We start from the raw sequence: 108,749 nt of genomic DNA, 5'->3' as shown, positions 1-108,749 counted from the left end.
GCGCTTGACAGGCATCCATGCCTGTCACCTCCCTCCGCAAGACCTGCGTTCGGCCTTCTGAAGTCGCGAAGATCAAAAGCAAGATCAAGATCAAGGTCAAGGTCAAGATCAAGATCAAGATCAAAGGCCAGAGTCGAGTAAGAGCGAGAGCTGGCAGCTGCCTGGCAGCCCCGGCTCAGACCCTACTTGCGCCGCGCGCGTTGCGCCAGATACTCCCGCACCTGCACAGCATCCCCAACAAACTCGATCCGCTCGGCCTTCGCCTCACGCTGATAGGCATACATCGGGTCGTAGTACTCGTTGAGCAGCCCCTCGATCCAACCTCGGTGCAGGTCCACACAGCCACTGCGCAATTGCTCTTCCAAAGCCTGCTCCAGCAGCGCCGTGAGCCGCTGATGGCGCTCTCCGCCCAGGCGCTTGCGGATGTTGGCCATGCTCTGCAGCATGCGCTGCGCGAACAAGTGCAGCCCGGCTTGCTCGCCATGCAGGGCGATGAACTCGGCACTGAGGTCGATGACATAGTCGCGCAGGATGCGCTCGACCCGGCCATCGAAACTGTCCTCCAGCCACACCAGCGGATACTGCTGCATGCCCTGGTACAAAGACAAAGGCACCGTGCAACTGCCAACGATGCGCCCTTCATCCTCCAACACGAATTGGCCGATACCCTGCGCGCGCTTTTTCAGCACATCGATGGCCAGCTGGTTCTCGAAGTCGATCTGGGCCGGTTGCCCGGTGGCGCGTTTGCCAAAGCTCGAACCGCGATGATTGGCATGGCCTTCAAGGTCCAGCACGTTGCCCAGCTGCTGCAACACGTCGGTCTTGCCAGTCCCGGTCAAGCCGCCAACCAGTACGAAATCACACTCGCTGACGGCCTGCTCCGTGGTTTCCAGCAAGTAGTTGCGCATCGCCTTGTAGCCCCCGCTGATACGCGGGTAGCGAATACCGGCTTCATCGCGCAACCATCCCTGGACGATCTGTGAACGCAGGCCACCACGAAAGCAATACAGATAGCCTTCCGGGTGAGCCTGGGTGAAGGCCACCCACGCCTCCAGACGGGCCTGCTTGGTGGCGCCGCCCACCAGTTGATGACCCAAGGCGATGGCGGCAGCCTGGCCCTGCTGCTTGTAGCAGGTGCCCACCTTCTGCCGTTCCAGATCGTTCATCAGGGGCAGGTTGATCACGCCGGGGAAGGCGCCCTTGGCAAACTCGACGGGCGCGCGCATGTCCATCATCGGCACATCGTCGAGGAACAACTGACGGAAATCGGTGCAGTCTGGCCGCATCAGGCGACCTCGACTGCGTGGCTCTGTCGCTCTGCCAGATAGCCGATAGGCGACAGCTGCAAGCCCAGGTCGGCGGCTGCCGCGAGAAATGCGTCTTCACCCTCCGGGGTCACGGCCACAAGCAGCCCGCCGCTGGTCTGCGGATCACACAGCAAGTGCTTCTGATCGTCACTGAGCGCGCCGATCTTGTGCCCGTAGCTCTCGAAGTTGCGCAGCGTACCCCCCGGAATGCAGCCGGCCGCGAGGTAGTGCTCGACACTCGGCAGGCGGGGCACCTTGGCGTAGTCCAGGTGTGCGGTCAGGCCGCTGCCCTCTGCAAGCTCAACCAGATGGCCGAGCAGGCCGAACCCGGTGACGTCCGTCATGGCCTTGACCCCGTCGAGCTTGCCAAATCGGCTGCCCGGCGTGTTCAGGGTACACATCCAGTCGCGCGCCACGCCTCGATCCTGCTCGCGCAGCACGGCTTTCTTCTCGGCAGTGGTGAGGATGCCGATGCCGAGCGGCTTGGTCAGATACAGGCGGCAGCCCGCCGTGGCGGTGTCGTTGCGCTTGAGATGGCGCTTGCTGACCACGCCGGTTACCGCCAGGCCGAAAATCGGCTCGGGGGCGTCGATGGAATGACCACCAGCAAGCGGGATGCCGGCTTCGGCGCAGACAGCCCGGCCACCGCGGATTACCTCACGAGCAACCTCGGGTGCCAGGACGTTGACCGGCCAGCCCAGGATGGCGATGGCCATCAGTGGATCGCCGCCCATGGCGTAGATATCGCTGATGGCATTGGTTGCCGCGATGCGGCCGAAATCGTAGGGGTCATCGACGATGGGCATGAAGAAGTCGGTGGTCGACACCACCCCGCGCTCCTCGTCCAGGGCATACACGGCGGCATCGTCGCGCGACGCATTGCCGACCCAGAGTTTCGGGTCCAGGGCCTGGGCACCGCTTTCGGCCAGGATGACGTCCAGCACCTTGGGGGATATCTTGCAGCCACAGCCGGCACCGTGGCTGTACTGGGTCAGGCGAATCGGCTCGCTCATGTGTACCTCGGCAGGTCAATTTATCGCCCGATTGTAGCAAAGCTGGTCATTGGGCCTGCGGCTCTTATAATCGTTGGGTCAATGACTTGCATCGAGCTGCAACCTGCACGTCGGCAAGGCAGCGCACATGCGCCGCCTGTTACTGCGCGCAGCCTCGAATTCGCCCCCATTCCCCGCTATTGAACCGGAGAAACCCATGCTCAAACGTCCTATGGCGCTCGCCGCCAGCCTGGTGCTGTCCTGCTGTGCCCTGGCCGTCCAGGCGGCAGAGACACTGCGTGTCAGCGCCATTCCTGACGAGGCGCCCACCGAACTGCAACGCAAGTTCAAACCCCTGGGCGAATACTTGTCCAAACAGTTGGGCATGCAGGTGAAGTTCGTGCCGGTGGCTGACTATCCGGCCGTGGTCGAATCGCTGGCCTCCGATCGGCTGGACCTGGCGTGGCTGGGCGGATTCACGTTCGTGCAGGTGCACCTGAAGGATCCGACGGCCACGCCGCTTGTGCAACGCGAGCAGGACGCCCAGTTCACCTCCAAGTTCATCACTGCCGACCCTGCGGTGAAAAGCCTTGCGGACCTCAAGGGCAAGTCCTTCGCCTTCGGGTCCGTTTCTTCCACGTCCGGTAGCCTGATGCCACGCTACTTCATGCTCAAGCAGGACAACATCAAGCCTGAAGGGTACTTCAGCCGCGTCGCCTATTCCGGTGCCCATGACGCCACCGTGGCCTGGGTGCAGGCTGGCAAGGTCGATGCCGGTGTGCTCAACGCCAGCGTCTGGCAGAAGCTGGTGGACGCCGGCAAGGTCGATACCGCCAAGGTGCGCGTGTTTGCCACGACCCCGACCTATTTCGACTACAACTGGACGGTGCGTGGCAACATGGACCCGGCACTCAAGGAGAAGATCAAACAGGCCTTCCTGAACCTCGACCCTGCCGACCCAGAGCAAAAAGCCATTCTCGACCTGCAGGCGGCCAGCCGCTTCATCGAAACCAAACCGGAAAACTACGCGGGCACCGAGCAGGCCGCCCGCGAGGCCGGCTTGCTCAAGTGACGTCTGCCGTGCCTTCTGAGGCAGTCATCGCGCTGCAAGGTGCAAGCTTGCGGCATGGCGCGGTGCGCGCCGTGGAGGGCGTGACCTTGCGCATCGCGCAGGCTGAGCGCGTCGCGATCATCGGCCCATCGGGGGCCGGCAAGTCCAGCTTGCTGCACCTGATGGCCACGGCGACCAGGCCTAGCAGCGGTCGTCTGGAGGTGCTCGGGCAGCAGCCATGGGCGTTGTCGACAGGGGCCCGGCAGCGCCTGCGGGCCCAGGTAGGCCTGGTTCACCAGGCGCCGCCGCTGCCGCCGCGCCAGCGGGTGGTCACTGCGGTGCTCGCGGGCCGCCTGGGCCAGTGGGGGCTTGGTCGCAGTCTGCTCAACCTGCTGTATCCCTGCGATGTGCCTGGTGCGCGCCAGGCCCTGGCCGAACTGGGTCTTGCAGACAAGCTGTTCGTGCAGTGCGGTCAACTGTCGGGTGGCCAGCTTCAGCGAGTAGGTATTGCGCGGGTGCTTTATCAGCAACCTCGTATCGTGCTTGCCGACGAGCCAGTGTCGGCGATGGACCCAGTATTGGCTGATCACAGCCTGGCGTTGCTCAACCGGCATGCCCAGGCCACTGGTGTGGCGTTGGTGGCCAGCCTGCACGCGGTCGATTTGGCATTGGCCCACTTTCCCCGGGTGATCGGCATTCGCGAAGGGCGCGTGCTGTTCGACTGCCCGGCCCAGGCGGTGACCGACGAGCTGCTGCAGGCGCTGTATGCCAACGAGCAGTTGGAGGCTGGACGTGGTGTTGATGCTACAAGCCCCCACGTGCAGTTGCCCAGATGCTGAGCGCCAGTCGCCGTGATCCGGCAATGGTGCCGAGGGTACTGATCGGGTTGCTGGCCATCGCGGTCCTGTGGCCGGGTATCCAATTGAGCGAGCTCAATCCGGCCGTGCTGTTGCAGGCCGAAAACCGCGAGCAGATGGCACGTTTCACGGGGGCATTCTGGCCACCGACACATGAACGCGACTTTCTCGAGCTATTGCTGGAGGCCACGCTACAGACCTTGGCTGTGGCCACCGCTGGCATGGTACTCGCCTGGCTGCTGGCCGTGCCGGCAGGGTTGCTGGCCAGCCGCGCCTTGTCCCTGAGCGCTGCCTCACGTGGCGGGCGCCCGGGTGTCTGGTCGCGCCTGGTGCGGCTGCCCGTACGGGGGGTGCTGATCTTCCTGCGCAGCGTGCCTGAAATCGTCTGGGCACTGTTGTTCGTGCGCGCCGTAGGCCTGGGGCCCACGGCCGGCGTGCTGGCAATTGCCATTACCTACAGCGGCATGCTGGGCAAGGTGTATGCGGAAATCTTCGAATCGGTGGACCAACGGCCTGCCCACGCCTTGTTGCAGGCGGGCAGTGGACGGCTGGCTGCCTTTTTCTACGGCATCCTGCCCAATGCCGCCAGCGAAGCGGTGTCCTACACGGTCTATCGGTGGGAATGTGCAGTACGGGCATCGGTGGTGATGGGGTTCGTGGGGGCCGGCGGTCTGGGTCAGCAGATCGACCTGTCCATGCGCATGTTCGCTGGCGCCGAGGTCGCCAGCATGTTGCTGACGTTCCTGGTCTTGGTGATGCTTGCCGATGGGCTCAGCCGGTTATTGCGCTGGAGGCTTGCATGAATCGGCTCATCAACCTGGCCCTGTTGGCCGCGCTGCTGGCAGCCATCGTCGGCTCGTTCGCTTACCTGGGGTTGGATTTCGGTGCCTTGATCGGCAACGGTGGGCTGGCCCAGATGGGCCAGTATGCCGGGCGGTTCCTGGCCCCGGACCTGTCCAGCGAGCATCTGCGAGCCGTGGCGCAGGGCGCGTTGGAGACCCTGGCCATGTCTGGCATCAGCACGTTGCTGGCCGCCATCATGGGCCTGTTGCTGGCGCTGCCGGCGGCAGGCCGCTTTGGCTGGCCGCTGCGGGCGCTGGCCCGGTTGCTGCTCAATGCCCTGCGCGCTATTCCGGAGCTGGTATGGGCCGCGCTGACGGTGCTGGCAGCTGGACTGGGACCAAACGCCGGCACCCTGGCGTTGGCGCTGCACACCGCTGGCGTACTGGGACGGCTGTTTGCCGAAGCGCTGGAAAACGCCTCGCCCGAACCTGCAGCAGCCTTACGCCTGCAAGGCGCGGGGCAGGTAGCAGCCTTCTGCTACGGCACCTTGCCCAACCTGTGGCCGCAATTGCTTGCCTACAGTTTGTACCGTTGGGAAAACAACATACGCATGGCCAGTGTACTGGGCTTCGTCGGTGCCGGAGGCTTGGGACAGCTGCTCTACACCACCTTGAGCCTGTTCCAGGAGGCCCAGGCCAGTACGGTGATCATTGGAATGCTGGCGCTGGTGTTTCTGGTCGATGCGCTCAGTGATGTACTGCGCCAGCGTTTTGTAAGGGCCTGATCAGGCCAGCGGCCCTGTGACCGCTGCCCGTTCTCAGGCGCTCACCGCCTCGCCCGATTGCGCGCCACGCTGCATCGATTCCAGGTTGCGCTCGATCGTCTCGCAGATGGTATCCATCTGGATCTGGTGTTCGCTGAAGCGGAACGGGCTCTGCAAGTCGGTCCCGATGCGCTCGATCGCCAGCAGCATGAAGCCAACAACTGTGGAGGCCAGGGGCGTGAACCATTCCAGCGACTCTACCAGGCCGACCGGTACGATCAGGCAGAACAGCGTGATGAATAACCGAGGGAAATACACATAAGGGTAGGGCAGTGGCGTATTGGCGATGCGCTCCATGCCACCTTGTGCATTGGACAAGTCCACCAGGGTGGACTCAAGGCGAGCCAGACGGATGCTGTCCAGCCGGCCCTCCTGATATTCCCTGGCCAGTAACGCGGCGGAACCACTCAAGATGTCATTGGCAAAATTGTTGGAACCGTGGTGCCGCTCGAATTCTGCCTCAGGGATAAACGCCACCAGCTCTTGTGGGCATTTTTCCCCCTTCAGGTGTGCGGCCAGGCAATTGATATAGGCGATGTGCCGACGCAGCAGGGTCGCCTTGACCGGATTTAATCCATCGTCAGGGTCATCGATCAGCGTCAGCGTCTGACGGGCGAAACTGCGGGAACTGTTGACCAGCGCGCCCCACAGGGTACGGGCCTCCCACCAGCGGTTGTAGGCGCTGCTGTTGCGAAAGCTCACCAGCACGACCAGCGCCGAACCCATCAATGAAAGAGGGATCAGGGGCAGGGTGAACTTGCTGTTGAGAAACAGCATGAAATCAATGGTGACCAGCACGTCCCAGATCAGCAGCCAGAACAGTGACCAACCGATGTAGCCGAAGGTTTTCACGACCAGGCGGTATTTGCGGATGATGACGTCTTTCAAATGGCGCACCTTTACGGGTTCAGGACCTTGGATGGGACGCTGAGTCCCGCCGAAGGTTCTGCATGAGGTTGTTGCAACGCGTGTGGGGCTGACAAGTGCTGGCGTGATATCCGAATGGGTGTGTGCATTTCATCCAGACGCGTTTGCCGGCCCGATTTGGATGGTGGCACAATGCCTTGCCTCAGCATGCACATGCTCCGCAGCTGTACCCTGCACCTTCCGCCTTATTTTCTCGGTATCCCGCCATGATCGAGCGCACCGGCACGGGCCTTTCCTTCGCCAAACGCATGTATGCACCACGCGCCATCGGAACCGGCCTCGGCTTTTTTTGTGTATTGATCGGCATTGCGCCATTGCAGCCAGAGTGGTGGGTGTGGGCGCTGTTACTGGCACACGGTTTTGTCTGGCCGCACCTTGCGTTTCAGATAGCCCGGGTTTCTGCCCAGCCCTACAAGACCGAGCAGCGTAACTTGGTGGTCGATGGATTCGCCGGGGGTTGCTGGGCGGGTGCCATGGGGCTCAATCCTTTGCCCAGCGTGATCATCCTGTCGATGATTGCCATGGACAAGATCGCGGCAGGTGGCTGGCCCCTGTTGATCAGAACGGTGATTGCCCAGGGCATCGGCATCGCCTTGGGCCTGTGGCTGTTCGCGCCGCCGCTTTTTCCGGCCACCACGCAGGTGCAGATGCTGGCGTGTCTGCCGATCCTGCTGATCTACCCCATGGCCATTGGCATGATCTGCTATCAGGTGACTGTCCAATTGGGCCAGCATAAACGTGCACTGGCCCGCATGAGCCAGACCGACAGCCTTACGGGCCTGAGCAACCATGGGGCGTGGCAGGAACTGCTGCTGCGCGAATTCGCGCGTTGCCGAGCTAACGCCGGGAGCAGTTGCCTTGCCCTGATCGACGTGGACCACTTCAAACAGGTCAATGATCGTCATGGCCACCAGGTGGGTGACAACATCCTGCGGGTGATCAGTGCCACGCTCTCCTTCCATCTGCGCAAGCACGACCCTGCGGCCCGCTACGGAGGAGACGAATTCTGCGTGATGCTGCCCGATACGACGCCAGGGCAAGCAAGGGATGTGCTGGAGCGGCTGCGCCTGGCCGTGGAGGCGTTCCGCGACCCGGCGCTGCCGCACCTTACCCTGAGCCTGAGTATCGGCATCGCCCCTTATCATGCAGGCATTACCGATGCCCAGGCCTGGCTGCACGCCGCCGATATGGCGTTGTATGCCGCCAAGCGCGCCGGCCGAAATTGCATCGTCCTGGCGCCCCAGGCTTCTGAGCCCGCCTGATCAGGGTTTTGCTGCAACGGCCACGAAGCCCTTGATCGATGTTGGGGCCGCGGGTTTGGACTTGCGCGCCAGCATGTACTGGTAGCGCCGCCATTCCTTGTCGATCTCGCTGAAGGACATGAACACACTGACCCGGTCCTTGCCCACCAGGTCCGGTCGTCTGATGGCATCGATGCCGCTGGTAGGGATGATGGCGATGTTGATCCCTACCACGCTACCGTCATCGGCGAATACCGGGCCGCCAGACATCCCTTTGGTGATCGGCCCGTCGTGCACCGAATAGAACACGCTGCCAGGGGTGCCATCGAGCCGGACCAGTGACGAGAGCGCGTGGCCCTTGCCTTGTACGGGCATCATCAAGCTGTTGTAGCCCACTGCCGTGACCGTTTCTCCAGGCATATATTGTCGCCAGTGCGGTATTTCGCTGGCTTTGTGCTTGAAGAACACCACATCGCCTAGTCCTTCGTGGACCACGTTGCGCAGGAAAGGCGTGTGTTTGGCGGTGACGGCATAATCTGCGTTCCACTGGATGGCGCTTGCCATCAGCAGCATGGGCAGCGGTGCCCCGGACGTCACCACGAAAGCTTGACTGTAGACCGGGTCTGAAACGTAGGACGTTGGCACTCCATTGCACCCACTTAGCAGCATCATTGCCGCCATACAGGGCGCGGTTGTTTTCATTGGTCACACGAGGGGGGAGGGGATTGAGAGGAGCCGCACTATGGCTAAATGCCATCAGCTAGGCAATACGTTCGGCTTTTATCCGACGAAGTGAGGGTAGGCGGCGGGTATGGCCACTGGCCAATAGCATTGCTGCATGGTCAGTCACCAGCAAATCAATGGGCTGGCGCCAAGCAAATGTGCTGCACTGAATGGTTTTTTCGGCGCAAAAAAAAAGCCGACCATTTAAGGTCGGCTTTTTCGGATTTGGTGCCCGAGGGAGACTCGAATACTTGGCTATAGGCCTTGGTAATTATGAGTTTTAGGTTCGTGTTGTTATATCATACTCACAATCCTACTCACAAAATGGATGCTCTTTACTCCCCATGCGGTCAGCTAGCCACTCACAGCGCTCATGATCCACCTCCGCTGATAGGCCTCCAATGAGGATTTCCCTTGCTCATCAAAAATCAGAGCTTCGGAGTTGAGCGCTGCCTTCATCCACGCTTTCCATTGTATGGAAAGCTTTTCTACCTCTTTATTAAAGTGAGGTAACTTTATTGCACGAAGGGCGTATGTGAAAAAGGTTACGTATGGATGTTCCCACTCTAACCCGCTTTGGGTTGAAAGGTCCCTTGAGGCCTTGAGCTCATCGACGCCCTCCCAGAAGCGTTGAACCCCTACAGAATCCTTCCTATTGACGCCTATCTTCACGCAAACCTTTCCCAGCGTGGTGTGAGGGAATGGGTCGTGCTCCAGAATCGATACGGCTTTTTTAGCGTAAGAATAAGCTAACCCTTCTTGGTCATTATTGCTAGCCAGTAATGCTCTCTGCTCCCAGTATCTGGCGTTCCAACCGCAGGAATTTTCTAAGTTAGCGTACCAAGAGTCTGCATCAGCGCCCAAGTCTTTTTGGATGGTCTCATGGTCCATTAATGCGCGAATAATAAGATATGGCTGAGTACGGCGCGCTATGCTTTGCGGGACGACCAACGGAGCAAGCGCGCGTGCGATTTTAAGCGAGAGGCTGAACCGCTCTTCACGACCAATTTGGCTCCACACAAACTGAGAGAAGGCACTACTTCTAAGCCTAAGACCCTTGTCGTCAAGATAGCCAATTTCACCGAGAATTGAGTCTTGATCAAACACTGACTCAATTTCGTTCTTGCCCAGGAAACCGTTTGCAAAGTCGAAGGGAAGTGAGTAGCCGAATCGATGTACGGCAGCGGCGGACACTATTAGAGGGATGGTGCCGTGAGGTACTGATTCTGGATTGGCAAGCAACTGAACAATCGCTGCTCTATATGAATGAGCGTTTTCTAAGCTTTCAAGCCACTCAAGTAATTGGCAGTCGTATGTTTTTTTAAATTCTTTCCAAGCTTGGTTGGGAGTTAGTGAGCTGCGTGTACCCAGACGACCCTTCTTGCTCCGCTTTGTGAAAATGCTATTGAAGTCTTTCTTGTCTAGCGGGGAAAGATGAAATTCTTGATATTCGGCACCTGCTAAGTCTGCGCGCACAGCGCGTACTCTATGAGCGTCACATGTCACAACTAAACGGAGGTCACAACCGTTGGCTATTGCCAAGTTTATTGATGTTTTTAATGAGCTTGAGAAGTCGGCGCAGTCATCGAAAATAAAAGCAACTCTGTTGATTTGTGCATATTCGACTATATCCGATTCGTTAAAACGCTCCTCGCCCCTAAATGACCAGACCTCGTAGCCTTGCTCTATCAGTTCTCGACCTACGCGTAGCGCAGCAGCAGACTTTCCGCTGACAGAGCCTCCATAAATAAGGGCGGCGCGAACGATTGCTCTAGCGGAAATCTCGGATAGCAACTGTGCGCTTTGCATCGCCGCAACTGAGGGCGCGTCTAAGTCCTGGAGGATATGGATCCACTGAGTTTCAGCTGATGCATAAAAGTCTAAGGGCTTGCGTGGCGGAATTACATTCAGAGTGAGTTGTTTAAATTTCGCTCTCACTTCTTCTCGCGCCGCAGCTAATTCCTTGCTGACTTCAGGATGCTGTTTTTTCCATTCGACCAGATCCTTCAGCAATGCCTCAAAAAAATCTTTGCCTTTTGCTACGACCGGTATCAAGCCCTGGCGCTCAAATCTCGTAATCTGCCCAGTATTCATACTGCTTAATACAATAATTGAAGGGCATCCTCCTCTCTCTCGTGACCGGTTTCCAAACTCTAGTACGGTTATCAGGTCTACTTCTTCTTGGAGCCTTGCTCCACAAACTATAAATGGTTTTTTTACCCACTCAGAGCGGAATTCTGCATGCCAGCCAGGTGTGTTTTCGTTTCGGGAGACGTACTCTTTTAATGAGAATATTAGATGGTCAGGTTTTTCTGACAATCTGCTCGCTTTTCCGTGTAGATATACAGCCTGCAGATCGCCCTTCGCCAGTGGGCGAGGCTTATAAGGTTCACACCACAAATGGGATTCAAGCTTTGGTAGAGTGCCTCGGCTCTTGGACTTGTCTAAGATATCATCAATGTTTAGTGTCCAAATTCTTTTCCAGGGTAAATCGTGTAGTACGCTTTGCCAAGTGGGGCGGCAACCTACAAAGCGTTTACTGAGGAAGTGGTTCAATGTCGCTTTGGATTTGCTGGAGCTTTCGATGTCCCCGTACACCAGCGGCAAGTTCCATCGCTCTGTATCATCCAGTCCGAGATTAAAATTATCATTCAGCTCATTGGCTAAGTCCGCGCCACCTTTTAGTTCCATTCCGTCACCGCCGGTAGCGCCATAGCTTCCACCAGCGCCAAGCAACAAGTTGACCGCGCCATTTGCGACAGCAGCAATAATCAACGAAGCATCCTCTTCGCTAATTTTGAACTGGTTAACCAACTCCATCTATAACTCCTTTTATCTTTGGGCAACATTGATGTCACCTTTTTAGACGTCTCGCCGAAAAGCTGTCCAACTGTCAGCGGTGGCGAACGGATTCGCGGCGAGCATATCCATAGGCTAAGGATCTGTGCAAGCTATGCGCCAGCATGCTCTGGCGTATCTTGGTCAACGAGATTTACTTGGGATCTAGGCCTGGGCGGACACAGTCGGTACGGCAGTGCAGGCGAGGGGCGTGGGTATACGAAGCAGGGGGTTATTCCGTCCCGATACTTTTTCGTTAGGGCGAGAGGGGTTGAGCGGTAGAAACGAGTTTTTTTGGAGTGATTGGCGCCGCAATATGTCCACAAGCTTAGGTCAATCGGGCAGGCGGCTCCAGAGACGCCAATGTAGCTACGTAAAATTGTGCGCCGCGAGTAACCGTACGGTCTCTGGTGTCCTCAGAACTGAGGACACCCCCACACCCCGGATTTGGGGTATTGAAAGTGATGCTGGCTCACTTTAAGCCTTGTCCTCTGCGTAGATCGATGCCGAGATGATCGCCCCGCCCCAGCGGCGTTCACCGATGCAGATCGGGACAGGGTTGCCGCTGGCGATGGTGTTCTTGGCGCTACCGAAGGCGTAGGACGGCAAGTTTTCCGGCGCGCCACTCTGTGACAATCCGCGTGCCTGCGGGCTTAGCATCTGCATCACGCCACCAGCGACGTTTGCAGCACCTGCCGCATACATCGCGCTAACAGCTGGCCCTGAGAAGTACCCAAACGGGTTGAAGTAGGCCAGGGCGATGAGTACCACCCCGAGGACCGTCTGTAAGCCGCCACCCCGCTTACTGCCTTCAACCACCGGAACGATACGCACCTCAGTTGCGCCACCACGCTCGAAATCGTCTTCTCCCACATTCTTTCGATTGCGGAATATCGCAAACCTCATGCCCATGGCCTCGAGGCGCTTAATCTCTTGCTCGAATCCTGCCAGCGTTGCCTTCAAGGCTCGAAACACCTCCCAGGTATTCTGGCTGTCCAGCAGGTAATCCTTCTTGCGGAAAAACTTCCGGATCAGGGGGCCGGACAGGTAGACGGTGGTCATGGTCGGATTGCTTCGTACGACTGCAGCCATCAGGAATTCTCCAATTCGCGGGTTGTATGTTTTACGCCCAGGCGCCGTGCAAGCATCTCGCGGCACTGCAACGCCTCCAGGCGGATTGCGGCCTCCCGGGCCGGGTCGGGCCTCCAGGTAGGGGCATAAATGACCTTGTATGCTCGCGCTCCACACATAGTGCCTCGGAGAAGGTCGGCGGAGATATGCGCCTCCTCCTCTGTGAAGAAAACGCCGTCAAGGCGTGCGTGGCTACCGTCCTTGACGTGCTGCACATTCCATAGCGAATAGCAGGGGCCGCATTCATGCAGAGTAAAATGCTCCGATTTGCATGCTTGAGCGAATCGCTGCTGAAAGGATGACTTCGAAATTTCGGTGGTCATGTGTGCCTCGTCTACAGCTGGTCTTGTGTGTAGATGCCGCCAGACTCCACGGCCCCGCCAATCTCCCGCTCGCCGTACAGCACCGGGTAGGGATTGCCCTGGGCAATCGTTGTAACCGCCCCGCCGAATCCATAGCTGGGATTGTTGCCGTCTTCGTTGCGGTCCAGGCCGCCCGTGTTGGGCGTAGGTGAGAGCATCTGCACTACGCCCGATGCGGCCATAGCAGCACCGCCAGCGATCATTGCCATGCCCACGGTTGAAGTGCTTCCGCTCCAGTCGTACATCACACCGACAACGATAAGAACTGCGCCCAGGATCGTCTGAAACACGCCTGCCTGCTTACTGCCTTGGATGATCGGCGCGATTCGGATATCACCCACATCGTCGCCCTTGAGATCCAGATCGTCGGCGCAGAGATTCCGGTTACCGGAAAAAACGGTGAACACCAAGCCGCGCTCCTCCCCAGTGAGCAGGAACTTTTCGAAGCCTGGAACCATTTCGCAGAGCGCCTGGATGGCGTCCCGCGGGGTGTGCACATCGAGGATGTATTGGCGGCCGAAACGCTGGCGCAGCACGCCGTAGAGCTTGATCTTTCGCTTCATCGGCAACTCCGATTATTGAAGGGTTCACAACAGAAGCCGGCCTTGCAGATCTTGGCGATGAGGGTGCAATTGTTCTCACTCCACATTGGATAACCTCATAAATTTGCGCAGTTAGTCATTACAGAGCGAGGGCAGGCGAGCCAGACACGCCCGGCTGCTGGCGATCCTTGCACTTACCAGAGGGTGTTAAAGCGTTAATTTTTGGTGTTAAAGGGTTTAACACTTTTAACATTCGCCAGGCCGTCTCAATTTGGCTCAAGGCCGCTGAATTACTAGCTTCCAGGGTCATGCACGTTCGGCATGGTTGTTAAAGCCGCTTTAACATTTTTTTGTTAAAGGAAAAAAATCTGTACGTGGGGTCGGGAGCGGTCTAGGGCAGCGGACCTCCTAGACTTTCGACCCGCCCCCCTCAGTAGTCCGGGGCTTCGTACGGCGGCGCCGATCGGATCTGCTCGAGCGCTTCTGCTGCGCTCAGGCCGCTGGCCAGCAGCCGATCAATCTCTTTGCTCAATCGCTCACGCTCCTCCATCTGGCGCAACAGGGCGCGACTGTGGGCGATTTGGTTGAGGGCTCGTTGAACAGGCTTGGGTAAGTGGGTATGGCGCATGATCTTCTCCAGAGTGAATAGAAAGGCCCGCATGGCGGGCCAGTGTCGGATCACCTTGAAAGGATGAAATGGGGCTCCGACTGCTGCGGTTATTGGGTCCGTGGCACTCGCAGCTGACCCACGCCAAGCATTACTTGGACGACTTGGCCTGGACGGTACCGAGCGTTACCAGGCGGGTAGCGCTTGGCGCGAAGACGGCCAGGCCGGCACGCAGCTCCGCCAGAATGGTGACCAGGTTGCGTTTGAAGTTGTCGCCATCGTGACGGCTTGCTTCCACGGTCACCTCCTGCCGATCCAGCAGGGCTGCCACAGAGGTGTCCAGGATCAACGCTTCGCCTTGTGGCATACCGTTGGTGACCACCACGGGTGTGCCCCACAGGCTTGGTGGCGCTGGATCGCGTGGTGTGCCGATAACGTACTGACCGTCGCCGCCCTCGGCGCGCTCGCTCTCGATGGCGAACCAGTCACGCGGGTTCATCACGATAACGTTCGGGTTCCAACCTTCGGCCTTGAGGTCAGTGAGGGCAGCGCCGATGCGATCAGCTGGCTTGCCGGTGGTGATGCCGGCGGCGGTGGCCTGCTTCTTGAACCCGAGGATCTCACCTGGTCCACCTTCGCCGTTGATGAGCTCGGCCTCCAGCTTCTGGCGAACCCCCACGCTCATCAGCGTGTTGATCTGCCCCTCAAGCTGGTCACTGTCCTGCAACACCTGGAGGCTCGCCGGAATCCAGGTGGCGATGGTGGCAATCTCCGCTCGCTCCATCTTGGTTGGCATCGACCCTTCGGCCTTCTGCTCACCTTCTTCTTTCTGGTAAGCCGCGCCGTTGATGTAGCCGTCGAGGCGAACGAACTCGTAAGTGGCGCTGGTGACCGGCACGATCGGCAGCACATCCAGCAAGCTGAGCCGCGGCTGCGGAATGCCGCGGATGCCGGCGCCATCACGTTGCGGGGCAGTTGGGTAGCTGGTCGAGCCAGTGACGCCTTTGTTGGGATTGGTGATCGCAGCACGCACGCCGACCTTGCAACTGATCTGGCCGGTGGACTTCATACCGTTGCGGAAACCGGCGATACCATCAGCGGCCACTACCTGGGCGGTCACGACATTGGAGTCGGCGGTGTCATCGTTCGCGCCTCGGCGGGCGCTGACATTCACCATCTTCTGCTCGATTTCTTGAAGGCGGGCGCCGAACTCGGTTTGTTTCTCTGCAGAGGAGGATTTGAAGTCAGCGATCTGCGTACCGATGTTCTGCAGCGTTTGATTCAGCTGGGTCATGTCCTGCTGATAGGGATCTGGCATGGGGTTCTCCGGGGTGTGTAAACGATGCCGTCTACCCTATGCGCGCACGCACACCCCGGTCAGCGGTTAACTTCGACGTCCTCAGTCGGTATCCGTCGCAAAGCGCACTATGTCGGCTATTTTGTAGAACCTGCGGTTGCCCCGGCGCACGAACGGCAGGGGTGAACGCCCCTCAGCAGCCAGGCGGCGCAAGTAGCTGGGTGCATACCCCAGCAGGTCCGCCGTTGCTGGCTCTGGCACCAGGCCACCGATTAGCGGTGTGACGCCGGCCTGGGCCAAGCGCTGGGTAACGTCCTGCTCAACGTCGACCATGATTTACATGCTCCTCTGTGATGCATCCGGATTATTGCCAGAGGCCGCGTGGTCTGTGGCTTGTGGCTGTTTTTGCGAAACTTCGTGTCTCGGGTATGTCTCGCCTGTAAGTGCGTTCAACCCGAGTCGGTCTAACTGGTCGTGCCAGCGTTCCAGTGCTTGGCGCTTGAGGGCTTCGGCGGTGGTGTGGATGTAGGTGGCATCCATGTTGCGCAGGGCGTGGTTCACCAGCATCTCGCCCACCAGGTAATCAACACCTAGGTCCATCCAACAAGTGCGGGCGACCTTGCGCACGTCATGGCTGGTCCACTGCCGGTCGCTCAGTTCGGCAAACACTTGGCTGGCTGCCGTGGCGCCCAGGGGCCCACGCCGGCTGGCTGGGAACAGGTAGGCACCTTGGTAGCCTCGGGCGACCTGCTGGGCCTGATAGCGGCTCAGAAGTGCGCAGGCCTGGCGGGTCAGCGGCAGGGTGTGGTTCTGCTTGGTCTTGGTGTCGTCGGCGGGTATGAACCACTGGCCGGCCTGCAGATCGACATTGCGCCACAGCGCGCTACGCGTTTCGCCCAGGCGGGTACCGTGACACAGCATCATCAGCGCCAGCAGGGCATCAGCGGGCCGCGCCTCACTCCAGTTCGCCAGCTTGGCCAGCAGATCGGGTAAGTCTCGCTCCCGCAGCCGTGACGACTTCGGCTTGATCCGCACCCCGACGAAATCCCCGAAGCGCAGCGAGTCCATGGGGTTGTGCTCGATCATCCCAAGCCGGTGTGCCTTGCGCATGGCCACCGCCAGCACGTTGAACACCAGGCGCACGAACGATAAGGCGTAGCGCTCCTGCAGTGGCCACATCAGACGTTGATCGAGCGTGGCTTTGCTCACCTCTGCCAGCGGCAGGTCATGCAGCCGGGGCATCAGGTGGCAGGTGATGGCCGACTTCGCGCCGGCCTTGCGCTTCTCCGACAAGTTGCGGTCGCGCAGCATGCGGTCCAGGTACCAGTCCAGCAGCTCACCGATATGGCTCCATGTGCTGGTCAGCGAGGTGGCCTCGGTGTCTATGGCACGGCGTGCCAGGATGGCCGGCAGGGCGGTCAGCATGGCCTTGGTGGTCAGGCTGGGGAAATCGCCGGCCTTGCCCCACTTGCCCCTGACAACAACGTGCCAGGCGCCCCGGGTGCGATCGACGCTCGAATAGCGAAAGCGCAGTTCGGGGTAACGCGGGTCACGCAACTGGCGCACTGGCTGTCCGGCCTGCTTACGGATCTCGGCGTCAGTGATGATGATGTGCTTGGTGGTCATGCTTGCTCCTCAATGTGAGGGTGTCGTTTCACCGAACGAGACCCGATGAGCCGACTCGGACCAAATGAGCCGATTCGGATCAGGGCGCCTCTGTGGTGTGAAACCAACAGACTCCGGCCAACCAGGTAGATGTGCGCAAAACTGCGCGCATCTACCGTGGCGTTTTTCCGGCTTCGCTGGGGTGACCAAACTGTCCAAACCATGGTCAGTGGGGAAGCCCACCTACCTCGTTGAGCGCTCGACGATTGTTCGCCTAGGCGTCTGCTATGGCCCGTCATGGCCCCACCTCCGCACCGGGCCACCGCACACGAACGTCCGCCAGTGCTTCGTCGCGGGTGATCGGCTCGCTGATCATGGTGAATGGCCGGCACCCCGGCACTAGCACCGACCAATTGCAGCGGCGCTCCAAGCCGTCGTTCGCTGCCAGCTCTGCGAGCAGCGCCAGCCGGTTAGCTTTGACGTATTTGCGCACATCGTCGGTCAGCTTTGAGGCGGGGGAGATCCGCACCCGCATACCTTGCTTCTTTGCGGAAAATCCACGCTCCAGCAGGTAGTCGAGCGCGGTCATCACAGGTCCTCCGCGTCATCATCTAGCGATGGAAACGACGCGCCACCCGGCAGCGGATCTTCATGCTGATCGTCCCACTCGTGCCCATTTTCGTTACTCGTGCCCACGCCAGAGGATGGGCACGAGTGGGATTCTGAGGGCACGAGTGGTTGGAAAGGCGCGAATGAGCCACCCGCTTGGGGTAATGACCAGAATGACTTCACATCCTTTTTGTTGCCCGTTCTGGCGGTGACAACAGACAGCTTTTCCCTGGCCCGGCGAATCTGCTTTTCGGTGTAGCCATTGCGCCTCATCAGGGCTTTTGCTTCATTACTTTCGAGGGGGTTGTCCTTTAAGATCCGATAGAGGCAATCGCTGGGATCATCTAGGTCTTGTGCATCCTCATCACCGGATGCCTCCGCTTCTCCCAAGATCTCCCGGGCGCTACCTTCGATGGCTGCGCCCCACACCACGCGAGTGGTTTCGATCCCATCTCCGATGTCGCATGGCTCGATGGTGTAGGAGATACCTCCCTCGTCAGCGCCGATATTCGACTTCGCTCGCGCCAGCACGCGTTGGTCGGAGTCTTCCTGTTTGGCAGCTACCAACACCGTGCGCGCCAGCGCCGAGAACGCTTGCGAACCAATAACTCGATCAGAAGGCGACGAGCCAGCGCCACCCTTGGCGAAGTGAGAAATCCCCACTACGGCACAAAGATTCTGCTCGGCGAAGTCCACTACGCCTTGCAGCGCCCGACGCACGTCATTGGCCTTGTGCATGTCGCCCTTCACTGCGCTGACGATGGGGTCGAGCATCAGAAGCGACACACCGCCAATCTCGCTGGCCGTCTCACGCAAACGGACAATGTCGTTGGCTGGGTCGAATGGATCGGCGTCGCCTCTGGCGTTGGTGAGCCCCTGGATAATGTAGACGCGGCTCATGTCAGCACCAGCAGCGGTCAAGCGGGGGATCAGCGTGTCGGCTGGGTCATCCTCACTCGACCAGATGAGTGCATTACCCGGCTCGCTACAGCGGTTGCCATCGGGCCAGCGTCCACCAGTGGTGATGGTGGCGATCAGACCAATCAGCAGCGTGGTCTTTCCGGTACCGCCAGCGCCGGCGAGGATGTGCAGCTTTCCTTTCGCCAGCCAGCCAGGCCACAGCCAGCGGATGGGAACGGCTTTGATTGTCGACGCCTTAACCGCATTGACGCGCCATAGGGGGGTTACGTTTTCTCGATTGATGGGGCTAAGAGGCTCGGTCCATTCTTGTGCAAAGCGATCTGTAGTCATTTGACCCCCAGGCGCTGCTTGGCGAGGTTGAAACGCGCCAGATCATCACCCGCCAACTTCCCTTGTTGCTGGAGAGGGTGGCCGATCCGATAAACCATGCGCTCATGTTCAATTGCCGCCTTACTTGGGCCGCGCCGCGGTTGTTTGTCGCCGGGAAACAAGTCTCGCAAATCCAGACCAATTGCCGAGACAATCTCTTTTGTTGTGCAGCCAGCCCAGCATTTGAGCAAGACGACACCGTCCGAAGTTTCGCTAATTGCCAAGCTGGGATGCTTGTCATTGTGTGCGGGGCAGCAGGCTTTCCACTTGTCGGCGCCAGCAGACCTAACTTTGTCTAATCGGTTAAGCACTTTATCCAGGCAAGCCGATCCCATCGGCGCATGTGCACCGTTTTGGATGTTCATGGTTATGCTCCGGGTTTAGCTTCGGATAAATGGTAAGTTGCTGCAGCGCCAGTGTCGGACAAGTTGCCGACGAGACTGCCCAGGCTTTCGAGGAGCCAGCCTATATCAGTGACCGCCACAGAGCTCAGACCGGTTTCACCGTTCGATGCTGTGCAAGCCAACAAGTGGCCTATGCCTGATATCCCATGCGCGAGTACCGACACACAGCTTTCAGCTGCCTGCTCTGTCGCTTTCAGCTGACCGGGAGTCATATTCTTCAGCGCTTCGTGGCGGGGCAGGAGATCGTGCCAGTAGCTCATTGGACACCCCCGACTTCGTTTGCGCTGTAGCTATAGCCGATATACCGATGCCGCCAGCAAAAGTTTTGCGAGCCGAGTTTGACGTTATCGAGCTGCGCGTAAAGATCTTTCGAGATCGGATGCTGCTGCCCAAGAGCCGGGATGATCATCGCAGTAAGGATACGTTCGAGCTTGTTGAACGCCTCCCGTGCCTGGTTTTGATGATGGCATTCGAAATCGGCGAGAACGGCTGACTCCAACAGGATTTGCTCAGGACTGCGAATCATTGCTCACCCCCTTTGGCTTCCAGGGCACGAGCTTGGTCCATGTGGTGGTTATAGCGCTTCAAGCGGACAGAGAGAGACGAGTTTGCGCGGAGGGCGCAGATGGCCATCTTGCGATGAGCAAGGGCGCGGATTTTCGACGGAATGAGGGCGGTCATTGATGTAGCTCCTTGATTTGAGGAGCTGCCACGGATCGTCGCCAAACGATTTAGGGTGGCAGCTGTACGCAGGTTGGCGAACCGGGAATCAAGGAACCCGGCAGACCCGAAGGTCTCCCGCGCACAGCCACCATAAAGCCGAATGCTGGGCACAAAAAAAGCGCCAGATTCAGTTAGGGCGCTTACGCGCCTTGATTTGTCCGGGTCGCCAAACCCGGTCGCTGAATTTGCAGCGACGAGTGGACGATACAGCGAGCGTTGAGTGGGTGCAAGTCTTACTCGTGCCCTTTTTTTCCACTTGTGCCCATCCCTGTGCGTGGGCACGAGTAACAAAAATGGGCACGAGTAAGGGGAAAGGGCATCAGTGGAGCCGGGGTAGATCATCACGCCACCTCCCCACGGCTGGCTGCGATCTGCTCATCGCACCAGGCATGAATCTCGGCCTCGATCCACACGACACACTTCGGGCCGAGGGTGACTTGCTTGGGGAAAGCGCCAGCGGCGATACGGCGATAGATCTCGGTGCAGGACAGGCCGGTGATCGACTCAACGTCCTGGCGCTTGATGAAGCGGCGAGCGGGGGAGGTGGTGTTGGTAGGGGTAGCCATCGTCTGCGCCTCCGTGGGCATTTTGGGTAGTGATGGCTACGGATTTAATGGCAAAGGATGGTGTGACATACAACGCTGACATGGTGACGTGTCAGTACGTCACCTGCAGCTGTCATCGCTCGGTAGGAGCATCGTCAGGCCTTATCGCTGCAGCAAGCGTGTTAGTAGTTCGATTCGGCCCATCCAGCCCTAATAACTCAGCGATATAAATCGAAATGGTTTTTTGCAGCGGCGGTCGCTGACGGTCGAAGTCAACCCAGAAGTGTTGAGCGGCTTTCTGCATCGCGCTCAGCTGCGCATTGGTATAGGGGAATCCATGCGCGATTTTTTCTGGCTCGGGCCCGCCCTTAAGAAGAGTCAATGGAATGTCAGTCACTAACATCGCACCTTTTCCAGGTACCCAAGCAACGCCGTGCTCTTGAATAAATTCCATCCAAGGGCCAGGCTGAAAAACAATAAATTCGTCACCGACATTTTCTGTTGAACCATCTTTTCGATGGCATTCAACAGTGCCGGGGAATGCGCACCTGTCGAAGTAATTAATGATTGATCGAATGCTGATCGAATATTGCTTATGAACGTTTTCTAGATTTTTCGGGGTGCTTACCCAGCAGCATGCTATAGGAAGGAACTCTTCCCTTGAGTGTTCTGCGATCGTTTGAAAAAGCTTATGTAGCTTCATTACTGCTTCAAGCTTGCTGCAATTTAGCTCGCCTGGACCAGCTTCGATTACCATTTCTCGGAGGGAGATAACATCGCCCCGAACCCCAATTGTGTTTTTGAATTCAAGGCTCATTACGCTCTCCTGAACGGTACAACATTATCACCGGCGCAAAGGGCGTCGATTTCGTCTGCCCAGTTCTGCATCATTTCCCGCCGTTGTTCCAGGTAGTGCGCGTGGTTGTATGTGTCGCGAATGGAGTCTTGATCGCCGTGGGCCAATTGCCGCTCTATCCAGTCGCGGTTATAGCCTCGGCTGTTGAGGCTGGTGCTCAGTAGATGGCGGAAACCGTGGCCGGTCTGGCGTCCCTCATATCCCACCGTGGCGAGGGCTTTGTTCACAGTGTTCTCGCTCATTGGCCTGGCCCGGTTGTTGCGCCCAGGAAAGGCGAGGGGATAGGAGCCGGTCAGCTCATGCAGGGCACGCAGCAGAACTACGGCCTGACGTGGGAGCGGGACGATGTGAGGGCGCCGTGCCTTCATCCGTGCTGCAGGGATCGTCCAGGTAGCTGACTCCAGGTCAAACTCGTCCCAAGGCGCCAGCCGCAGCTCACCGGGTCGCACTGCTGTCAGCAGTAGCAGGCGAATGGCGATCTTGCTGGTGATATCGCACTGGGCCGCGTCCAATTTCTCCAGCAGCTCGGGCAATTCGCCTTCTGATACGTGCGGATGGTGGCGAGTGCGCGGGGCGTGCGCGGCTACCACGTCCAGATCGGTGGCGGGGTTGCCGGGAACCACGCCCTTGGCCAAGCCGAAACGGAATATCTGGCTTAGCCACTGGCGAACCTTGCGGGCGACATTGAATGCCTCGCGCCGCTCGATCTTGCGCACCAGGTCGACCAGTTCAGGGCGTTGCACCTCGGCAGCGGGCCGCTTGCCAATCACCGGGAATATGTCCGACTCCAGATACTGCAGCGCTTTCGATGCGGTGGCTGGCGCCCATCGTGGCTGGTTGTAGTCGTACCATTCCCGCGCTAGCACTTCGAGCGTCAGCACCTGGGCGGCGGCAGCGGCCTTTTCCTGCTGTTTATGTGCGCTTGGGTCTATGTCCTGTGCCAGCAACTTTCGCGCGGCATCCCGGCGCTCGCGTGCCTGGGCAAGTGTGATGGCGGGGTAGGCCCCCAGGCCCAGCATCTTGGCCTTGCCCTCGAATCGGTAGCGAAGGCGCCAGAGCTTCCCGCCAGCGGTCGTCACTTCAAGGCAAAGGCCCTGGGCGTCCGCGAGGCGATAGAGCTTGTCGCGGGGTTTGGCGGTGCGGATGGCGGTATCTGTGAGCGCCACGGCTATTCCCTTGCAGTGCCGAACCGCGCCGGATTGCGGTCGGTGTGTGAGTAGGATTCTGGACCGAACTCGTCCTACTCACAAATCTACTCACATACTTTGGGGCTTACAAGGGAATCACTGGGAACGATGGGCACAAAAAAACCGGCTCAATGGCCGGTTTCTCTGGTGTTCCGGGTCTGGTAGGGACCGCTTGGAACTATATGATGGTGCCCCGAGGGAGACTCGAACTCCCACTCCTTTCGAAAACGGATTTTGAATCCGCCGCGTCTACCAATTCCGCCATCAGGGCGTGGCGCGCAGTATAGAGAGGTGCCGTCGGTCGGTCAATCGTCTTTCATGGTCAATTTTCATTCGTTGGGCTAAACTTCCCGGCCCTGCCGAACCGAACATCATCATGCGCGTTGCCGATTTCTCCTTCGAACTTCCCGATTCCCTGATCGCCCGCCATCCGTTGGCCGAGCGCCATGGCAGCCGCCTGCTGGTGCTCGACGGGCCAAGCGGTGCACGCGAGCACCGGCAATTCCCCGACCTGCTGGGCTATCTGCGCCCGGGTGACCTGATGGTGTTCAACAACACCCGGGTCATTCCGGCGCGGCTGTTCGGTCAGAAAGCCTCCGGCGGCAAGCTCGAAGTGTTGGTCGAGCGTGTGCTCGACAGCCACCGTGTGCTGGCCCATGTGCGGGCGAGCAAGGCGCCCAAGGTAGGGGCGGTCATTTTGGTGGACGGTGGCGGTGAAGCTGAAATGGTTGCGCGCCACGACACCTTGTTCGAGCTGCGTTTCACCGAAGAGGTATTGCCGCTGCTCGACCGCGTCGGCCACATGCCGCTGCCGCCCTACATCGATCGCCCTGACGAAGGTGCGGACCGGGAGCGCTACCAGACGGTCTACGCCGAGAAGGCAGGCGCTGTCGCCGCGCCTACCGCAGGCCTGCATTTCGACGAGGCGCTGCTCGAGCAGATCGCCGCCAAAGGGGTGGAGCGCGCGTTCGTCACCCTGCACGTGGGCGCCGGTACCTTCCAGCCGGTGCGGGTCGACAAGATTGAAGATCACCACATGCATAAAGAGTGGCTCGAAGTGAGCCAGGATGTGGTCGACGCCATCGAGGCCTGCCGTGCCCGCGGCGGGCGCGTGATCGCCGTGGGCACCACCAGTGTGCGCTCGCTCGAAAGCGCCGCCCGCGATGGCCAGCTCAAGCCCTTCAGCGGTGACACCGATATCTTCATCTACCCCGGCCGCCCATTCCACGTGGTCGATGCGCTGGTTACCAACTTCCATCTGCCTGAGTCCACGCTGCTGATGCTGGTCTCGGCCTTCGCCGGTTACCCCGAGACCATGGCTGCCTACGCGGCGGCGGTCGAGCAGGGGTACCGCTTCTTCAGTTACGGTGATGCCATGTTCATCACCCGCAATCCGGCGCCTCGCGGGCCCGAGGAGCAAGCATGAGTCGCACCTGCCGAATGTCCTTCGAACTGCTGGCCACCGACGGCAAGGCCCGTCGTGGCCGCATCACCTTCCCCCGTGGCACGGTCGAAACCCCGGCGTTCATGCCGGTGGGCACCTATGGCACGGTCAAGGGCATGTTGCCCCGTGACATCGAGGCCATTGGTGCCGAGATGATCCTGGGCAACACCTTCCACCTGTGGCTGCGCCCAGGTACCGAGGTGATCAAGAAGCACAACGGGCTGCACGACTTCATGCAGTGGAAAGGCCCGATTCTCACCGATTCCGGTGGCTTCCAGGTCTTCAGCCTGGGCGCCATGCGCAAAATCAAGGAAGAAGGCGTGACCTTCGCCTCTCCCGTGGACGGCTCCAAGGTGTTCATGGGCCCGGAAGAATCCATGCAGGTGCAACGTGATCTGGGTTCGGACGTGGTGATGATCTTCGATGAGTGCACCCCGTACCCTGCCGAGCACGACATCGCCCGTACGTCCATGGAGCTGTCGCTGCGCTGGGCCCAGCGCTCGAAGAACGCCCATGCCGACAACACCGCCGCGCTGTTCGGCATCGTTCAGGGCGGCATGTACCAGGACCTGCGCATGCGCTCCCTGGAAGGGCTTGAGAACATCGGCTTCGACGGCCTGGCCATCGGCGGCCTGTCGGTGGGTGAGCCCAAGCACGAGATGATCAAGGTGCTGGACTACTTGCCCGAGCAGATGCCGGCTGACAAACCTCGTTACCTTATGGGGGTAGGCAAACCGGAGGATCTCGTTGAGGGTGTGCGCCGCGGCGTCGATATGTTCGACTGCGTGATGCCTACGCGCAACGCGCGCAACGGCCACCTGTTCGTCGACACCGGGGTGATCAAGATCCGCAACGCGTTCCATCGCCATGATGAATCGCCACTGGATCCGACCTGTGACTGCTACACCTGCAGCAACTTCTCCCGCGCCTATCTGCATCACCTGGACAAGTGTGGCGAAATGCTCAGCAGCATGTTGAATACCATCCATAACTTGCGCCATTACCAGCGTTTGATGGCCGGTTTACGCGAGGCTATTCAACAAGGTAAATTGGCCGCCTTCGTCGACGCCTTCTACGCCAAGCGCGGGCTTGTTGTACCGCCCTTGGACTGACTGTCTGCATCCATTATTAAAATATTCGCATTAGGAGTGCACCCATGAGCTTCTTGATCCCCGCCGCATACGCGGACGCTGCAGCCCCCGCCGCCGGCCCTGCCGGTACTGGCTTCGAGTGGATTTTCCTAGTCGGTTTCCTGGTCATCTTCTACCTGATGATCTGGCGTCCACAGGCCAAACGTGCCAAAGAGCAGAAGAACCTGCTGGGCAACTTGCAGAAAGGTGACGAAGTTGTCACCAACGGTGGCATTGCCGGCAAGATCGTCAAAGTGGCCGATGATTTCGTGGTGCTGGAAGTGTCCGACACTGTCGAGCTAAAGTTCCAGAAGGGCGCCATTGCCGCGACCCTGCCAAAAGGTACGCTCAAGGCTATCTGAGTTACCGGTTTCATTTTTCCAGTCGGGGCGCGCAACGCGCCCCGCGTCTTGAACGGGCGGCGTGATGCTGAACAAATACCCTCTGTGGAAATACGCACTGATCCTGCTGGTACTGGCGATCGGTTTCATTTATTCCGCTCCCAACCTCTACCCGGATGACCCGGCCGTGCAGATCAGCGGTGCCAGCTCGGCGCTGCAGGTCAACCAGGCCGATCTCGATCGCGTCAGCAAGGCGCTGGTCGATGCAAACATCGCAGTCAAAGGCGTGAGCCTGGGTGAGAAGGGCAGTGGCCTGATTCGTCTGACCAATCAGGAAGACCAGCTGCCCGCCAAGGATGTGGTGCGCAAGGCGCTGGGCGATGACTATGTCGTGGCGCTTAACCTGGCACAAACCACCCCGCAGTGGTTGCGCAACCTGGGTGCCAGCCCCATGAAGCTGGGCCTGGACCTGTCCGGTGGCGTGCACTTCCTGCTGGAAGTGGACATGGACAAGGCCATGAGCGCCCGCATGAAAGTCTACGAAGGCGAGGTCAAGACCTTGCTGCGCAAGGAGCGGGTCCGCTACCGCAGCCTGCCGCAGCAGGACGGTGGCATCATGCTCGGCTTTGCTGACAACGCTACGCGCGAACAGGCACGTGCCCTGATCCGCAAGAATTTCAACGATTTCGACCTGACCACCACCGAGCGCAATGACCTCGCCGTGCTGCGTCTGGCGCTGTCTCAGGCGAAAGTGGCCGAGATTCGCGAATACTCGATCAAGCAGAACCTCACCACCGTGCGTAACCGTGTCAACGAGCTGGGTGTCGCCGAGCCGCTGGTGCAGCGCCAGGGCGCCAACCGCATCGTGGTCGAGCTGCCGGGTGTGCAGGACACTGCCGAAGCCAAGCGTATTCTGGGCAAGACGGCCAACCTGGAGTTCCGTTTCGGTGCCGAGCCGGGCGCGTCCAAAGCCACCACCGAAGTGTTCGAGTTCCGTGAAGGGGGGCGTTCGGCGCCCGTCGAGCGTGGCCTGATCATCACCGGTGACCAGGTGACCGACGCCCAGGCCAGCTTCGACGAGCATGGCCGCCCGCAGGTGAACATTCGTCTGGACGGGCATGGCGGCGAACTGATGAGCCGCGCGACGCGCAGCAACGTTGGTCGCAGCATGGCGGTGATCTTCATCGAGCAGAAGCCTGTCACCCGCTACGTGAAGCAGACGGTCGATGGCGTCGAGAAGGACGTTGCGGTCCAGAGCTTCCAGGAAGAGAAGAAGATCATCAGCCTGGCGACCATCCAGTCGCCGCTGGGTAGCCAGTTCCGTATCACCGGGCTGAACGGCCAGGGCGAATCGTCTGAACTGGCCCTGCTGCTGCGTGCCGGCGGCCTGGCTGCACCGATGTACTTCGCTGAAGAACGTACCATCGGCCCAAGCCTGGGTGCCGACAACATCACCAAGGGCATCGACGCCTCGCTGTGGGGTATGCTGTTCGTCTCGCTGTTCATCATCGCCATCTACCGCGGCTTCGGTGTCATTGCCACCATCGCCCTGGCGGGTAACATGGTGCTGCTGCTGGCCCTGATGTCGTTGCTTGGCGCAACCCTTACCCTGCCGGGTATTGCCGGTATCGTACTGACCATGGGTATGGCGGTGGACGCCAACGTACTGATCTTCTCGCGTATCCGCGAAGAGCTCAAAGCCGGCATGTCGGTGCAGCGCGCCATCCATGAAGGTTTCAACCGCGCCTATACCGCGATCATCGACGCCAACCTGACCAGCCTGCTGGTCGGCGGTATCCTGTTCGCCATGGGTACCGGCCCGGTCAAGGGCTTTGCGGTCACCATGTCCCTCGGGATTTTCACCTCGATGTTCACCGCCGTCATGGTGACCCGCGCAATGGTCAACCTGACCTGTGGCGGGCGTGACATCAAGAAGCTGTGGGTTTGAGGGAGCTGCGATGAAAACCATCAATTTCATGGGTGTACGCAATGTCGCCTTCGGCGTCACCGTACTGCTCACCGTGCTGGCCTTGTTCAGCTGGTGGCAAAAGGGCCTGAACTTCGGCCTGGACTTCACTGGCGGCACGCTGATCGAGCTGACCTACGAGCGCCCGGCCGATCTCAAGGCGGTACGGGCCGAGTTGGTCGACTCGGGTTTCCACGAGGCAGTGGTGCAGAGCTTCGGTGCCACCACCGACCTGCTGGTGCGCATGCCGGGTGATGACCCACAGCTGGGCAACAAGGTCGCCGCAGCCTTGCAGAAGGCCGGCGGTGACAACCCAGCCACCGTCAAGCGTGTCGAGTTCGTCGGCCCGCAGGTGGGTGAAGAGCTGCGTGACCAGGGCGGCATGGGCATGCTCCTGGCGCTGGGTGGCATCCTTATCTACCTGGCGTTCCGCTTCCAGTGGAAATTCGCGGTAGGCGCCATCATCTCGCTGATCCACGACGTGATCGTGACACTGGGCATCTTGTCGTTCTTCCAGATCACCTTCGACCTGACGGTGCTGGCGGCGGTGCTGGCCATCATCGGCTACTCGCTCAATGACACCATCGTCGTGTTCGACCGGGTGCGTGAGAACTTCCGGGTCATGCGCAAGGCGTCCTTGATCGAAAACATCAACGTCTCCACCACCCAGACGTTGCTGCGTACCGTGGCGACTTCGGTGTCTACCTTGCTGGCTATTGCCGCCTTGCTGTTCTTCGGCGGTGACAACCTGTTCGGCTTCTCGCTGGCCCTGTTCATCGGCGTGATGGCCGGTACCTACTCGTCGATCTACATCGCCAACGTGGTGCTGATCTGGCTGAACCTGAACAGCGAAGACCTGATTCCGCCGGCAAAGACCGAGGGCGTGGACGACCGTCCGTGACCGACTGACGCTCCGCTTGGCGGACGAGAGGGCGCGAGTGTTGAACTCGCGCCCTTTTTTTTGCTCCAAGGCAAGGAGAAAGCGGGCCAAGTCCCGTATGTACGATCAGGAGGTTCACGTGAATAAATCAATGCTGGTGGGTGCGGTGCTAGGTGCTGTCGGTGTCACTGCCGGAGGTGCTGTGGCGACCTACAGCTTGGTGAACAAAGGGCCTGAGTATGCTCAGGTCACCGACGTGCAGCCGATCAAGCAGCAGGTCAAGACCCCGCGCGAAGTGTGCAAGGACGTGACCGTCACTCGCCAGGCGCCAGTCAAGGACCAGCATCAGATCGCCGGCACTGTGGTCGGCGCGTTGGCCGGTGGCCTGTTGGGCAACCAGATCGGCGGCGGCACCGGCAAGAAGATCGCGACCGTGGCCGGTGCGGTGGGTGGTGGGTATGCTGGCAACAAGGTGCAGGAGGGCATGCAGCAGCGTGACACCTACACCACGACCCAGACCCGCTGCAACACGGTCAACGACATCAGTGAAAAAGTGGTGGGCTATAACGTCAAGTACACCATTGGCGATCAGGTCGGCCAGGTGAAGATGAACCGTGAGCCAGGCTCTACCATCCCAGTGGACAAGAACGGCAAGCTGATTCTCAGCGACGCCGGTCAGTGATGCTGCTGCCGGCGTTGGCCGTGTGCCGACGCCGGTGATGCAGGGCTGGCAGGCATGAAAAAAGCACCCCGAGGGGTGCTTTTGTTTTCCTGCAATCAAATGCTCAACGCTTCATGCTTTCAGGCAGGTGCGGTTGGATGGCAGTCAGTACCGCCTTGAAGCACTTGATGTTGCCGGCGACGATGTGACCTTTGTCGAGGAAGTCATGGCCGCCATTGAAGTCGCTCACCAAGCCGCCTGCTTCCTGAATCAGCAGCACGCCTGCGGCCATGTCCCATTCGGACAGGCCCGACTCCCAGAATGCATCGAAACGGCCTGCGGCCACATAGGCCAGGTCCAGGCTCGCCGCGCCAGCGCGGCGGATGCCGGCGGTCTGGCCTACCAGGCTGCGGAACATGCCCAGGTAATTGTCCAGGTCGGCCATCTGGTTATCACGGAAGGGGAAGCCAGTGCCCAGCAGGGCGCCGTCCAGGCTGGTGCGCGAGCTGACGCGCAGGCGGCGGCCGTTCAATTGAGCGCCACGGCCACGGCTGGCAGTAAACTCTTCCTGGCGAACCGGGTCGACGATCACAGCGTGCTCCAGGCGACCACGGTACTTGCAGGCAATGCTGACGGCAAAGTGAGGAATGCCACGCAGGAAGTTGGTGGTGCCGTCCAGCGGGTCGATGACCCACAGGTAGTCCTTGCCTTCTTCGCCGGAGCCGGCGTGCAGGCCAGTTTCTTCGCCCAGGATGGAGTGGTTCGGGTAGGCCTTGCGCAGGGCATTGACGATGCTCTGCTCGGCAGCGCGATCGACTTCGGAAACGTAGTCCTTGGCCTCTTTCTCATCGACCTTGATGCTATCCAGGCGTTCGATGGAGCGGAAGATCAGTTCACTGGCGCTGCGAGCGGCGCGCAGGGCGATATTCAGCATAGGCTGCATGGGCGGGTCACCTGGAGATGTTAAAGAAGAAAGCCGAACATTCTAACAGAAAATTGTGGCGGCAGAAGGGCGCATTCGCGTGCGTGGCGTTACGCCTGTCGGTTCTGTAAGATTCCAGGCCCTGATTTCCGCCACTGTGAGCACGAGACCTTGCTGCAGAATATTCGTGTCGTTCTGGTCAACACCAGCCACCCCGGCAACATCGGCGGCGCTGCGCGCGCCATGAAGAACATGGGCCTGTCGCGTCTGGTGCTGGTGCAGCCAAAGCAGTTTCCTGCCGACGAGGCCAGCGCGCGCGCCTCGGGCGCGGACGATGTGCTGGGTAACGCCATCGTCGTCGACAGCTTGGAGCAGGCATTGGTCGGCTGCAATCTGGTGATGGGCACCAGTGCCCGTGAGCGCAGCATTCCATGGCCTCTTATCGGCCCACGTGAATGCGGCGACAAGGCCGTGCAGCATGCCGACGGGGGCGAGCAGATCGCCTTGGTGTTCGGGCGCGAGCATGCCGGGCTGACCAATGAAGAGTTGCAGCGATGTCACTTCCACGTGCACATCCCCTCCAATCCCGACTTCAGTTCGCTGAACCTGGCCGCGGCTGTTCAGGTACTGGCCTATGAAGTGCGCATGGCCAGCCTGGCGAACGACCGCTCGCCTGCCCAGGTTGAGAAGGCTGACGCCGACGCCTTGGCCACGATGGACGAGATGGAGCTGTTCTACGACCATCTGGAAAAAACCCTGGTCGACATTGGTTTCCTTGATCCCGAAAAGCCCAAGCACCTGATGCCGCGTCTTCGCAGGCTTTACGGTCGGGTGGCAGTGGAGCGTACGGAAATGAGCATTTTGCGCGGCATTCTTACCGAGACCCAGAAGGTGGTCCGGGGTGAGCCGCATAAACGGAAGGACTGACAGATGCTGGAACGTCTGCGTGAAGATATTCAAAGTGTGTTCCACCGTGATCCAGCGGCGCGCAACGCGTTCGAAGTGCTGACCTGCTACCCCGGGATGCATGCCATATGGCTGCACCGGTTGGGTAATGCCCTGTGGCGGCGGGACTTCAAGTGGCTGGCGCGGCTGGTGTCCAACTTCGGTCGCTGGCTGACCGGTATCGAGATTCACCCGGGCGCCACGATAGGGCGGCGGTTCTTCATCGACCATGGCATGGGCATCGTCATTGGCGAAACCGCCGAGATTGGTGACGACGTGACGCTCTACCAAGGCGTAACCCTGGGCGGTACCAGCTGGAATAAAGGCAAGCGTCACCCAACGCTGGAGGACGGCGTAGTGGTCGGTGCGGGTGCGAAGGTGCTGGGGCCGTTTACCGTAGGGGCCGGGGCCAAGATCGGTTCCAATGCGGTGGTGACCAAGGCGGTGCCAGCCGGCGCCACGGCTGTTGGCATCCCCGGGCGCATCATCGTCAAGGACGAGCAGGGCGATGTCGAGGCGCGGCGCAAGGCCATGGCCGAGAAGATCGGTTTCGATGCCTATGGGGTCAGTGGCGACATGCCCGACCCGGTCGCCCGTGCCATTGGCCAGATGCTTGACCATCTGCAGGCCGTTGATGAGCGCCTGGAAGGCATGTGCGGTGCGCTGACGCGGATGGGCAGTGACTATTGCGCCAAGGAGCTGCCAGCGCTGCCTGAAGATGACTTCACCGAACAGGCGCAGTTGGCCAAGCGCGACATCCAGCCGCGTTGATCCCGCCGTATCAGGCGCGGGTTCTGGCATGGGGGCATGTGCTATCGCCCCCGTGTCTGCTACAATCGCGGCCGCCTCCCCTCATGCAAACCCGACTAAGGCACTAGGTCTAATAGTTGACTTAAATGCTCGGGAATCGCATACTTGCACACATCCCGTAACTCCCGTGGTACCCAATAGCCATGCGACTGACTACCAAAGGCCGATACGCCGTGACTGCCATGCTCGACCTGGCGTTGCACGCGCAGCATGGGCCGGTGTCTTTGGCCGACATCTCCGAGCGCCAGGGCATATCCCTTTCTTATCTGGAACAGCTGTTCGCCAAGCTGCGCCGCAGCAGCCTGGTTTCCAGCGTTCGCGGCCCCGGTGGCGGTTATCAGCTGTCGCGCGGCATGGAGACCATCCAGGTCGCCCAGGTCATCGATGCGGTCAACGAATCGGTCGATGCCACCCGTTGCCAGGGGCTTGGGGACTGCCATGCCGGTGATACCTGCCTGACCCACCACTTGTGGTGCGACCTCAGTCAGCAGATTCACGAGTTCCTCAGTGGCATCAGTCTGGCCGACCTCGTCATGCGCCGTGAGGTGCAGGAAGTCGCTCAGCGTCAGGACCTGCGCCGCGTCGCTGGTCTGTCTGCCCCGCTGGACAAGATTGAGACGTCCGCCGTCGATTGATCCTTCGGGACGACGAGCGACGCCACCGCCTGATAGGAGAGAAAAATGAAGTTGCCGATCTACCTCGATTACTCCGCGACCACCCCGGTCGACCCACGCGTAGCCCAGAAGATGGCCGAATGCCTGACGGCTGACGGTAACTTCGGTAACCCGGCTTCGCGCTCCCACGTCTTTGGCTGGAAAGCCGAAGAAGCGGTCGAGAACGGTCGCCGTCAGGTCGCCGAGCTGATCAATGCCGACCCGCGCGAAATCGTCTGGACCAGCGGTGCCACCGAGTCCGACAACCTGGCCCTGAAGGGTGTTGCGCACTTCTATCAGACCAAGGGCAAGCACATCATCACCTCCAAGATCGAGCACAAGGCGGTCCTCGATACCGCTCGCCAGCTGGAGCGTGAGGGGTTCGAAGTCACCTACCTGGAACCGGGCGAAGACGGCATCGTCACCCCGGCCATGGTCGAGGCGGTCCTGCGTGACGACACCATCCTGGTCTCGCTGATGCACGTGAACAACGAAGTCGGCTCGATCAACGACATTGCCGCCATCGGTGAACTGACCCGTTCGCGCGGCGTGCTGTTCCACGTCGATGCCGCCCAGTCTGCCGGCAAGGTCGAAATCGACCTGCAGCAGCTCAAGGTCGATCTGATGTCGTTCTCCGCGCACAAGGTCTATGGCCCCAAAGGGATCGGCGCGCTGTATGTCAGCCGCAAGCCGCGGGTACGCCTCGAGGCAGCCATGCACGGCGGTGGTCACGAACGCGGCATGCGTTCGGGTACGCTGCCGACGCACCAGATTGTCGGCATGGGCGAAGCATTCGCCATTGCCAAGCAGGACATGGCGGCTGAAAACGCACGCATCAAAGCCTTGAGCGACCGCTTCTTCAAGCAGGTATCCAGCCTCGAAGAACTGTACGTCAACGGTAGCCTGACTGCTCGCGTGCCGCACAACCTGAACCTGAGCTTCAACTACGTCGAGGGCGAATCGCTGCTGATGTCGCTCAAGGACATCGCCGTCTCGTCCGGTTCGGCTTGCACCTCCGCCTCGCTCGAGCCGTCCTACGTGCTGCGTGCACTGGGCCGTAACGACGAGCTGGCGCACAGCTCCATCCGCTTCTCCTTCGGCCGCTTCACCACCGAGGAAGAGGTTGATTACGCCGCGCAGAAAGTCTGCGAGGCCGTGAACAAGCTGCGTGAACTGTCCCCACTTTGGGACATGTACAAAGACGGCGTCGACATCTCCAAGATCGAGTGGGCCGCCCACTAAGCAGTCGCCGGCAAGAGCGGCTCCCTGATGAGGAAGGAATTGCACCATGGCATACAGTGAAAAGGTCATCGACCACTACGAAAACCCGCGCAACGTCGGCAAGATGAATGCCGAGGACCCGGATGTCGGTACCGGCATGGTCGGCGCACCGGCCTGTGGCGACGTGATGCGCCTGCAGATCAAGGTCAACGAGCAGGGCGTGATCGAAGACGCCAAGTTCAAGACCTACGGCTGCGGTTCGGCCATCGCGTCCAGCTCCCTGGCCACCGAGTGGATGAAGGGCAAGACCCTGGACGAAGCCGAGACCATCAAGAACACCCAGCTGGCCGAAGAACTGGCATTGCCGCCGGTCAAGATCCACTGCTCGGTACTCGCCGAAGATGCCATCAAGGCCGCTGTTCGCGATTACAAGCAGAAGAAAGGCTTGATCTAACGTCGCCTGTTGCAAGGTAAGGAGTTCTCATGGCTATCAGCATGACAGAAGCCGCCGCCAATCATGTGCGGCGTTCCCTGGAAGGGCGGGGCAAGGGTGAAGGCATTCGCCTTGGCGTACGCACCACCGGTTGCTCGGGCCTGGCCTACGTGCTGGAGTTCGTCGACGAGCTGGCGGGCGAGGACCAGGTGTTCGAGAACCATGGCGTCAAGGTGATCATCGATCCCAAGAGCCTGGTTTATCTTGACGGCACCGAGCTGGACTTCGTCAAGGAAGGGTTGAACGAAGGGTTCAAGTTCAACAACCCCAACGTGCGCGGTGAGTGTGGCTGCGGCGAAAGCTTCAACGTCTGAGGCCGACCGTGGGTACTCCTTGTCATTTTGCACTGTTCGACCTGCAGCCGAGTTTTCGACTGGACCTTGAGATGCTGGCCACTCGCTATCGCGAGCTGGCCCGCGAAGTCCATCCTGATCGTTTTGCCGATGCCTCCGAGCGCGAGCAACGCTCTGCGCTGGAGAAATCCGCTGCCCTCAACGACGCCTACCAGACGCTGCGCAGTGCACCACGCCGTGCGCGCTACCTGTTGGCGATCGGTGGCCACGAAGTGCCGCAGGAGGTCACGGTCCATGACCCGGATTTCCTCCTGCAGCAGATGCAGTGGCGTGAGGAGCTCGAAGACCTCCAGGACGAAGCCGACCTCGATGGCGTGGCCGTGTTCAAGAAGCGCCTGAAGGCTGCTCAAGACACGCTCAACGAGGATTTCGCCGCCTGCTGGGATGTTGCCGATGCGCGTGAGCAGGCCGAACGCCTGATGCGCCGAATGCAATTCCTCGACAAGCTCGCCCAAGAAGTGCGCCAACTGGAAGAGCGCCTCGACGATTAACCCGGTGCTACCCGTGATGGCACCTAAGGTATTCAGATAAGCATGGCCCTATTGCAGATTGCCGAACCCGGTCAAACGCCCCAGCCCCATGAGCGCCGCCTGGCGGTAGGGATCGACCTGGGCACCACCAATTCCCTGGTCGCTGCATTGCGCAGCGGCGTGAGCGAGCCCCTGCCCGATGCGCAAGGTAATGTGATTCTGCCTTCGGCGGTGCGTTACCTCGAAGCTGGCGGCAGCGAAGTCGGGCAGGCAGCGCGTGACGCTGCCTCCAGCGATCCGCTGAACACCGTGCTGTCGGTCAAGCGCCTGATGGGTCGCGGCCTGGCCGACGTCAAGCAGTTGGGCCAGCAATTGCCCTACCGCTTCGTCGGTGGCGAATCGCACATGCCTTTCATCGATACGGTGCAAGGGCCCAAGAGCCCGGTGCAGGTCTCGGCGGACATCCTCAAGGTGCTGCGTGAGCGCGCCGAGGCGACATTGGGCGGTGAACTGGTCGGTGCGGTGATCACCGTTCCGGCCTATTTCGATGACGCCCAGCGCCAGGCCACAAAAGATGCTGCACGCCTGGCTGGCCTGAACGTCCTGCGTCTGCTCAACGAGCCTACGGCCGCCGCCGTGGCCTATGGCCTTGACCAGAACGCCGAGGGCGTAGTCGCCATCTACGACCTGGGTGGCGGTACCTTCGACATTTCCATCCTGCGCCTGACAGCGGGCGTGTTCGAAGTGCTGGCCACCGGCGGCGATACCGCCCTGGGTGGCGATGACTTCGATCACGCCATTGCAGGCTGGATCATCGAGCAGGCTGGCTTGTCCTCCGACCTCGACCCGGCTACCCAGCGCGCGCTGTTACAGACGGCTTGCGCCGCCAAGGAAGCGTTGACCGATGCCGAGGTGGTGGGCGTCACGCATGGTGCCTGGCAGGGTGAGCTCACCCGTGCCGGTTTCGATGCGATGATCGAGCCGCTGGTGGCCCGCAGCCTCAAGGCCTGCCGCCGTGCCGTACGTGACAGTGGCGTCGAGCTCGATGAAGTCAGCGCCGTGGTCATGGTCGGCGGTTCCACGCGCGTGCCCCGTGTTCGCGATGCCGTCGGTACCCTGTTCGGTCGTAGCCCGCTGACTTCCATCGACCCCGATCAGGTCGTGGCCATCGGCGCCGCCATTCAGGCCGATACCCTGGCCGGCAACCGTCGCGAAGGCGGCGAGCTGTTGCTGCTTGATGTGATCCCGCTGTCACTGGGCCTGGAGACCATGGGCGGGCTCATGGAGAAAGTGATCCCGCGCAATACCACCATCCCGGTGGCGCGCGCCCAGGAGTTCACGACTTATAAAGACGGCCAGTCGGCCATGATGATCCATGTGCTGCAGGGCGAGCGCGAACTGATCAGCGACTGCCGGTCACTGGCGCGCTTCGAACTGCGCGGCATTCCGGCCATGGTGGCAGGGGCAGCGAAAATTCGCGTCACCTTCCAGGTCGATGCCGACGGGCTGCTCAGCGTCGCCGCCCGGGAACTCGCATCAGGCGTGGAAGCCAGCATTCAGGTCAAGCCGTCCTACGGCCTGACCGATGGCGAAATCGCGCGCATGCTCAAGGACTCCTTCGAGCATGCTGGTACCGACAAGCAGGCCCGTCAGTTGCGTGAGCACCAAGTGGACGCCGAACGGCTGCTCGAAGCGGTACAGGGCGCCCTGGACGCCGACGGTCAGCGCTTGCTCAGTGAAGAAGAGCGCCAGGCCATTGAATTCCAGATGCAAGAACTACGTGATTTGCTGGCGGGCACCGATGGCGCTGCCATCGAGCAACAGACCAAGCGTCTGTCGCACGTGACCGACGCATTTGCCGCCCGACGCCTTGATTCGACGGTCAAAGCCGCACTGGCCGGGCGCAACCTGAATGAGATCGAGGAGTAATCGATGCCGCTGGTGACATTCCTGCCGCATGAGAAGTTCTGCCCGGAGGGGCTGACCGTGGAGGTGCCTGCCGGCACCAATATCCTGGAGCTGGCCCACGATCATCACATCGAGATGGAGAGCGCCTGCGGCGGTGTGAAGGCCTGCACCACATGCCACTGCATCGTGCGCAAGGGCTTCGATTCCCTTGAGGAAGCCGACGAGCTCGAAGAAGACATGCTGGACAAGGCGTGGGGCCTGGAAGCGCAGTCGCGTCTGGGTTGCCAGGTGGTGGTGGCCGATCAGGACCTCACCATCGAGATCCCCAAGTATTCGCTCAACCACGCTGCCGAAGCGCCGCACTGAGGTCCTGGACATGAGTCTGAAATGGATTGATGTACTTGATATCGCCATCGAGCTTGCAGAAAGCAAGCCGGACGTCGATCCTCGGTATGTGAATTTCGTCGATCTGCACCGCTGGGTGGTGGCATTGCCTGGCTTCAGTGACGATCCTTCGCGCGCCGGCGAGAAGGTGCTCGAGGCCATCCAGGCGGCCTGGATCGACGAAGCCGACTGAACACGCACCGCAGGTTAGGCAATCCCCTGGAACCCGCGTATAATTCGCGGGTTTAATTTTTCGTAACACTCATATTCTGGAGTTTTCCATGGCTGTTCAACGTACTTTCTCCATCATCAAGCCTGACGCTGTTGCCAAGAACGTCATCGGCAAGATCACCACTCGCTTCGAAGAAGCCGGCCTGAAAATCGTTGCCTCGAAAATCAAGCAACTGTCCAAGGCCGAGGCCGAAGGCTTCTACGCCGAGCACAGCGAGCGCGGCTTCTTCGGTGACCTGGTTGCCTTCATGACTTCCGGTCCGGTTGTCGTTCAGGTCCTGGAAGGCGAGAACGCCATTGCCAAGAACCGTGAGCTGATGGGCGCTACCAACCCTAAAGAAGCCGCTGCCGGCACCATCCGCGCCGACTTCGCCGAGTCCATCGACGCCAACGCCGTTCACGGTTCGGACTCCGAAGCTGCTGCTGCTCGCGAAATCGCTTACTTCTTCGCTGCTACCGAGGTAACCACTCGCTAAGCGAAAGCTTACGGGTGAGGGTGAATCCATGACGACATCGACTGACAAAATCAACCTGCTGGGTCTGACCCTGCAGGAAATGGAACAATTCTTCGATTCCATCGGAGAGAAGCGCTTCCGCGCCGGTCAGGTGATGAAATGGATTCACCACTTTGGCGTCGATGATTTCGCCGCCATGACGAACGTCGGCAAGGTCTTGCGTGAAAAGCTCGAGGCCGTTGCCGAAATTCGTCCACCGGAAGTGGTCAGCGAAGACATTTCCGCAGACGGCACCCGCAAGTGGGTGATCCGCGTTGCCTCCGGCAGCTGCGTCGAAACCGTCTATATTCCCACCGACGATCGCGGCACCCTGTGCGTGTCGTCGCAAGCCGGTTGTGCCCTGGACTGCAGCTTCTGCTCCACCGGCAAACAAGGCTTCAACAGCAACCTCACCGCCGCCGAAGTGATCGGCCAGGTGTGGCTTGCGAACAAATCCTTCGGGACCGTGCCTGCCAAAATCGACCGCGCCATCACCAACGTGGTCATGATGGGCATGGGCGAACCCCTGCTCAATTTCGACAATGTCATCGCCGCCATGAAGATCATGATGGAAGATCTGGGCTATGGCATCTCCAAGCGTCGCGTCACCCTGTCCACCTCGGGCGTCGTGCCGATGATCGACGAGTTGGCCAAGCACATCGATGTGTCGCTGGCTTTGTCATTGCATGCACCCAATGACGAGTTGCGCAACAAACTGGTACCGATCAACAAGAAGTACCCGCTCAAGATGCTGCTCGACGCATGCATGGGCTACATGGCGACCCTGGGCGGCAAGCGGGTGCTCACCATCGAGTACACCCTGCTCAAGGACGTCAACGACCAGCCCGAGCATGCGGCGCAGATGATCGAGCTGCTGCGCGACGTGCCGTGCAAGATCAACCTGATTCCATTCAATCCGTTCCCGCACTCCGGCTACGAGCGCCCCAGCAACAACGCCATTCGTCGTTTCCAAGACCTGCTGCACCACGGTGGCTACAACGTGACGACGCGCACCACCCGTGGTGATGACATCGATGCGGCTTGCGGCCAGCTGGTGGGGCAGGTCAATGACCGCACCCGGCGCAGCGAACGTTACATCGCCGTCCGGCAGCTGTCGGCAGACGCCGAGCGCCCGGACAGCCCGGCCGCCCACTGACCGGAACTGGCCTATGAACGTGCGCGCTGCGCTGCCGATCATTGCGCTTTCGCTGCTCGCCGGCTGCATGTCAGGCGCAGGCAGCGATGCGCAGGTGGCTGAGCAGCGCAGGGTCGAGGCCGGGCGGGCGTATGTGCAGCTGGGGCTCGGCTACCTGCAACAGGGGATGCTGGGCCAGGCCAAGACGCCCTTGTCAAAGGCGCTGGCGCTGGATGGCGACGATGCCGACGCCCATGCCGCCTTGGCATTGGTCTACCAGGCCGAAGGCGAGCCTGTATTGGCCGAGCGCCATTTCAAGCAAGCGCTTGGGGCGGGTGCCAGCACCACGCGAATTCGCAACAATTACGGCAGTTTCCTTTATGCTCAAGGGCGGTTTGCCGAAGCGCAGCAGATGTTTCGCCTTGCCAGCGCCGATACCCTGTATCCTGAGCGATCACGGGTTTATGAAAACCTTGGCCTGACAGCCTTGAGGCTCGGCCAGCGCGATCAGGCGCACGCCCATTTGCAAAAAGCATTGCAGCTTAACCAGCGACAGCCACAAGCGTTGCTGGAAATGGCTGAGTTGTCCTACGAAAACAGGCATTATGTGCCGGCCCGGGATTACTACGATCGTTTCAGCCGGTTGAGTGGCCACGATGCCCGGAGCCTGCTGCTGGGTAGCCGCCTTGCCAAGGTGTTCGACGAGCAAGGGACGGTGGCCGAGTTGGGGCAGCAATTACAACGACTTTATCCCGGTACGCCGGAATATCAGCAATACCTGTCGGAGCAACGATGAACGCCGCGCATCCCGAAGTAGCTGTAGCGCCTGGCCAGAACCCTGGTGAGCTGTTGCGCCTGGCCCGTGAGAAACGGGACTGGTCCCAAGCCGAGGTGGCCCGCAAGCTCAATCTTACTGTCAGCTCGCTCAACCATGTGGAAACCGGCGCCTTCGACAAGCTGCCCGGGCATACCTTCGCCCGTGGCTACATCCGCGCCTACGCCAAGTTGATGGAGCTGGACCAGGCTGCCCTGGTCGAAGCCTTCGATCGCTACACCGGCACCCACGCCAAGGGCAGCGACGTACATTCGCTGGGGCGTATCGAAGAGCCTTCCCGGTTGTCCCACAATATTCTGCGCGGGGTCAGCCTGTTGCTGCTGCTGGCGGTCGTGGGTGGCGGTTTCGTCTGGTGGCAGGACCAGGGCAGTCTGCGCGGCAAAGACCTCTCCAGCATCGCCCTTGAGCACGTCGAGGTCGAAAGCGCCGACGGCACCACCCAGATTCACCCGCTTGACGAACCCGAAGACCAGGCCGTCTCTGCCGCCCAGCAACCTGAGAGCGCCCCCCTGCCGTTGGCCCAGGGTACCGACGAGCAGCAGGCTGCAAGTACCGGGCAGGCAGCGGCGACCGACACGCCTGCAGCCGGCTCTGCTCCGGTAACGGGCACTGCGACGCCGCAGCCGGCGCCGGCCAACGCTACCCCTCTTGCCAGCGCGCCGGCGGCAGCCGCCCCTGCAACCAGTGCAGCCGCCGCCGAGCCCGCCGCCGTGCCAGCAGGCAGCGGCAAGGTCGCGATTGAGTTCGTCGCCGATTGCTGGACCCAGGTTTCCGATGGCAACGGCAAGGTGCTGTTCAGCGGCATCAAGCGCAAGGGGGACAACCTCGAGCTGACTGGCAAGCCTCCGTTTGCGGTACGTCTGGGCTTTGCCCGTGGCGCCAAGGTCAGCTACAACGGCCAGGCCGTCGACGTTGCCCCGTTCACCAGTGGCGAAACCGCTCGCCTGAAGTTGGGACAGTAATTCATGCACGGCCAATCCCCGATCAAACGTCGCGAATCCCGCAAGATATGGGTCGGCAATGTGCCGGTGGGCGGTGATGCGCCCATTGCAGTGCAGAGCATGACCAACACCGATACCAATGATGTCGCCGCCACGGTGGGGCAGATCCAGCGTCTGGTCGATGCCGGTGTGGACATCGTTCGCGTGTCGGTACCTGACATGGACGCCGCCGAAGCCTTCGGCCGCATCAAGCAGCAGGTCAGCGTGCCGCTGGTCGCCGACATTCACTTCGACTACAAGATTGCCCTGCGCGTGGCCGAGTTGGGTGTGGACTGCCTGCGCATCAACCCTGGCAATATCGGCCGTGAAGACCGGGTCAGGGCTGTCGTTGACGCCGCTCGCGACCGTGGTATTCCAATCCGTATCGGCGTCAACGCAGGCTCACTGGAAAAGGACCTGCAGAAAAAGTACGGCGAGCCTACGCCCGCAGCGCTGGTCGAATCGGCGCTGCGCCATGTGGAACACCTCGATCGTCTCGACTTCCAGGATTTCAAGGTCAGCGTCAAGGCGTCGGACGTGTTCATGGCCGTCGAGGCCTATCGCCTGCTGGCACGGCAGATCGTGCAACCCCTGCACCTGGGAATCACCGAAGCCGGTGGCCTGCGCTCGGGCACGGTGAAATCTGCCGTTGGCCTAGGTATGCTGCTGGCCGAAGGCATTGGCGATACCATCCGCATTTCGCTGGCGGCAGACCCGGTGGAGGAGGTCAAGGTAGGCTATGACATCCTCAAGTCCCTGCACTTGCGTTCCCGAGGTATCAACTTCATCGCCTGCCCGAGCTGCTCGCGGCAGAATTTCGATGTGGTAAAAACCATGAACGAGCTCGAAGGGCGCCTCGAGGACCTGCTGGTGCCGCTGGACGTGGCCGTCATCGGCTGTGTGGTCAATGGCCCGGGGGAGGCCAAGGAAGCGCATGTCGGCCTGACCGGTGGTACGCCCAACCTGGTCTACATCGACGGTAAACCGGCGCAGAAACTGACCAACGACAACCTGGTCGATGATCTCGAAAGGCTCATCCGTCAGAAAGCGGCCGAGAAGGTCGAAGCCGACGCGGCGCTGATCGCCCGTGGCTGATACACAGAATTCGTAAGGATCATTCGTGAGCAAATCGCTGCAAGCCATCCGTGGCATGAACGACATCCTGCCCGAGCAGTCGCCATTGTGGCGCTATTTCGAGGGTACCGCTGCCGGCCTGCTGGACACCTACGGGTACAGCCAGATCCGCACGCCCATCGTGGAGTTCACCGAGCTGTTCAAGCGCTCGATCGGTGAAGTGACCGATATCGTCGAAAAGGAAATGTACACCTTCGAAGACCGCAACGGTGACTCGCTCACACTGCGTCCGGAAGGGACTGCGGCCTGTGTTCGCGCGGTGCTGGAGCATGGCATCACCGGCAATGGCCAGGTGCAGAAGCTGTGGTACATCGGGCAGATGTTCCGCCACGAGCGTCCCCAGAAGGGCCGCTACCGGCAGTTCCACCAGATCGGTGTGGAGGTGTTCAACCTCGATGGCCCGGACATCGATGCCGAGTTGATCATGCTGACCTGGCGCCTGTGGGGCTTGCTGGGCATTCAGGATGCGGTCAAGCTCGAACTCAACAGCCTTGGCACCAGCCAAGCGCGCGCCCGCTACCGCGACGCGTTGGTGGAGTTCCTGTCCGCGCGCCTGGAGCAACTGGACGAGGACAGCCAGCGCCGCCTCAAGAGCAATCCGCTGCGCATCCTCGACAGCAAGGACACCAACACCCAGGCGGTGCTGGTCGATGCGCCGAAGCTCGAAGATTACCTGGACGAAGAATCCCGTGCGCACTTCGCAGGCCTGAAGGCCCGCCTGGACGCTGCCGGCATTCCATTCGTGCTCAACACCAAGCTGGTGCGGGGGCTGGACTACTACAGCAAGACCGTCTTCGAGTGGGTCACCGACAAGCTTGGTGCCCAGGGTACGGTGTGTGCCGGCGGCCGCTACGATGGGCTGGTGGAGCAAATGGGCGGCAAGCCTACACCTGGCGTTGGCTTTGCCATGGGTATCGAGCGCCTGATTCTGCTGCTTGAAACCCTTGGCAAGGTACCGGACTCCATCAGCCGTCAGGTCGATGTCTACCTCTGCGCTTTTGGTGAGCAGGCCGAGTTGGCGGGCCTGCGGCTGTCCGAAGCGGTGCGTGACCGCCTGCCGGGCCTGCGTCTGGCCGTGAATGCGGGCGGGGGCAGTTTCAAAAGCCAGTTCAAGAAAGCCGACAAGAGCGGCGCGCTGTTCGCCTTGATTCTTGGCGATGATGAGTTGGCCAAACAGGAAGTCGGCTTCAAACCCCTGCGTGGTCAGGGCGAACAACAGAACATTGCCTGGGATGCCCTTGCAGGGCACCTGGAAACCGCGATCGCGCAGGCGTAACGCGGTTCAACGAGCGAATAGGCGAAAAGGAGTATTGGGGTGTCGAGTACCGATGATGATGACCTGGCAGGGGTCAAGGACTGGTGGAACCGTAACGGCAAGCCGCTGCTGACCGGTGCGTTGCTCGCCGGCGTGGTAGTGCTGGGCTGGAACACCTGGCACAAGTACCAGAACAACCAGTCGCAAGGTGCCTCGCAGTTGTATCAGGCGCTACTGGAAACCAGCCTCACGCCTACGGGTCAGCCGGACGCCACCCGGGTTGCGGAACTGGCCGGCAAGCTCAAGAGCGAGTTCGGCGGCACTGCCTATGCCCAGTACGGCAGCCTGTTCGTGGCCAAGGTAGCGGTCGAGAGCGGCAAGCTCGACGATGCCGCTGGCGAACTCAAGGCTGTGCTGGACAAGCCGGCAGACGCCACCCTTGGCGAGATCGCACGCCAGCGTCTGGCCCGTGTGCTGGCCGCCCAGAACAAGGCCGAGGATGCCCTCAAGTTGCTTGACGGGGATGCCGAGAAAGCCTTCCTCGCCAGTCGCGAGGAGTTGAAAGGGGACCTGCTGGTACAGCTGGGCCGCGCTGATGACGCGCACGGTGCTTACGAAAAGGCCAAGGCTGCGTTGTCCGACGAGGCGGCAGTGGGTGGCTTGCAGTTGAAGCTCGATGATCTGGCCAGAGGGGACGCGTAAGTGATCGGTTGGAAACAAGCAGCAGTGCTGACCTTGGCGGTATTGGCCGCAGGGTGCAGCAGCAACAGCAAGAAGGAATTGCCTCCTGCCGAACTGACCAAGTTCACCGAGGAAGTGGTGCTCAAGAAGCAGTGGAGCCGCTCCATCGGTGACGGTCAGGGTGAAACCTACAACACCCTCGTGCCGGCCATCGAGAACGACCGGATCTATGCCTCCGACGTCACCGGCGATGTCTATGCCCTGGACCGCATCACGGGCAACGTGGTGTGGAACAAGGACCTTGACCTGCCGGTTTCTGGCGCGGTCGGCGTAGGCTACGGTCTGGTGATGCTCGGCACCCTCAAGGGTGAAGTGATTGCCCTGGATTCGAGCACCGGCGAGGAGCGCTGGCGCGCCCGGGTGACCAGCGAAGTGCTGGCGCCCCCGGCCAACAACGGTGATGTGGTAGTGGTGCAGACCCAGGATGATCGCCTGATCGGCCTGGATGCTGCTACCGGTGATCGTCGCTGGATTTATGAAAGCACCCCGGCGGTACTGACCCTGCGCGGCACCGGCGCGCCGATCGTGACCAACCGCCTGGCGGTTGCTGGCCTGTCCACCGGTAAGGTCGTGGCAGTCGACATCAGCAATGGCGTACCTGTATGGGAAAGCCGTGTGGCGATCCCCCAGGGCCGTTCCGAGCTTGAGCGTGTCGTCGACATCGACGGCGGCTTGCTGCTCTCGGGTGGTACCCTGTACGTCAGCACCTACCAGGGGCGCGTTGCGGGCCTGGATCTGGAAAGTGGCCGCGTGCTCTGGCAGCGTGATGCTTCCAGCTACGTCGGGGTCGCCCAGGGCTTTGGCAACGTTTACGTGAGCGAAGCCTCGGGTACCGTGGAAAGCGTCGATGAGCGTTCCTCCAGCGCCCTGTGGTCCAACGATGCCATGGCCCGCCGCCAGCTGACCGCCCCCGAGGTGTACAGCAGCTACGTGGCAGTAGGCGACTTCGAAGGCTACCTGCACCTGCTCAGCCAAGTCGACGGTCGCTTCGTTGGCCGTGAGCGTGTCGACAGCAGTGGCCTGCGTGCACGGCCATTGGTGGTGGGTGACACCATCTATGTCTTCGGCAACAGCGGCAAGCTCGAGGCACTGACCATCCGCTGAAGCTATGCTTGAAGCCGTGCGGCTTCAGGCTGCGGCGTAGGATACGCCGCCCGAACTCCGGCCGCTGCCTTGCAGCGGCCTTTGTATTTTCAAGAATTCAAGAGTGGAGAGCCGAATGGTTCCCGTAATCGCCCTGGTGGGCCGTCCGAACGTCGGCAAATCCACCATGTTCAACCGCCTGACCAAGACTCGCGATGCCATCGTGGGTGACCTGTCGGGCCTGACCCGTGATCGCCAGTATGGTGATGCCAGCTGGCAGGGTCGCTCCTTCATCCTCATCGACACCGGTGGCATCACCGGTGATGAAGTGGGCATGGACGAAAAAATGGCCGAGCAGTCGCTCATGGCCATCGAAGAAGCCGACTATGTGCTGTTCCTGGTCGATGCCCGAGCGGGCATGACAGCGGCAGACCAGATGATTGCCGAGCACCTGCGCAAGCGCAACAAGGCGGCGATTCTGGTCGCCAACAAGATCGACAACATCGACGCTGACGTCGCTCGCGCTGAGTTCTCGCCAATGGGCATGGGCAATGCCATTCCGGTGGCAGGCTCCCAGGGTCGAGGCATCAACGCGTTGATGGAGGCCGTACTCGGTCACTTGCCGCGCGATGCCGAAGAAGAAGCCCTGGACCAGGATGTCGCCGAAGGCGAAGAGGCCGTTCGCATCCCTGGCCCAAGCGAAAAGGATGGCATCAAGATTGCCATCATTGGTCGCCCCAACGTCGGCAAGTCGACCCTGGTCAACCGCATGCTCGGTGAAGAGCGTGTGGTGGTCTACGACGAGCCGGGTACGACGCGCGACAGTATCTACATTCCCTTTGAGCGTGATGGTGACAAGTACACCTTCATCGACACCGCCGGTGTGCGCAAGCGCGGCAAGATCCACGAGGAAGTCGAAAAGTTCTCGGTCGTGAAGACGCTGCAGGCGATCAAGGACGCCAACGTGGTGATCTTCGTCATGGATGCTCGCGAAGGGGTGGTCGATCACGACCTGAACTTGCTGGGCTTTGCTCTGGAAGCTGGCCGCGCCATCGTCATCGCCCTGAACAAGTGGGATGGCATGGAGCCGGGTGAGCGTGCCTATGTGAAGACCGAGCTGGAGCGCCGGCTGTTCTTCGTCGATTTCGCCGATATCCACTTCATTTCCGCCCTGCACGGCACGGGCGTGGGCAACCTGTACAAATCGGTGCAGGCCGCGTTCACCTCAGCTGTGACCCGCTGGCCAACCAGCCGCCTGACGCAGATCCTCGAAGACGCCGTCAGCGAGCACCAGCCGCCGCTGGTCAATGGCCGTCGCATCAAGCTGCGTTATGCGCACCTGGGCGGGGCCAACCCGCCGCTGATCGTGATCCACGGCAACCAAACCGACAGCATTCCCAAGTCGTACTCGCGTTACCTGGAAAACACTTACCGTCGCGTGCTCAAGCTGGTCGGCACGCCGATTCGCATCGAGTACAAAGGCGGTGAAAACCCCTACGAGGGCAAGAAGAACACCCTCACAGACCGCCAGGTCAACAAGAAACGTCGCTTGATGTCGCACCACAAGAAAGCCGAGAAGAAACGCCGCGATAAGCGATAGGCGCCTGCCGAACCCGTTACAGTGTCTGTACAGGTCCTCGCCCGCCGTGCTGCGCATTTCTAGCGCCGCACCTGTGTTCCTGTTTCCTCGCGAGTGCGGCCATGCAGCCAAGCTCGGGAGGAAACATTGATCTATGCCGCTCTCCACATTGCACCGGTAGTTTGTGTGCGTGTGGTGCACAAGACTCTCAGTCCGTGCTCCCCGCGCGGGGGCGTTGGCTATTCACGTACGTGTGAATGATGTGTTAGATCAATGGAGGGAACGTCATGAACGATATTTACTTAAAAAAAACCAAAGGCAAGCTCTATCTGCTTGAGGACGGCGAGCGTTATGCAATCATCGTCAATCATTTGAATGAACTGCAGGTAGCAGGATCGCTGGATACGCCCGAGTGCTTCGACATCGGAATGCTCGCCCACCCATCGCTCGAGGGGGGTGTGGCTTTTGAGTTTCGAACGTCAGCAGGCAAGCAGGTCACTGGACGTGGTGGGCGCGTGCTTCATGCGTCGGGCGAAGAGCTGGGCACACCCGGTCCTGCTCTGCAAATCAGTCACCTGGCTGGAAACGTTGACGGCGAGCCCAATGTTAACCAGGTTCAATTGCAAACCCTCGATGCCCGCTACGTCTCAGCCCACGATCGTGTGCTCGTGGGCTACAAAGAAGTCCCCGTAGGCTGGACTTGGTTCGGCCTCACGCCCAATGCTACGAAGAAGGTACCCGTTTGGGAGAGCCAGCCAAGCGACAGGTTGCGCTACCATACCAAAGACGTGGCGCCCGCAGCGACCTTCATACTGGAGTTCGTCGCTCCAGCAGAAGGTTGACCTAGCCCCGACAGTAATCGTCGAGAAAGCCTGTGACGTGCGACTCACGCCTTGACTGGCTTCTTCCCGACGAAACGATCCGCTATGCTCGTGCTTTCTTTCCGTGCCGGCTGCACCAGGAGCAAGGGCGCCATGATCCCCAGCAAATTGCCGAACGTCGGCACGACCATCTTCACCACCATGTCAGAGCTCGCCGCCCAGACCGGTGCGCTGAACCTTTCGCAGGGCTTCCCGGATTTCAACGGGCCCCAAGCCCTGCTCGAGTCGGTGGGCCGGCATGTCATGGCAGGCCACAATCAATACGCGCCCATGTCGGGCCTTGCAGCCTTACGCCAGCAGGTGACCATCAAGGTCAAGCGGCTCTACGGTGTCACGGTGGACCCCGACCATGAAGTGACGATTACGCCCGGCGCGACGGAGGCGATCTTCTGCGCTATCCAGGCTGTCGTGCAGCCAGGGGACGAGGTCATCATCTTCGACCCCTGCTACGACAGCTACGCGCCCTCGGTGGCGCTGGCCGGTGGCCGGTGCGTGCATCTGCAACTGGACCCTGGCGATTTTTCCATCGATTGGCAGCAGCTCGCGGACGCCCTTACGCCACGCACACGTCTGGTCGTGCTCAACTCGCCCCATAACCCCAGCGGTGCCTTGCTTTCCAGCAAGGATCTGGATCAGCTGGCCCAGCTGATCGCCGATCGAGACATCTACGTACTCAGCGATGAAGTCTACGAACACCTGGTCTACGACGACGTGAAGCATGCGTGCGTACTGGCTCACGAGCAGCTCTACAGACGTGCGTTCGTGGTCAGCTCCTTTGGCAAGACGTACCACGTCACCGGTTGGAAGACGGGCTATGTCATCGCACCGCCGGCCCTCACCGGCGAGCTGCGCAAGGTGCATCAATACGTCAACTTTTGTGGCGTGACCCCGTTGCAGTACGCCCTGGCTGACTTCATGGCCGAGCATCCGGAACATGTCGATGCGTTACCGGCTTTCTATCAAGCCAAGCGCGACCTGTGTTGCGGCTTGTTGCAGGATTCGCGATTCAGCTTCACCCCCACAGCCGGCACTTACTTTCAGTTGGTTGACTATTCGAACATCCGACCGGACCTCGATGACGTGCAGATGGCGACGTGGTTGACCCGCGAGCATGGCGTGGCCACCATCCCGATCTCGGTGTTCTACCAGCAACCTGTTCCCGGTCAGCGACTGCTGCGCCTGTGCTTTGCCAAACGAGAGGAGACGCTGCGTCAGGCGGCGGAGAAACTATGCGCGATCTGAGTACGCTGCCTGACCTCAGGCTGGCCCTGGTGCAGACCACACTTGCCTGGCATGACCGGGAAGCCAACTTCGCCCATTTCGATGTGCTGCTCGAGCAGGTGGGCGAGGTGGACCTGGTGATCTTGCCGGAAATGTTTACCACCGGGTTTTCCATGCAGTCCAAGAGCCTCGCCGAGCCGGAGAATGGCCCGACGTACAAATGGCTCAAGGCTCAGGCGAAAAAGTGCAATGCCGTGGTCACGGGCAGCGTGATCATTCAGGCGGCCGATGGCAGTCACCGTAACCGCCTGCTCTGGGCAAGGCCAGATGGCGAGATCCTGCACTACGACAAGCGTCATCTGTTCCGCATGGCTGGTGAGCACGAGCACTACACGCCGGGCGAGCGTCAGGTGCAGTTCGAGCTCAAGGGATGGCGTATTCGCCCGCTCATCTGCTACGACCTGCGCTTCCCAGTCTGGAGCCGGGATGCCACGGACACCGACCTGCTGTTGTACACGGCCAACTGGCCGGCAGCACGTCGCCTGCACTGGAACCGTCTGCTTCCGGCGCGAGGGATCGAAAACCTGTGCTATGTCGCGGCTGTGAACCGGGTGGGCACTGACGGCAAGAGTTTCGCGTACAGCGGTGATAGCCAGGTACTGGATTTTCAGGGCGAGAGCTTGCTCAGCGCTGGAGAGGCAGATGGCGTGTTCACTGTGGTATTGAGTGCCTCGGATCTCGCTGCCTATAGAGCCAAGTTCCCGGCCAACTTGGACGCCGATACCTTCGAGCTGCACTGATTGCGGCGAGGTTCCGGAAGATCAATGCCAGAAAGCCGCCTGGCTGCCGGTCAGTACACATCCCGCCGGTAGCGCCCCTCTTCGATCAGCCGTTGCACCGCAGCGTCCCCAAGCAGGCCTGCGAGTGCCGCATCGACACCCGCGGCCATGCCCTGCAGGCTGCCGCAGACGTATACGCAGGCACCTTCATCCATCCAGCGTTTGAACAATACCGCCTGCTGCAACAACACATCCTGCACGTAGATTTTTTCAGCCTGGTCGCGAGAGAACGCCAGGTCCAGCCGTGCCAGATCGCCAGCGGCGAGCAACCCTTGCAGCTCTTGGCCACACAGAAAATCATGAGCACGGTTGCGTTCGCCGTACAGCAACCAGTTACGCCGCTCGCCCGCGGCGACGCGAGCCCGTAGCAGACTGCGCAGGCCGGCCAGGCCCGTGCCGTTGCCGATCAGAATGATCGGCACGTTACCCTGGGGCGCATGGAAGCCGCTGTTGCGCCTTAGCCTCAGGCTCAGCGTGCCGTCGAGCGGCAGGTACTTCGTCAGCCAACCAGAGCCTACGCCCAGCTCGCCGCTTTGATGGCGCTCCTGGCGCACGATCAGCTCCAGCACGCCATCACTGGCAATTGACGCGATGGAATAGTCGCGGCTGCCGAGGGGCACCAGTGCGTCCATCACCGCCTGGGCATGCAGCCCGACCAGATGCTCACCGACGGCAGGTAACTGACGGCCGGCAAGTGCTTGGGCAAGCGTTTCTACCACCCCTTCGACCTGCACCTGCGTGTCCGCCTCCAGCCCCAGGCTTTTGATGAAGGCATCGACCCTCGGCCGACCGTTGAGCGGCAGAATCTCCACCAGGTCGCCAGCTTCCCACACGGCAGGCGCCTGTGCTTGCAGACCGAGCAGGTAGACCGGATGGCCCTGGCTGCCAGGGTTGAGCAGTTCACGGCGTATCAGCGACCAGTTGGCAAAACGGGGAGCTTGCCAAGCGGATACCGGCGCGGTGCCGGTCAGAAGCGCCAGCGCCTGATGCCACTGCTGAAGGGCTGCCTGATCGACGTTGTCCACCTCTATGGGGCTGAACGCACAGCGAGCACCCCGGTCGGTCAACCACGCCTGAAGCCTGCGGGCGAATCCGCAGAACTGTGGGTATTGACGATCACCCAGCGCCAGCAGGGCATAGCTGAGCGTCTGCAAGGACAAAGGCTGACCCAGCACGTTGCGCTCAAAGCCTCGCGCGCTGTCAGGGGCGTCTGCATCCCCGAAGGTGCTGACGACGAACAGCGCACGGCGCGCCTGACGCAGATCGTCTTCACACAACGTACCCAATGCCCTGACCTGCACCGGCAAACCCGCCGCTTGCAGTTGCCCGGCGCTGTGCCAGGCCAGTTGCTCGGCCGTACCACTCTGGCTGGCGTAGCCGATCAACCAGCTCTCGCTGTTGACCTCATCGCAGGTCACGTGGCGGCGGGCAGCCCGAACCTGACGTTTCTTGCGTCGTCGATCCAGGTAGAGCAGCCAGCCCGTGACGAAGAAGATTGGCATGGCCAGGCTGGCCAAGGTCAGAACGATGCGTCCAACCAGGCCAAAGTATTCGCCGACATGCAGCGCGTACACGCTCTGGAGCAATTGGGCCTTGAGTGACTTGTCACTGTAGCGTTCGTGACGGCTAACCTTGCCATTGGCAGGGTCCAGGACCAAGGTGTCGAATGCCCTGGGGTGGTCGGCGTCATCGAGCAGGTAGAACACGTTGGCAGGTTGACCGCCAACTGGGGGCAGGCGCAGGTTGTAGCTGGCAAGGCCTGGACCCGCGGCGTTGCGCAGGCTGGCCCAGAGGGCGTCGTAGTCGACGTTCAGCGCCGGTGCGTTTGGGTCGATGGGCGCAGCCCCGTGGCGCCGGGCTTTTTGCGCCTGTGGCTGCCCAGCGACCGGCGGATCGGCCAGTAGCCGGTTCAGGCCTTCGCGGTACCATTCGTAGGACCAGAACAGGCCCGTCAGGGCAAATAGCAGGTAGAAGAGCAGGCACCAAGTGCCTGCCACGGCGTGCAGGTCCCAGTTGAACGCGCGGCCTTTCTTGGCCCAATCCAGCGTCAGCCAGGTTCGCCAGTTCGTGGCATTGCGCGGCCAACGCAGGTACAGGCCCGACAGGCAGAAGAACACCAACAGCAGCGTCGAGGCACCGGTGATCTGCCTGCCCGTGTCGCCCATGGCCAGAAAGCGGTGAAGCGTGAGCATGAGGGTGAAGAAGCCTTGCCCCGACACCTCGCCCAGCAACTGGCCCGTATACGGATCTGCGTAGCGCACCGGGCCGCGCCGCTCGCCCGGTGCTGGTGTGAAGAAGATCCTGGCAGCTTCGCCTTCACGGACGTCGACCCACAGCATGGCGACCTTGTCGTGTTGCTGGGCCTCGACCCGCCGCACCAGTTCAGCAGGCGGCAGCACGCCCTCAGGGCGTACCTCCACGCGCAGCACATCGGCATTGAACGCGCCCAGCAGTTCGTCCTGAAACGAATAGAGCGCCCCGGTGATACCCATCACTGCAAGAACCAGCCCGGCCGTGATGCCGAATAACCAATGCAGCTGGAACAGCGTCTTCTTCAACACCTTCGATCACCTTGTATCGCCGCCGCACCCTGCGTCGCGCTGGCGGATGTTAATGGAAGCTCCAGCACGCGGCAATTGAGATTCGTTCACATTCATAAGGTGAGTGGCGGGAGGTGCAGCGCCGGTGACCAACGTGCGGTCGGCTTTATTGCGCAGACATGAAAACGGGGCCTTTGGGCCCCGTCATGGATTACAGGTAGAAGGCTTTGAGCGGCGGGAACCCATTGAACTCCACCGCGCTGTAGCTGGTGGTGTAGGCACCGGTCGACAGCCAGTACAGGCGATCGCCAATGGCCAGGTTCAGCGGCAGACCATACTTGTAGTGCTCGTACATGATGTCGGCGCTGTCACAGGTAGGCCCGGCGATGACCACTTCCTCGGTTTCGCCCTTTTTCTCGGTCCAGATCGGGAACTTGATGGACTCGTCCATGGTTTCGATCAGGCCCGAGAACTTGCCGACGTCGGTGTAGATCCAGCGCTCGACGGCCGTGCGCGACTTGCGTGCCACCAACACCACTTCGCTAACCAGGATGCCGGCGTTGGCAATCAGCGAACGGCCCGGCTCCAGGATGATTTCCGGCAAGTCGTCACCGAAGTCTTCCTTGAGGAAGCGAATGATCTCTTCGGCATAGGTTTCCAAGCTGTTGGTGCGGGTAATGTAGTTGGCCGGGAAGCCGCCGCCCATGTTGATCAGCTTCAGTTCGATGCCGTCTTCTTCCTTGAGCCGTTCGAAGATCACCTTCACCTTGGCGATGGCGGCGTCCCACACGCTGATGTCGCGCTGTTGCGAGCCCACGTGGAAGGAGATGCCATAGGGCACCAGGCCCAGGTCGCGGGCGAGGATCAACAGGTCCATGGCCATGTCGGTCTGGCAACCGAACTTGCGCGACAGCGGCCAGTCAGCGGTGGTGGAGCCTTCGGTCAGGATACGCACGTACACTTTCGAGCCTGGAGCGGCCTTGGCGATGTTGCGCAGGTCTGCCTCGGAGTCGGTGGCGTACAGGCGCACGCCCTTCTCGTAGAAGTAGCGAATGTCCTTGGATTTCTTGATGGTGTTGCCGTAGCTGATGCGGTCGGCGCTGACACCCTGGTTCATCACTTTGTCCAGCTCGTAGATGGAGGCGATGTCGAAGTTCGAGCCCTTGTCCTTGAGCAGGTCGATGATCTCGACGGCTGGGTTGGCCTTGACGGCGTAGTACACCTTGGCGAATTCGAACCCGGCGCGCAGGTCGTCATAAGCCTTGCTGATCATCTGGGTATCGATGAGTACGAACGGCGTTTCCTGTTTGTCGGCAAACGCCTTCATTTTCTGGAAGGTGTCGCGTGCGAAATAGTCTTCGACCTGGATCGACATGCTCAGGGACTCCATGGGCAAACTGAAAATTTAAGTGGCTGCAAACTGAACGTCCTCCGTATCCCCACTTTGGTTCGCCTACTCAGTACTTGAGCCGGATGGATCGTTTCCAGCATGGATGTTCGGCGCGCACTTTAGGGCGTGAACTCGGCAGAATCAACAGGCAATCCCTGATGAATCGGCGATGATCGAGCTGCCACGCCTGGGATAAACGACCCATGTGAGCGGCTGATGTTCCCCGGTGCGCTTCAGACGTAAAGAATTGTGGAATAGCCCTGAGCAGGGGGCTTAAACCCAAGCCCCTCTGCATGGGCACGACGTGCTTTTGGAGCTCATCGAGAGGTGCGAAAGGTAGGCTCGGGTGTTCATATTTATGGCCACCCGAGCCTGGTACGGGCGTTCAGAAAACGGTCCGTGAATTTTTTGTTCCGTCCGCCCTCGTCACGTCTTTTTTTGCGATGAGAGGCTTTTAGGACGTCACCATCTCGGCGGGCGAGACGATGGTGGATTTCGCTCCGCGCGAGCGGCCCGAACTCAGGTAGGCTGCAATCGACTCCTGGGTGACCTCGCCCAGGAACACCTGCTCGGCGTCCAGTACTGGGAGCCAGGCGCGGTTGAACTCGTACATGCGCGACAACAAGATACGCAGGTTCTCATCGTGCGCCGCCGTGGCGTTGAACGGCCGTAGGAAGTCGGCGCACGTGCCTTGCTGGCGGTGCATGTCGCGTCGGCGCACATAGCCAAGCGCCTTGTTCGCGGCATCGGTCACCACCACGTAGCGGCGATCATGTTCATCCAGCAGCTCCAGCGCATCATGCACTGGGGTCTGCGGGCTCACCGCCGGGGCATTGTCAGCTGCATCTTCGGCACGTACCAGCAGCAGCCGCTTCAGGGTGCTGTCCTGGCCGACGAAGTTGCTTACGAAGTCATCGGCCGGGTGCGCCAGCAAGGTGTCCGGGTGATCCAGCTGCAACAGCTTGCCCGCACGGAAGATGGCAATCTTGTCGCCCAGCTTGATGGCCTCGTCGATGTCATGGCTGACCATGATCACGGTCTTGTTCAAGGCCCGCTGCATCTCGAAGAATTCGTTCTGGATCATCTCCCGGTTGATGGGGTCCACGGCGCCGAACGGTTCGTCCATCAACAGCACCGGGGCGTCGGCTGCCAAGGCGCGGATCACCCCGATCCGCTGCTGCTGACCCCCGGAGAGTTCCCGGGGGTAGCGCTGCAGGTACTGCTTGGGTTCGAGCTTGATCATGTGCATCAGCTCCCGGGCGCGCTCGGCGCAGCGCTGCTTGTCCCACCCGAGCAGGCGAGGGACGACGGTGATGTTCTCCTCGATGGTCATGTTCGGGAACAGGCCGATCTGCTGGATCACATAGCCGATGTGACGACGCAGGCTGACCTCGTCCAGCCCGCTGGTGTCTTCGCCATTGATGAACACCTGCCCCGAGGTGGGTGTGATCAGGCGGTTGATCATCTTCAGGGTGGTGCTCTTGCCGCACCCTGACGGGCCCAGGAACACGCAGATCTCGCCTTCATTGACCGTGAGGCTGACCGCGTCCACGGCCTTGACGTCCTTGCCGTTGACGTTGAAGGTCTTGCTGAGGTTTTTCAGTTCGATCATGAGCGCATTCCTTCTGGAGTCAGGGCACGTTGCAGGGTTTGCAGAAGCAGGTCGGCGATGATCGCCAGCAGGCTGACCAGCACGGCGCCGACCAGCAGCATCGACATGTCGCTGCGGCTGATGGAGGTGAGGATGAGGACGCCCAGGCCACCGGCTCCGATGGTGGCGGCGATGGTCATTACGCCGATGTTCATCACCACGGCCGTACGCACGCCGGCGAGAATCACCGGTACCGCGATGGGCAACTCGACCATGCGCAGGCGTTGGCCGAAGGTCATGCCAATGCCCCGGGCAGCCTCGCGAATACCGGGCTCGACGTTGGTCAGCGCCAAGTAGGTGTTGCGCAGGATCGGCAGCAGGGAATAGAGAAACACCGCCGTGATGGCAGGCAGCGGGCCCAGGCCCTGGCCGAACGTGGAGTAAAACGGCAACAGCAGCCCGAACAGGGCGATCGACGGGATGGTCAGCAGTACCGTGGCGCTGGCCTGCACGGGCCCGGCCAGGAACGGGAAGCGGGTCATGACGATGCCCAGCGGCACCCCGATCAGGATGGCCAGGCCCACGGCCACGCCCACCAACATGATGTGCTGCCAGGTCAGCTGCAGCACCAGGGCCCAGTCCAGGTGCGCGAAAGTGTCGAGCAATGTCATGGCGTCACCTCCTTCAAGGGATGTTCTCGCAGGAAGTCGGCCGCGACCGAGGAGGGGCTTTGATGCTGCACATCGACCTTGGCGTTGAGCTGGCGCATGGTCTCGTCGTCCAATTGCTCGGCCAGAGGCGCGAGCAGGCTGGCCAACTGCGGGTGAGCGTCGAGTACGGCCTTGCGCACCACTGGGCCTGCCGTGTAATCCGGGAAGTAGTGCTTGTCGTCTTCGAGCAGCTTGAGCTTGAACGCGTTGAGCCGGCCATCGGTGGTGTACACCAGGCCTGCGAACACCTGGGCATTGCGCAGCGCGGTGTAGACCAGGCCTGCATCCATCTGGCGGATGTTGGCGCGCCCCAGCTGCATGCCATACCGCGCCTGCAGGCCATCCAGGCCGTCGGGCCGGTTGGCGAACTCGGTGTCCAGCGCAACCACGTGCTTGCGCGCCTGCTCGTCCATCAACACCTGGTTCAACTGGCTGATGGTGTTGACCTGTGGGTAGGCTTTGGCCACTTCGCTAGGCAAAGCCAATGCATAGGTGTTGCTGAACTTGGAAGGCTTGAGCCAGACCAGTCCCTTTTCGGCGTCCAGAGCCTTGACCCTGGCATAGGTGGCCGCCGCGCTGGGCATGCGTTCTTCGACATGGTTGTAGGACACCAGCGAGACCCCGGTGTATTCCCACATCAGGTCAAGCTGCCCGGTTTCCTGCGCCTGACGTGCCAGGCTGCTGCCAAGGCCGCCAGTGACGCGCACATCGAAGCCATGGGCGCGCAGGTATTGGGCAGTGATTTCGGCGAGCACGGTCTGTTCGGTGAATACCCGGGCGCCGATACGGATCAACGGTTTGTCTGCCGCCTGGGCAAAACCTGCCGACAGCAGGACCGCGCCCAGGAGCAAGGCGATTGCGTTCTTCATGGTTTTCCTCGGGTTATTGGGCCAGGCCACGTTCCAGCCAGCGCTTGCTGGCGAACGTCACCAGTGCGTCCAGCAGCAATGCCAGCAGTGCCGTGCAAGCGGCGCCCAGCAAAAGCTGGGGCTGGTTGTTCAGGGCGATGCCGGGGAAGATCAGGCTGCCCAGGCTGTTGGCACCGATCAGGAAGGCGAGCGGGGCGGTGCCCACGTTCAGTGCCAGCGCCACACGCACGCCGCCGACGATGATGGGCACGGCGTTGGGCAGCTCGACCTGCCATAACTGCTGGCGCGGCGTCATGCCGATGCCGGTAGCGGCTTCCTTGAGCGAGGCGGGAACGTTTTTCAGCCCTTCGTAGGTGTTGCGCACGATGGGCAGGAGGGAGGCGAGGAACAGGGCGAAAATGGCAGGCCCTGCGCCGATGCCTAGCACGCTCAGGGCGATGGCCAGTACGGCCAAGGGAGGGATGGTGTTGCCAATGTTGAAGAACTGCATGAACCGCTCGGCTTTGTCGACCCTGTGCGGTCGACTCAAGGCAATGCCGGCGGGGATGCCCACGGCCAATGCCGCCGCCATCGAAGCCAGCACCAGAACCAGGTGCGCTTGCAGGTAGAACGTCAGATCGTCGCGGTAGCGCGCGATCGTGTCGAGGCCGATCCAATGGACCAGCAGGGCCAGGATGACGAGCACGGCGGCCCATCCCAACAGCCCTTTTCCGTAGCGTGTCGCCACAGGTGGACTCCTTCTTGTCGTCGGCGAGCACACTTCTTCATGGCCAGCCCTCGAGGGCAGCGGTGGTGTGTTCGCGAGTAGCAGCATGATGCCGTTGAAGCTGAGCGTTCATGCAATGAGTCGAGCCCCGTCGGGCATCGAAGATGCTGATGAATCCAGCCCTGAGTCGAGGTGCAACTCAGGGCAATGGACGTCTCCCAAGGCACCAAGGTTCCCATCTGGGGAAGCATTTGGCCAGCCCTGCGCAGCTCGCAAGTCATTGTTTCCAGGTGCTCATTACGCTCATAGGCCTCTTCAATACTGGGCTGTAGCGAACTGGAAAAAAGTCGTTTTTGTTCAATCTTGCACAGGTCCCATGCCATGCTGAATTACAGTTATGACCGATCGTTCATCGCCCAGGTACGTTGTCTGTCCCTGGACGCGCCGGGGTATCTGGACTGCGCTAAATTGGTCGAGCGCGGCCAACAGGCCGCACGCGCCGCCGATGACTGGATGATCGTCACCTCTCTGGTGACAAAGTCGCCACACATGTTCATGTTCCGTTGCCTGTTCGACGCCGCGATTGGCCGTCCTTACTACGACATCCAGTCTTGGAGCCGAAAGACGGGGCGGGACTTTCAGTCTGCCAATTGCCACCTCGACTGCAGCAACAATGGCTACGCCGGCCTCTATGCTGCACCTCCCGGCGAGCAAACATTGTGGAAGTTCATGCAGATGGACGAGGGTGGCGAGTGGCGGAGCATGACATCCATCGTCGAACCAGGGCAGACGATTCGTGGCCGTATCCATACCCGCTCGAACATACCGCTTCAGGCCTATCGCAAGGAAACGGTGGCAGGTCACTGGTTTGCCTATGTGGTCAATGAGGGTGGACAGCCCATGGACCTGGAACTGGACATTCTGCATGTCGGCCAGGAGCTCATGGACGATCATTGAGGCGGGCCAGCGCGTGGCGGCAGGTTTTGGCCTGACGCCAGAGTTCAGGTATGATATCGCCCCTTTCAAATCCCCCAGTCAGGCGATTTCCCATGACCAACCAGGCCGCCGAAGTCGCGAAGCGCCGCACTTTCGCAATCATTTCCCACCCCGACGCCGGTAAGACCACCATCACCGAGAAGCTGTTGCTGATGGGCAAGGCCATCTCCGTCGCCGGCACCGTGAAGTCGCGCAAGTCCGACCGCCACGCCACCTCCGACTGGATGGAAATGGAGAAGCAGCGCGGCATCTCCATCACCACTTCGGTGATGCAGTTCCCGTACCGAGAGCACATGATCAACCTGCTCGACACCCCCGGCCACGAAGACTTCTCCGAAGACACCTATCGCACCCTCACCGCGGTGGACTCGGCGCTGATGGTGCTCGACGGCGGTAAAGGTGTAGAGCCGCGTACCATTGCCCTGATGGACGTATGCCGCCTGCGCGACACGCCCATCGTCAGCTTCATCAACAAGCTCGACCGCGACATTCGCGACCCGATCGAACTGCTCGACGAAATCGAAGCCGTTCTGAAGATCAAGGCCGCACCGATTACCTGGCCTATCGGGTGTTACCGTGACTTCAAGGGCGTGTACCACCTGACCGGTGACTACATCATCGTCTACACGCCCGGCCACGGCCACGAGCGCACCGAAGCCAAGATCATTCGCAATCTGGACTCGGACGAAGCCCGCGCCCACCTGGGCGACCAGTACGACGCGTTCGTCGAGCAGCTGGAGCTGGTGCAGGGCGCTTGCCACGAGTTCGACCAGGACGAATTCATCAACGCTCAACTGACCCCTGTGTTCTTCGGTACCGCACTGGGCAACTTCGGTGTCGACCACGTGCTCGATGCCGTCGTCGACTGGGCGCCGCGCCCGCTGGGCCGTGTTGCCCACGAGCGTACCGTCGAGCCCGTGGAAGAGAAATTCACCGGCTTCGTGTTCAAGATCCAGGCGAACATGGACCCGAAACACCGGGACCGTATCGCCTTCATGCGCATCTGCTCGGGCAAGTACGAAAAGGGCATGAAAATGCGCCACGTGCGGCTGAACAAGGACCTTCGCATCGGCGATGCGCTGACCTTCTTCTCGTCCGAGCGTGAGCAGCTCGAAGAAGCCTACGCCGGCGACATCATCGGTTTGCACAACCACGGCACCATCCAGATCGGTGACACCTTCACCGAAGGCGAGGCGCTGGGCTTTACCGGCATCCCGCACTTCGCCCCGGAACTGTTCCGCCGCGTGCGCCTGAAAGACCCGCTGAAATCCAAGCAGTTGCGTCAGGGCCTGCAGCAGCTGGCCGAAGAAGGTGCTACCCAGGTGTTCTTCCCCGAGCGCAGCAACGACATCATCCTCGGTGCGGTCGGTGTGCTGCAGTTCGACGTGGTTGCCAGCCGCCTGAAGGAAGAATACAAGGTCGAGTGTGCCTACGAGCCCATCACCGTGTGGTCGGCGCGCTGGATCGCCTGCGACGACAAGAAGAAGCTTGAGGAATTCCAGAACAAGGCCATGGAGAACCTGGCCATCGATGGTGGCGGGCACCTGACCTACTTGGCGCCCACCCGGGTCAACCTGTCGCTGATGGAAGAGCGCTGGCCTGACGTCAAGTTCCGCGCCACGCGCGAGCACCACTGAGCGTAAAAGGCCCGGCCACTTCGCTGGCCGGGCCCTTGCGCGAGCAGGGCGGCCCGACGTTCGCCTCGCTCACCTCAACCATTTCCTGCCACTTTCGCAGGCGCAGGCATCAGTTGCCCGCCTTCACACTGGTCCAGATACGCGTCCTGATGCGGTCTATCTTGGCCGGCATCGCTTCTAGCGCGTACAACTTGCCCATCACCGCTTCGCTCGGATAGATCATGGTGTTGGCCTTGAGCGCCGGGTCAACCAGCGCATCGGCTTGCAGGTTGGCGTTGGCGTATTGCACATGATTGCTGATGGCGGCCATTACCTGCGGCTCCAGCAGGTAGTTCATGTAGGCATACCCGGCCTTTTCATCCGGCGCATCGGCGGGCATGGCCACCATGTCGAACCACATCGGCGCCCCCTCCTTGGGTATCGAGTAGCCGACCTTGACCCCGTTGTGGGCCTCCTCGGCGCGGTTCTTTGCCTGGAGCACGTCCCCCGAGAACCCGACCACCACGCAGACGTCGCCATTGGCCAGGTCCGCCGTGTACTTGGATGAATGGAAATAGCTGATGTACGGCCGCACCTGCATCAGCAGCGCCTTGGCCTTGTCGTAGTCGGCCGGGTTCTGGCTATGGTGGGGCAGCCCCAGGTAATGCAAGGCGATGGGTAGCAACTCGGGGCCATTGTCCAGCACCGCCACGCCACAACCTTTGAGCTTGCTCATGTACTGCGGCTTGAAGATCAGGTCCCAGGAGTCGACCGGCGCGTCGTCGCCCAATACGGCTTTGACCTTGTCGATGTTGTAGCCGATGCCCGTGCTGCCCCAGAGGTACGGGAACCCGTACTGGTTGCCTGGGTCATTGCCCTCCAGGGCCTTGAGCAGCACTGGGTTGAGGTTCTTCCAGTTGGGCAACTGCGACTTGTCCAGGCGCTTGAGGGCTTTGCCCTGGATTTGCCGGGCCATGAAATGGTTGGATGGAAACACCACGTCGTAGCCGGAATTGCCGGTCATCAACTTGCCATCGAGGGTCTCGTTGCTGTCATAGACGTCGTAGGTGGGCACGATGCCGGTGGCTTGCTGGAACTGCTTCAAGGTGTCGGGCGCGATGTAACTGGACCAGTTGTAGATCTTGACGGTTTCTGCCGCGCTGGCCACGCTGGCGGCCAGCATCAAGGGGGCGATGATAAGCGTGCGCATATCGGGTTACCTTGCTTTGTGTGTTGTTATCGAAGGCAGGCGATCAGCGGATCAGAAGATAAGTACGTAGGTCTTGCGCACGGTTTCCTGGATATCCCAGGTGCCAGTGCTGTTGGCCGGTAGCATCAATGCGTCTCCGGCTTCTATGACCAGGGGCTCGCCATCGTCGGGGGTGAAGGTGCAGCGCCCCTTGATGAAGTGGCAGAACTCCTGTTGCGTGATTTGCCGTCGCCAGCGCCCTGGGGTGCATTCCCAGATTCCCGTCTCCACGCCATCGCTGCGTTGCACGCTCGTGGTCGATGTCACCGGCACGGGTTGGCCGAGCGGTACGGCGACAGGGCTGCTGGACTGCAAAACGGCGCTGTCTGCCCGTTTGAACTGAGTGATGCTCATGAAAGGTCGGTCCTGTTTGGGTGAAGAATCAGTGCATGAAACCTTCCATGAAATCTGCCAGCTTGCTGGCCAGTTGCCGTCTCCATGGCGGTGTCGCGGGGTTGGCCAGGGTACGGTCCTCGTGGACGAAACTCTGGATGATGGCGTTGTACCCCAGCCAGCGGCTGGGCTCCGGAGGCCAGCTGGCCAGGCTCGATAGCGGCCTGTTGTCATGTACCCAAGGCTGCCCGGTGAGTGCGTTCTGCTGATTCAGGATAAGTGCAGCCAGGGTGCGACCACCCAGGTTGGTCGCGCCTACGCCTTCACCGCCGTAGCCTCCGGCCAACGCGATACCCCGCTGGCGGTCGCACAGCATGTGCGGCTGGAAGCGCCGCGCCATACCCAGGTTGCCACCCCACGAATGGGTGATGCGCACATGGCGCAGTTGGGGAAACAGCTCGCTGAACAGGTAGCGACGCAGCTCGATTTCATGGGCCTGGAGGTTGAAGTCCTCACGCAACCTGCCACCGAAGCGGTAGCCACCTCGGGCACCGAACACCAGCCGATCATCGGCAGTGCGCTGACCATAGGTCACCTGTCGGCTGCCCTCGCTGAAGGCTTGTCCCTGGTCGAGGCCGATCTGCGCCCAAATGGCCTCAGGCAAAGGCTCGGTAGCGACCATCAGGCTCTGAACCGGCAACTGGTGTTTGCCCAACGGCGGCAAGCTGGCGGCATAGCCTTCCACCGCCGGGACGATCCAGTTGCACCGCAGGCGTGCCAACGGGGTGGTCACTTCGCCAGGTTGCCAGTCCAGCGCCGGTGTGTTTTCGTAGATCGGCACCCCCAGGGCCTCGACTGCGCTGGCCAGGCCACGGACGAGCTTGGCCGGCTGAATCGTGGCCGTGTGCGGGCTGTAGATAGCCCCATAGGCATTGCTTACGCGCAACTGGCCCTGCAGTTGCGCTGGACGCAGCCAGTGGTAATCGTCCTCGGTCATGCCCAGGTTGTACAAGTGATCCAGGTAGGCACGCAGGCTTCGCTCCTGCTCGGGATAACGGGCTGCGCAGTACAACACGCCGCCCTTGCGGTAGTCGCAATCGAGCTGTTCGCGGTGCAACACGCGCTGTACTTCGTCTGGAATGTCATGCAGCAGCTCGATGCTGGCGCGGCGCTGAACCGGCGACAGGCTGGCCAACAGGCGATCTTCACCCAGCAAATTGCCCATCAACCACCCGCCGTTGCGCCCCGAGGCGCCAAACCCTGCGATGTTGGCCTCGATTACCACGACATTGAGGTGCGGTGCCTGGCGCTTGAGGTAGTAAGCGGTCCACAGGCCTGTGTAGCCAGCGCCGATGATGCAGACGTCGGCCTCGACATTTTCACGCAGGGCAGGGCGCGCACACAGCGGCTCTTGCAGCTGGTCCATCCACAAGCTGAGTGTACGCAGAGGCTGCATGGGCCGGGCTCCACAAGCGATCAGGTGATGGAGCGATGCTAGTGGCCAACGCCAGCGGTTGTCTTACGTGCGTGCACGCGAGGAAATCTGTTTGAGATAGGCTTTTGGCGTCAGCCCGGTATGCTCGCGGAAGCACTTGTAGAACGCGGACAGCGAGTTGAAACCGGCGTTGAACGCCAGGTCATCGATGGACGTCTGGCCGCTGTCATTCGCCAGGATCGTCATCAGGTGCTGAAGGCGGGCTTGGTTGACGTAGCGGTAAAAACGCTGGCCCAGCACCTGGTTCAGCAAGTAGGAAATCTGATTGCGGCTGTAACCGCTGGCCTGGGCGACCTGTTGCAAACTCAAGTCAGGATCCAGGTACGGACGATGTCGCTGGAAGTAGTGCTCAAGGTCTTGCGCCATGGTAGACAACTGGCGCGGGGACAGCCCCAGCCGGCTGGTGGCGGGCCGTGAGGTGCGACTGGTGCTGCTTGCGCTGTGCTGACGCACGAGTGTGGCGTATTCATTGACCTGCCAGATCAGACCGTCCTTGACCGTGATCGCCTCGCTGGACTGGAACGCCACCAGGCCGTCCCCGCCCTGCACGGTGACTTGGTACTGTATATACGCCGTGCAGCCATCGACGCGGATACGGTCGCTGTGCACGATGTCCTCGCCGGCGGCATGGGGCAGGCAGGCGCCCACGTACGTACGCAGCTCGGCATGGCCCAGCACACGGTTCTGAAAGAAGTCGTGGTATTGAATGTCGGGGTGGTACAGCGCCATCACGCCATCGAGATCACGATGCTTCCAGCACAGGTGGTAGCGCATCACGGTGTCGGCGGTAATCGGTGTCTGGGACGGGCCATCGGGCAGGGTCATGGACGGATCATGCCCTTTCCCTGGCGTGGCGACAAGAATGCAGAACACCTGACGCTACAGGCCGATTCGCGCATTTTGCACGGTCAATAATTAACCTGTTTTTGTAAGTTGTTGATTTCAAAGGGCGTGATTTTTTACGGCAACTGGCACAGCCGCTGCAACGTTTAATGCGCGAATGGACTTCTCGCTAACAACACAGGCGACCACATCATGATCTCATCTGCCGACTATCCCGTTGTCGATACACAAAGCCGCTCAGGTGTTTCCTGGGCAGCAATCTTTGCTGGCGCAGCCGGTGCTGCTGCCATCTCCCTCCTTCTGGTGGTACTCGGTGCAGGGCTCGGCTTTGCCGCGACCTCGCCGTGGGCAGATGAAGGGGCCAGTGCGAAAGCCCTGGGCATCTCTACCATTGTCTGGTTGCTGCTGACCCAGATCATCGCTTCGGGCATGGGCGGCTACATTGCCGGCCGTCTGCGCGTGAAATGGGCCAATCTGCACGGCGACGAAGTGTATTTCCGCGACACTGCACACGGCTTCCTGTCGTGGGCCGTGGCTACCCTGGTAACGGCCATGCTGGTACTGGGCACAGCCGGCAACATCGTGGGCGCTGGTGCCAGTGCAGCCACTCAAGCGGCCGGCATGACCGCCGCTGCCGGTGGCGCTGCCGCTTCCAATGCCTCGGATGAGTCCCTGGACTACTTCGTCGACGGCCTGTTCCGTGGCGAGGGCCCGGCGCCTGTCAGCGATGATGCGGCCAACGGTGTTGCCGCTCGCATCCTGGCCAAAGGCTTTGCCGGTGACGGCGCCCTGGCACCTGAAGACCGTGCCTACCTGGCGCAGCTGGTTGCCCAGCGCACCCGCCTTTCCCAACCGGAAGCCGAAGCTCGCGTCGATCAGGTCATGGCTCAGGTTCAGCAACTGAAAACCGATGCCAAGCAGGCTGCAGACACCGCTGCCAAAGTGGCTGCCTGGACTGCCCTGTGGACCTTCGTGGCCCTGCTGTGCGGCGCCTTCTTCGCCAGCCTGGCCGCGCTGTACGGTGGTCGTCGTCGCGACCAGGTTCAGTGGCTCGAAGGCGACTACGTCGCTCACCGCACCATTCAACGCTAAGTAAGGAGAACGAACATGCGCTCGATATTGCTATGGATGCTGGGTGTACCGATTCCAGTCATCATTCTGATTGCACTGTTCATGCACTGACGAAAAGGGCCGCTTAGCGGCCCTTTTCGTTTATGTCTCATTTGTCGGTCTGCTGCCTTGCGTCGCTTCTGATGGTGAGTGAATTCGGAGCGGTCGTGCCGGTCCGCCCGACCGACCGCGCCGTACCTTCGTTAAAGAAACTGCTCCGCATAATGACAAGCCACCTGCCGGGTCTCCACTTGCCTGAACGCCGGCACCTCATTGGCGCAGCGATCGGTCGCGTAGGGGCAGCGTTTGTGAAAAGCGCAGCCATCCGGCGGGTTGAGCGGGTTGGGCAGCTCACCGGCAATGCGGATGCGCGGCTTGGACGGGTCTGGATGAATAGCGGGTGTGGCAGACAATAGAGCCTGGGTGTACGGATGCAGCGGCTTTTCGTAGATATCGGCTTTGGGCCCCATCTCCGCCGGCCTGCCCAAGTACATGACCAGCACATCATCGGCCACGTGACGTACTACCGCCAGGTTGTGGGAGATGAATACATAACCGGTACCGTACTGCTGCTGCATGTCCATGAACAAGTTCAGCACCTGGGCCTGGATGGACACATCCAGTGCAGATGTCGGCTCGTCGGCCACCAACACCTTGGGCTGCAACATCATGGCCCGTGCCAGCGCGATACGCTGACGCTGCCCACCGGAGAACATGTGCGGATAGCGCTGGTAATGCTCCGGGCGCAGCCCCACCTGCTCCATCATCTTCTGCACCCTATCACGGCGCTGCGCCTTGCTCAGCGCGGTGTTGATCAGCAAAGGCTCGGCCAGCTGGTCACCGATCTTCTGCCGCGGGTTGAGCGAGGCGTAAGGGCTCTGGAAGACCATCTGCACGTCCCGGCGCAGTTGCTTGCGCTCGGCCTTGCTGGCTCCGGTGACCTCGGTACCTGCAATCTGCAGCGAGCCTGAGGTGGGCTGCTCGATCAGGGTCAGGGCGCGGGCCAGGGTCGACTTGCCGCAACCGGACTCACCGACTACCGCCAACGTCTTGCCCGCCTCCAGTTCGAACGAAACGCCATTGAGCGCGCGCACCAGCGCATGGCCCTTGAACAACCCGCGGGAGACTTCGTAATGCCGGGTCAGGTCCCGGGCCGATAGAACGACGGCCATCACGCCACCTCCTGGTTCAGTGGGTAGAAACAACGGGCCAGGCTCTGGGCCTTGGGGTCCAGGGCCGGGCGCTGGTGTCGGCAGTTGTCCTGCACATAAGGGCAACGCGGTGACAGCAGGCAACCCGTTGGCCGGTCATAGCGGCCCGGGACGATGCCAGGCAGGGTAGCCAAGCGCTCGGCACCCAGGCTGTGTTCGGGAATCGCCGCCAGCAGGGCTTCGGTATAGGGGTGGGCAGGGACGTCGAACAGCTCTGGCACCTGGCCCACCTCCACGGCCTGGCCTGCATACATCACGCACACCCGGCGCGCGGTCTCGGCCACTACCGCCAGGTCATGGGTGATCAGGATCAGGGCCATGTTGCGCTCCTGTTGCAGGTTGACCAGCAGCTCCATGATCTGCGCCTGGATGGTCACGTCCAGCGCCGTGGTCGGCTCATCGGCGATCAGCAGCTTCGGCTCACCGGCGATGGCCATGGCGATGGCCACCCGTTGGCTCATGCCGCCGGACAGTTGATGCGGATAAGCGTCCAGGCGGCTTTCGGCGGCCGGGATCTCGACCTTCTGCAGCAGTTCCAGGGCCCGTTGCCGCGCCGCCTTGCCCTTGAGGCCCAGGTGTTGACGCAGGACTTCTTCGATCTGATAACCCACGGTGTAGCTGGGGTTCAGGGCCGTCATGGGGTCTTGGAAGACCATGGCGATGTCCTTGCCGACCACCTTGCGCCGTTGCCGGCCGCTGAGGGTGAGCATGTCGGTACCGTCGAATGTCATGGCATCGGCCGTGATCCGGCCAGGGGCCTCGACCAGGCCCATCAGGGCCATCATGGTCACCGATTTGCCCGAGCCGGACTCGCCGACGATGGCCAGGATTTCGCCGGCTTGAACCTGTAAGTCCAGCCCGTCCACCACTGGCACGGCGTCCGCGTCGCCAAAACGCACGTTGAGGTTGTTGATCTGCAACAAAGACATGGGTGTGCTCCTCAGGCGGCGTTCTTGAGTTTGGGGTCGAGCGCATCGCGCAGGCCATCACCCATCAGGTTGATCGCCAGTACGCTGAGCAGGATGGTCAGGCCCGGCAGGCTCACCACCCACCAGGCGCGCTCGATGTAATCCCTGGCCGAGGCCAGCATGGTGCCCCACTCCGGCGTCGGGGGTTGCACACCAAGGCCCAGGAAGCCCAGGGCGGCGGCGTCGAGAATGGCCGAGGAAAAGCTCAAGGTGGCCTGCACGATCAGCGGCGCCATGCAGTTGGGCAGCACGGTCACGAACATCAGGCGCCCCAGCCCAGCGCCTGCCAGCCGGGCAGCGGTGACGTAGTCGCGGTTCAGCTCGCCCATCACGGCGGCGCGGGTCAGGCGCACGTAGGAGGGCAGCGAGACGATGGCAATGGCGATCACGGTGTTGATCAGGCCAGGGCCGAGGATGGCGACGATGGCGACGGCCAGCAGCAGCGAGGGCAGGGCCAGCATCACGTCCATAAGGCGCATGATCGAAGGGCCGACGAAGTGCGGGAAGAAGCCCGCCAGCAACCCGAGCAGAATGCCGGGGATCAACGATATCACCACCGAGGACAAGCCAATCAGCAAGGACAGGCGCGCCCCTTGGATCAAGCGCGAGAGCAGGTCGCGGCCAAGCTCATCGGTGCCCAGGATGAACTGCCAAGTGCCACCCTCCAGCCACACCGGGGGGGTGAGCAGAAAGTCGCGGTACTGCTCGCTGGGGTCGTGGGGCGCGACCCAGGGCGCGAACAGCGCGCAGAACACCACCACGCACATGAACGCCAGGCCCATCACCGCGCCCTTGTTGCGCGCGAAGGCCTGCCAGAATTCCTTGTAGGGCGAGGGGTAGAGAAGGCTCTGGTCCACCGGGCTGACCGGGGACAGGGTTTTTGCAGTCGGGTTGGTCATGACGGGGCCTCAGCGCTGATGACGGATGCGTGGATTGGCCAGGCCGTAGAGAATGTCCACGACGAAGTTGACCAGGATCACCAGGCAGGCAATCAACAGAATGCCGTTCTGGACCACGGGGTAGTCACGGGCGCCGATGGCTTCGATCAGCCATTTGCCGATGCCCGGCCAGGAGAAAATGGTTTCGGTCAACACCGCACCGGCCAGCAAGGTGCCGACCTGCAGGCCGAACACGGTCAGGACGGGAATCAGGGCGTTGCGCAAGCCGTGCATGAACACGACCCGGGCCGGGGACAGCCCCTTGGCACGCGCCGTGCGGATGTAGTCCTCGCGCAACACTTCGAGCATGGAGGAACGCGTCATGCGTGCGATCACCGCCAGCGGGATGGTACCCAGTACGATGGCCGGCAGAATCAGGTGCATCACGGCATCCTTGAACGAACCCTCTTCGTCGCTGAGCAGGGTGTCGATGAGCATGAAACCGGTCTTGGGCTCGATGTCATAGAGCAGGTCGATGCGCCCGGATACCGGGGTCCAGCCCAGGCTCACCGAGAAGAACATGATCAGGATCAGGCCCCACCAGAAGATCGGCATCGAGTAGCCCGCCAGCGAAATCCCCATCACCCCATGGTCGAACAGCGACCCGCGCTTGAGCGCGGCGATCACCCCGGCCAGCAAGCCGACCACGCCGGCGAACAGCAAGGCGGCCATGGCCAGTTCCAGGGTGGCCGGGAACAAGGTGGTGAACTCGCTCCATACGCTCTCGCGCGTGCGCAGCGACTCGCCCAGGTCGCCCTGGGCCAGCTTGCCGATGTAGTCCAGGTACTGGGCCGGCAACGGTTTGTTCAGGCCCAGGCGCTCCATGGCCTGGGCGTGCATTTCCGGGTCGACCCTGCGTTCGCCCATCATCACTTCCACCGGGTCACCGGGGATCAGGCGTATCAGCGCGAAGGTCAGCAAGGTGATGCCGAAAAAGGTCGGGATCAACAGGCCCAAGCGCCGGGCAATAAAACTCAACATGGTCGCAGTTACCTCATCAGGCCGCATGGCAGGTACCTGCCACGGCAGTGCCGCCGCTGCCCACAGGGCAACGGCGGTCGTTGTTGTTCTACTTCACTCGGGTGGTAGCGAAGTTGTTGCTGGTCAAGGGGCTGATCACGTAGCCCTCCACGTTCTCACGCATGGCCGTGAACACCTTGGGGTGGGCCATGCTGATCCAGGGCTGGTCCTCATCGTACACCGTCAATGCCTCGCTATAGAGCCTGGCACGCTCCTCGTTGTCGCTCACCTCGCGGGCGCGTGTGATCAATGCCTGGAATTTCGAGTTGCACCAGCGTGCATAGTTCTCGCCATTGCTGGCCGCCTCGCAACTGAGCAGGGGGGTGAGAAAGTTGTCCGGGTCGCCGTTGTCGCCGGCCCAGCCACTGGACACCAGGTCCGCCTCGCCTTTCTTGGCACGGCGCAGCATTTCGGCCCACTCCATGACACGGATATCCAGGTTCAGGCCGATCTGCGCCAGGTCGGCCTGAAGCATCTCGGCGGACAGTCGCGGGTTCGGGTTGGTCGGGCCGCCGCCATTGCGGGTGAACAGGGTGATGACCGTGCCCTGGGGGACACCGGCTTGTTTTAGCAGCGCACGCGCCTGGTCGAGATCGCGTGGCGGGTTCTGGTTGGCGGTGTTGTAGCCGATCATCGAAGGGGGATACGGGTTGACGCCTACCAGCGCATTGCCTTTGCCGAACAGCTGGTCGACGTGGGTCTGGCGGTCGAAGGCCATGTTGATCGCCTTGCGCACACGTACATCACTCAGGTACGGATGTTGGGTGTTCATGGCGATGTAACCGGTTACCAGCGCTTCGGTCTGGGCGACCTTCAGGCGCGGGTCCGCCACGATCGACGGTACATCGTCCGGTTTGGGGTATAGCGCAACCTGGCACTCGTTGGCGCGCAACTTCTGCAGGCGGACATTACTGTCGGTGGCGATGGCGAAGACCAGCGCATCGGCGGGCGGCTTGCCCCGGAAATAGTCAGGGTTGGGCTTGAAGCGGACCTGGGCATCCTTGTTGTAGCGCTGGAAAATGAACGGCCCTGTGCCGATTGGCTTGCTGTTGAGCTCTGCCGTCTTGCCGGCTGCCAGCAGCTGGTCGCCGTACTCGGCGGAGTAGATGGAGGTGAAGCCCATGGCCATGTCGCGCAGCAAAGGCGCTTCTGGCCGGGTCAAGGTGATCACCACGGTGTAGTCGTCGGTCTTGTCCACCGACTTGAGCAACGAATTGAAGGCCATGCTCTCGAAGTAGGGGTAGCCGATGCTGGTCTTGTCGTGCCAGGGGTGGCTCGGGTCAAGCTGGCGGCGCAAGCTCCACAGCACATCGTCGGCGTTCAGGTCGCGGCTGGGCTTGAAATAGTCGGTGGTGTGGAACTTGACCCCTCGGCGAAGGTGGAAGGTATAGGTCAGGCCGTCGGCGGAGATGTCCCAACGCTCGGCCAGGGCCGGTTGGACATCCGTGGTGCCGGGCTTGAAGTCCACCAGGCGGTTGAAGAGGGTTTCGGCCGCCGCGTCGAACGTCACCGCCGTGGTGTATTGCACCACATCGAACCCTTCGGGGCTGGCCTCGGTGCACACCACCAGCGGCTTGGCGGCCAGCTGGGATGTACTGCCCAAAAGCAGCGTTGCCAGCAACAGCCGCAGCGCCGATGTCTTCTTGGTCACAGCGTGCATGGATCAATTCTCCCTGCGTTGTGCTCCAGCCTGACGCCCGACCCGCTGGCAAGCGGGCCGGGCGGCCGGTCAGAGGATGTTGAACGGGATGGTGGTCACGAGCCTGAATTCGTTCAGGCTGCCATCGCCCTGTGCCTTGCTTGCGCGGTGTGTGGTGTAGGTGGCGCGGATGCTGGTGTCCTTGAGCGGTCCGCTCTGTACGGCGTAGCTGGTGCCGATACCCCACTCGTAATGGGTCTCGCCATCGAGGCCCTGGACGTCATAGGCGCTACCGCGGTAATGGGTGCCGTCGATGCCCCAGCCCCGGGCGTTGTACAGGTTGAATTTCAGCCCTGGCACGCCGTAGTAAGCCATGTTGAGCACATAGGATAACTGCAGCGATTTCTCGTTCGGGCCGTTGAAGTCCGACAGCAGCGAGTTGGCCAGGTAGATGCCGTTGGTTTCGTGGAGGTAGTCGAAATACTCGTTGCCATTGACCTGCTGCCAGGCGGCGGTGAGGGTGTGCGCCTGATGGGTCAGGCCCAGCGACAGGCTGTAGGTGTCGTTGTCGATTTCGCCCATCTTGCGGCTGCCGGCGTCCACGGTCTTGTAGTAGTTGAGGCCCGTGGACAGGCTGAGCACGGCGCTGTCGCCGAACATGTGATTGGCGCCGAAGTAGTACTGGTTCCAGAAATCGTCGACCTTGGTGGCATACAGGCTGGTGGTCAGGCTCTTGAGGGGCTGGTAGTTGATACCGACCGTGCTGGCGCGGTCCGTTTCCACCCCGGCCGCACCGTATTCGCTGCGGAACTTGCTCAGGCTCTGCTCGGTACGGGGCGAGACCCGGTCGAAGGTACCCAGGTCGAACGTCAAGTTGTCGAATTCAGCGCTGTGCAGGAATGCGCCCTGAAAACTGGAGGGCAGGGCGCGGTTACCGATAAAGGCGATCATCGGGGTATCGACGGCCTGGCGACCGAGGGTCAGGGTGGTATTGGAAAGACGCGCCTTGACGTTGCCCAGCCCCAGTTTGCTCCACTGGCCGATGGCGTCGCCGTCGCTGTGGGTCAGGGTACGGTTGTTGGGACCTGCGATCGCTTCGCGGTCCTGCTGCAGGGCGATGGCGTTATAGCCGGCTGCCTCCACGGCAAAGCCCACCGTGCCCTGGGTAAAGCCCGAGGTGTAGTTGAGGATGGTGCCTTGCACCCAGTTTTCACGGGTGTGGGTCGGGTGACGGGTGCCGTCGCTCTTGTAGTAGCGCCACAGCGGTGCGCGGGTGGCGCGTTCGCGGGCGTACCAGTTGCGCGTCGTCCCGCCCAGGCTCTGGCCATCGACGAAACCCTTGGCCTGCGCCTGGGCGCTTTCGGCTGCGAGGGTGAGCGGCAAGTAGGCCTGGCTCTGTGGATCGGCGTGGACGGTGGTGGTTGCTGCACCTATGGCTAACGCCAGTGCGCTCGAATTGAACAGTCTCACGATAGAAGCTCCTTTTCATTTCTAGTTATTGCCGGCCTTGTGGGCCGGGTGGGTGTTGCCGTGTTGCCGTGTTGCCTGGGGCGCCCCGGGATCACCGAGGCTTAAGCGGGCGATGGGTAGGCATGGTGCGCGGGTCTCCCCCCCTGCGCGCCCTGCCTGCCAGTCGGTGCTAATCGACGCTGACGCCGGAAAACTCGTTGCGCCCGAACGGGCTGACCTTGAACCCGGACACTCGAGTGCTCAGGGGCTGATTGACAGTGGAGTGGGCCACTGGCGTGATCGGCACCTGCTGCTTGAGCCGCTGCTGGGCTTGCTGATAGAGCGTGGTGCGCTGAGCTTGGTCGGTAACCTGCTTGGCTTGCTTGACCAGGCTGTCGTACTGCGGGTCGCACCATTGCGAATAGTTGTTGCTGCCAATGGCGTCGCAGCTGTACAGCGTACCCAGCCAGTTGTCGGGGTCGCCGTTGTCACCGGTCCAGCCGATCAGCGCCACATCGTGCTCGCCGCTCTTGAGGCGCTTGATGTATTCGCCCCATTCGTAGCTGACGATGCGCACCTTCAAGCCCAGCTTGCTCCAATCGGCCTGGAGCATTTCGGCCATCAGCTTGGCGTTGGGGTTGTAGGGGCGTTGCACCGGCATGGCCCACAGAGTGATTTCGGTGCCAGGCTTGACCCCGGCCTGTTCGAGCAGCTGGCGGGCTTTTTCCGGGTCGTGCGGTGCATCGGTGATGCTAGTGTCGTAGGACCACTGGGTGGGCGGCATGGCGTTGACCGCCCGTTGTCCTGCTTCCTGGTAGACCGCCTGCAGGATGGCCTGCTTGTTGACTGCCATGTCCATGGCCTGGCGCACCTCAAGCCGATCGAATGGCGGGTGCTGGGTGTTGTAGGCGATATAGCCCAGGTTGAACCCTGCTTGCTGCAAGACCTGCACGTTCGTGTCCTGCTTGAGCCCTGGCAGGTCGGCCGGCCGCGGATGCAGGGTGACCTGGCACTCGTTGCGGCGCAGTTTCTGGATGCGCACCGACGGATCGACATTGATCGAGAACACCAGGTTGTCGAGCTTCACCTGCTCGGGCGCCCAGTAGGCACGGTTGGCCTTGTAGCGGATCTGCGAGTCTTTCTGGTAGCGCTGGAACACGAACGGGCCGGTGCCTATCGGTTGCTGGTTGATGTCGCTAGGGCGGCCGGTTTTAAGCAACTGCTCGGCGTATTCGGCGGACAGGATCGAGGCAAAGCTCATGGCCAGGTTCTGGATGAACGCGGCGTCTACGGTGTGCAGCGTGAACACCACGGTGAACGGGTCGGTCTTTTCGACGCCTGCGATGTTCTTGTCCAGGCCCATGCTGACGAAGTAGGGAAACTCGGTGGGGTAGGCCTTGCGAAACGGGTGCTGCCTGTCGAGCATGCGGTTGAAGGTGAACAGCACGTCGTCTGCGTTGAAGGGCCGGCTGGGGGTGAAGGCCTTGTTGCTGTGAAAGCTCACGCCTTCGCGCAGGTGAAAGGTGTAGCGCAGGCCGTCCTCGGTGACTTCCCAGCGGGTGGCCAGGGCAGGGTGTACCGCCGTGCCGCCGCGCTCGAACTCCACCAGGCGGTTATAGATCGGCTGGGCCGCGTCATTGTCGGTGGCGGTGGTGTATTGGGCCGTATCGAAACCGGCCGGGCTGCCTTCGGAGCAGAACACCAAGTTGTTGGCCATCACGGCTGGCGTCTGGCCGACCAGGGCCAGGGCGAGCAGTGTAGAAAGTCGGGTCACGTGGCGCATGCTAAGTCCTTTTGGGTGCTGGGCCGGCTCCGGGCACGAATCGCGGCAACAGTTCGCCTGTCCCGCACGCTTGGCAGCGGGACGACTGGGTATGAATGGGGTGGGTCAGGCGCCCGTCAGGCGGGCGCAGCCCTCAGGCTATTTGTCGACGCTGACGCCGTAGAACGCGTTGAGGGCAAATGGACTGATCTTGAAGTCCTTCACCTTGGCACTCATGGGCTGGTAGACGGTGGAGTGGGCGATCGGGGTGATCGGCACCTGCTCCTTGAGGATGTGCTGGGCTTTCTGATAAAGCTCGGTGCGCTTGGCCTGGTCGGAGGTGGCCTTGGCCTGCTTGATCAGGTCATCGTAGGGCTTGTAGCACCACTTGGAGAAGTTGTTGCCGTCGATGGCGTCGCAGCCATACAAGGTGCCCAGCCAGTTGTCAGGGTCGCCATTGTCCCCGCTCCAGCCAATGAGCATGGCGCCTTGTTCGCCCGCCTTGGAGCGCTTGATGTACTCGCCCCACTCATAGCTGACGATCTTGGCCTTGATGCCGATCTTGGCCCAGTCTGCCTGGAGCATCTCGGCCATCAGTTTGGCGTTGGGGTTGTACGGCCGCTGGACCGGCATGGCCCACAGGGTGATTTCAGTGCCGTCCTTGATGCCGGCTTCCTTGAGCAACTGGCGGGCCTTGTCGGGGTCGTGGGGAGCGTCCTTGATGCTGCTGTCATACGACCACTGGGTCGGCGGCATGGCATTGACCGCCAGCTGGCCCGCCCCCTGGTACACCGACTCGATGATTTTCTGCTTGTCCACGGCCATGTCCAGCGCCTGGCGCACCTTGAGCTGGGCCATGGGGTTGGGCTGGTTGCTGCCCTTGACCTGGTCCATCACGTTGTAGGCGATGTAGCCCAGGTTGAAGCCCGCTTGCTGGGGCATCTGCAGCTTGGAGTCCTGCTTGAGCGGCGCGATATCGGCCGGACGCGGGAACAGCGTGACCTGGCACTCGTTCTTCTTGAGTTTCTGCATGCGCACCGAAGCATCGGTGGTGATGGCGAAGATCAGGTTGTCGATCTTCACGTCCTCGGGTTTCCAGTAGTCCTTGTTGCCCTTGAAGCGGATCTGCGCGTCCTTCTGGTACTTGCTGAACACGAACGGGCCAGTGCCGATCGGCTTCTGGTTGATGTCGGCGGCCTTGCCGTTCTTGAGCAACTGGTCGGCGTACTCGGCGGACTGGATGGACGCGAAGCTCATGGCCAGGTTCTGGATGAAGGCGGCGTCGACGTCGTTGAGGGTGAACTTGACCGTGTGCTCGTCCAGTTTCTCGATCCCGGCGATGTTCTTGTCCATGCCCATGTCGGTGAAGTACGGGAACTCGGTGGGGTAGGCCTTGCGGAATGGATGGTCCTTGTCGAGCATGCGGTTGAACGTGAACAGCACGTCGTCTGCATTGAACGGGCGGGTGGGCTTGAAGTAGTCGGTGGTGTGGAACTTCACGCCTTCGCGCAGGTGGAAGGTGTAGGTCTTGCCATCTTCTGCAACCTCCCAGCGCGTTGCCAGCCCCGGGATGACCGCAGTGCCGCCACGCTCGAACTGAGTCAACCGGTTGAAGACCGTTTCGGCCGAGGCGTCGAAATCGGTACCGGTGGTGTATTGCCCCGGGTCGAAACCGGCCGGGCTGCCTTCTGAACAGAACACCAGGTTCGAAGCGGCGAAGGCCGACGGCGCGCCAGTGAGCAAACCTGCGCCTAGCAGGAACGGAATGACTGCATGTTTGAGCATGTTGGCCTCATTGTTGTCATTGTTCAGAGAGGGCGGCCTCGTGAGCCGACCTGCGGATACTTATGCAGGGGTGGGCCCAATGCAATATGCACAAGGTTAGTCGGGACTTGAAAAGTGGCACGGCAGTACATGAATGTCGCATCGATGTAACTTTTGGCGGAGTTAAACGTTTGCGAGGGCAGAATGGTGGCTTTTTGCTGAATATTACTGATTGGATGAGGATGTCGGGAAAGGCTTAAGAGGGTGTAGGAAATCTCTTAAAATGCAGGCCTTCCTTCAGGGCAGGGTGAAAAGCCCTGACGGGGCAGTCAAGGCGCCAGGGCATCAGTTGCTGGTCAGGGGGCTGGCCTGGGGCCTGCCCCTGCCGACTCGCCGTCAAGGCATCTGCACTTCGATCAAGCCATCGGCGTTCATGCTCACTTCGCTGGTGCCCGCCTCGATGTCCGGCGCTGGCGCAGCTTCGTCTGCTGCCATGGCCTTCATCGCCATCGGTGCACTGCGCAGGTAAGGCCGTGGATAGCCGCTGCTGTTCAGGTTGAGGCTGACCACCTTGTAACCACTGCCGCCCAGGGCTTCGGTGGCCAATTGGGCGCGCGCCTTGAATGCGTCGACGGCTTCCTTGAGCAGCGCGTCTTCGCTGGACTTGCGGGTAGCCGGTGCGATGGAGAAGTCCATGCCGCCCATTTTCAGGTCTTGCAGCAGCTCGGCGGTGAGCTGTGAAAGCGCTGGGAAGTCCGCGCTTTCGAGCCGCAGCTCGGCACGCTCGCGCCAGCCGGTGATTTTCTGGCCTTTGGTGTCGTACACCGGGTAGCTGTTGCGGCTGCCCTGGCTGATCTTGACGTCCTTGACCTGGCGCGACTGCTGCACAGCCTTGTTCATGGTCTCGGTGATCTGCTTGGCAAGCTTGCCCGGGTCGGTGTTCTGCGCTTCGCTGTAGAGGGTCACGACCATCAGGTCGCGTGCCACTTCCTTGCTCACTTCGGCGCGCAGTGACACCTGATTGAAGCGCGGCTCATCGGCGGCCAGCGCTGGCAAGCTGGCCAGCAAACCGCAGGACAAGAGAAGGGCAGCGCCGCGACGTTGGATTAGCATAAGGTGCTCCTTGGCAGATGAAAGCGTGGGGTGTGGCCATCCATTCCACGCATGGCTCATCAGACCGGGAACAGTGTAGTGGGTTCAGCGCTGGCCCCATGAAGCTGTGACAAAGTGTGGCGCTTTGCCGCATCACTGCAGCAGCATGCCCCGCTTCGGTATACTCCAGCCGATTTTCTGGAGCACTCATCAGGAGAGCTCATGCTCGCCGCCGCACAACCGCTGTCCGCTACGCGCCAGAACCTCTGGCGACTGACCGTTATTCGCGTCCTGGTTTTGGCCGCCCAGGCCGGCTCGGTCGGCGTGGCCTACTGGACCGAGCTGCTGCCACTGCCCTGGCTGTCGCTGGCCGGCACCCTGGCCTTGTCCTCGCTGCTGTGCGCCTTCACGGCGCTGCGCCTGCGCCTGTCGCTGCCGGTCACCGAACTCGAGTATGCCCTGCAACTGGCGTGCGACCTGTTGATACACAGCGCTCTGCTGTACTACTCCGGCGGCTCGACCAACCCTTTTGTGTCCTACTACCTGGTGCCGCTGGCGATCGCGGCGGTGACGCTGCCCTGGCTGTATTCGCTGATTCTGTCGGGCATCGCGCTGACGGCCTACAGCCTGCTGCTGGTGCAGTTCTACCCGCTTGAGGGCCTGCCGCTGGCACGGGACAAGATGCAGGTCTACGGCATGTGGCTGAGCATTGCGCTGGCCGCGGCGGTGATCACCTTCTTTGCCGCGCGCATGGCCGAGGAGCTTCGGCGCCAGGAACACCTGCGCTCGGAGCGGCGCGAAGAAAGCCTGCGCGATGAGCAATTGCTGGCCGTGGCCACCCAGGCGGCGGGCGCGGCCCACGAGCTGGGTACGCCGCTGGCGACGATGAGCGTGTTGCTCAACGAGATGCGCCAGGACCATACTGATCCGCTGCTGCAGGAAGACCTGCAGATTCTTCAGGACCAGGTCAAACTGTGCAAAGAAACACTGCAACAGCTGGTTCGCGCCGCCGAGGCCAATCGCCGCCTGGCCATTGTCGAGCAGGAGGTCACCGTCTGGCTCGACGAGGCCCTCAACCGCTGGCACCTGATGCGCCCGGAAGCCAGTTACCGCTTCCAGCGCCTGCGTGATGGGCTCGTCCCTCGGTTGACGCCGCCGCCTGACCTGACCCAGGCACTGCTCAACTTGTTGAACAACGCCGCCGACGCCTGTCCTGATGACCTGGAGGTGCGCCTGGACTGGGATCACCAGGACATCGTCATCAGCATTCGCGACCATGGCCCTGGCGTACCGCCGGCCATCGCCGAGGCCATTGGCAAACCTTTCATTACCACCAAGGGCAAGGGCTTCGGCCTGGGCCTGTTCCTGAGCAAGGCCAGCGTCACCCGTGCGGGTGGCTCAGTGAAACTCTATAGTCATGAACAAGGTGGCACCCTGACCGAATTGCGCCTGCCCTATGGCACGCGAGGAGAAGCATGATGAGTGAAGAAACCCAGGTTGAAACCGAAGAGCTGCCGCACCTGCTGTTGGTGGACGACGATGCTACCTTCACCCGGGTGATGGCCCGGGCCATGAGCCGCAGGGGCTTTCGGGTAAGCACCGCCAGCTCGGCCGAAGAAGGTTTGATCCTGGCCCAGCAAGACCTGCCGGACTACGCCACGCTCGACCTGAAAATGGAAGGGGATTCGGGCCTGGTGCTGCTGCCCAAGCTGCTGGAGCTGGACCCGGAAATGCGGGTCGTCATCCTGACCGGGTACTCGAGCATCGCCACGGCCGTGGAAGCGGTCAAGCGCGGCGCCTGCAACTACCTGTGCAAACCGGCTGACGCTGACGACGTGCTGGCGGCCCTGTTGTCCGAGCATACCGACCTGGACACCCTGGTGCCGGAAAACCCCATGTCCGTGGACCGTCTGCAATGGGAACACATCCAGCGCGTGCTGAACGAGCACGAGGGCAACATTTCGGCGACCGCACGCGCGCTAGGCATGCACCGTCGGACACTGCAGCGCAAATTGCAGAAGCGGCCAGTTCGGCGCTGAATCGTGCTGTAGGCGCGGCCTGTTGCCGCGAGGTAGCGGCCCCGACAACATGCGCTGCGCAGCTGACACCTGGGGCTGCTGCGCAGCCCATCGCGGCCGGTCCAGTGCCCCGGCAGGGCACGGTTGCGCTCCCATCACCGCACAATGCCCGCAAATCCTGGCCGTTGGCGTATCATTAGCCCCCTAACGGCAACCCCCTTTCAGGATCGTGCGCCCATGCTTGCCCTTCTCATCCAGACGCTGAACATCACGGCGCCCGTTTTCGCCATGCTGTTTCTGGGCGTGTTGCTTCGCCGTATCCACCTGATCGACGACAACTTCAACAAGGTCGCTTCGCAACTGGTGTTCAACGTCTGCATGCCGGCCTTGCTGTTTCTGGGCATCTATCATGCCGACCTGGCGGCGGCGGTCCGGCCAGGGATCATGATCTATTTCACGGTGGCCACTCTGGCCGGATTTGCCATCGCCTGGGGCATGGCCGTCTGGCGCAGCCCGTGGGCCGACCGTGGTATCTACACCCAAGGCGCCTTTCGCGGCAACAACGGGGTGATTGGCCTGGCGCTGGCCGCAAGCTTGTACGGCGACTATGGCATCTCACTGGGTGCGGTACTGGCTGGGTTGGTGATCCTGTTGTACAACTCGTTGTCTGCCATCGTGCTGGCGGTCTACAGCCCCGACCTGAAGTCCGACCCGTGGAGCATCCTCAAAAGCATCCTGAAAAATCCACTGATTCTCAGCGTGCTGGTCGCCATTCCCATGGCCTACGGCCAGGTCCCTTTGCCGAATTGGCTGCTCACCTCCGGTGACTACCTGGCGCAGATGACCTTACCCCTTGCCCTGATCTGCATTGGCGGCACCCTGTCGCTGACGGCCCTGCGCGACAGCGGCAGGTTGGCCGTGGACGCCAGCCTGGTGAAAATGGCCTGGCTGCCACTCGTTGGGACCCTGGGTGCCTGGCTTTGTGGTTTTCGCGGGGCCGAACTGGGCATCCTGTTTCTCTACATCGGCAGCCCCACCGCAGCGGCCAGCTACGTGATGGCGCGTGCGGCCAACGGCAACCATGAACTGGCCGCGTCAATCATCGTGATTACCACGCTGATGGCCGCGATCACCACCAACATTGGTATTTTCATCTTGCAGTGGGGCGGATGGATCTAGATCCTTGACTGCAAACAACAGCATTGCCTCACTGAGCGAAAGGACACTTCATGCAAGACCAGAGCACGCCCGAGCGGTTACAGCGCGGGCTGAAGAATCGTCACATCCAGCTGATCGCGCTCGGCGGCGCCATCGGCACGGGGTTGTTCCTGGGCATTGCCCAGACCATCCAGCTGGCCGGCCCCTCCGTTTTGCTGGGCTATGCCATTGCTGGCCTAATGGCGTTCCTGATCATGCGCCAGCTCGGGGAAATGGTCGTCGAAGAGCCGGTGGCCGGTAGCTTCAGCCATTTTGCCCACCAGTACTGGAGCGAGTTCGCAGGCTTCGTGTCTGGCTGGAACTACTGGGTGGTCTACGTGTTGGTCGGCATGGCCGAGCTGACGGCGGTGGGTATCTATGTCCAGTACTGGTGGCCTGACTTTCCAACCTGGGCCACGGCCGCGATCTTCTTTGTGGTGATCAACCTGATCAACCTCACCCAGGTGAAGGTCTATGGCGAGATGGAGTTCTGGTTCGCCTTGGTAAAAGTCGTGGCCATCGTCAGCATGATAGGTTTCGGCGCCTGGTTGCTCAGCACCGGTAACGGCGGCCCGGACGCCAGCGTGGCCAACCTGTGGCAATACGGCGGGTTCTTCCCCAATGGCGTGAGCGGCCTGGTCATGGCCCTGGCCGTGATCATGTTTTCGTTCGGTGGCCTGGAACTGGTAGGCATCACGGCCGCCGAAGCCGACAATCCGCGCCAGAGCATTCCCAAGGCCACCAACCAGGTGGTCTACCGGATCCTGATCTTCTACATCGGCGCGCTGGCGGTGCTGCTTTCGTTGTACCCCTGGCAGAAGGTGGTACAAGGCGGCAGTCCATTTGTGATGATCTTCCATGAGCTGGACAGCGACCTGGTCGCGACCATCCTCAACATCGTGGTCCTGACAGCGGCGCTGTCGGTCTACAACAGCTGCGTGTACGCCAACAGTCGCATGCTGTTCGGCCTGGCTAGCCAAGGTGACGCCCCGCGTCAACTGCTGAAGGTCAGCCGCAGCGGTGTACCCCTGGCAGCTTTAGGCATTTCTGCCCTGGCCACGGGCCTGTGTGTGGTGATCAACTACCTGATGCCCGGCGAAGCCTTTGGCCTGCTGATGGCACTGGCGGTGTCGGCGCTGGTGATCAACTGGGCCAGCATCAGCATCACCCACCTCAAGTTCCGCAAGGCCAAGCGCGCGGCAGGGGTACAGCCGTTCTACCAGAGCCTGGGCCATCCGTTCACCAACTACCTGTGCCTGGCCTTCATCGTGCTGATCCTGGTGGTGATGTACCTGACGCCGCCCATTCGCATCTCGGTGATGCTGATCCCTGGCTGGATCCTGCTGCTCTGGGTAGCCTTCAAGTTGAAGAAGGCCCGTCAGGCCAGCCGCTGATCTGACTTGGGGTGCTCAATGCTGGCGGCGCCAGGCGCGCACCGTGGTGTACACCAACACAACCGCCAGCACGGGCAATACGTAGAGCAGCATCAGGCGCTCCAGGCGTCCGGCCAGGGGCATGCCCATGGTGAACGCGGCGATGTGCAGGCCGTAGGCCAGGTACAGGCACAGGAACACCAGCCCTTCGGCCCGGGTGATGCGATAGCCTGAATAGAACACCGGCAAGCTCAACGCGGCCACACCCAGCATGACGGGCAGGTCGAAATCCAGCGCATTGGGCGAAATCGACAGGGGCTCGGGGGTCACCACGGCGGTCAGGCCCAATACGCCCAATAGGTTGAACAGGTTGCTGCCGATCACCGTGCCCACGGCGATCTCGCGTTCACCGCGCAAGGCAGCGATCAGGGCTGCTGCCAGTTCCGGCAACGACGTGCAGATGGCGACCACCGTAAGGCCGATGACGCGCTCGGACAGGCCCAGGTCAGTGGCCACTTCCACGGCAGCGTCGAGCAGCAGATGACCGGCCAGGTTCAGCAGGGCAAGGCCTGCCATCACCAACAGTAACGTCCCGCACCAGAAGCGTGCCGGGCTTTGTGGCACCGATGGCGGGGCAGGGTATGTGCGTGCGTAGTGACGGGACTGGTGCCAGAGCATGGCCAGGTAACCCACTAGCCCCATCAGCAGCAATACGCCTTCAACGCGGCCCAGATAGCCATTGGCAGCCAACCCGTAGACCAGGGCGCTGGCCAGGATCATCAGCGGAATATCCAGGCGTACCAGCTGGCGAGACACGCGAAGGGGAATGACCAGCGCTGCCAGGCCAAGAATGGCCAGCACATTGAAGATGTTGCTGCCGATGACGCTGCCCACGGCAACGTCCGGTGCGCCTTGGTAGGCGGCCTGCAGGCTGAGGGTCAACTGGGGTGCAGTGCTGCCGAATGCCACCAGGCTCAGCCCGATGATCAGCGGCCGCACGTGGAGGCGTTGCGCCAGGCGCAGTGCAGCCCGTACCAGCAGTTCGGCGCCTGCGACCAGCAGCAGCAAAGCGATGCCCAGTTGCAGCAGGCTGAACGTGGGGAGGGTGGCCAGATCGAAAATGGTAAAGCTCCTGGTCGTCAGTCACTAAGACCTTGTACTCGCACGCGCGCCGTTCCGCTACGCACCATGCCGATTTTTTCAGCGGCAGCCCGAGACAGGTCGATCAGCCGGCTGCGGGCGTGCGGGCCGCGGTCGTTGATGCGGACCACCACGCTGCGCCGATTGGCCAGGTTGGTCACCAGCACCCGGCTGCCGAACGGCAGGTTGCGATGAGCCGCCGTCAGGCCATGCTGATTGAACGCCTCGCCGCTGGCGGTGCGTTTGCCGTGATGGCGGGCGCCGTAGTAGGAGGCAGTACCCGTGCGGTCATAACCTCGCGGGTCGATGTCATGGCTGGCGCAGCCTGCCAGACAGGAAAAGAGGGCCAAGCTGGCCAAAGAACGTTTGAACATACAGGTACTCCGGTGCGCCGGGGCTTTTGGCCGGGCGCGGGACAAGCCGAGGTGGACCTGTGTCCTGGTCAACCTCGGCTGGTCTGTCAGCGAGGGCGAGCCCCCGCTGAAGGGTGCGGTCAGCCTTCGAGCTTGGCCTTGAGCAGCTGATTCACCTGCCCAGGGTTGGCCTTGCCCTTGGAAGCTTTCATGGCTTGGCCGACGAAGAAACCGAACATTTTGCCGCGCTTGGCCTCGTCGGCGGCGCGGTACTGTTCGACCTGTTCGGCGTTGGCCGCCAACACCTCGTCGAGCATCGACTCGATTGCGCCGCTGTCGGTGACCTGCTTGAGGCCGCGGCTTTCGATGATGGTGTCGGCGTCGCCTTCACCTGCCGCCATGGCCTCGAACACGGTCTTGGCGATCTTGCCGCTGATGGTGTTGTCGCGGATGCGCACCAGCATGCCGCCCAGTTGCGCGGCGGTGACCGGGGCCTGGTCAATCTCGATGCCCAGCTTGTTGAGCAGGCTGCCCAGCTCGACCATGACCCAGTTGGCGGCCATTTTGGCGTCGCCCCCGAGCTTGACCACCTCCTCGAAGTAGTCGGCCTGTTCACGGCTCGATGCCAAAACGTTGGCATCGTATGCCGACAGTCCGTACTGGCTTTGGAAGCGCTCGACTTTCTGGGTGGGCAGTTCCGGCAAGCCGGCGCGCACGGTTTCCAGGAAGCTGTCCTCGATGACCACCGGCAGCAGGTCCGGGTCGGGGAAGTAACGGTAGTCGTTGGCTTCCTCCTTGCTGCGCATGGAGCGGGTCTCGTCCTTGTTCGGATCGTACAGGCGCGTTTCCTGAACCACCTTGCCGCCGTCCTCGATCAAGTCGATCTGGCGCTGGATCTCGCTGTTGATCGCGCGCTCGATGAAGCGGAACGAGTTGACGTTCTTGATCTCGCAGCGAGTGCCGAACTCGGTCTGGCCCTTGGGCCGGATCGACACGTTGCAGTCGCAGCGCAGTGATCCTTCGGCCATGTTGCCGTCGCAGATGCCCAGGTAGCGCACCAGCGCATGGATGGCCTTGACATAGGCCACCGCTTCCTTGGCGCTGCGCATGTCGGGCTCGGACACGATTTCCAGCAGCGGGGTGCCGGCACGGTTCAGGTCGATGCCGGTGGAGCCGCTGAAATCTTCGTGCAGGCTCTTGCCCGCATCTTCTTCCAGGTGGGCACGGGTCACGCCGATGCGCTTGATGGTGCCGTCTTCCAGCGCGATGTCCAGGTGGCCCTTGCCCACAATCGGCAGGTCCATCTGGCTGATCTGATAGCCCTTGGGCAGGTCGGGGTAGAAGTAGTTCTTGCGCGCGAACACGTTGCGCTTGCCGATCTCGGCATCGATGGCCAGGCCGAACATGCACGCCATGCGCACCGCTTCCTGGTTCAGGACCGGCAGCACACCTGGCATGCCCAGGTCGACTAGGCTCGCCTGGGTGTTGGGTTCCGAGCCAAACGTGGTGGCACTACCGGAAAAGATTTTCGACTGGGTGGCGAGCTGAGTGTGAATTTCCAGCCCGATCACAACTTCCCATTGCATGTGTCTGTTCCTCAGAAGCCGTTAGGGGCGCGGGTGTGCCAGTCGGTCACCTGCTGGTAGCGATGGGCTACGTTGAGCAGGCGGCCTTCCTGGAAGTAAGGCGCCAGCAACTGCACGCCTACCGGCAAGCCATCGACGAAGCCGGCTGGCATCGACAGGCCTGGCAGGCCCGCGAGGTTGGCCGTGATGGTGTAGACGTCCTCGAGGTAGGCGGCGACCGGATCGCTGCTCTTGGCGCCCAGTTTCCAGGCCGGGTTGGGCGTGGTCGGGCCGAGAATCAGGTCGACATCCTTGAAGGCAGCCATGAAGTCGTTCTTGATCAGGCGGCGAATTTGCTGGGCCTTCACGTAGTACGCGTCATAGTAGCCCGCCGACAGGGCGTAGGTACCGACCATGATCCGGCGCTGCACTTCGGCGCCGAAGCCTTCGCCGCGGGAACGCTTGTACAGGTCGGTCAGGTCCTTGGGCGCCTCGCAGCGATGACCGAAGCGAACACCGTCGAAACGCGACAGGTTCGAGGACGCTTCTGCCGGAGCGATCACGTAGTACGCCGGGATGGCGTGTTGCATGTTCGGCAGGCTGATTTCCTTGACCACCGCGCCGAGCTTTTCCAGCTCCTTGACGCTGGCCTGCACGAGGTCGGCGATGCGCGGGTCCAGGCCAGCCCCGAAGTACTCTTTCGGCAGACCGATACGCAACCCTTGCAGCGAATCACCCAGGGTGGCGCTGTAGTCGGGAACCGGCTCCTCGATGCTGGTCGAATCCTTGGCGTCGAAGCCGGCCATGCCTTGCAGCAGCAGCGCGCAGTCCTCGGCCGTGCGGGCCAGGGGGCCGCCCTGGTCCAGGCTCGAGGCATAGGCGATCATGCCCCAGCGCGAGACGCGGCCATAGGTAGGCTTGAGGCCGGTGAGGTTGGTCAGTGCGGCCGGCTGACGGATCGAGCCGCCGGTGTCGGTGCCGGTGGTCACCGGCAACAGGCGCGCTGCCACGGCAGCGGCCGAGCCGCCCGACGAGCCACCCGGTACGTGCTCGAGGTTCCAGGGGTTTTTCACCGCGCCGTAGTGGCTCGATTCGTTGGCCGAGCCCATGGCGAACTCGTCCATGTTGGTCTTGCCCAGCGTGACCATGCCAGCTTCGGCGAGCTTGGCCACCACGGTGGCGTCATAGGGCGCCTTGAAGGTGTCGAGCATCTTCGACGCGCAGCTGGTGCGCACGCCCTGGGTGCAGAACAGGTCCTTGTGGGCAATGGGCGCGCCCAGCAACGCCCCGCCTTCGCCAGCGGCGCGGCGGGCATCGGCAGCACGTGCCTGGCCCAGGGCCAGCTCGTCGGTCACGGTGATGAAGCTGTTGAGCTGTGGGTCGAGCTGCTTGATACGGGCCAGCAGGGCGCCGGTCAGCTCTTCGGAGGAAAACGACTTGTCGGCGAGTCCGCGGGCGATCTCGGCCAGGGTCAATTGATGCATGGCAGGCTCTATCCCTTACTCGATGACTTTCGGAACCAGGTACAGACCGTTTTCGGTCTGTGGGGCGACGGCCTGATAGGCGTCACGCTGGTTGTGCTCGGTGACCTGGTCGGGGCGCAGGCGCTGGCTGGCCTCAAGGGGGTGAGCCAGGGGTTCGATGCCGGCGGTGTCCACCGCTTGCATCTGGTCGACCAACCCGAGGATGCTGTTCAAGGCGTCGGTAATGCGTGGCAGTTCGCCATCATGTAGGCCCAGTCGGGCCAGATGGGCGATCTTTTCCACGTCGCAGCGTTCAAGCGCCATGGGGATCTCCAGAAGGATAGAAAGAACGGATTCAGTGTCCGCAATGAGGAACATGTCAGCTTTTTGGCGGTCCAATAGCCGCGATCATCGGCTGGCATGCTCGGAAAAACAGCCAATTTAACATATTGGCTCCTTGCCCAAAATCCCTGCCATTGTTAGAGTTTGCCGCACTTTTTTACCCACGCTTTCCCCAGGGTCACTTTCCCATGTTCAAGAAACTGCGTGGCATGTTTTCCAGCGATCTGTCCATCGACCTGGGTACTGCCAACACCCTAATTTACGTGCGTGAGCGCGGTATCGTCCTGAATGAGCCCTCGGTTGTTGCCATCCGTACCCATGGCAATCAGAAAAGCGTCGTCGCCGTCGGTACCGAAGCCAAACGCATGCTGGGCCGTACGCCTGGCAACATCGCAGCCATTCGTCCGATGAAGGACGGCGTGATCGCCGACTTCAGCGTCTGCGAAAAAATGTTGCAATACTTTATCAACAAGGTTCATGAGAACAGCTTCCTGCAGCCCAGCCCTCGTGTGCTGATCTGCGTGCCGTGCAAGTCCACCCAGGTTGAGCGCCGCGCCATTCGCGAGTCGGCCCTGGGAGCAGGTGCCCGCGAAGTGTTCCTGATCGAAGAACCCATGGCGGCCGCCATCGGTGCCGGCCTGCCGGTCGAAGAGGCCCGTGGCTCCATGGTCGTCGACATCGGCGGTGGTACCACCGAAATCGCGTTGATCTCGCTCAACGGGGTGGTCTATGCCGAATCGGTGCGTGTCGGTGGTGACCGCTTCGACGAAGCCATCGTGACCTACGTGCGCCGTAACTACGGCAGCCTGATCGGCGAATCCACCGCCGAGCGCATCAAGCAGGAAATCGGTACTGCCTACCCGGGCGGTGAAGTGCGCGAAGTCGACGTTCGCGGCCGTAACCTTGCCGAAGGCGTACCGCGTGCGTTCACCCTGAACTCCAACGAAGTGCTCGAAGCGCTGCAGGAGTCGCTGGCGACCATCGTTCAGGCGGTCAAGAGCGCCCTGGAGCAGTCGCCACCCGAACTGGCTTCCGACATCGCCGAACGTGGCCTGGTGTTGACCGGCGGCGGCGCACTGCTGCGTGACCTGGACAAGCTGCTGGCCCAGGAAACCGGGCTGCCGGTCATCGTCGCCGAAGACCCGTTGACCTGTGTCGCCCGCGGCGGCGGTCGAGCCCTGGAAATGATGGACAAGCACGCAATGGACCTGCTCTCGAGCGAGTGATTCGTCCTCGCGGCTCGTGAGCCCCGGTTTACAGGTAGCACGCACAGTGCTACCTGTATGTGCTGGCCGGTGCCCGTCCGGGCGCCTCATCCGTCAATTCGTAACCAGGCTGGTGCCTTGTCCCATGTCCAATGACTTCCTGAGTCGTCCACGAGGAACGGCCCATTAAACCGCTTTTCTCCAAGGGCCCGTCGCTGGGCGTTCGCCTGCTCGTCCTGGTGGTGATGTCGGTCGCGTTGATGGTCGTCGACGCGCGCTTTGACCTGCTCAAGCCCGTTCGCAGCCAGATGGGCCTGGTGCTCATGGAATCGTACTGGATCACCGACTTGCCGCAACGCGCCTGGCAAGGGGTGGCGGGCCAGTTCGGCAGCCGCAACGAGCTGATTGCCGAGAACGAGAAACTCAAGACCGAGGCCCTGCTGCTGCAAGGTCGCCTGCAGAAGCTGGCGGCGTTGACCGAGCAGAACGTGCGCCTGCGTGAGCTACTCAATTCCTCGGCGCTGGTTGACGAAAAGGTCGAAGTTGCCGAATTGATCGGCGTCGATCCCAACCCCTTCACACACCGCATCCTGATCAACAAGGGTGAGCGCGATGGCGTGTTTCTCGGTCAACCGGTGCTCGACGCTCGCGGCCTGATGGGGCAGGTGGTCGAACTGATGCCCTATACCTCGCGGGTCTTGCTGCTCACCGATACCACCCACGGCATTCCCGTGCAGGTCAACCGCAACGGTTTGCGCGCCATTGCCAGCGGTACCGGCAACCCGGAGCGCCTCGAGTTGCGCCACGTGGCCGATACGGCGGACATCAAGGAAGGCGACCTGCTGGTCAGCTCCGGCATGGGCCAACGCTTCCCCGCCGGTTATCCCGTGGCCACCGTCAACGAGGTGATCCACGATTCCGGCCAGCCATTCGCCATTGTGCGCGCCATCCCCACCGCGGCGCTCAACCGTAGCCGTTACATGCTGCTGGTGTTCAGCGACCGGCGTACGCCCGAGCAGCGCGCCACCGATGCCGCGATTGCCCAGGAAGAAGCAGACCGCAAAGGCGAGAGGGTTCCTGCTCAGGGTGCTGGTACGACCGGTCAAGGTGCGCCTGCAAACGGCACTCCCGCAAACGGTACCCCTGCAAACGGCGCGCCTGCCGTAACCCCTGCGCCTGCCACCCAGTCCAGTACGCCCGCCACAGCGCCAGCTGCACAGTCCGCAAGCCCGGCCGCAGCGCCCGCTGCGCCCACTCAATCCCGGAGGCAGTGATGGCCGCATCGCGCCGCAACAATGGTTGGGTCATCTGGCTGACATTTGCCGTTGGCCTGCTGCTCAGTGTCTCGCCCATGCCGCAGTTCATGGAAGTCTTTCGGCCTATGTGGCTGGCGTTGCTGGTGTCGTTCTGGACCTTGAACGTGCCGCACAAGGTCGGCATGGCCACAGCGTTCATGCTTGGCCTGGCCGAGGACGTGCTGTACGGCACCCTGTTGGGGCAGAACGCGTTGATCCTCACCCTGATCACATTCCTGGTGCTGTCGCTGCAACAGCGCCTGCGCATGTTCCCCATGTGGCAGCAAAGCCTGATCATCCTGGTGGTCTTCGGCATTGCACAGTTGCTCCAGCTGTGGCTCAGTGCCTTGACCGGTAATCGCCTGCCTACCCTGGCGCTGGTCTGGTCGGCCGTGATCAGCGCGCTGCTCTGGCCGTGGATCAGCTTTGCCTTGCGCGACCTTCGCCGACGCTTGCACATCAATTGACGGCTTGGTGGCCGCTGACAGGGAGATGTCCGAATGACCCCGCTATACCTGGCTTCCGGCTCTCCACGTCGACGCGAGCTGTTGACGCAGATCGGCGTACGCTTCAGGGTTGCCAGCGCGCCCATCGATGAAACCCCGCTGCCTGGCGAAAGCGCCGAGGTGTATGTGCAGCGCCTGGCCAAAGCCAAGGCTGCAGCGGGTCGTGCCCGTCTCGAACCGGCCGAGACCGCGAACGAGGGCGCTGTGGTGTTGGGCGCTGACACGGCCGTCGTGCTTGACGGCCATATTCTGGGCAAACCCGAGCACCGTGACGACGCCTTGGGCATGCTGGCCCGGTTGTCCGGCCGCGAACACCAGGTATTGACGGCCGTGGCGCTCGATGACGGCACGCGTGTCGAGAGCTTGTGTGTCAGCAGCACCGTCCGCTTTCGCGACATCCACCAGCAGGAAGCGCAGCGCTACTGGGCCAGCGGCGAGCCGGCAGACAAGGCGGGCGGCTATGCGATTCAAGGGCTGGGCGCGGTATTCGTCACCGGGCTGATTGGCAGCTATTCGGCCGTGGTCGGCCTGCCATTGAGCGAAACGGCACAGTTGCTCGAGCGCTTCGGCATCGCTTGCTGGCAACAGGCGGCCTCGGAACCTGAGGTGACGCGCCCGCAGTAGCCAGCACCGTTTGCGCCATCCATCATTAGAACAAGACCCTGGACGAGAACCTGCCATGAGCGAAGAGATCCTGATCAACATCACCCCGATGGAGTCACGCGTGGCGGTGGTGGAAAACGGGGTACTGCAGGAAGTGCACGTCGAGCGCACCCAGCGTCGCGGCATCGTCGGCAATATCTACAAGGGCAAGGTGGTCAGGGTGCTGCCTGGCATGCAGGCGGCGTTCGTGGACATCGGGCTGGAACGGGCAGCGTTCATCCATGCCTCGGAGATTTCGCAGCGCGAAGGCTCGGCCGTGGAAAACATCACCGCCCTGGTCCATGAAGGCCAGGCCCTGGTGGTACAGGTCACCAAAGACCCCATCGGCAGCAAAGGCGCGCGGCTGACCACCCAGTTGTCGATCCCGTCCCGCTACCTGGTCTACATGCCGCGTAGCAGCCACGTGGGCATTTCGCTCAAGATCGAGGACGAGGCCGAGCGTGAACGCCTCAAGCGCGTGGTCAGTGATTGCGTGGACAGCGAGAACATACAAGGCGCTGGCGGCTTCATTCTGCGCACCGCCGCCGAAGGCGCGCGGGTTGAGGAGATCCTGCAGGATATTCGCTACCTGCGGCGGTTGTGGGAGCAGATCGGGGCGCAGATCAAGACCTGTGGCGCACCCCTGGTCATCTACGAAGACCTGGGCCTGGCGCTGCGTACCCTGCGCGACCTGGTCAACCCGAAGATCGAAAAAATCCGCATCGACTCGCGGGAAACCTTCCAGCGCACCACGCAGTTCGTGCAAGAGCTGATGCCTGAAATCGCCGACCGTCTGGAACACTACCCAGGCGAACGGCCCATCTTCGACCTGTACGGTGTCGAGGATGAAATTCAGCGCGCCCTGGATCGCAAGGTACCGTTGAAGTCGGGTGGCTACCTGGTGGTGGATCCGGCCGAGGCGATGACCACCATCGACGTCAACACCGGCGCCTTCGTGGGTCACCGCAACCTGGAAGAAACCATCTTCAAGACCAACCTGGAGGCCGCCACCGCCATTGCCCGGCAACTGCGGCTGCGCAACATCGGCGGCATCATCATCATCGACTTCATCGACATGGAAGACGAAGATCACCAGCGTCAGGTGCTGCGAACGCTGGAAAAACAGCTGGAGCGCGACCACGCCAAGACCAACATCATCGGCATCACCGAGTTGGGCTTGGTGCAGATGACCCGCAAGCGCACCCGGGAGAGCCTTGAGCAGGTGTTGTGCGAACCGTGCCAGGCTTGCCAGGGGCGAGGCAAGCTCAAAACGCCCGAAACCATCTGTTACGAGATCTTTCGCGAAATCCTGCGTGAAGCCCGCGCCTACCAGGCGGAAGGCTATCGCGTGCTGGCCAATCAGAAGGTGGTCGATCGCCTGTTGGACGAAGAGTCTGGCAACGTGGCTGAACTCGAGGCCTTCATCGGGCGAACCATTCGCTTCCAGGTCGAGTCGATGTATTCGCAAGAGCAGTATGACGTGGTGCTGCTCTGAGGCCTGCTGAAACCCGACCCGGTTCGATCGGCATGGCGAAAACGGCACCACGGGCCATTATGCATATACGACCTGGAGGGCCATGGCCATGGGACGTCTAAGCCGCGTTCTGAGTGTCCTGACCCGTTGGGGGCTGGGGGCTTGCGCGTTGCTGGTCATCGCAGTGGCGCTGTACGCCAGCCTTGGCCGGGCCTTGGTGCCGCTGGCGGCCGAGTACCGCAGCACGGTGCAGGCCAAGGTCGCCGGAGCGCTGGGTGTGCCGGTGCACATTGGCGCGCTTCAGGGCCGCTGGAGCAGGCTGTCGCCGGTGCTGACCGTACGCGACCTGCAAATCGGTGAAGGCGGCACGGCCTTGCGGCTCGATGACGTCACCGTGGTGCCGGATGTCTGGGGCAGCCTGGTCGCAGGTGAAGTGCGCCTGGCGCGCATCCAGCTGGCTGGCCTGCAACTGATCGCCCGAGAGGATGAAGCCGGCAAGTGGAAGCTCGAGGGCCTGCCCAAGCAGGACGACGCACCCTTGCAGCCCGAGCAATTGCTCAAGGACCTGCGCCGGCTTGGGCGGGTCGATGTGTTCGACAGCCAAGTTACCCTCCACGCCTGGCAGCGTGATCCGCTGACGCTGACCTATGTCAGCGCAGGCTTGCTGGCGGGGCCCTCGCGGCAATCGTTGGACCTGCGGGCAACCTTGCCAGATGGCCAACCCCTGACGCTGAGCGCGCGCAGCCGCGCTTCGGCCGAAGCCTGGCGTGATGCGCAGGTACAGGGCTATCTCAACCTGCCGCACAGTGACTGGGCACGCTGGTTGCCGCCCCGGCTGTTGGGGCAGTGGCATGCCCAGGTGCTTCAGGCAGGCGGTGAAGCCTGGTTCGACTGGCGCGACCGTCAGTTGCACCAAGGCGCCGTACGCCTGAATGCGCCGCACCTGCAAGGGGCCTATGACACGCGCAAACCGGTCAAGGTAGACAGCCTCGCCCTCAATGCCTGGTTCGAGCGTCAGGATGAGGGCTTCGACGTCATTGTCGACGCGTTGGCGATGGACATTGGCGACACGCATTGGGCCTCGCGGCTGCGGTTGATGCAGCGCAACGGTGCGGCCCCGGCCGATGAAAGCTGGCAGGTGCAGGCCGACCGTGTGGAGCTGACCCCTCTCACGCCGCTGATCCACGCCTTGGCGCCCATGGGCCAGCAAGTGCTGGCGGTGATCGATGGCCTCAATGTCACAGGTGCCCTGCGCAATGTGCACCTGACGGCCCGGCCCAAGGCCGACGGCGATCGCCGGCTGGCGTTCGAAAGCAACCTGGAGCGCGTGGGTTTCGATGCGTATCACGGCGCCCCGGCTGCCGGTAACGTGAGCGGCAGCATCAGCGGCGACCTTGGGCATGGCGAACTGCGCCTGGACACCGACGCTTTCATGCTGCACCTGGATCCGATCTTCGCCAAACCCTGGCACTACCAGAAAGCCAATGCGCGCCTGACCTGGGCACTGGACAAGGAAGGCTTCACCCTGATCGCTCCTTACCTGAAGGTCGTGGGCGAGGAGGGCAACATTGCAGGCGACTTCCTCATCCGCCTGTTGTTCGAGGAAGGGCGTGAAGACTACATGGACCTGCGTGTCGGTCTGACCGACGGCGATGGCCGCTACACCGCCAAGTACTTGCCCGAGGTGTTGAGCCCGGCCTTGGACCAATGGCTGCGCAGCGCCATCGTCAAAGGCAGTGTCGACCAGGGTTACTTCCAGTACCAGGGCTCGCTCAATCACGGTGCCAAGCCCGAAGCTCGCAGCATCAGCCTGTTCTTCAAAGTTCATGATGCCACCCTGGACTTCCAGCCCGGCTGGCCACAGGTACAGCATGTGGACGGCGACGTGTTCATCGAGGACAGCGGTGTGCGCATCAAGGCGCAAAGCGGTGTGCTGCTCGATACCAAGGTCAGCGACGTGAAAGTCGACATTCCACATGTGGAAGGCATGGGTGACAGCCACTTGCACTTGGACGGCAATTTCGAGGGTGGCCTGGTGGACGGGCTCAAGATACTCAAGCAAGCGCCCATTGGCACCAATGAAATCTTTGCAGGATGGGAAGGTGAGGGCCCCCTCAGAGGCAAGGTCAAGCTGGACATCCCGCTGGCCCATGGGCAACAACCTAAGGTGAAGGTGGATTTCGCCACGCGCGATGCACGGCTCAAGATTGCATCGCCCGAGCTGGAACTCACGCGCCTGAAGGGCGACTTCAGCTTCGACTACGACAAGGGCCTCAGTGGCAAGGGCATTTCCCTGCAGGCATTCGGCAAGCCGGTCACTGCACAGATTGCCGCTGTAGGCGAACCGGGACAGATGCAGACCAGAATCAGCGCCAGCGGCCGGGTTTCGCTGCAAGCACTGACCCAATGGCTGCACTTCGACCAGGCACTGCCGGCGTCTGGCGAGCTGCCGTACCAGCTGCAGTTGAGCATTGGCGCACGTGAAAACCTGATTAACGTCGATTCGGACCTCAAAGGCCTGTCGATCGACCTGCCGGCGCCCTTTGGCAAAGCGCCTGCCGACAGTCGGGCTAGCCGTTTCAGCATGAACCTGCAAGGCGCGCAACGGCACATCGACGCCGCCTACACCGATCTTGCCCGGCTAGCCTACGTGGCGCCAGCCGAGCACCTGGACCAGGGCGCTGGTGAGCTGCTGCTTGGTGCTGGTCAAGCGCAGCCTCCTGGCGGTCGCGGCCTGCGTATCCGTGGGCACCTCGATACCCTGGACCTTGAGCCTTGGCAGGCTCAGGCGCAGAAGCTAGGGGGCGACGATCCAGGTGGCAATGCGCGCCAGACACTGCAGAGCGTTGACCTGAGCATCGGGGCCCTGAAGGCGTACGGTACCGAGCTGAACCAGGCGAGGGTGCGTCTGGCACGTGGGTCGGCGGCCTGGGACGTGCGCCTGGACAGTCGGCAGGTGGTGGGCGACGCGCGCGTGCCCGACGCCGAGGGCGCCCCTATCGTGGTGCGGCTGCAAACCTTGCGCCTGCCGGCAGGCAATGCCGACCAGGCGCAGGACGAAGACGGCGCCGACCCGCTGGCGTCGTTCGATCCGCGCAAGGTGCCGCCGCTGGACGTGCGCATCGACACGTTTTACCGCGGTGACGATCTGTACGGCAGCGCTGCGATCAAGCTGCGGCCGACCCGTACCGGTGTGAACGCCAGCGACATCGATCTGAACCTCAAGGGGCTGCGCATCGACGGCGCCGGTGGTTGGGATGGCGCAGGCGGCACGAGCTGGTACAAAGGCCGCGTGCAAGGCAAGCAACTGGGTGACGTGCTCACGGCCTGGGGCTTTGCCCCGACGGTAACCGCCCGGGATTTTCGCATGGACGTAGACGGGCGGTGGCCGGGCTCCCCGGCGGCAATCAGCCTGAAGCGGTTCTCCGGGAGCCTCGATGCAGTGCTGCACAGCGGGCAGTTCGTCGAGGTGGACGGTGGCGCACAAGCGTTGCGTGTATTCGGCTTGCTGAACTTCAACGCCATTGGTCGGCGCTTGCGCCTGGACTTCTCCGACTTGTTCGAAAAGGGCCTGGCCTACGACCGGCTCAAGGGGCTGCTGGTGGCCAGTGAAGGGGTATACGTAACCCGCACGCCGATCAAGGTAACCGGCCCGTCGAGCGATTTCGAACTCGATGGTACCCTGGACATGGTGCGTGAGCGGGTCGCTGCCAACCTGCAGGTCAGCCTGCCGGTCACCAACAACCTTCCCCTGGCAGCGCTGATCGTCGGCGCCCCGGCCGTGGGCGGCGCACTGTTTCTGGTCGACCGGCTGATTGGCGATCGGGTGTCGCGCTTTGCCAGCGTGCATTACCGGGTAGTAGGGCCGTGGAAAGAGCCTAAGATTACCTTTGTGAAACCATTCCAGAAATAGCGCCAGGAGGGTCGATGAAGGCGGCAGTGATCCAGATGGTCAGCCAGGATGATGTGCAGGGTAACCTGCGCCAGGCGAGCAAGCTTCTGGAACAGGCGGCATCAGGTGGCGCCAGGCTGGCCGTGCTGCCGGAGAACTTCGCCGCCATGGGGCGTGCAGACGCCGCGGCGATCGGCCGCGCCGAGGCCCTCGGCGAAGGCCCGATCCTGCCCTGGTTGAAACGCGTGGCTCGTGACCTCAAGTTATGGATTGTCGCAGGCACCATTGCCCTGCCGCCGACCGGTCAGCCCAAGGCCAAGGCACATGCCTGTTCGTTGTTGATCGACGAGCATGGGCAGCAGGTCGCGCGGTATGACAAGTTGCACCTGTTCGATGTGGATGTCGCCGACAATCGTGGCCGCTATCGTGAATCCGATGATTACGCCGCCGGTGCGCAGGTGGTGGTTGCCGATACGCCGGTGGGGCGGTTGGGCCTGAGCGTGTGCTACGACCTGCGCTTTCCCGAGTTGTACAGCCACCTGCGCGCAGCCGGGGCAGAACTGATCAGTGCACCGTCGGCGTTCACGGCGGTGACAGGGGCGGCGCATTGGGACGTGCTGATCCGCGCACGCGCCATCGAAACGCAATGCTACATGCTGGCCGCAGCCCAAGGCGGGCTTCACCCCGGCCAGCGCCAGACTCACGGCCACGCGGCGATCGTCGACCCATGGGGGCGCATCGTGGCGCAACAGGCGCAAGGCGAAGCGGTACTGCTTGCCGAGCGCGACAGTGACGAACAGGCGTCCATTCGGGCGCGCATGCCGGTGATCGATCACCGGAGCTTCTTCTCGCAGGGCGCATTGCGGCCTGCGCACACCTCGGAGTGACTATGAGCCAGATGTTATCCACCGTCAGCGAGCAGCTCCTGGCCCCAGGCGGCTTGACCCTGGACAGCCTGCAAAGTGTGCTGGGTGAATTGGCCGGCCCAGGCATCGACGCCGCCGACCTGTACTTTCAGGGCCAGATTTCGGAAACCTGGGCGCTGGAGGATGGGATTGTCAAAGAAGGCAGCTTCAACCTCGATCAGGGGGTCGGCGTCCGTGCCCAGGCCGGCGAAAAAACCGGCTTTGCCTACAGCAATGCCATCAATCTCGAAGCCTTGACCTCTGCCGCGCGCGCCGCGCGATCGATTTCCCGTGCCGGGCAGAACGGCACGGTTCAGGCATTCCGTGCCCAGGACGTGACCACTCTCTACCCGGCGGATAATCCATTGGACGTGCTCAGCCGTGCCGAGAAGGTCGAGCTGCTCAAGCGTGTCGATGCCGCCACCCGTGCACTGGACCCGCGTATCCAGCAGGTCAGCGTCAGCATGGCCGGCGTCTGGGAGCGGATCCTGGTCGCGGCCGCCGATGGCAGCCTGGCGGCCGACGTACGGCCCCTGGTGCGCTTCAACGTCAGCGTCATCGTCGAGCAGAACGGCCGTCGCGAACGCGGCGGGCAGGGCGGCGGCGGGCGCACCGACTATCGCTTCTTCACCGAGGAGCGGGTGATGGGCTATGCCCGCGAGGCACTGCGCCAGGCGTTGGTGAACCTGGATGCCGTTGCTGCGCCTGCCGGCACCCTGCCCGTGGTGCTGGGGCCTGGTTGGTCCGGCGTGCTGTTGCATGAGGCGGTTGGCCATGGCCTGGAAGGCGATTTCAACCGCAAGGGCAGTTCGGCATTCAGCGGCCGAATCGGCCAGAAGGTCGCGTCCAGCCTGTGCACCATCGTCGATGATGGCACCTTGGAAGGCCGACGTGGCTCCTTGAGCGTGGACGACGAAGGTACGCCGACCGAGTGCACCACCCTGATCGAAAACGGCGTGCTCAAGGGCTACATGCAGGACAAGCTCAATGCGCGCCTGATGGGCATGGCGGTGACGGGTAACGGCCGACGGGAATCCTATGCCCACTTGCCGATGCCGCGCATGACCAACACTTACATGCGGGCCGGTGAAAGCGACCCGCAGGAGATCATCGCGTCGGTGAAGAAGGGCATCTACTGCGCGAATTTGGGTGGCGGACAGGTGGACATTACCAGCGGCAAGTTCGTGTTTTCGACCAGCGAGGCCTACCTGATCGAGGATGGCAAGATCACCGCCCCGGTCAAAGGCGCGACCTTGATTGGCAATGGCCCGGAGGCGATGAGCCGTGTGTCGATGGTCGGCAACGACCTGTCGCTCGACAGTGGGGTAGGGACATGCGGCAAGGACGGGCAGTCCGTGCCGGTCGGTGTAGGCCAACCGACCTTGAAACTCGATGCGATCACGGTGGGTGGTACCGGGGCGTGAGGGTCGGCTGGGGCCGCAAGGCGGCCCCGCCGCGATCAGCGCAGCCCGCGCTGCAGCTCGTCCAGATCGCGAATGTACTTGAACACCTTGCGCGAAGCGGCAGGGGGTTTGTTCCTGGCCTTTTCGTGCTGGGCATGGCGCACCAGCGAGCGCAGCTGCTGGCGGTCGGTCTCCGGGTATTCGTTGACGAACCGTTCGAGGTCCTCGTCGTTGCCGTCGATCAACCGATCACGCCAGCGTTCAAGACCGTGAAAACGCTCGTTGTACTGGCGGGTGGAGCTGTCCATCTGTTCCAGCAGGGCGTGAATGGCGTCCAGGTCCTGTACACGCATCAGCTTGCCGACGAACGACATGTGGCGTTTGCGAGCCCCATGCGCGGTGTGCTTGCTGGCTTCGGCCAATGCCTTGCGCAGTTCATCGGTCAAGGGCAGGCGCGCCAGGGTGTCGGCCTTGAGGGTGGTGAGCCGCTCGCCGAGTTCGACCAGCGCATGCAGTTCGCGCTTGATCTGGGTTTTGCTTTTTTCGCCGTCGAAGGCGTCGTCGTTTGAATCAACCATGGTGGCAGTCCGCTAAAGATCGCCGCCATGATAACCAGTCGGGGGCCGCTTGTCCGGCCCGGCCGTTGAATGGCCCTTGCCGAACGCAGAATTCTGAGTGGAGAAAACCATGAGTGCAGTCCAGAGTATCGGCCCGAACGATCTGCCAGCCTTGCAAGAGCAGGTCGAAGCGATCATTGCCGAGGCCCGCCGCCAGGGTGCCAGTGCCTGCGAAGTGGCGGTGTCGCTGGAGCAGGGCCTGTCCACCACGGTCCGCCAGCGCGAGGTCGAGACGGTAGAGTTCAACCGTGACCAGGGCTTTGGTATCACCCTGTACGTCGGGCAGCGCAAAGGCTCGGCCAGCACCTCGGCCAGTGGTTCGGACGCCATTCGCGAAACCGTCGCAGCTGCGCTGGCCATTGCCAAGCACACCTCCGAGGACGAATGCGCCGGGCTTGCCGACGCCGCCCTGATGGCCCGCGATGTTCCGGACCTCGACCTCTACCACGACTGGAACCTGGAGCCGGAGAAGGCCATTGAAATGGCCTTGGCGTGCGAAGCTGCGGCCTTCGACGCTGATCCTCGAATTCTCAACGCCGATGGCACCTCGCTCAACACCCACCAGGGGTGCAGGGTGTATGGCAACAGCAACGGCTTTGTCGGTGGCTACGCCTCCACCCGTCACAGCCTGAGCTGCGTGATGATCGCCGAGGGCGATGGGCAGATGCAGCGTGACTACTGGTACGACGTCAATCGCCAAGGTAACCTGCTGGCTGACCCGCGCAGCATCGGTATCCGCGCCGCCCAACGCGCCGCCAGTCGCCTGGGCGCACGGCCGGTGCCGACCTGTGAGGTGCCGGTACTGTTCTCGGCCGAATTGGCAGGCGGGCTGTTCGGCAGCTTCCTGTCGGCGGTTTCCGGTGGGAACCTGTACCGCAAGTCCTCCTTCCTTGAAGGCGCCCTCGGCCAACAGTTGTTCCCGGCCTGGCTGACCTTGGACGAGCGCCCTCACATCCCGCGCGCGTTGGGCAGCGCAGCCTTCGATGGTGATGGCCTGGCAACCTACGCCAAACCGTTCGTGGATAAGGGCCAGCTGGTGTCCTACCTGCTCGGTACCTACTCGGGGCGCAAACTGGGTCTGCCCAGTACCGCCAACTCAGGCGGCGTGCACAACCTGTTCGTCACCCATGGCAGTGAAGACCAGGCCGCGTTGATCCGACGCATGGGGCGCGGCCTGCTGGTCACCGAATTGATGGGCCATGGCCTGAACATGGTGACAGGGGACTATTCCCGTGGCGCGGCCGGTTTCTGGGTCGAGAATGGCGAGATCCAGTACGCCGTCCAGGAAGTCACCATCGCGGGCAACATGAAGGACATGTTCAAGCAGATCGTGGCGATCGGCAGCGACCTGGAGACCCGCAGCAACATTCATACAGGCTCGGTGTTGATCGAGCGGATGATGGTTGCCGGTAGTTGATCCTCTTCATGTGAAGCCGTTGGGGCCGCGCAGCGGCCCCTTTTTTTTTCGCGGCAGAAGATCAAGCGGCGGCCCCTTCACACCATCTATGGGTTGAATTGATTCTATTTATCAATTAATAATGAATATCATTTCACAGCTGCACGATGATGATGTTCATGACGACCGCCCTTCGCGAACTGCCCTATCTTGAAAACTGGCGCTGGCTCAGTCGCCGGATCCGCTGTGCGCTCGAGCCCGATGAGCCGCGCCTGATCGAACATTACCTGGCGGAAGGGCGTTACCTGGTGTGTTGCACCCAGACGTCACCCTGGACGGTGGCATTGACCTCCTTCCGCCTGCTGCTCGATACCGCCTGCGACCGCATGCTGCCTTGGCACTGGCGCTGCCAGTGCCTGGATCAGGCCTGGCGGCCACTGTTGATCCTGCGCAACCTCGACCGACAGGAACAGAACCAACGCTGGCAGCCCTATGCCCTGCAACTGGCCAATTGCCGTTTGCTGCCCTCGATTTCCCCCGATGAATTGATGCAAGGACCCGATGATGACCAATACCCGCATCGAGCGTGACAGCATGGGCGAGTTGCACGTGCCGGCAGACGCGCTGTACGGCGCGCAGACCCAGCGTGCGGTCGACAATTTCCCCATCAGTGGCCAGCGCATGCCTGCCCAGTTCTTACGCGCGCTGCTGCTGGCCAAGGCAGCGGCGGCTAACGCCAACGTCGAACTGGAGCAGTTGTCTGAGCAGCAAGGCCAGGCGATCGTCACGGCCGTACAGCAACTGCTGGCAGAAGACTTCAGCGTGCATTTTCCGGTCGATGTGTTCCAGACCGGTTCCGGCACCAGTTCCAACATGAACGCCAACGAAGTGATTGCAACGCTGGCCAGCCGAGCCTCGAGCGAAGCGGTCAATCCCAATGACCACGTCAATTGCGGGCAGAGCAGCAATGACATCATTCCTACCACCATTCATGTGAGCGCAGCCCTTGCGCTCCACGAGCAACTGCTGCCAGCGCTGAGCCACCTTGTGCAGGTGATCGAAGCCAAGTCGATCCAGGTTCGTCCCTATATCAAGACAGGCCGTACGCACTTGATGGATGCCATGCCTGTACGCATGAGCCAAGTACTCGATGGCTGGGCGGCGCAGGTCGCAGGTGCCAAGGCGCACATAGAGGCCACCTTGCCTAGCCTGCAGGCCCTGGCCCAGGGCGGCACGGCCGTGGGCACCGGGATCAACGCCCATCCTGATTTCGCAGCCGGCTTCGCCCGTCACCTCAGCGCGTTGACGGGCGTAGCGTTTCGCCCTGCTCAGAATCTGTTTGCCCTGATCGGCTCCCAGGACACTGCCGTTGCACTGTCTGGCCAGCTCAAGACCACGGCGGTGGCGTTGATGAAGATCGCCAACGACCTGCGCTGGATGAACTCGGGGCCCTTGGCGGGCTTGGGTGAAATCGAGCTGCAGGGCTTGCAACCTGGCTCGTCGATCATGCCTGGAAAGGTCAATCCGGTGATTCCTGAAGCCACCGCCATGGTCGCCGCTCAGGTCATCGGCAATGACGCAACGATCGCGGTAGCGGGGCAGTCCGGCAACTTCGAGCTCAATGTCATGTTGCCGGTCATCGCCCGTAACCTGCTCGAAAGCATCGAGCTGATGGCCAATGTCAGCCGGTTGCTGGCAGACAAAGCCATTGCCACATTCAAGGTCAATGAAAACAAACTCAACGAGGCGTTGGCGCGTAACCCAATCCTGGTCACGGCACTGAACCCGATCATTGGTTACCTCAAGGCAGCCGAGATCGCCAAGGCCGCTTATGCGCAAGGGCGGCCCATCATCGATGTGGCGCTGGAGCACACCGACCTTTCCCGTGATCGGTTGCAGGCCTTGCTGAATCCGGAAAAGCTGACCGCTGGTGGTATCTGAACAGCGCAATGGCCCTGGAGGCTCGTCATGCAGCACTGGAAACGCATCACGCAAGTCGCCAATCAGCTGTTCTCGCAAGGTGAGCTGGTGGATGCTCGCGAACATTACCTCCAGGCCCTGGCATTGGCCCAAGTGCTGTTCACGCGCTGGGAGGATGCCGATCAAGCCGTGGCCTCATTGGTGATCGCGCATCACAACCTGGCCGACCTGCACCTGCGTCTGCAGCAGCCCCATGAAAGCGCCGATTACCTGTGCGCCGTGCACCAACGGCTGTTGCAGGCCAGTCAGGACGTGTGCCTGCCACGGGGGCTGCGTGATGCCGCACTGCACCACAGCGCCCGTACCTACACCGAGTTGTTGAGTTTCATCGCCGAACACGGCCAGTACCCGCGCACCGAGCACCTGCTCAACCGACACAGCGCCTGTTCACTTCAACCTGCCCACGGAGTCCATTGACATGCCTCATGCATTGCCTGCACTGCCCTACGCCTACGATGCGCTGGAACCGCACATCGACACGCAGACCATGGAGATCCATCACACCAAGCATCACCAGACGTACGTCAATGGCCTCAACGCAGCGGTCGAGAACAGTGAATGGGCCGACTGGCCGGTGGAAAAGCTGGTGGCGCAGGTCGAGCAGTTACCTAAAAACCTGCGAGGCGCCGTGACCAACCATGGCGGCGGGCATGCCAACCACAGCCTGTTCTGGACAGTGATGTCCCCCCGTGGTGGAGGCGAGCCCCAGGGCGAAGTTGCCCGTGCCATCGACACACAATTGGGTGGCTTCGAGGCATTCAAGGAAGCCTTCACCAAGGCCGCGCTCACCCGCTTCGGCAGTGGTTGGGCCTGGCTGAGCGTTACCCCGCAGCGGACCCTCGTGGTCGAGAGCAGTGGCAACCAGGACAGCCCGTTGATGCATGGCCACACACCGATCCTCGGCCTGGACGTCTGGGAGCACGCGTACTACCTGAAGTATCAGAACCGTCGGCCTGAGTACATCGGGGCCTTCTACAACGTCATCGACTGGGCGCAAGTGAATCGCCGCTACCTCGATGCCATGAAATGAGCCAGGCAGGTATGCGCGCCGAAGTCATGTCCGTCAGCAGCGTGCGCCTGTTCAGGCTGGCGCTTGGAACCCTGTTGCTGCTGGCGGGTACCGCGCTGCTGGTGGCGCGCGCATTTGCCTGGCTCGACCTGGACCCACGTATGTTGCGCGCGCTTGAGGGCGGCGCGCTGTGCGCGTTGGGGACGGCCCTGGGTGCGGTGCCGGTACTGGTTATCCGCACCATGCCCGTGGCATTGGCCGATACACTGTTGGGCTTTGGTGCTGGCGTCATGTTGGCGGCCACGGCCTTCTCGCTGATAGTGCCTGGGTTGGAGGCCGCTCAGGCCATTGGTTTTGGTGCATGGGGAGCCGGCGGCCTCATCAGCGCGGGCCTGCTGGCAGGCGCGTTGTGCCTTTACCTGGTGGACCTGAAACTCTCGCCAGGCTCGTCCTCAGGGCTGACCCCTGACGAGCCGGTCATCGCTTCGCGCGTGTGGCTGTTCGTGTTCGCCATCATCGCCCACAACATTCCAGAGGGCATGGCCATAGGCGTGTCTGCAGGCGGGGGCATGGCAGATGCCGACAGCCTGGCAATGGGCATCGCCTTGCAGGATGTACCGGAGGGGCTGGTCATTGCGCTGGTGCTCGCCGGGGCTGGCATGTCGCGCTTCAAGGCCTTTCTCATCGGCGCCGCCTCCGGTCTGGTGGAGCCCGTGGCAGCCGTTATCTGCGCCTGGCTGGTGAATGTGGCGCAACTGCTGTTGCCCCTGGGCCTCGCCTGCGCTGCAGGGGCGATGCTGCTGGTCGTGACCCAGGAAATCATCCCCGAATCACGCAGCCACGGTAATCACCGCCTGGCCAGCCTGGGGCTGTGCATCGGTTTCTGCCTGATGATGGTGATGGATACCGCGATGTCCTGAAGCGCCCGCCAGACTGCGGGCGCGAGGAGGAGGGCGTCACGCTTGGCGGCGGCCGATGTAAACGCTTGCTGGCCGTGCCGAGGTGTTACTCCCCCTCGTCGAAATAGTTGTTGATCAACTCGACCAGTGCCTCCATGGCTTCGCTGTCCTGTTCGCCTTCGGTGAGCAGGTGGACCTGAGTGCCTTTACCCGCCGCCAGCATCATGACCCCCATGATGCTCTTGCCATCGACCAGCTTGTCCGGTGCACGACCTACCTTGACCTGGCAGGGAAAGCGACCGGCAACCCCGACGAATTTGGCTGCCGCCCGGGCATGCAGACCCAGTTTGTTGATGATGGTGATTTCGCGGGCGGGCATGAGCTGGCGGATCCTTGGGCTAGAGGTCGCGGTGGCGAACCTGGACGTTTTTCAAAGATTGCTGGAGCAACTGGCCCAGCCGTTCGGTGAGGTACACCGAGCGATGATGGCCGCCAGTGCATCCGATGGCGATGGTGACATAGGCACGGTTGCTGGCGGCGAACCGTGGCAGCCACTTGAGCAGGTAGCTGGAAATATCGGTGAACATCTCTTCGACGTCCGGCTGAGCCGCGAGGTAGTCGATGACGGGTTGTTCAAGGCCGGAATGCTCGCGCAGTTCTGGCTTCCAGTAAGGGTTGGGCAGGCAGCGCACGTCGAACACCAGATCGGCATCGACCGGCATGCCCCGCTTGAAGCCGAATGACTCCACCAGAAAAGCCGTACCCGGTTCTGGCTTGTCCAACAAGCGCAGCTTGATCGAGTCACGCAGCTGATAGAGATTCAGGCGGGTGGTGTCGATCTTGAGATCGGCCAGGTCAGCTATCGGCCCCAGCAAATCCCGTTCGACGCGAATCGCCTCGGCCAGTGAGCGATCGGCATTGGTCAACGGGTGGCGTCGGCGGGTTTCGGAAAAACGCTTGAGCAGCGTGTCTTCGTCGGCATCGAGGTACAGCACGTCGCACTGGATGTGACGAGCACGCGCTTGTTCGAGCAGTTCGGGAAAGCGCGACAAGTGGCTTGGCAGGTTGCGTGCGTCAATCGATACGGCAACCTTGGGCTGCGGCAATTCGGTGTTGAGCAGCGCGCTTTCCGCCAACTGCGGCAGCAGCCCGGCGGGCAAATTGTCGATGCAGTAGAAACCGTTGTCTTCGAGGACATCGAGGGCCGTGCTCTTACCGGAGCCGGACCGGCCACTTACGATGATCAAGCGCATGTTCAATGCTCGTTCTGTACGTCCAGGACGACCTGGAACAAGGCCTCGCTGCTCTGGGCTGCACGCAGGCGATCACGAACGTCCTTGCGATCGAGCATGCTGGCTATCTGGCGCAGCAGTTCCAGATGAGCATCGGTGGCCGCAACCGGAACCAGCAGAACGAAAAGCAGGTCCACGGGCGCGCCATCGATCGCGTCATAATCGATGGGGGCGTCAAGGTGCAGAAGGGCGCTGACCGGTGAGGAGCACCCTTCGAGGCGGCAATGGGGGATGGCGATGCCATTGCCGAAACCAGTGGAGCCCAGCTTTTCGCGGGCCACCAGTTTTTCGAAGACGTCTTGCATCTCAAGTTCAGGTACTTGATCGGCAATCAGGGTGGCGACCTTTTCCAGGGCGCGCTTCTTGCTGCCGCCCGGCACGTTCACGAGGGAACGGCCGGGGGTCAGGATGGTTTCAAGTCGGATCATGGATGAGGGGGATCAGCGGGCTGCTGCACCTTGCAGCAGGCTTTGCTGTTTTTCCTTGTGTTTTTTCAGTTGGCGGTCGAGCTTGTCGGCCAAGGCGTCGATGGCTGCATACATGTCTTCGTGTTCGGCGTTGGCTACCACTTCACCGCCAGGAATCTGCAAGGTCGCTTCGACCTTCTGCTGCAGCTTCTCGACTTTCATGATGACCTGCACGTTAGTGATCTTGTCGAAGTGACTCTCCACGCGGGCGAGCTTTTCGAGCACGTAATCACGCAAGGGTTGGGTGACTTCTACATGCTGTCCACTGATATTGACTTGCATACAGCTTCTCCTTTTGTTGCCCGTGCATCAAAGAGGCAGGTGTTGCACCTGCCACACAAACGCGGTGGCACATCTCAGGGGCTACATCAATCGCTTGCGCTCGCTCGAGGGTGCGATACCCAGGGACTCGCGGTACTTGGCGACAGTGCGACGGGCGACCTGGATGCCTTGTGCCTCCAGTAAACCAGCGATCTTGCTGTCACTCAATGGCTTTTTCTGATTTTCCGCCGCAACCAGTTTCTTGATGATCGCGCGGATCGCCGTGGACGAGCATTCCCCGCCTTCGGAGGTGCTGACGTGGCTCGAGAAAAAGTATTTCAGCTCGTAGATGCCGCGGGGGGTGTGCATGTACTTCTGGGTGGTGACCCGGGAAATGGTCGACTCGTGCATGCCCACAGCTTCTGCGATGTCGTGCAGCACCAGCGGCTTCATCGCCTCGTCGCCGTGGTCCAGGAAACCGCGCTGATGCTCGACGATCTGCGTAGCCACCTTCATCAAGGTTTCGTTGCGGCTTTGCAGGCTCTTGATGAACCAGCGTGCTTCCTGCAACTGGTTGCGCATGAAGGTGTTGTCGGCACTGGTGTCGGCGCGGCGTACGAACCCGGCGTATTGCGCGTTAACGCGCAGGCGTGGCACCGCCTCCTGGTTCAGTTCCACCAGCCACCGCTCGCTGTCCTTGCGCACGATCACATCCGGCACCACGTACTCGGGCTCACTGGACTCGATCTGCGACCCTGGGCGAGGGTTGAGACTCTGCACCAGTTCGATGACCTGGCGCAGCTCATCTTCCTTGAGTTTCATGCGGCGCATGAGCTGGCTGTAGTCGCGGCTTCCCAGCAGGTCGATGAAGTCGCTGACCAGGCGCATGGCCTCGGTCATCCACGGGGTGCTGGCCGGCAGCTGGCGCAGTTGCAGCAACAGGCATTCGCCCAGCGTGCGGGCGCCGACACCAGCAGGTTCGAATTGCTGGATACGATGCAGCACTGCCTCGACTTCGTCCAGCTCGATGTCGAGCTCAGGGTCGAACCCTGCACAAATCTCTTCCAGACTGTCTTCCAGATAGCCCTGATTGTTGATGCTGTCGATCAAGGTGACTGCAATGAGCCGGTCGGTGTCGGACATCGGCGCCAGGTTCAACTGCCACAGCAGATGGCTTTGCAGGCTCTCGCCAGCCGAAGTGCGGGTGGTGAAATCCCACTCGTCGTCGTCATTGCTTGGCAGGCTGCTGGCACTGGTCTGGTAGATGTCTTCCCAGGCGGTGTCGACAGGAAGCTCGTTGGGGATGCGTTCGTTCCACTCGCCGTCTTCGAGGTTTTCGGCGCTGGCAGTGGTTTCCTGGAAGCTGTTGTCCTGGACGTCGCTGGTCGGTTTGTTCTCGGCGTTGTCCGCCATGGGGTCGGTGTTGTCGAAGTCGTCGCCGTCTTCCTGGCGCTCGAGCATCGGATTGGACTCCAGGGCTTCCTGGATTTCCTGCTGAAGGTCCAGGGTGGAAAGCTGGAGCAGGCGGATGGCCTGTTGCAACTGCGGTGTCATCGTCAGTTGCTGGCCCATTTTTAGGACGAGCGATGGTTTCATGGCAGATGCTTTGTACCTTGTTCGCCGGCGCACATGCGCCTTCCACTACACGAGGGCGCCGGGGCGCCATTTCAAGCAAGATTTATGCCTTAAATTGTAGCGTTTGCCTAGAGCACTGTAACAACTTGGCCCGACTTGGGGGCGTCTTTGTTCGTGCCCAAGGCGCGCGTCGTGATCAAAGCCTGAACTCGTGCCCCAGGTAAACTTCTTTCACCAGGTCATTGGCCAGGATGGTCTGGGCATCGCCCTCGGCGATCAGGCGGCCGTCGTTGACGATGTAGGCCGTTTCACAGATATCCAGCGTTTCACGCACGTTGTGGTCCGTGATCAGCACACCGATGCCCTTGGCTTTGAGGTGATGAATGATCTGCTTGATATCACCGACCGAAATGGGGTCCACGCCTGCGAAGGGCTCGTCGAGCAAGATGAATTTTGGAGAGGTTGCCAATGCCCGGGCAATCTCGACACGCCGCCGCTCGCCGCCGGACAGGCTCATGCCCAGGTTATCGCGAATGTGGCTGATGTGGAATTCCTGAAGCAGGCTTTCGAGCTCCTGGCGCTGGCCCTCGCGATCAAGATCCTTGCGGGTTTCCAGGATCGCCTTGATGTTGTCGGCCACCGACAGCTTGCGGAAGATCGACGCTTCCTGCGGTAGATAGCCGATACCGGCCCGGGCGCGACCGTGCATGGGCTGGTGGCTGACATCGAGGCTGTCGATCAGCACGCGCCCCTGATCGGCCTGAACCAGGCCAACGATCATGTAGAAGCACGTAGTCTTGCCGGCGCCATTGGGGCCGAGCAGGCCGACGATCTGACCGCTGTCGATCGACAGGCTGACGTCTCGCACGACCTGGCGGCCCTTGTAGCTCTTGGCCAGGTGCTGGGCTTTGAGGGTTGCCATTTACTCGGCCTTCTTCTTGGGCTGGATCACCATGTCGATACGCTGACGTGGCGTGGTTACGTTGCCACCCCGACCGGCAGTGGCCACTTGTGTCTGGGTGTTGTAGACGATTTTCTCGCCTTCGGTGGTGTTGCCTTCGTTTTCCACCTTGGCTCGGTCGGTGAGCACCACCAGGTCTTTCTGGGCCTGGTACTGGATGGTAACGCCCCAGCCTTTCATCTTGTCCGCCTTGGACGCGCTTTGTTGCTGCTCGAAATAGGCCAGGTTGCCCACCGAGGTCACCACGTCGATGTCGCCACCGTTCGTGCGAGTGATGGTTACGGTGTTGCCTTTGATCATCATAGAGCCCTGGGTGATGATCACGTCACCGGTATAGGTGGCCACGCCTTTCTTGTCGTCCAGGTGCGCATTGTCGGCCTGGATGCGAATCGGCTGGTCACGGTCGTTCGGCAGGGCGAGGGCGCTCGCGCTTCCCAGTGCTGCGCTCAGGCTGAGCAAAAGGGGGAGGGTTTTAACGAGCCTCATACTGTCCTCTTACGTTAGAGAGCAGGTCCATCCTGCCTTCTTTCAGGTACGCT

108 protein-coding genes and 1 tRNA gene (1 of these 109 only partly in view) are annotated in these 108,749 nt (G+C 61.5%); 54 read left to right on the top strand and 55 right to left on the bottom strand.

Annotated features, from left to right (window positions below; all coding sequences use genetic code 11):
• Window positions 1–182: 182 nt before the first annotated feature.
• Both mnmH and selD read right to left on the bottom strand, forming a co-directional pair.
• Window positions 183–1,286: a tRNA 2-selenouridine(34) synthase MnmH gene (gene mnmH, locus CRP40_RS16945; RefSeq protein ID WP_027913657.1), complete on the bottom strand. Its 1,104-nt coding sequence runs from the start codon at window positions 1,284–1,286 to the stop codon at window positions 183–185.
• Entirely contained in the window at window positions 1,286–2,320 is a 1,035-nt protein-coding gene (selD, locus tag CRP40_RS16940) for a selenide, water dikinase SelD (protein WP_027913658.1), read from the bottom strand. Before selD ends, mnmH begins: the two co-directional genes overlap by 1 nt.
• A gap of 196 nt (window positions 2,321–2,516) precedes the next feature.
• On the opposite strand from selD, the gene CRP40_RS16935 reads away from it, so the two are divergent.
• The 4 genes from CRP40_RS16935 to phnE are packed head-to-tail and all read left to right on the top strand — an operon-like array spanning window position 2,517 to window position 5,774.
• Entirely contained in the window at window positions 2,517–3,371 is an 855-nt protein-coding gene (locus tag CRP40_RS16935) for a putative selenate ABC transporter substrate-binding protein (RefSeq protein ID WP_027913659.1), read from the top strand.
• An 8-nt stretch (window positions 3,372–3,379) separates the two neighbouring features.
• Complete coding sequence (locus tag CRP40_RS16930; protein ID WP_050587301.1) at window positions 3,380–4,189, top strand: ATP-binding cassette domain-containing protein; 810 nt, start codon at window positions 3,380–3,382, stop codon at window positions 4,187–4,189.
• Entirely contained in the window at window positions 4,183–5,010 is an 828-nt protein-coding gene (locus CRP40_RS16925) for an ABC transporter permease (protein WP_027913661.1), read from the top strand. The genes CRP40_RS16930 and CRP40_RS16925 overlap by 7 nt, the downstream gene beginning before the upstream one ends.
• Window positions 5,007–5,774, top strand: coding sequence for a phosphonate ABC transporter, permease protein PhnE (gene phnE, locus CRP40_RS16920; protein WP_027913662.1), 768 nt, complete (start codon window positions 5,007–5,009; stop codon window positions 5,772–5,774). Before CRP40_RS16925 ends, phnE begins: the two co-directional genes overlap by 4 nt.
• Window positions 5,775–5,807: 33 nt before the next feature.
• Here phnE and CRP40_RS16915 read toward each other — a convergent pair whose 3' ends face one another.
• Complete coding sequence (locus tag CRP40_RS16915; protein WP_027913663.1) at window positions 5,808–6,701, bottom strand: bestrophin family ion channel; 894 nt, start codon at window positions 6,699–6,701, stop codon at window positions 5,808–5,810.
• 245 nt (window positions 6,702–6,946) lie between these two features.
• Between CRP40_RS16915 and CRP40_RS16910 the strand changes: the two genes are divergently transcribed.
• Window positions 6,947–8,002, top strand: a complete 1,056-nt coding sequence (locus CRP40_RS16910; protein ID WP_027913664.1) for a diguanylate cyclase — start codon at window positions 6,947–6,949, stop codon at window positions 8,000–8,002.
• Here CRP40_RS16910 and CRP40_RS16905 read toward each other — a convergent pair whose 3' ends face one another.
• The 18 genes from CRP40_RS16905 to CRP40_RS16820 all read right to left on the bottom strand — a co-directional run bounded on the left by CRP40_RS16905 (window position 8,003) and on the right by CRP40_RS16820 (window position 22,971).
• Window positions 8,003–8,650: a trypsin-like peptidase domain-containing protein gene (locus CRP40_RS16905; RefSeq protein WP_027913665.1), complete on the bottom strand. Its 648-nt coding sequence runs from the start codon at window positions 8,648–8,650 to the stop codon at window positions 8,003–8,005.
• Between the two features lie 408 nt (window positions 8,651–9,058).
• Window positions 9,059–11,524, bottom strand: a complete 2,466-nt coding sequence (locus CRP40_RS16900; protein ID WP_141400913.1) for a hypothetical protein — start codon at window positions 11,522–11,524, stop codon at window positions 9,059–9,061.
• 495 nt (window positions 11,525–12,019) lie between these two features.
• Window positions 12,020–12,634 carry a tail assembly protein gene (locus CRP40_RS16895; protein WP_027913667.1) on the bottom strand — a complete coding sequence of 205 codons (615 nt, stop codon included), beginning with the start codon at window positions 12,632–12,634 and terminating at the stop codon, window positions 12,020–12,022.
• A complete protein-coding gene (locus tag CRP40_RS22110; protein ID WP_027913668.1) occupies window positions 12,634–12,996 on the bottom strand; it encodes a hypothetical protein in 363 nt (120 codons plus the stop codon). Before CRP40_RS22110 ends, CRP40_RS16895 begins: the two co-directional genes overlap by 1 nt.
• A gap of 11 nt (window positions 12,997–13,007) precedes the next feature.
• Window positions 13,008–13,598, bottom strand: a complete 591-nt coding sequence (locus CRP40_RS16885) for a tail assembly protein (RefSeq protein WP_027913669.1) — start codon at window positions 13,596–13,598, stop codon at window positions 13,008–13,010.
• Window positions 13,599–14,007: 409 nt separating this feature from the next.
• Window positions 14,008–14,205 (bottom strand): hypothetical protein, encoded by a 198-nt coding sequence (locus CRP40_RS16880; protein WP_027913670.1) that lies wholly within the window; start codon window positions 14,203–14,205, stop codon window positions 14,008–14,010.
• Between the two features lie 130 nt (window positions 14,206–14,335).
• A complete protein-coding gene (locus CRP40_RS16875) occupies window positions 14,336–15,502 on the bottom strand; it encodes a phage major capsid protein (protein WP_239930225.1) in 1,167 nt (388 codons plus the stop codon).
• An 81-nt stretch (window positions 15,503–15,583) separates the two neighbouring features.
• Window positions 15,584–15,814: a helix-turn-helix domain-containing protein gene (locus CRP40_RS16870; protein WP_081728180.1), complete on the bottom strand. Its 231-nt coding sequence runs from the start codon at window positions 15,812–15,814 to the stop codon at window positions 15,584–15,586.
• A gap of 3 nt (window positions 15,815–15,817) precedes the next feature.
• Window positions 15,818–17,107, bottom strand: coding sequence for a site-specific integrase (locus CRP40_RS16865; RefSeq protein ID WP_050587296.1), 1,290 nt, complete (start codon window positions 17,105–17,107; stop codon window positions 15,818–15,820).
• 274 nt (window positions 17,108–17,381) lie between these two features.
• Complete coding sequence (locus tag CRP40_RS16860) at window positions 17,382–17,675, bottom strand: hypothetical protein (RefSeq protein ID WP_027913673.1); 294 nt, start codon at window positions 17,673–17,675, stop codon at window positions 17,382–17,384.
• Window positions 17,675–18,946, bottom strand: a complete 1,272-nt coding sequence (locus CRP40_RS16855) for an AAA family ATPase (RefSeq protein WP_027913674.1) — start codon at window positions 18,944–18,946, stop codon at window positions 17,675–17,677. The genes CRP40_RS16860 and CRP40_RS16855 overlap by 1 nt, the downstream gene beginning before the upstream one ends.
• The gene (locus CRP40_RS16850) at window positions 18,943–19,350 is read right to left on the bottom strand and encodes a virulence-associated protein E (RefSeq protein WP_050587297.1); all 408 of its coding nucleotides are present in this window, start codon (window positions 19,348–19,350) and stop codon (window positions 18,943–18,945) included. Before CRP40_RS16850 ends, CRP40_RS16855 begins: the two co-directional genes overlap by 4 nt.
• A gap of 295 nt (window positions 19,351–19,645) precedes the next feature.
• Entirely contained in the window at window positions 19,646–19,915 is a 270-nt protein-coding gene (locus CRP40_RS16840; protein ID WP_050587298.1) for a hypothetical protein, read from the bottom strand.
• Window positions 19,912–20,070: a hypothetical protein gene (locus CRP40_RS22025; RefSeq protein WP_176505843.1), complete on the bottom strand. Its 159-nt coding sequence runs from the start codon at window positions 20,068–20,070 to the stop codon at window positions 19,912–19,914. The genes CRP40_RS16840 and CRP40_RS22025 overlap by 4 nt, the downstream gene beginning before the upstream one ends.
• Before the next feature lie 383 nt (window positions 20,071–20,453).
• The gene (locus CRP40_RS16835) at window positions 20,454–20,678 is read right to left on the bottom strand and encodes an AlpA family phage regulatory protein (RefSeq protein WP_027913676.1); all 225 of its coding nucleotides are present in this window, start codon (window positions 20,676–20,678) and stop codon (window positions 20,454–20,456) included.
• A gap of 112 nt (window positions 20,679–20,790) precedes the next feature.
• Window positions 20,791–21,474, bottom strand: coding sequence for a hypothetical protein (locus CRP40_RS16830; protein WP_027913677.1), 684 nt, complete (start codon window positions 21,472–21,474; stop codon window positions 20,791–20,793).
• Window positions 21,474–22,679: an integrase arm-type DNA-binding domain-containing protein gene (locus CRP40_RS16825; protein WP_027913678.1), complete on the bottom strand. Its 1,206-nt coding sequence runs from the start codon at window positions 22,677–22,679 to the stop codon at window positions 21,474–21,476. The genes CRP40_RS16830 and CRP40_RS16825 overlap by 1 nt, the downstream gene beginning before the upstream one ends.
• 207 nt (window positions 22,680–22,886) lie before the next feature.
• Window positions 22,887–22,971, bottom strand: a tRNA-Leu gene (locus tag CRP40_RS16820).
• A gap of 105 nt (window positions 22,972–23,076) precedes the next feature.
• Between CRP40_RS16820 and queA the strand changes: the two genes are divergently transcribed.
• From queA to CRP40_RS16790, 6 genes are all read left to right on the top strand, one after another.
• Window positions 23,077–24,126 carry a tRNA preQ1(34) S-adenosylmethionine ribosyltransferase-isomerase QueA gene (queA, locus tag CRP40_RS16815; protein WP_027913679.1) on the top strand — a complete coding sequence of 350 codons (1,050 nt, stop codon included), beginning with the start codon at window positions 23,077–23,079 and terminating at the stop codon, window positions 24,124–24,126.
• 14 nt (window positions 24,127–24,140) lie between these two features.
• On the top strand, window positions 24,141–25,256 hold the full coding sequence (gene tgt / locus CRP40_RS16810; protein ID WP_161780411.1) for a tRNA guanosine(34) transglycosylase Tgt: 1,116 nt from the start codon (window positions 24,141–24,143) through the stop codon (window positions 25,254–25,256).
• A 44-nt stretch (window positions 25,257–25,300) separates the two neighbouring features.
• Window positions 25,301–25,636 (top strand): preprotein translocase subunit YajC, encoded by a 336-nt coding sequence (gene yajC / locus CRP40_RS16805; protein WP_023533309.1) that lies wholly within the window; start codon window positions 25,301–25,303, stop codon window positions 25,634–25,636.
• A gap of 64 nt (window positions 25,637–25,700) precedes the next feature.
• Window positions 25,701–27,563, top strand: coding sequence for a protein translocase subunit SecD (secD, locus tag CRP40_RS16800; RefSeq protein WP_027913681.1), 1,863 nt, complete (start codon window positions 25,701–25,703; stop codon window positions 27,561–27,563).
• Window positions 27,564–27,573: 10 nt separating this feature from the next.
• Entirely contained in the window at window positions 27,574–28,482 is a 909-nt protein-coding gene (gene secF / locus CRP40_RS16795; RefSeq protein WP_027913682.1) for a protein translocase subunit SecF, read from the top strand.
• A gap of 118 nt (window positions 28,483–28,600) precedes the next feature.
• Complete coding sequence (locus tag CRP40_RS16790; RefSeq protein ID WP_027913683.1) at window positions 28,601–29,143, top strand: glycine zipper 2TM domain-containing protein; 543 nt, start codon at window positions 28,601–28,603, stop codon at window positions 29,141–29,143.
• Window positions 29,144–29,246: 103 nt separating this feature from the next.
• On the opposite strand, the gene suhB is transcribed toward CRP40_RS16790, so the two are convergent.
• On the bottom strand, window positions 29,247–30,065 hold the full coding sequence (gene suhB, locus CRP40_RS16785) for an inositol-phosphate phosphatase (RefSeq protein ID WP_023533392.1): 819 nt from the start codon (window positions 30,063–30,065) through the stop codon (window positions 29,247–29,249).
• A gap of 150 nt (window positions 30,066–30,215) precedes the next feature.
• Here suhB and trmJ point away from each other — a divergent pair, with 150 nt between their 5' ends.
• The 22 genes from trmJ to CRP40_RS16675 all read left to right on the top strand — a co-directional run bounded on the left by trmJ (window position 30,216) and on the right by CRP40_RS16675 (window position 49,650).
• The gene (trmJ, locus tag CRP40_RS16780; RefSeq protein ID WP_027913684.1) at window positions 30,216–30,971 is read left to right on the top strand and encodes a tRNA (cytosine(32)/uridine(32)-2'-O)-methyltransferase TrmJ; all 756 of its coding nucleotides are present in this window, start codon (window positions 30,216–30,218) and stop codon (window positions 30,969–30,971) included.
• 3 nt (window positions 30,972–30,974) lie between these two features.
• Window positions 30,975–31,760, top strand: a complete 786-nt coding sequence (gene cysE, locus CRP40_RS16775; protein ID WP_027913685.1) for a serine O-acetyltransferase — start codon at window positions 30,975–30,977, stop codon at window positions 31,758–31,760.
• A 182-nt stretch (window positions 31,761–31,942) separates the two neighbouring features.
• The gene (iscR, locus tag CRP40_RS16770) at window positions 31,943–32,434 is read left to right on the top strand and encodes a Fe-S cluster assembly transcriptional regulator IscR (protein WP_023533322.1); all 492 of its coding nucleotides are present in this window, start codon (window positions 31,943–31,945) and stop codon (window positions 32,432–32,434) included.
• A gap of 45 nt (window positions 32,435–32,479) precedes the next feature.
• Window positions 32,480–33,694: an IscS subfamily cysteine desulfurase gene (locus tag CRP40_RS16765; RefSeq protein ID WP_027913686.1), complete on the top strand. Its 1,215-nt coding sequence runs from the start codon at window positions 32,480–32,482 to the stop codon at window positions 33,692–33,694.
• A 46-nt stretch (window positions 33,695–33,740) separates the two neighbouring features.
• Window positions 33,741–34,127: a Fe-S cluster assembly scaffold IscU gene (gene iscU, locus CRP40_RS16760; protein WP_003248539.1), complete on the top strand. Its 387-nt coding sequence runs from the start codon at window positions 33,741–33,743 to the stop codon at window positions 34,125–34,127.
• A gap of 29 nt (window positions 34,128–34,156) precedes the next feature.
• Complete coding sequence (gene iscA, locus CRP40_RS16755; protein WP_023533425.1) at window positions 34,157–34,480, top strand: iron-sulfur cluster assembly protein IscA; 324 nt, start codon at window positions 34,157–34,159, stop codon at window positions 34,478–34,480.
• 8 nt (window positions 34,481–34,488) lie between these two features.
• Window positions 34,489–35,010: a co-chaperone HscB gene (gene hscB / locus CRP40_RS16750; protein ID WP_027913687.1), complete on the top strand. Its 522-nt coding sequence runs from the start codon at window positions 34,489–34,491 to the stop codon at window positions 35,008–35,010.
• A gap of 42 nt (window positions 35,011–35,052) precedes the next feature.
• On the top strand, window positions 35,053–36,918 hold the full coding sequence (gene hscA, locus CRP40_RS16745; RefSeq protein ID WP_027913688.1) for a Fe-S protein assembly chaperone HscA: 1,866 nt from the start codon (window positions 35,053–35,055) through the stop codon (window positions 36,916–36,918).
• Window positions 36,919–36,921: 3 nt separating this feature from the next.
• Window positions 36,922–37,263 carry an ISC system 2Fe-2S type ferredoxin gene (gene fdx / locus CRP40_RS16740; protein WP_027913689.1) on the top strand — a complete coding sequence of 114 codons (342 nt, stop codon included), beginning with the start codon at window positions 36,922–36,924 and terminating at the stop codon, window positions 37,261–37,263.
• A 10-nt stretch (window positions 37,264–37,273) separates the two neighbouring features.
• Window positions 37,274–37,474 carry a Fe-S cluster assembly protein IscX gene (iscX, locus tag CRP40_RS16735; protein ID WP_023533289.1) on the top strand — a complete coding sequence of 67 codons (201 nt, stop codon included), beginning with the start codon at window positions 37,274–37,276 and terminating at the stop codon, window positions 37,472–37,474.
• An 88-nt stretch (window positions 37,475–37,562) separates the two neighbouring features.
• Window positions 37,563–37,988: a nucleoside-diphosphate kinase gene (ndk, locus tag CRP40_RS16730; RefSeq protein ID WP_023533373.1), complete on the top strand. Its 426-nt coding sequence runs from the start codon at window positions 37,563–37,565 to the stop codon at window positions 37,986–37,988.
• A 28-nt stretch (window positions 37,989–38,016) separates the two neighbouring features.
• Window positions 38,017–39,162 carry a 23S rRNA (adenine(2503)-C(2))-methyltransferase RlmN gene (gene rlmN, locus CRP40_RS16725; protein WP_027913690.1) on the top strand — a complete coding sequence of 382 codons (1,146 nt, stop codon included), beginning with the start codon at window positions 38,017–38,019 and terminating at the stop codon, window positions 39,160–39,162.
• A gap of 13 nt (window positions 39,163–39,175) precedes the next feature.
• Window positions 39,176–39,937 (top strand): type IV pilus biogenesis/stability protein PilW, encoded by a 762-nt coding sequence (gene pilW / locus CRP40_RS16720; RefSeq protein WP_027913691.1) that lies wholly within the window; start codon window positions 39,176–39,178, stop codon window positions 39,935–39,937.
• The gene (locus tag CRP40_RS16715) at window positions 39,934–40,938 is read left to right on the top strand and encodes a RodZ family helix-turn-helix domain-containing protein (RefSeq protein ID WP_027913692.1); all 1,005 of its coding nucleotides are present in this window, start codon (window positions 39,934–39,936) and stop codon (window positions 40,936–40,938) included. Before pilW ends, CRP40_RS16715 begins: the two co-directional genes overlap by 4 nt.
• A 3-nt stretch (window positions 40,939–40,941) precedes the next feature.
• Window positions 40,942–42,051 carry a flavodoxin-dependent (E)-4-hydroxy-3-methylbut-2-enyl-diphosphate synthase gene (ispG, locus tag CRP40_RS16710; RefSeq protein ID WP_023533296.1) on the top strand — a complete coding sequence of 370 codons (1,110 nt, stop codon included), beginning with the start codon at window positions 40,942–40,944 and terminating at the stop codon, window positions 42,049–42,051.
• Between the two features lie 25 nt (window positions 42,052–42,076).
• Window positions 42,077–43,366 (top strand): histidine--tRNA ligase, encoded by a 1,290-nt coding sequence (gene hisS, locus CRP40_RS16705; protein WP_027913693.1) that lies wholly within the window; start codon window positions 42,077–42,079, stop codon window positions 43,364–43,366.
• 39 nt (window positions 43,367–43,405) lie between these two features.
• On the top strand, window positions 43,406–44,047 hold the full coding sequence (locus CRP40_RS16700; protein ID WP_027913694.1) for a tetratricopeptide repeat protein: 642 nt from the start codon (window positions 43,406–43,408) through the stop codon (window positions 44,045–44,047).
• Entirely contained in the window at window positions 44,048–45,190 is a 1,143-nt protein-coding gene (bamB, locus tag CRP40_RS16695; protein WP_027913695.1) for an outer membrane protein assembly factor BamB, read from the top strand. It begins immediately after the preceding gene.
• Between the two features lie 115 nt (window positions 45,191–45,305).
• Window positions 45,306–46,769, top strand: coding sequence for a ribosome biogenesis GTPase Der (gene der / locus CRP40_RS16690; protein ID WP_023533412.1), 1,464 nt, complete (start codon window positions 45,306–45,308; stop codon window positions 46,767–46,769).
• Between the two features lie 266 nt (window positions 46,770–47,035).
• Entirely contained in the window at window positions 47,036–47,590 is a 555-nt protein-coding gene (locus tag CRP40_RS16685) for a hypothetical protein (RefSeq protein WP_027913696.1), read from the top strand.
• Window positions 47,591–47,722: 132 nt separating this feature from the next.
• Entirely contained in the window at window positions 47,723–48,871 is a 1,149-nt protein-coding gene (locus CRP40_RS16680; RefSeq protein WP_027913697.1) for a pyridoxal phosphate-dependent aminotransferase, read from the top strand.
• The gene (locus tag CRP40_RS16675) at window positions 48,859–49,650 is read left to right on the top strand and encodes an amidohydrolase (protein WP_027913698.1); all 792 of its coding nucleotides are present in this window, start codon (window positions 48,859–48,861) and stop codon (window positions 49,648–49,650) included. The genes CRP40_RS16680 and CRP40_RS16675 overlap by 13 nt, the downstream gene beginning before the upstream one ends.
• A 50-nt stretch (window positions 49,651–49,700) precedes the next feature.
• On the opposite strand, the gene CRP40_RS16670 is transcribed toward CRP40_RS16675, so the two are convergent.
• The 6 genes from CRP40_RS16670 to CRP40_RS16645 form a co-directional block, all read right to left on the bottom strand.
• A complete protein-coding gene (locus CRP40_RS16670; protein ID WP_027913699.1) occupies window positions 49,701–52,250 on the bottom strand; it encodes a sulfite reductase flavoprotein subunit alpha in 2,550 nt (849 codons plus the stop codon).
• 190 nt (window positions 52,251–52,440) lie between these two features.
• On the bottom strand, window positions 52,441–53,604 hold the full coding sequence (locus CRP40_RS16665; RefSeq protein ID WP_023533340.1) for a type III PLP-dependent enzyme: 1,164 nt from the start codon (window positions 53,602–53,604) through the stop codon (window positions 52,441–52,443).
• 469 nt (window positions 53,605–54,073) lie between these two features.
• Window positions 54,074–55,231 (bottom strand): ABC transporter ATP-binding protein, encoded by a 1,158-nt coding sequence (locus tag CRP40_RS16660; protein ID WP_027913700.1) that lies wholly within the window; start codon window positions 55,229–55,231, stop codon window positions 54,074–54,076.
• Window positions 55,228–55,881: an ABC transporter permease gene (locus CRP40_RS16655; RefSeq protein WP_027913701.1), complete on the bottom strand. Its 654-nt coding sequence runs from the start codon at window positions 55,879–55,881 to the stop codon at window positions 55,228–55,230. The genes CRP40_RS16660 and CRP40_RS16655 overlap by 4 nt, the downstream gene beginning before the upstream one ends.
• The gene (locus tag CRP40_RS16650; protein ID WP_027913702.1) at window positions 55,878–56,789 is read right to left on the bottom strand and encodes a glycine betaine ABC transporter substrate-binding protein; all 912 of its coding nucleotides are present in this window, start codon (window positions 56,787–56,789) and stop codon (window positions 55,878–55,880) included. The genes CRP40_RS16655 and CRP40_RS16650 overlap by 4 nt, the downstream gene beginning before the upstream one ends.
• Window positions 56,790–56,802: 13 nt before the next feature.
• Window positions 56,803–57,516 (bottom strand): ABC transporter permease, encoded by a 714-nt coding sequence (locus CRP40_RS16645; RefSeq protein WP_027913703.1) that lies wholly within the window; start codon window positions 57,514–57,516, stop codon window positions 56,803–56,805.
• A gap of 360 nt (window positions 57,517–57,876) precedes the next feature.
• On the opposite strand from CRP40_RS16645, the gene CRP40_RS16640 reads away from it, so the two are divergent.
• Both CRP40_RS16640 and CRP40_RS16635 read left to right on the top strand, forming a co-directional pair.
• Window positions 57,877–58,452, top strand: a complete 576-nt coding sequence (locus CRP40_RS16640) for a hypothetical protein (RefSeq protein WP_027913704.1) — start codon at window positions 57,877–57,879, stop codon at window positions 58,450–58,452.
• Window positions 58,453–58,544: 92 nt separating this feature from the next.
• The gene (locus CRP40_RS16635; protein WP_027913705.1) at window positions 58,545–60,128 is read left to right on the top strand and encodes a peptide chain release factor 3; all 1,584 of its coding nucleotides are present in this window, start codon (window positions 58,545–58,547) and stop codon (window positions 60,126–60,128) included.
• A gap of 109 nt (window positions 60,129–60,237) precedes the next feature.
• On the opposite strand, the gene CRP40_RS16630 is transcribed toward CRP40_RS16635, so the two are convergent.
• The 4 genes from CRP40_RS16630 to CRP40_RS16615 form a co-directional block, all read right to left on the bottom strand.
• A complete protein-coding gene (locus CRP40_RS16630; RefSeq protein ID WP_027913706.1) occupies window positions 60,238–61,317 on the bottom strand; it encodes a polyamine ABC transporter substrate-binding protein in 1,080 nt (359 codons plus the stop codon).
• 51 nt (window positions 61,318–61,368) lie between these two features.
• Window positions 61,369–61,710, bottom strand: a complete 342-nt coding sequence (locus CRP40_RS16625; RefSeq protein ID WP_027913707.1) for a cupin domain-containing protein — start codon at window positions 61,708–61,710, stop codon at window positions 61,369–61,371.
• 28 nt (window positions 61,711–61,738) lie between these two features.
• A complete protein-coding gene (locus CRP40_RS16620) occupies window positions 61,739–63,145 on the bottom strand; it encodes an FAD-binding oxidoreductase (RefSeq protein WP_027913708.1) in 1,407 nt (468 codons plus the stop codon).
• 63 nt (window positions 63,146–63,208) lie between these two features.
• A complete protein-coding gene (locus tag CRP40_RS16615; RefSeq protein ID WP_027913709.1) occupies window positions 63,209–64,009 on the bottom strand; it encodes a helix-turn-helix domain-containing protein in 801 nt (266 codons plus the stop codon).
• A gap of 210 nt (window positions 64,010–64,219) precedes the next feature.
• On the opposite strand from CRP40_RS16615, the gene CRP40_RS16610 reads away from it, so the two are divergent.
• Window positions 64,220–65,119 carry a hypothetical protein gene (locus CRP40_RS16610; RefSeq protein WP_027913710.1) on the top strand — a complete coding sequence of 300 codons (900 nt, stop codon included), beginning with the start codon at window positions 64,220–64,222 and terminating at the stop codon, window positions 65,117–65,119.
• A gap of 221 nt (window positions 65,120–65,340) precedes the next feature.
• Here the strand turns inward: CRP40_RS16610 and CRP40_RS16605 are convergent, their stop codons facing one another.
• The 9 genes from CRP40_RS16605 to CRP40_RS16565 form a co-directional block, all read right to left on the bottom strand.
• Complete coding sequence (locus CRP40_RS16605) at window positions 65,341–66,309, bottom strand: peptide ABC transporter ATP-binding protein (protein WP_027913711.1); 969 nt, start codon at window positions 66,307–66,309, stop codon at window positions 65,341–65,343.
• Entirely contained in the window at window positions 66,309–67,277 is a 969-nt protein-coding gene (locus tag CRP40_RS16600) for an ABC transporter ATP-binding protein (protein WP_027913712.1), read from the bottom strand. Before CRP40_RS16600 ends, CRP40_RS16605 begins: the two co-directional genes overlap by 1 nt.
• An 11-nt stretch (window positions 67,278–67,288) precedes the next feature.
• Complete coding sequence (locus CRP40_RS16595; protein ID WP_027913713.1) at window positions 67,289–68,215, bottom strand: ABC transporter permease subunit; 927 nt, start codon at window positions 68,213–68,215, stop codon at window positions 67,289–67,291.
• A 9-nt stretch (window positions 68,216–68,224) separates the two neighbouring features.
• The gene (locus CRP40_RS16590; RefSeq protein ID WP_027913714.1) at window positions 68,225–69,235 is read right to left on the bottom strand and encodes an ABC transporter permease subunit; all 1,011 of its coding nucleotides are present in this window, start codon (window positions 69,233–69,235) and stop codon (window positions 68,225–68,227) included.
• 88 nt (window positions 69,236–69,323) lie between these two features.
• Window positions 69,324–70,934 (bottom strand): ABC transporter substrate-binding protein, encoded by a 1,611-nt coding sequence (locus CRP40_RS16585; protein ID WP_027913715.1) that lies wholly within the window; start codon window positions 70,932–70,934, stop codon window positions 69,324–69,326.
• Between the two features lie 69 nt (window positions 70,935–71,003).
• Entirely contained in the window at window positions 71,004–72,383 is a 1,380-nt protein-coding gene (locus CRP40_RS16580) for an OprD family porin (protein ID WP_027913716.1), read from the bottom strand.
• A 169-nt stretch (window positions 72,384–72,552) separates the two neighbouring features.
• Window positions 72,553–74,145: an ABC transporter substrate-binding protein gene (locus CRP40_RS16575; protein WP_027913717.1), complete on the bottom strand. Its 1,593-nt coding sequence runs from the start codon at window positions 74,143–74,145 to the stop codon at window positions 72,553–72,555.
• Between the two features lie 138 nt (window positions 74,146–74,283).
• A complete protein-coding gene (locus CRP40_RS16570; protein ID WP_027913718.1) occupies window positions 74,284–75,909 on the bottom strand; it encodes an ABC transporter substrate-binding protein in 1,626 nt (541 codons plus the stop codon).
• A 375-nt stretch (window positions 75,910–76,284) separates the two neighbouring features.
• A complete protein-coding gene (locus CRP40_RS16565) occupies window positions 76,285–77,001 on the bottom strand; it encodes an SIMPL domain-containing protein (RefSeq protein ID WP_027913719.1) in 717 nt (238 codons plus the stop codon).
• A gap of 201 nt (window positions 77,002–77,202) precedes the next feature.
• Here CRP40_RS16565 and CRP40_RS16560 point away from each other — a divergent pair, with 201 nt between their 5' ends.
• The 4 genes from CRP40_RS16560 (at window position 77,203) to CRP40_RS16545 (ending at window position 81,589) form a co-directional block, all read left to right on the top strand.
• Window positions 77,203–78,459 carry an ATP-binding protein gene (locus CRP40_RS16560; RefSeq protein WP_027913720.1) on the top strand — a complete coding sequence of 419 codons (1,257 nt, stop codon included), beginning with the start codon at window positions 77,203–77,205 and terminating at the stop codon, window positions 78,457–78,459.
• The gene (locus tag CRP40_RS16555; protein ID WP_027913721.1) at window positions 78,459–79,019 is read left to right on the top strand and encodes a response regulator transcription factor; all 561 of its coding nucleotides are present in this window, start codon (window positions 78,459–78,461) and stop codon (window positions 79,017–79,019) included. The genes CRP40_RS16560 and CRP40_RS16555 overlap by 1 nt, the downstream gene beginning before the upstream one ends.
• Before the next feature lie 216 nt (window positions 79,020–79,235).
• Entirely contained in the window at window positions 79,236–80,177 is a 942-nt protein-coding gene (locus CRP40_RS16550) for an AEC family transporter (protein WP_027913722.1), read from the top strand.
• 50 nt (window positions 80,178–80,227) lie between these two features.
• Entirely contained in the window at window positions 80,228–81,589 is a 1,362-nt protein-coding gene (locus CRP40_RS16545; RefSeq protein WP_027913723.1) for an amino acid permease, read from the top strand.
• Window positions 81,590–81,604: 15 nt separating this feature from the next.
• Here CRP40_RS16545 and CRP40_RS16540 read toward each other — a convergent pair whose 3' ends face one another.
• The 5 genes from CRP40_RS16540 to gatC form a co-directional block, all read right to left on the bottom strand.
• Window positions 81,605–82,648, bottom strand: a complete 1,044-nt coding sequence (locus tag CRP40_RS16540; RefSeq protein WP_027913724.1) for a calcium/sodium antiporter — start codon at window positions 82,646–82,648, stop codon at window positions 81,605–81,607.
• A 59-nt stretch (window positions 82,649–82,707) separates the two neighbouring features.
• The gene (locus CRP40_RS16535; protein WP_023533371.1) at window positions 82,708–83,082 is read right to left on the bottom strand and encodes a septal ring lytic transglycosylase RlpA family protein; all 375 of its coding nucleotides are present in this window, start codon (window positions 83,080–83,082) and stop codon (window positions 82,708–82,710) included.
• Between the two features lie 119 nt (window positions 83,083–83,201).
• On the bottom strand, window positions 83,202–84,647 hold the full coding sequence (gatB, locus tag CRP40_RS16530) for an Asp-tRNA(Asn)/Glu-tRNA(Gln) amidotransferase subunit GatB (protein WP_027913725.1): 1,446 nt from the start codon (window positions 84,645–84,647) through the stop codon (window positions 83,202–83,204).
• 11 nt (window positions 84,648–84,658) lie between these two features.
• Window positions 84,659–86,110: an Asp-tRNA(Asn)/Glu-tRNA(Gln) amidotransferase subunit GatA gene (gene gatA, locus CRP40_RS16525; protein WP_027913726.1), complete on the bottom strand. Its 1,452-nt coding sequence runs from the start codon at window positions 86,108–86,110 to the stop codon at window positions 84,659–84,661.
• Between the two features lie 15 nt (window positions 86,111–86,125).
• Window positions 86,126–86,413, bottom strand: coding sequence for an Asp-tRNA(Asn)/Glu-tRNA(Gln) amidotransferase subunit GatC (gene gatC, locus CRP40_RS16520; RefSeq protein ID WP_027913727.1), 288 nt, complete (start codon window positions 86,411–86,413; stop codon window positions 86,126–86,128).
• Between the two features lie 206 nt (window positions 86,414–86,619).
• Here gatC and mreB point away from each other — a divergent pair, with 206 nt between their 5' ends.
• From mreB to tldD, 8 genes are all read left to right on the top strand, one after another.
• Window positions 86,620–87,657 (top strand): rod shape-determining protein MreB, encoded by a 1,038-nt coding sequence (gene mreB, locus CRP40_RS16515; RefSeq protein WP_003255163.1) that lies wholly within the window; start codon window positions 86,620–86,622, stop codon window positions 87,655–87,657.
• A gap of 164 nt (window positions 87,658–87,821) precedes the next feature.
• A complete protein-coding gene (gene mreC / locus CRP40_RS16510) occupies window positions 87,822–88,910 on the top strand; it encodes a rod shape-determining protein MreC (protein WP_081728181.1) in 1,089 nt (362 codons plus the stop codon).
• On the top strand, window positions 88,910–89,398 hold the full coding sequence (gene mreD, locus CRP40_RS16505) for a rod shape-determining protein MreD (protein ID WP_027913729.1): 489 nt from the start codon (window positions 88,910–88,912) through the stop codon (window positions 89,396–89,398). Before mreC ends, mreD begins: the two co-directional genes overlap by 1 nt.
• A gap of 33 nt (window positions 89,399–89,431) precedes the next feature.
• Entirely contained in the window at window positions 89,432–90,061 is a 630-nt protein-coding gene (locus CRP40_RS16500) for a Maf family protein (protein ID WP_027913730.1), read from the top strand.
• 55 nt (window positions 90,062–90,116) lie between these two features.
• On the top strand, window positions 90,117–91,574 hold the full coding sequence (gene rng / locus CRP40_RS16495) for a ribonuclease G (protein ID WP_027913731.1): 1,458 nt from the start codon (window positions 90,117–90,119) through the stop codon (window positions 91,572–91,574).
• An 82-nt stretch (window positions 91,575–91,656) separates the two neighbouring features.
• The gene (locus CRP40_RS16490) at window positions 91,657–95,466 is read left to right on the top strand and encodes a YhdP family protein (protein ID WP_027913732.1); all 3,810 of its coding nucleotides are present in this window, start codon (window positions 91,657–91,659) and stop codon (window positions 95,464–95,466) included.
• 14 nt (window positions 95,467–95,480) lie between these two features.
• Window positions 95,481–96,332: a carbon-nitrogen hydrolase family protein gene (locus tag CRP40_RS16485; protein ID WP_027913733.1), complete on the top strand. Its 852-nt coding sequence runs from the start codon at window positions 95,481–95,483 to the stop codon at window positions 96,330–96,332.
• A 2-nt stretch (window positions 96,333–96,334) separates the two neighbouring features.
• Window positions 96,335–97,774: a metalloprotease TldD gene (gene tldD / locus CRP40_RS16480; protein ID WP_027913734.1), complete on the top strand. Its 1,440-nt coding sequence runs from the start codon at window positions 96,335–96,337 to the stop codon at window positions 97,772–97,774.
• 35 nt (window positions 97,775–97,809) lie between these two features.
• Here the strand turns inward: tldD and yjgA are convergent, their stop codons facing one another.
• On the bottom strand, window positions 97,810–98,331 hold the full coding sequence (yjgA, locus tag CRP40_RS16475; RefSeq protein ID WP_023533376.1) for a ribosome biogenesis factor YjgA: 522 nt from the start codon (window positions 98,329–98,331) through the stop codon (window positions 97,810–97,812).
• 109 nt (window positions 98,332–98,440) lie between these two features.
• Between yjgA and pmbA the strand changes: the two genes are divergently transcribed.
• The 6 genes from pmbA (at window position 98,441) to CRP40_RS16445 (ending at window position 103,675) form a co-directional block, all read left to right on the top strand.
• Window positions 98,441–99,787, top strand: coding sequence for a metalloprotease PmbA (gene pmbA, locus CRP40_RS16470; protein WP_027913735.1), 1,347 nt, complete (start codon window positions 98,441–98,443; stop codon window positions 99,785–99,787).
• A gap of 149 nt (window positions 99,788–99,936) precedes the next feature.
• On the top strand, window positions 99,937–100,356 hold the full coding sequence (locus CRP40_RS16465; protein WP_027913736.1) for a hypothetical protein: 420 nt from the start codon (window positions 99,937–99,939) through the stop codon (window positions 100,354–100,356).
• Complete coding sequence (locus CRP40_RS16460; RefSeq protein ID WP_027913737.1) at window positions 100,331–101,707, top strand: class II fumarate hydratase; 1,377 nt, start codon at window positions 100,331–100,333, stop codon at window positions 101,705–101,707. Before CRP40_RS16465 ends, CRP40_RS16460 begins: the two co-directional genes overlap by 26 nt.
• 27 nt (window positions 101,708–101,734) lie before the next feature.
• Window positions 101,735–102,163: a hypothetical protein gene (locus tag CRP40_RS16455; protein ID WP_027913738.1), complete on the top strand. Its 429-nt coding sequence runs from the start codon at window positions 101,735–101,737 to the stop codon at window positions 102,161–102,163.
• Between the two features lies 1 nt (window position 102,164).
• A complete protein-coding gene (locus tag CRP40_RS16450) occupies window positions 102,165–102,776 on the top strand; it encodes a superoxide dismutase (protein ID WP_027913739.1) in 612 nt (203 codons plus the stop codon).
• Window positions 102,777–102,787: 11 nt separating this feature from the next.
• Window positions 102,788–103,675, top strand: coding sequence for a ZIP family metal transporter (locus CRP40_RS16445; RefSeq protein WP_027913740.1), 888 nt, complete (start codon window positions 102,788–102,790; stop codon window positions 103,673–103,675).
• A gap of 85 nt (window positions 103,676–103,760) precedes the next feature.
• On the opposite strand, the gene CRP40_RS16440 is transcribed toward CRP40_RS16445, so the two are convergent.
• The 8 genes from CRP40_RS16440 to lptC all read right to left on the bottom strand — a co-directional run.
• A complete protein-coding gene (locus CRP40_RS16440; RefSeq protein ID WP_027913741.1) occupies window positions 103,761–104,033 on the bottom strand; it encodes an HPr family phosphocarrier protein in 273 nt (90 codons plus the stop codon).
• Window positions 104,034–104,052: 19 nt separating this feature from the next.
• Window positions 104,053–104,907, bottom strand: coding sequence for an RNase adapter RapZ (gene rapZ, locus CRP40_RS16435; protein ID WP_023533444.1), 855 nt, complete (start codon window positions 104,905–104,907; stop codon window positions 104,053–104,055).
• Between the two features lie 2 nt (window positions 104,908–104,909).
• Window positions 104,910–105,374, bottom strand: coding sequence for a PTS IIA-like nitrogen regulatory protein PtsN (ptsN, locus tag CRP40_RS16430; protein WP_027913742.1), 465 nt, complete (start codon window positions 105,372–105,374; stop codon window positions 104,910–104,912).
• Window positions 105,375–105,386: 12 nt separating this feature from the next.
• Window positions 105,387–105,695, bottom strand: a complete 309-nt coding sequence (gene raiA, locus CRP40_RS16425) for a ribosome-associated translation inhibitor RaiA (RefSeq protein ID WP_003255135.1) — start codon at window positions 105,693–105,695, stop codon at window positions 105,387–105,389.
• 81 nt (window positions 105,696–105,776) lie between these two features.
• Complete coding sequence (locus CRP40_RS16420) at window positions 105,777–107,270, bottom strand: RNA polymerase factor sigma-54 (protein ID WP_023533448.1); 1,494 nt, start codon at window positions 107,268–107,270, stop codon at window positions 105,777–105,779.
• 175 nt (window positions 107,271–107,445) lie between these two features.
• Window positions 107,446–108,171, bottom strand: a complete 726-nt coding sequence (lptB, locus tag CRP40_RS16415; protein WP_027913743.1) for an LPS export ABC transporter ATP-binding protein — start codon at window positions 108,169–108,171, stop codon at window positions 107,446–107,448.
• The gene (gene lptA / locus CRP40_RS16410) at window positions 108,172–108,696 is read right to left on the bottom strand and encodes a lipopolysaccharide transport periplasmic protein LptA (protein ID WP_023533341.1); all 525 of its coding nucleotides are present in this window, start codon (window positions 108,694–108,696) and stop codon (window positions 108,172–108,174) included. It abuts the gene before it with no gap.
• A protein-coding gene (gene lptC, locus CRP40_RS16405; RefSeq protein WP_027913744.1) for an LPS export ABC transporter periplasmic protein LptC crosses the window boundary here: on the bottom strand, window positions 108,683–108,749 show its end. Its footprint extends 506 nt past the window's final position; the window shows 67 of its 573 coding nt (coding positions 507–573); the start codon falls outside the window, past its right edge; the stop codon is at window positions 108,683–108,685. The genes lptA and lptC overlap by 14 nt, the downstream gene beginning before the upstream one ends.

Origin of the sequence: Pseudomonas sp. URMO17WK12:I9, assembly GCF_900230165.1 — a bacterium.
Taxonomy (GTDB): domain Bacteria; phylum Pseudomonadota; class Gammaproteobacteria; order Pseudomonadales; family Pseudomonadaceae; genus Aquipseudomonas; species Aquipseudomonas fulva.
This window is presented reverse-complemented; position numbering and strand designations above follow the sequence as displayed.

Coding starts and splice junctions, on each gene's coding strand:
- CRP40_RS16630 (WP_027913706.1), bottom strand. CDS start 61,317: ATGCGCACGCTTATCATCGCCCCCTTGATGCTGGCCGCCAGCGTGGCC.
- CRP40_RS16765 (WP_027913686.1), top strand. CDS start 32,480: ATGAAGTTGCCGATCTACCTCGATTACTCCGCGACCACCCCGGTCGAC.
- CRP40_RS16655 (WP_027913701.1), bottom strand. CDS start 55,881: ATGACATTGCTCGACACTTTCGCGCACCTGGACTGGGCCCTGGTGCTG.
- CRP40_RS16575 (WP_027913717.1), bottom strand. CDS start 74,145: ATGCGCCACGTGACCCGACTTTCTACACTGCTCGCCCTGGCCCTGGTC.
- der (WP_023533412.1), top strand. CDS start 45,306: ATGGTTCCCGTAATCGCCCTGGTGGGCCGTCCGAACGTCGGCAAATCC.
- CRP40_RS16830 (WP_027913677.1), bottom strand. CDS start 21,474: ATGAGCCTTGAATTCAAAAACACAATTGGGGTTCGGGGCGATGTTATC.
- CRP40_RS16535 (WP_023533371.1), bottom strand. CDS start 83,082: ATGTTCAAACGTTCTTTGGCCAGCTTGGCCCTCTTTTCCTGTCTGGCA.
- mreD (WP_027913729.1), top strand. CDS start 88,910: ATGGCCGCATCGCGCCGCAACAATGGTTGGGTCATCTGGCTGACATTT.
- CRP40_RS16560 (WP_027913720.1), top strand. CDS start 77,203: ATGCTCGCCGCCGCACAACCGCTGTCCGCTACGCGCCAGAACCTCTGG.
- CRP40_RS16545 (WP_027913723.1), top strand. CDS start 80,228: ATGCAAGACCAGAGCACGCCCGAGCGGTTACAGCGCGGGCTGAAGAAT.
- raiA (WP_003255135.1), bottom strand. CDS start 105,695: ATGCAAGTCAATATCAGTGGACAGCATGTAGAAGTCACCCAACCCTTG.
- iscX (WP_023533289.1), top strand. CDS start 37,274: ATGAGTCTGAAATGGATTGATGTACTTGATATCGCCATCGAGCTTGCA.
- CRP40_RS16875 (WP_239930225.1), bottom strand. CDS start 15,502: ATGCCAGATCCCTATCAGCAGGACATGACCCAGCTGAATCAAACGCTG.
- mreB (WP_003255163.1), top strand. CDS start 86,620: ATGTTCAAGAAACTGCGTGGCATGTTTTCCAGCGATCTGTCCATCGAC.
- CRP40_RS16885 (WP_027913669.1), bottom strand. CDS start 13,598: ATGAAGCGAAAGATCAAGCTCTACGGCGTGCTGCGCCAGCGTTTCGGC.
- yajC (WP_023533309.1), top strand. CDS start 25,301: ATGAGCTTCTTGATCCCCGCCGCATACGCGGACGCTGCAGCCCCCGCC.
- iscR (WP_023533322.1), top strand. CDS start 31,943: ATGCGACTGACTACCAAAGGCCGATACGCCGTGACTGCCATGCTCGAC.
- CRP40_RS16550 (WP_027913722.1), top strand. CDS start 79,236: ATGCTTGCCCTTCTCATCCAGACGCTGAACATCACGGCGCCCGTTTTC.
- CRP40_RS16925 (WP_027913661.1), top strand. CDS start 4,183: ATGCTGAGCGCCAGTCGCCGTGATCCGGCAATGGTGCCGAGGGTACTG.
- CRP40_RS16835 (WP_027913676.1), bottom strand. CDS start 20,678: ATGGCTACCCCTACCAACACCACCTCCCCCGCTCGCCGCTTCATCAAG.
- CRP40_RS16585 (WP_027913715.1), bottom strand. CDS start 70,934: ATGCACGCTGTGACCAAGAAGACATCGGCGCTGCGGCTGTTGCTGGCA.
- CRP40_RS16500 (WP_027913730.1), top strand. CDS start 89,432: ATGACCCCGCTATACCTGGCTTCCGGCTCTCCACGTCGACGCGAGCTG.
- hscA (WP_027913688.1), top strand. CDS start 35,053: ATGGCCCTATTGCAGATTGCCGAACCCGGTCAAACGCCCCAGCCCCAT.
- ndk (WP_023533373.1), top strand. CDS start 37,563: ATGGCTGTTCAACGTACTTTCTCCATCATCAAGCCTGACGCTGTTGCC.
- phnE (WP_027913662.1), top strand. CDS start 5,007: ATGAATCGGCTCATCAACCTGGCCCTGTTGGCCGCGCTGCTGGCAGCC.
- CRP40_RS16485 (WP_027913733.1), top strand. CDS start 95,481: ATGAAGGCGGCAGTGATCCAGATGGTCAGCCAGGATGATGTGCAGGGT.
- CRP40_RS16850 (WP_050587297.1), bottom strand. CDS start 19,350: ATGAACATCCAAAACGGTGCACATGCGCCGATGGGATCGGCTTGCCTG.
- tgt (WP_161780411.1), top strand. CDS start 24,141: ATGTCCTTCGAACTGCTGGCCACCGACGGCAAGGCCCGTCGTGGCCGC.
- iscU (WP_003248539.1), top strand. CDS start 33,741: ATGGCATACAGTGAAAAGGTCATCGACCACTACGAAAACCCGCGCAAC.
- CRP40_RS16895 (WP_027913667.1), bottom strand. CDS start 12,634: ATGGCTGCAGTCGTACGAAGCAATCCGACCATGACCACCGTCTACCTG.
- CRP40_RS16880 (WP_027913670.1), bottom strand. CDS start 14,205: ATGCGCCATACCCACTTACCCAAGCCTGTTCAACGAGCCCTCAACCAA.
- CRP40_RS16715 (WP_027913692.1), top strand. CDS start 39,934: ATGAACGCCGCGCATCCCGAAGTAGCTGTAGCGCCTGGCCAGAACCCT.
- CRP40_RS16675 (WP_027913698.1), top strand. CDS start 48,859: ATGCGCGATCTGAGTACGCTGCCTGACCTCAGGCTGGCCCTGGTGCAG.
- CRP40_RS16635 (WP_027913705.1), top strand. CDS start 58,545: ATGACCAACCAGGCCGCCGAAGTCGCGAAGCGCCGCACTTTCGCAATC.
- CRP40_RS16935 (WP_027913659.1), top strand. CDS start 2,517: ATGCTCAAACGTCCTATGGCGCTCGCCGCCAGCCTGGTGCTGTCCTGC.
- CRP40_RS16665 (WP_023533340.1), bottom strand. CDS start 53,604: ATGTCGATCCAGGTCGAAGACTATTTCGCACGCGACACCTTCCAGAAA.
- pmbA (WP_027913735.1), top strand. CDS start 98,441: ATGAGTGCAGTCCAGAGTATCGGCCCGAACGATCTGCCAGCCTTGCAA.
- fdx (WP_027913689.1), top strand. CDS start 36,922: ATGCCGCTGGTGACATTCCTGCCGCATGAGAAGTTCTGCCCGGAGGGG.
- CRP40_RS16865 (WP_050587296.1), bottom strand. CDS start 17,107: ATGACCACCAAGCACATCATCATCACTGACGCCGAGATCCGTAAGCAG.
- CRP40_RS16490 (WP_027913732.1), top strand. CDS start 91,657: ATGGCCATGGGACGTCTAAGCCGCGTTCTGAGTGTCCTGACCCGTTGG.
- CRP40_RS16840 (WP_050587298.1), bottom strand. CDS start 19,915: ATGATTCGCAGTCCTGAGCAAATCCTGTTGGAGTCAGCCGTTCTCGCC.
- lptB (WP_027913743.1), bottom strand. CDS start 108,171: ATGGCAACCCTCAAAGCCCAGCACCTGGCCAAGAGCTACAAGGGCCGC.
- gatC (WP_027913727.1), bottom strand. CDS start 86,413: ATGGCGCTTGAACGCTGCGACGTGGAAAAGATCGCCCATCTGGCCCGA.
- CRP40_RS16870 (WP_081728180.1), bottom strand. CDS start 15,814: ATGGTCGACGTTGAGCAGGACGTTACCCAGCGCTTGGCCCAGGCCGGC.
- CRP40_RS22110 (WP_027913668.1), bottom strand. CDS start 12,996: ATGACCACCGAAATTTCGAAGTCATCCTTTCAGCAGCGATTCGCTCAA.
- CRP40_RS16455 (WP_027913738.1), top strand. CDS start 101,735: ATGCAGCACTGGAAACGCATCACGCAAGTCGCCAATCAGCTGTTCTCG.
- CRP40_RS16905 (WP_027913665.1), bottom strand. CDS start 8,650: ATGCTGCTAAGTGGGTGCAATGGAGTGCCAACGTCCTACGTTTCAGAC.
- lptA (WP_023533341.1), bottom strand. CDS start 108,696: ATGAGGCTCGTTAAAACCCTCCCCCTTTTGCTCAGCCTGAGCGCAGCA.
- CRP40_RS16460 (WP_027913737.1), top strand. CDS start 100,331: ATGACCAATACCCGCATCGAGCGTGACAGCATGGGCGAGTTGCACGTG.
- tldD (WP_027913734.1), top strand. CDS start 96,335: ATGAGCCAGATGTTATCCACCGTCAGCGAGCAGCTCCTGGCCCCAGGC.
- CRP40_RS16600 (WP_027913712.1), bottom strand. CDS start 67,277: ATGTCTTTGTTGCAGATCAACAACCTCAACGTGCGTTTTGGCGACGCG.
- rlmN (WP_027913690.1), top strand. CDS start 38,017: ATGACGACATCGACTGACAAAATCAACCTGCTGGGTCTGACCCTGCAG.
- CRP40_RS16565 (WP_027913719.1), bottom strand. CDS start 77,001: ATGCTAATCCAACGTCGCGGCGCTGCCCTTCTCTTGTCCTGCGGTTTG.
- CRP40_RS16420 (WP_023533448.1), bottom strand. CDS start 107,270: ATGAAACCATCGCTCGTCCTAAAAATGGGCCAGCAACTGACGATGACA.
- iscA (WP_023533425.1), top strand. CDS start 34,157: ATGGCTATCAGCATGACAGAAGCCGCCGCCAATCATGTGCGGCGTTCC.
- cysE (WP_027913685.1), top strand. CDS start 30,975: ATGCTGGAACGTCTGCGTGAAGATATTCAAAGTGTGTTCCACCGTGAT.
- CRP40_RS16610 (WP_027913710.1), top strand. CDS start 64,220: ATGATCTCATCTGCCGACTATCCCGTTGTCGATACACAAAGCCGCTCA.
- CRP40_RS16450 (WP_027913739.1), top strand. CDS start 102,165: ATGCCTCATGCATTGCCTGCACTGCCCTACGCCTACGATGCGCTGGAA.
- CRP40_RS16685 (WP_027913696.1), top strand. CDS start 47,036: ATGAACGATATTTACTTAAAAAAAACCAAAGGCAAGCTCTATCTGCTT.
- CRP40_RS16555 (WP_027913721.1), top strand. CDS start 78,459: ATGAGTGAAGAAACCCAGGTTGAAACCGAAGAGCTGCCGCACCTGCTG.
- pilW (WP_027913691.1), top strand. CDS start 39,176: ATGAACGTGCGCGCTGCGCTGCCGATCATTGCGCTTTCGCTGCTCGCC.
- CRP40_RS16440 (WP_027913741.1), bottom strand. CDS start 104,033: ATGCCCGCCCGCGAAATCACCATCATCAACAAACTGGGTCTGCATGCC.
- CRP40_RS16660 (WP_027913700.1), bottom strand. CDS start 55,231: ATGATCGAACTGAAAAACCTCAGCAAGACCTTCAACGTCAACGGCAAG.
- CRP40_RS16680 (WP_027913697.1), top strand. CDS start 47,723: ATGATCCCCAGCAAATTGCCGAACGTCGGCACGACCATCTTCACCACC.
- ispG (WP_023533296.1), top strand. CDS start 40,942: ATGCACGGCCAATCCCCGATCAAACGTCGCGAATCCCGCAAGATATGG.
- selD (WP_027913658.1), bottom strand. CDS start 2,320: ATGAGCGAGCCGATTCGCCTGACCCAGTACAGCCACGGTGCCGGCTGT.
- CRP40_RS16595 (WP_027913713.1), bottom strand. CDS start 68,215: ATGACCAACCCGACTGCAAAAACCCTGTCCCCGGTCAGCCCGGTGGAC.
- yjgA (WP_023533376.1), bottom strand. CDS start 98,331: ATGGTTGATTCAAACGACGACGCCTTCGACGGCGAAAAAAGCAAAACC.
- CRP40_RS16860 (WP_027913673.1), bottom strand. CDS start 17,675: ATGACCGCGCTCGACTACCTGCTGGAGCGTGGATTTTCCGCAAAGAAG.
- CRP40_RS16855 (WP_027913674.1), bottom strand. CDS start 18,946: ATGACTACAGATCGCTTTGCACAAGAATGGACCGAGCCTCTTAGCCCC.
- ptsN (WP_027913742.1), bottom strand. CDS start 105,374: ATGATCCGACTTGAAACCATCCTGACCCCCGGCCGTTCCCTCGTGAAC.
- CRP40_RS16650 (WP_027913702.1), bottom strand. CDS start 56,789: ATGAAGAACGCAATCGCCTTGCTCCTGGGCGCGGTCCTGCTGTCGGCA.
- CRP40_RS16625 (WP_027913707.1), bottom strand. CDS start 61,710: ATGAGCATCACTCAGTTCAAACGGGCAGACAGCGCCGTTTTGCAGTCC.
- mnmH (WP_027913657.1), bottom strand. CDS start 1,286: ATGCGGCCAGACTGCACCGATTTCCGTCAGTTGTTCCTCGACGATGTG.
- CRP40_RS16605 (WP_027913711.1), bottom strand. CDS start 66,309: ATGGCCGTCGTTCTATCGGCCCGGGACCTGACCCGGCATTACGAAGTC.
- CRP40_RS16570 (WP_027913718.1), bottom strand. CDS start 75,909: ATGCTCAAACATGCAGTCATTCCGTTCCTGCTAGGCGCAGGTTTGCTC.
- rng (WP_027913731.1), top strand. CDS start 90,117: ATGAGCGAAGAGATCCTGATCAACATCACCCCGATGGAGTCACGCGTG.
- CRP40_RS16910 (WP_027913664.1), top strand. CDS start 6,947: ATGATCGAGCGCACCGGCACGGGCCTTTCCTTCGCCAAACGCATGTAT.
- CRP40_RS22025 (WP_176505843.1), bottom strand. CDS start 20,070: ATGACCGCCCTCATTCCGTCGAAAATCCGCGCCCTTGCTCATCGCAAG.
- secF (WP_027913682.1), top strand. CDS start 27,574: ATGAAAACCATCAATTTCATGGGTGTACGCAATGTCGCCTTCGGCGTC.
- CRP40_RS16615 (WP_027913709.1), bottom strand. CDS start 64,009: ATGACCCTGCCCGATGGCCCGTCCCAGACACCGATTACCGCCGACACC.
- CRP40_RS16640 (WP_027913704.1), top strand. CDS start 57,877: ATGCTGAATTACAGTTATGACCGATCGTTCATCGCCCAGGTACGTTGT.
- gatA (WP_027913726.1), bottom strand. CDS start 86,110: ATGCATCAATTGACCCTGGCCGAGATCGCCCGCGGACTCGCCGACAAG.
- gatB (WP_027913725.1), bottom strand. CDS start 84,647: ATGCAATGGGAAGTTGTGATCGGGCTGGAAATTCACACTCAGCTCGCC.
- CRP40_RS16900 (WP_141400913.1), bottom strand. CDS start 11,524: ATGGAGTTGGTTAACCAGTTCAAAATTAGCGAAGAGGATGCTTCGTTG.
- secD (WP_027913681.1), top strand. CDS start 25,701: ATGCTGAACAAATACCCTCTGTGGAAATACGCACTGATCCTGCTGGTA.
- CRP40_RS16445 (WP_027913740.1), top strand. CDS start 102,788: ATGCGCGCCGAAGTCATGTCCGTCAGCAGCGTGCGCCTGTTCAGGCTG.
- suhB (WP_023533392.1), bottom strand. CDS start 30,065: ATGCAGCCTATGCTGAATATCGCCCTGCGCGCCGCTCGCAGCGCCAGT.
- queA (WP_027913679.1), top strand. CDS start 23,077: ATGCGCGTTGCCGATTTCTCCTTCGAACTTCCCGATTCCCTGATCGCC.
- rapZ (WP_023533444.1), bottom strand. CDS start 104,907: ATGCGCTTGATCATCGTAAGTGGCCGGTCCGGCTCCGGTAAGAGCACG.
- CRP40_RS16465 (WP_027913736.1), top strand. CDS start 99,937: ATGATGTTCATGACGACCGCCCTTCGCGAACTGCCCTATCTTGAAAAC.
- CRP40_RS16590 (WP_027913714.1), bottom strand. CDS start 69,235: ATGTTGAGTTTTATTGCCCGGCGCTTGGGCCTGTTGATCCCGACCTTT.
- CRP40_RS16620 (WP_027913708.1), bottom strand. CDS start 63,145: ATGCAGCCTCTGCGTACACTCAGCTTGTGGATGGACCAGCTGCAAGAG.